Origin of the sequence: Streptomyces sp. NPDC050485 (assembly GCF_044458185.1) — a bacterium.
Taxonomy (GTDB): domain Bacteria; phylum Actinomycetota; class Actinomycetes; order Streptomycetales; family Streptomycetaceae; genus Streptomyces.
In genome coordinates, this window is record NZ_JBITHR010000013.1 from 80,919 (window position 1) to 196,261 (window position 115,343).

94 protein-coding genes, 5 pseudogenes and 1 riboswitch (1 of these 100 only partly in view) are annotated in these 115,343 nt (G+C 71.0%); of the genes and pseudogenes, 54 read left to right on the forward strand and 45 right to left on the reverse strand.

The window, feature by feature from the left end; translation table 11 throughout:
• Positions 1-108: 108 nt before the first annotated feature.
• The 4 genes from ACIBK6_RS25325 to pta all read right to left on the reverse strand — a co-directional run bounded on the left by ACIBK6_RS25325 (position 109) and on the right by pta (position 6,474).
• Positions 109-1,353, reverse strand: coding sequence for a D-alanyl-D-alanine carboxypeptidase family protein (locus ACIBK6_RS25325; RefSeq protein ID WP_399053627.1), 1,245 nt, complete (start codon positions 1,351-1,353; stop codon positions 109-111).
• 265 nt (positions 1,354-1,618) lie between these two features.
• Positions 1,619-3,049, reverse strand: coding sequence for a pyruvate kinase (pyk, locus tag ACIBK6_RS25330; RefSeq protein WP_399053628.1), 1,431 nt, complete (start codon positions 3,047-3,049; stop codon positions 1,619-1,621).
• Positions 3,050-3,172: 123 nt separating this feature from the next.
• The gene (locus ACIBK6_RS25335) at positions 3,173-4,390 is read right to left on the reverse strand and encodes an acetate kinase (RefSeq protein ID WP_399053629.1); all 1,218 of its coding nucleotides are present in this window, start codon (positions 4,388-4,390) and stop codon (positions 3,173-3,175) included.
• Positions 4,387-6,474, reverse strand: a complete 2,088-nt coding sequence (gene pta, locus ACIBK6_RS25340) for a phosphate acetyltransferase (protein ID WP_399053630.1) — start codon at positions 6,472-6,474, stop codon at positions 4,387-4,389. The genes ACIBK6_RS25335 and pta overlap by 4 nt, the downstream gene beginning before the upstream one ends.
• Before the next feature lie 256 nt (positions 6,475-6,730).
• Here pta and ACIBK6_RS25345 point away from each other — a divergent pair, with 256 nt between their 5' ends.
• A complete protein-coding gene (locus ACIBK6_RS25345; RefSeq protein WP_399053631.1) occupies positions 6,731-7,756 on the forward strand; it encodes an ATP-dependent 6-phosphofructokinase in 1,026 nt (341 codons plus the stop codon).
• A gap of 56 nt (positions 7,757-7,812) precedes the next feature.
• Here the strand turns inward: ACIBK6_RS25345 and ACIBK6_RS25350 are convergent, their stop codons facing one another.
• The 6 genes from ACIBK6_RS25350 to ACIBK6_RS25375 all read right to left on the reverse strand — a co-directional run bounded on the left by ACIBK6_RS25350 (position 7,813) and on the right by ACIBK6_RS25375 (position 14,210).
• Positions 7,813-8,487, reverse strand: a complete 675-nt coding sequence (locus tag ACIBK6_RS25350) for a helix-turn-helix domain-containing protein (protein WP_399053751.1) — start codon at positions 8,485-8,487, stop codon at positions 7,813-7,815.
• A 124-nt stretch (positions 8,488-8,611) separates the two neighbouring features.
• Positions 8,612-9,457 carry a carbohydrate ABC transporter permease gene (locus ACIBK6_RS25355; protein WP_399053632.1) on the reverse strand — a complete coding sequence of 282 codons (846 nt, stop codon included), beginning with the start codon at positions 9,455-9,457 and terminating at the stop codon, positions 8,612-8,614.
• The gene (locus tag ACIBK6_RS25360; protein WP_399053633.1) at positions 9,457-10,353 is read right to left on the reverse strand and encodes a carbohydrate ABC transporter permease; all 897 of its coding nucleotides are present in this window, start codon (positions 10,351-10,353) and stop codon (positions 9,457-9,459) included. Before ACIBK6_RS25360 ends, ACIBK6_RS25355 begins: the two co-directional genes overlap by 1 nt.
• Positions 10,350-11,696, reverse strand: a complete 1,347-nt coding sequence (locus ACIBK6_RS25365) for an extracellular solute-binding protein (RefSeq protein WP_399053752.1) — start codon at positions 11,694-11,696, stop codon at positions 10,350-10,352. The genes ACIBK6_RS25360 and ACIBK6_RS25365 overlap by 4 nt, the downstream gene beginning before the upstream one ends.
• A gap of 232 nt (positions 11,697-11,928) precedes the next feature.
• Positions 11,929-12,615 (reverse strand): response regulator, encoded by a 687-nt coding sequence (locus tag ACIBK6_RS25370; RefSeq protein ID WP_399053634.1) that lies wholly within the window; start codon positions 12,613-12,615, stop codon positions 11,929-11,931.
• A complete protein-coding gene (locus ACIBK6_RS25375; protein WP_399053635.1) occupies positions 12,612-14,210 on the reverse strand; it encodes an ATP-binding protein in 1,599 nt (532 codons plus the stop codon). The genes ACIBK6_RS25370 and ACIBK6_RS25375 overlap by 4 nt, the downstream gene beginning before the upstream one ends.
• Positions 14,211-14,316: 106 nt before the next feature.
• Between ACIBK6_RS25375 and ACIBK6_RS25380 the strand changes: the two genes are divergently transcribed.
• Positions 14,317-15,735 carry a cation:dicarboxylate symporter family transporter gene (locus ACIBK6_RS25380; protein WP_399053636.1) on the forward strand — a complete coding sequence of 473 codons (1,419 nt, stop codon included), beginning with the start codon at positions 14,317-14,319 and terminating at the stop codon, positions 15,733-15,735.
• On the opposite strand, the gene ACIBK6_RS25385 is transcribed toward ACIBK6_RS25380, so the two are convergent.
• The 5 genes and pseudogenes from ACIBK6_RS25385 to ACIBK6_RS25405 form a co-directional block, all read right to left on the reverse strand.
• Entirely contained in the window at positions 15,728-16,423 is a 696-nt protein-coding gene (locus tag ACIBK6_RS25385) for a hypothetical protein (RefSeq protein WP_399053637.1), read from the reverse strand. The genes ACIBK6_RS25380 and ACIBK6_RS25385 overlap by 8 nt on opposite strands.
• A 43-nt stretch (positions 16,424-16,466) precedes the next feature.
• Positions 16,467-16,934: pseudogene (locus ACIBK6_RS25390) on the reverse strand (GntR family transcriptional regulator); the annotation flags it as partial.
• 217 nt (positions 16,935-17,151) lie between these two features.
• Positions 17,152-17,577 carry a DUF4267 domain-containing protein gene (locus tag ACIBK6_RS25395; RefSeq protein ID WP_399053638.1) on the reverse strand — a complete coding sequence of 142 codons (426 nt, stop codon included), beginning with the start codon at positions 17,575-17,577 and terminating at the stop codon, positions 17,152-17,154.
• A 491-nt stretch (positions 17,578-18,068) separates the two neighbouring features.
• Positions 18,069-18,419 carry an antibiotic biosynthesis monooxygenase family protein gene (locus tag ACIBK6_RS25400; RefSeq protein WP_399053639.1) on the reverse strand — a complete coding sequence of 117 codons (351 nt, stop codon included), beginning with the start codon at positions 18,417-18,419 and terminating at the stop codon, positions 18,069-18,071.
• A gap of 28 nt (positions 18,420-18,447) precedes the next feature.
• Positions 18,448-18,537: pseudogene (locus tag ACIBK6_RS25405) on the reverse strand (epimerase); the annotation flags it as partial.
• Positions 18,538-18,642: 105 nt separating this feature from the next.
• Here ACIBK6_RS25405 and ACIBK6_RS25410 point away from each other — a divergent pair.
• Positions 18,643-19,068 (forward strand): annotated as a pseudogene (locus tag ACIBK6_RS25410) (helix-turn-helix domain-containing protein).
• Positions 19,069-19,130: 62 nt separating this feature from the next.
• Here ACIBK6_RS25410 and ACIBK6_RS25415 read toward each other — a convergent pair.
• A pseudogene (locus ACIBK6_RS25415) lies at positions 19,131-19,370 on the reverse strand (phospholipase A2); the annotation flags it as partial.
• The gene (locus ACIBK6_RS25420; RefSeq protein ID WP_399053753.1) at positions 19,370-19,933 is read right to left on the reverse strand and encodes a TetR/AcrR family transcriptional regulator; all 564 of its coding nucleotides are present in this window, start codon (positions 19,931-19,933) and stop codon (positions 19,370-19,372) included. The gene ACIBK6_RS25420 and the pseudogene ACIBK6_RS25415, both read right to left, overlap by 1 nt.
• 164 nt (positions 19,934-20,097) lie before the next feature.
• On the opposite strand from ACIBK6_RS25420, the gene ACIBK6_RS25425 reads away from it, so the two are divergent.
• A complete protein-coding gene (locus ACIBK6_RS25425) occupies positions 20,098-21,771 on the forward strand; it encodes an MFS transporter (RefSeq protein ID WP_399053640.1) in 1,674 nt (557 codons plus the stop codon).
• 61 nt (positions 21,772-21,832) lie between these two features.
• Here the strand turns inward: ACIBK6_RS25425 and ACIBK6_RS25430 are convergent, their stop codons facing one another.
• Complete coding sequence (locus ACIBK6_RS25430; RefSeq protein WP_399053641.1) at positions 21,833-22,699, reverse strand: aldo/keto reductase; 867 nt, start codon at positions 22,697-22,699, stop codon at positions 21,833-21,835.
• Position 22,700: 1 nt separating this feature from the next.
• Positions 22,701-23,606 (reverse strand): NAD-dependent epimerase/dehydratase family protein, encoded by a 906-nt coding sequence (locus tag ACIBK6_RS25435; protein ID WP_399053642.1) that lies wholly within the window; start codon positions 23,604-23,606, stop codon positions 22,701-22,703.
• Between the two features lie 78 nt (positions 23,607-23,684).
• Between ACIBK6_RS25435 and ACIBK6_RS25440 the strand changes: the two genes are divergently transcribed.
• Positions 23,685-24,215 carry an Lrp/AsnC family transcriptional regulator gene (locus ACIBK6_RS25440; protein ID WP_399053643.1) on the forward strand — a complete coding sequence of 177 codons (531 nt, stop codon included), beginning with the start codon at positions 23,685-23,687 and terminating at the stop codon, positions 24,213-24,215.
• Positions 24,216-24,379: 164 nt separating this feature from the next.
• A complete protein-coding gene (locus ACIBK6_RS25445) occupies positions 24,380-26,614 on the forward strand; it encodes a HelD family protein (protein ID WP_399053644.1) in 2,235 nt (744 codons plus the stop codon).
• 3 nt (positions 26,615-26,617) lie between these two features.
• Here the strand turns inward: ACIBK6_RS25445 and ACIBK6_RS25450 are convergent, their stop codons facing one another.
• Positions 26,618-27,607, reverse strand: a complete 990-nt coding sequence (locus ACIBK6_RS25450; RefSeq protein WP_399053645.1) for a zinc-binding alcohol dehydrogenase family protein — start codon at positions 27,605-27,607, stop codon at positions 26,618-26,620.
• Between the two features lie 89 nt (positions 27,608-27,696).
• On the opposite strand from ACIBK6_RS25450, the gene ACIBK6_RS25455 reads away from it, so the two are divergent.
• Positions 27,697-28,287 (forward strand): CGNR zinc finger domain-containing protein, encoded by a 591-nt coding sequence (locus tag ACIBK6_RS25455; protein WP_399053646.1) that lies wholly within the window; start codon positions 27,697-27,699, stop codon positions 28,285-28,287.
• A gap of 8 nt (positions 28,288-28,295) precedes the next feature.
• Here the strand turns inward: ACIBK6_RS25455 and ACIBK6_RS25460 are convergent, their stop codons facing one another.
• Positions 28,296-29,375, reverse strand: a complete 1,080-nt coding sequence (locus tag ACIBK6_RS25460; RefSeq protein WP_399053647.1) for a LacI family DNA-binding transcriptional regulator — start codon at positions 29,373-29,375, stop codon at positions 28,296-28,298.
• Positions 29,376-29,576: 201 nt separating this feature from the next.
• On the opposite strand from ACIBK6_RS25460, the gene ACIBK6_RS25465 reads away from it, so the two are divergent.
• Genes ACIBK6_RS25465 through ACIBK6_RS25490 form a run of 6 tightly spaced genes read left to right on the forward strand, consistent with a single transcriptional unit; the run spans position 29,577 to position 39,100 of the window.
• The gene (locus ACIBK6_RS25465; RefSeq protein WP_399053648.1) at positions 29,577-30,872 is read left to right on the forward strand and encodes an ABC transporter substrate-binding protein; all 1,296 of its coding nucleotides are present in this window, start codon (positions 29,577-29,579) and stop codon (positions 30,870-30,872) included.
• Between the two features lie 16 nt (positions 30,873-30,888).
• The gene (locus ACIBK6_RS25470; RefSeq protein WP_399053649.1) at positions 30,889-31,848 is read left to right on the forward strand and encodes a carbohydrate ABC transporter permease; all 960 of its coding nucleotides are present in this window, start codon (positions 30,889-30,891) and stop codon (positions 31,846-31,848) included.
• Positions 31,848-32,714: a carbohydrate ABC transporter permease gene (locus ACIBK6_RS25475; protein ID WP_399053650.1), complete on the forward strand. Its 867-nt coding sequence runs from the start codon at positions 31,848-31,850 to the stop codon at positions 32,712-32,714. The genes ACIBK6_RS25470 and ACIBK6_RS25475 overlap by 1 nt, the downstream gene beginning before the upstream one ends.
• 46 nt (positions 32,715-32,760) lie before the next feature.
• On the forward strand, positions 32,761-34,002 hold the full coding sequence (locus ACIBK6_RS25480) for a glycosyl hydrolase (RefSeq protein ID WP_399053651.1): 1,242 nt from the start codon (positions 32,761-32,763) through the stop codon (positions 34,000-34,002).
• A 22-nt stretch (positions 34,003-34,024) separates the two neighbouring features.
• Positions 34,025-36,058, forward strand: a complete 2,034-nt coding sequence (locus ACIBK6_RS25485) for an endo-beta-N-acetylglucosaminidase (protein WP_399053652.1) — start codon at positions 34,025-34,027, stop codon at positions 36,056-36,058.
• Positions 36,059-36,091: 33 nt separating this feature from the next.
• Positions 36,092-39,100, forward strand: a complete 3,009-nt coding sequence (locus ACIBK6_RS25490) for an alpha-mannosidase (protein ID WP_399053653.1) — start codon at positions 36,092-36,094, stop codon at positions 39,098-39,100.
• A 71-nt stretch (positions 39,101-39,171) separates the two neighbouring features.
• On the opposite strand, the gene ACIBK6_RS25495 is transcribed toward ACIBK6_RS25490, so the two are convergent.
• On the reverse strand, positions 39,172-39,993 hold the full coding sequence (locus ACIBK6_RS25495) for a MerR family transcriptional regulator (RefSeq protein ID WP_399053654.1): 822 nt from the start codon (positions 39,991-39,993) through the stop codon (positions 39,172-39,174).
• 68 nt (positions 39,994-40,061) lie between these two features.
• On the opposite strand from ACIBK6_RS25495, the gene ACIBK6_RS25500 reads away from it, so the two are divergent.
• From ACIBK6_RS25500 to ACIBK6_RS25510, 3 genes are all read left to right on the forward strand, one after another.
• Positions 40,062-41,279, forward strand: a complete 1,218-nt coding sequence (locus ACIBK6_RS25500) for an erythromycin esterase family protein (protein WP_399053655.1) — start codon at positions 40,062-40,064, stop codon at positions 41,277-41,279.
• A gap of 65 nt (positions 41,280-41,344) precedes the next feature.
• The gene (locus tag ACIBK6_RS25505) at positions 41,345-42,013 is read left to right on the forward strand and encodes a HEAT repeat domain-containing protein (RefSeq protein ID WP_399053656.1); all 669 of its coding nucleotides are present in this window, start codon (positions 41,345-41,347) and stop codon (positions 42,011-42,013) included.
• A 6-nt stretch (positions 42,014-42,019) separates the two neighbouring features.
• Complete coding sequence (locus ACIBK6_RS25510; protein ID WP_399053657.1) at positions 42,020-43,024, forward strand: HEAT repeat domain-containing protein; 1,005 nt, start codon at positions 42,020-42,022, stop codon at positions 43,022-43,024.
• A 36-nt stretch (positions 43,025-43,060) separates the two neighbouring features.
• Here the strand turns inward: ACIBK6_RS25510 and glgB are convergent, their stop codons facing one another.
• The 4 genes from glgB to ACIBK6_RS25530 all read right to left on the reverse strand — a co-directional run bounded on the left by glgB (position 43,061) and on the right by ACIBK6_RS25530 (position 50,730).
• Positions 43,061-45,376 (reverse strand): 1,4-alpha-glucan branching enzyme, encoded by a 2,316-nt coding sequence (gene glgB / locus ACIBK6_RS25515; RefSeq protein ID WP_399053658.1) that lies wholly within the window; start codon positions 45,374-45,376, stop codon positions 43,061-43,063.
• A gap of 39 nt (positions 45,377-45,415) precedes the next feature.
• Positions 45,416-46,786, reverse strand: a complete 1,371-nt coding sequence (locus tag ACIBK6_RS25520) for a phosphotransferase (RefSeq protein WP_399053659.1) — start codon at positions 46,784-46,786, stop codon at positions 45,416-45,418.
• A 144-nt stretch (positions 46,787-46,930) separates the two neighbouring features.
• Positions 46,931-48,637 carry a maltose alpha-D-glucosyltransferase gene (gene treS / locus ACIBK6_RS25525; RefSeq protein WP_399053660.1) on the reverse strand — a complete coding sequence of 569 codons (1,707 nt, stop codon included), beginning with the start codon at positions 48,635-48,637 and terminating at the stop codon, positions 46,931-46,933.
• Complete coding sequence (locus tag ACIBK6_RS25530) at positions 48,634-50,730, reverse strand: maltotransferase domain-containing protein (RefSeq protein ID WP_399053661.1); 2,097 nt, start codon at positions 50,728-50,730, stop codon at positions 48,634-48,636. Before ACIBK6_RS25530 ends, treS begins: the two co-directional genes overlap by 4 nt.
• Before the next feature lie 362 nt (positions 50,731-51,092).
• Here ACIBK6_RS25530 and glgP point away from each other — a divergent pair, with 362 nt between their 5' ends.
• Positions 51,093-53,726, forward strand: a complete 2,634-nt coding sequence (gene glgP / locus ACIBK6_RS25535) for an alpha-glucan family phosphorylase (protein WP_399053662.1) — start codon at positions 51,093-51,095, stop codon at positions 53,724-53,726.
• Between the two features lie 114 nt (positions 53,727-53,840).
• Here glgP and ACIBK6_RS25540 read toward each other — a convergent pair whose 3' ends face one another.
• From ACIBK6_RS25540 to ACIBK6_RS25555, 4 genes are all read right to left on the reverse strand, one after another.
• Positions 53,841-55,880, reverse strand: coding sequence for a M4 family metallopeptidase (locus tag ACIBK6_RS25540; protein WP_399053663.1), 2,040 nt, complete (start codon positions 55,878-55,880; stop codon positions 53,841-53,843).
• 187 nt (positions 55,881-56,067) lie between these two features.
• The gene (locus tag ACIBK6_RS25545; RefSeq protein ID WP_399053754.1) at positions 56,068-56,523 is read right to left on the reverse strand and encodes a TetR/AcrR family transcriptional regulator C-terminal domain-containing protein; all 456 of its coding nucleotides are present in this window, start codon (positions 56,521-56,523) and stop codon (positions 56,068-56,070) included.
• Positions 56,524-56,652, reverse strand: coding sequence for a hypothetical protein (locus ACIBK6_RS25550; protein WP_399053664.1), 129 nt, complete (start codon positions 56,650-56,652; stop codon positions 56,524-56,526).
• An 84-nt stretch (positions 56,653-56,736) separates the two neighbouring features.
• Complete coding sequence (locus ACIBK6_RS25555; RefSeq protein ID WP_399053665.1) at positions 56,737-57,453, reverse strand: hotdog fold domain-containing protein; 717 nt, start codon at positions 57,451-57,453, stop codon at positions 56,737-56,739.
• Between the two features lie 122 nt (positions 57,454-57,575).
• Between ACIBK6_RS25555 and ACIBK6_RS25560 the strand changes: the two genes are divergently transcribed.
• Complete coding sequence (locus tag ACIBK6_RS25560; RefSeq protein WP_399053666.1) at positions 57,576-58,085, forward strand: DinB family protein; 510 nt, start codon at positions 57,576-57,578, stop codon at positions 58,083-58,085.
• A 19-nt stretch (positions 58,086-58,104) separates the two neighbouring features.
• On the opposite strand, the pseudogene ACIBK6_RS25565 reads toward ACIBK6_RS25560, so the two are convergent.
• A pseudogene (locus ACIBK6_RS25565) lies at positions 58,105-59,261 on the reverse strand (DUF1266 domain-containing protein).
• Positions 59,262-59,473: 212 nt separating this feature from the next.
• On the opposite strand from ACIBK6_RS25565, the gene ACIBK6_RS25570 reads away from it, so the two are divergent.
• Positions 59,474-61,024: a carboxylesterase/lipase family protein gene (locus ACIBK6_RS25570; RefSeq protein ID WP_399053667.1), complete on the forward strand. Its 1,551-nt coding sequence runs from the start codon at positions 59,474-59,476 to the stop codon at positions 61,022-61,024.
• Positions 61,025-61,230: 206 nt separating this feature from the next.
• Here ACIBK6_RS25570 and ACIBK6_RS25575 read toward each other — a convergent pair whose 3' ends face one another.
• Together ACIBK6_RS25575 and ACIBK6_RS25580 are read right to left on the reverse strand one after the other, a co-directional pair.
• A complete protein-coding gene (locus tag ACIBK6_RS25575) occupies positions 61,231-63,126 on the reverse strand; it encodes an ABC transporter ATP-binding protein (protein WP_399053668.1) in 1,896 nt (631 codons plus the stop codon).
• Positions 63,123-65,057 (reverse strand): ABC transporter ATP-binding protein, encoded by a 1,935-nt coding sequence (locus tag ACIBK6_RS25580; protein WP_399053669.1) that lies wholly within the window; start codon positions 65,055-65,057, stop codon positions 63,123-63,125. Before ACIBK6_RS25580 ends, ACIBK6_RS25575 begins: the two co-directional genes overlap by 4 nt.
• A 194-nt stretch (positions 65,058-65,251) precedes the next feature.
• Here ACIBK6_RS25580 and ACIBK6_RS25585 point away from each other — a divergent pair, with 194 nt between their 5' ends.
• The 4 genes from ACIBK6_RS25585 to ACIBK6_RS25600 are packed head-to-tail and all read left to right on the forward strand — an operon-like array spanning position 65,252 to position 68,904.
• The gene (locus ACIBK6_RS25585) at positions 65,252-66,154 is read left to right on the forward strand and encodes an ABC transporter ATP-binding protein (RefSeq protein ID WP_399053670.1); all 903 of its coding nucleotides are present in this window, start codon (positions 65,252-65,254) and stop codon (positions 66,152-66,154) included.
• A complete protein-coding gene (locus tag ACIBK6_RS25590; protein ID WP_399053671.1) occupies positions 66,151-66,942 on the forward strand; it encodes an ABC transporter permease in 792 nt (263 codons plus the stop codon). Before ACIBK6_RS25585 ends, ACIBK6_RS25590 begins: the two co-directional genes overlap by 4 nt.
• A gap of 59 nt (positions 66,943-67,001) precedes the next feature.
• Complete coding sequence (locus ACIBK6_RS25595; protein ID WP_399053755.1) at positions 67,002-68,270, forward strand: sensor histidine kinase; 1,269 nt, start codon at positions 67,002-67,004, stop codon at positions 68,268-68,270.
• Positions 68,260-68,904 carry a response regulator gene (locus tag ACIBK6_RS25600; RefSeq protein ID WP_399053672.1) on the forward strand — a complete coding sequence of 215 codons (645 nt, stop codon included), beginning with the start codon at positions 68,260-68,262 and terminating at the stop codon, positions 68,902-68,904. The genes ACIBK6_RS25595 and ACIBK6_RS25600 overlap by 11 nt, the downstream gene beginning before the upstream one ends.
• Positions 68,905-68,925: 21 nt before the next feature.
• Here the strand turns inward: ACIBK6_RS25600 and ACIBK6_RS25605 are convergent, their stop codons facing one another.
• Positions 68,926-69,504 carry a methyltransferase family protein gene (locus tag ACIBK6_RS25605; protein WP_399053673.1) on the reverse strand — a complete coding sequence of 193 codons (579 nt, stop codon included), beginning with the start codon at positions 69,502-69,504 and terminating at the stop codon, positions 68,926-68,928.
• A gap of 167 nt (positions 69,505-69,671) precedes the next feature.
• On the reverse strand, positions 69,672-71,915 hold the full coding sequence (gene glgX, locus ACIBK6_RS25610) for a glycogen debranching protein GlgX (protein ID WP_399053674.1): 2,244 nt from the start codon (positions 71,913-71,915) through the stop codon (positions 69,672-69,674).
• A 144-nt stretch (positions 71,916-72,059) separates the two neighbouring features.
• Here glgX and ACIBK6_RS25615 point away from each other — a divergent pair, with 144 nt between their 5' ends.
• The 6 genes from ACIBK6_RS25615 to ACIBK6_RS25640 all read left to right on the forward strand — a co-directional run bounded on the left by ACIBK6_RS25615 (position 72,060) and on the right by ACIBK6_RS25640 (position 78,840).
• A complete protein-coding gene (locus ACIBK6_RS25615) occupies positions 72,060-73,289 on the forward strand; it encodes an Ig-like domain-containing protein (protein ID WP_399053675.1) in 1,230 nt (409 codons plus the stop codon).
• A 246-nt stretch (positions 73,290-73,535) separates the two neighbouring features.
• Positions 73,536-74,777: an Ig-like domain-containing protein gene (locus ACIBK6_RS25620; protein ID WP_399053676.1), complete on the forward strand. Its 1,242-nt coding sequence runs from the start codon at positions 73,536-73,538 to the stop codon at positions 74,775-74,777.
• 119 nt (positions 74,778-74,896) lie between these two features.
• Positions 74,897-75,664, forward strand: coding sequence for an enoyl-CoA hydratase/isomerase family protein (locus ACIBK6_RS25625; protein ID WP_399053677.1), 768 nt, complete (start codon positions 74,897-74,899; stop codon positions 75,662-75,664).
• Positions 75,665-75,951: 287 nt separating this feature from the next.
• Positions 75,952-76,455, forward strand: a complete 504-nt coding sequence (locus tag ACIBK6_RS25630) for an ATP-binding protein (protein WP_399053678.1) — start codon at positions 75,952-75,954, stop codon at positions 76,453-76,455.
• 400 nt (positions 76,456-76,855) lie between these two features.
• Positions 76,856-77,659 carry a polysaccharide deacetylase family protein gene (locus ACIBK6_RS25635; RefSeq protein ID WP_399053679.1) on the forward strand — a complete coding sequence of 268 codons (804 nt, stop codon included), beginning with the start codon at positions 76,856-76,858 and terminating at the stop codon, positions 77,657-77,659.
• A complete protein-coding gene (locus tag ACIBK6_RS25640) occupies positions 77,659-78,840 on the forward strand; it encodes a YncE family protein (protein ID WP_399053680.1) in 1,182 nt (393 codons plus the stop codon). The genes ACIBK6_RS25635 and ACIBK6_RS25640 overlap by 1 nt, the downstream gene beginning before the upstream one ends.
• Before the next feature lie 71 nt (positions 78,841-78,911).
• Here ACIBK6_RS25640 and ACIBK6_RS25645 read toward each other — a convergent pair whose 3' ends face one another.
• Positions 78,912-80,102, reverse strand: a complete 1,191-nt coding sequence (locus tag ACIBK6_RS25645; protein ID WP_399053681.1) for a cytochrome P450 — start codon at positions 80,100-80,102, stop codon at positions 78,912-78,914.
• Complete coding sequence (locus tag ACIBK6_RS25650; protein ID WP_399053682.1) at positions 80,099-80,791, reverse strand: tRNA-dependent cyclodipeptide synthase; 693 nt, start codon at positions 80,789-80,791, stop codon at positions 80,099-80,101. The genes ACIBK6_RS25645 and ACIBK6_RS25650 overlap by 4 nt, the downstream gene beginning before the upstream one ends.
• A 387-nt stretch (positions 80,792-81,178) precedes the next feature.
• Here ACIBK6_RS25650 and ACIBK6_RS25655 point away from each other — a divergent pair, with 387 nt between their 5' ends.
• From ACIBK6_RS25655 to ACIBK6_RS25665, 3 genes are all read left to right on the forward strand, one after another.
• Positions 81,179-82,102, forward strand: a complete 924-nt coding sequence (locus ACIBK6_RS25655; protein ID WP_399053683.1) for a MerR family transcriptional regulator — start codon at positions 81,179-81,181, stop codon at positions 82,100-82,102.
• A 55-nt stretch (positions 82,103-82,157) separates the two neighbouring features.
• Positions 82,158-82,370, forward strand: coding sequence for an EF-hand domain-containing protein (locus ACIBK6_RS25660; protein ID WP_399053684.1), 213 nt, complete (start codon positions 82,158-82,160; stop codon positions 82,368-82,370).
• A gap of 92 nt (positions 82,371-82,462) precedes the next feature.
• Positions 82,463-83,155, forward strand: coding sequence for an NADPH-dependent F420 reductase (locus ACIBK6_RS25665; RefSeq protein WP_399053685.1), 693 nt, complete (start codon positions 82,463-82,465; stop codon positions 83,153-83,155).
• A gap of 118 nt (positions 83,156-83,273) precedes the next feature.
• Here the strand turns inward: ACIBK6_RS25665 and ACIBK6_RS25670 are convergent, their stop codons facing one another.
• From ACIBK6_RS25670 to gcvT, 4 genes are all read right to left on the reverse strand, one after another.
• Positions 83,274-84,644 (reverse strand): L-serine ammonia-lyase, encoded by a 1,371-nt coding sequence (locus ACIBK6_RS25670; RefSeq protein WP_399053686.1) that lies wholly within the window; start codon positions 84,642-84,644, stop codon positions 83,274-83,276.
• Between the two features lie 156 nt (positions 84,645-84,800).
• Complete coding sequence (glyA, locus tag ACIBK6_RS25675; RefSeq protein WP_399053687.1) at positions 84,801-86,060, reverse strand: serine hydroxymethyltransferase; 1,260 nt, start codon at positions 86,058-86,060, stop codon at positions 84,801-84,803.
• A 38-nt stretch (positions 86,061-86,098) separates the two neighbouring features.
• Complete coding sequence (gcvH, locus tag ACIBK6_RS25680; protein ID WP_399053688.1) at positions 86,099-86,473, reverse strand: glycine cleavage system protein GcvH; 375 nt, start codon at positions 86,471-86,473, stop codon at positions 86,099-86,101.
• A 100-nt stretch (positions 86,474-86,573) separates the two neighbouring features.
• Positions 86,574-87,689 (reverse strand): glycine cleavage system aminomethyltransferase GcvT, encoded by a 1,116-nt coding sequence (gene gcvT, locus ACIBK6_RS25685; RefSeq protein WP_399053689.1) that lies wholly within the window; start codon positions 87,687-87,689, stop codon positions 86,574-86,576.
• A gap of 153 nt (positions 87,690-87,842) precedes the next feature.
• Positions 87,843-87,940, reverse strand: a riboswitch (glycine riboswitch).
• A gap of 129 nt (positions 87,941-88,069) precedes the next feature.
• Here gcvT and ACIBK6_RS25690 point away from each other — a divergent pair.
• The 12 genes from ACIBK6_RS25690 (at position 88,070) to ACIBK6_RS25745 (ending at position 101,787) form a co-directional block, all read left to right on the forward strand.
• Positions 88,070-88,744: an AAA family ATPase gene (locus ACIBK6_RS25690; protein ID WP_399053690.1), complete on the forward strand. Its 675-nt coding sequence runs from the start codon at positions 88,070-88,072 to the stop codon at positions 88,742-88,744.
• An 85-nt stretch (positions 88,745-88,829) separates the two neighbouring features.
• Complete coding sequence (locus tag ACIBK6_RS25695) at positions 88,830-89,603, forward strand: enhanced serine sensitivity protein SseB (protein WP_399053691.1); 774 nt, start codon at positions 88,830-88,832, stop codon at positions 89,601-89,603.
• Between the two features lie 330 nt (positions 89,604-89,933).
• Positions 89,934-90,725 (forward strand): enhanced serine sensitivity protein SseB C-terminal domain-containing protein, encoded by a 792-nt coding sequence (locus ACIBK6_RS25700; protein WP_399053692.1) that lies wholly within the window; start codon positions 89,934-89,936, stop codon positions 90,723-90,725.
• Between the two features lie 433 nt (positions 90,726-91,158).
• Positions 91,159-92,157, forward strand: coding sequence for an ABC transporter permease (locus ACIBK6_RS25705; RefSeq protein ID WP_399053693.1), 999 nt, complete (start codon positions 91,159-91,161; stop codon positions 92,155-92,157).
• 62 nt (positions 92,158-92,219) lie between these two features.
• Positions 92,220-93,965, forward strand: coding sequence for an ABC transporter substrate-binding protein (locus tag ACIBK6_RS25710; RefSeq protein WP_399053694.1), 1,746 nt, complete (start codon positions 92,220-92,222; stop codon positions 93,963-93,965).
• Between the two features lie 103 nt (positions 93,966-94,068).
• Entirely contained in the window at positions 94,069-95,079 is a 1,011-nt protein-coding gene (locus ACIBK6_RS25715) for an ABC transporter permease (RefSeq protein ID WP_399053695.1), read from the forward strand.
• Between the two features lie 35 nt (positions 95,080-95,114).
• On the forward strand, positions 95,115-96,197 hold the full coding sequence (locus ACIBK6_RS25720) for an ABC transporter ATP-binding protein (protein ID WP_399053756.1): 1,083 nt from the start codon (positions 95,115-95,117) through the stop codon (positions 96,195-96,197).
• Positions 96,194-97,510 (forward strand): ABC transporter ATP-binding protein, encoded by a 1,317-nt coding sequence (locus ACIBK6_RS25725; RefSeq protein ID WP_399053696.1) that lies wholly within the window; start codon positions 96,194-96,196, stop codon positions 97,508-97,510. Before ACIBK6_RS25720 ends, ACIBK6_RS25725 begins: the two co-directional genes overlap by 4 nt.
• 94 nt (positions 97,511-97,604) lie before the next feature.
• On the forward strand, positions 97,605-99,008 hold the full coding sequence (locus ACIBK6_RS25730; RefSeq protein WP_399053697.1) for a M1 family metallopeptidase: 1,404 nt from the start codon (positions 97,605-97,607) through the stop codon (positions 99,006-99,008).
• A gap of 46 nt (positions 99,009-99,054) precedes the next feature.
• Positions 99,055-99,714: a trimeric intracellular cation channel family protein gene (locus ACIBK6_RS25735; protein ID WP_399053698.1), complete on the forward strand. Its 660-nt coding sequence runs from the start codon at positions 99,055-99,057 to the stop codon at positions 99,712-99,714.
• A 78-nt stretch (positions 99,715-99,792) separates the two neighbouring features.
• Positions 99,793-100,662 carry a thioesterase family protein gene (locus tag ACIBK6_RS25740; RefSeq protein WP_399053699.1) on the forward strand — a complete coding sequence of 290 codons (870 nt, stop codon included), beginning with the start codon at positions 99,793-99,795 and terminating at the stop codon, positions 100,660-100,662.
• A 141-nt stretch (positions 100,663-100,803) separates the two neighbouring features.
• Positions 100,804-101,787 carry a helix-turn-helix transcriptional regulator gene (locus tag ACIBK6_RS25745; RefSeq protein WP_399053700.1) on the forward strand — a complete coding sequence of 328 codons (984 nt, stop codon included), beginning with the start codon at positions 100,804-100,806 and terminating at the stop codon, positions 101,785-101,787.
• 98 nt (positions 101,788-101,885) lie between these two features.
• Here the strand turns inward: ACIBK6_RS25745 and ACIBK6_RS25750 are convergent, their stop codons facing one another.
• Positions 101,886-102,494, reverse strand: a complete 609-nt coding sequence (locus ACIBK6_RS25750) for a TetR family transcriptional regulator (RefSeq protein ID WP_399053701.1) — start codon at positions 102,492-102,494, stop codon at positions 101,886-101,888.
• Between the two features lie 117 nt (positions 102,495-102,611).
• Here ACIBK6_RS25750 and ACIBK6_RS25755 point away from each other — a divergent pair, with 117 nt between their 5' ends.
• From ACIBK6_RS25755 to ACIBK6_RS25765, 3 genes are all read left to right on the forward strand, one after another.
• Positions 102,612-102,767: a hypothetical protein gene (locus ACIBK6_RS25755; RefSeq protein WP_399053702.1), complete on the forward strand. Its 156-nt coding sequence runs from the start codon at positions 102,612-102,614 to the stop codon at positions 102,765-102,767.
• Between the two features lie 2 nt (positions 102,768-102,769).
• Positions 102,770-103,039 (forward strand): DUF4190 domain-containing protein, encoded by a 270-nt coding sequence (locus ACIBK6_RS25760; protein ID WP_399053703.1) that lies wholly within the window; start codon positions 102,770-102,772, stop codon positions 103,037-103,039.
• Positions 103,040-103,125: 86 nt separating this feature from the next.
• Positions 103,126-104,295 carry a cysteine desulfurase family protein gene (locus tag ACIBK6_RS25765; RefSeq protein WP_399053704.1) on the forward strand — a complete coding sequence of 390 codons (1,170 nt, stop codon included), beginning with the start codon at positions 103,126-103,128 and terminating at the stop codon, positions 104,293-104,295.
• A 29-nt stretch (positions 104,296-104,324) separates the two neighbouring features.
• Here the strand turns inward: ACIBK6_RS25765 and ACIBK6_RS25770 are convergent, their stop codons facing one another.
• The gene (locus ACIBK6_RS25770; RefSeq protein WP_399053757.1) at positions 104,325-104,930 is read right to left on the reverse strand and encodes an N-acetylmuramoyl-L-alanine amidase; all 606 of its coding nucleotides are present in this window, start codon (positions 104,928-104,930) and stop codon (positions 104,325-104,327) included.
• Between the two features lie 152 nt (positions 104,931-105,082).
• On the opposite strand from ACIBK6_RS25770, the gene mnmA reads away from it, so the two are divergent.
• Positions 105,083-106,210 (forward strand): tRNA 2-thiouridine(34) synthase MnmA, encoded by a 1,128-nt coding sequence (gene mnmA, locus ACIBK6_RS25775; protein WP_399053705.1) that lies wholly within the window; start codon positions 105,083-105,085, stop codon positions 106,208-106,210.
• On the opposite strand, the gene ACIBK6_RS25780 is transcribed toward mnmA, so the two are convergent.
• Positions 106,207-107,178 carry an NADP-dependent oxidoreductase gene (locus ACIBK6_RS25780; protein WP_399053706.1) on the reverse strand — a complete coding sequence of 324 codons (972 nt, stop codon included), beginning with the start codon at positions 107,176-107,178 and terminating at the stop codon, positions 106,207-106,209. The genes mnmA and ACIBK6_RS25780 overlap by 4 nt on opposite strands.
• Positions 107,179-107,282: 104 nt before the next feature.
• On the opposite strand from ACIBK6_RS25780, the gene ACIBK6_RS25785 reads away from it, so the two are divergent.
• On the forward strand, positions 107,283-108,269 hold the full coding sequence (locus ACIBK6_RS25785; protein WP_399053707.1) for a GlxA family transcriptional regulator: 987 nt from the start codon (positions 107,283-107,285) through the stop codon (positions 108,267-108,269).
• A 1-nt stretch (position 108,270) separates the two neighbouring features.
• Here the strand turns inward: ACIBK6_RS25785 and ACIBK6_RS25790 are convergent, their stop codons facing one another.
• Positions 108,271-108,600 carry a DUF427 domain-containing protein gene (locus ACIBK6_RS25790; protein WP_399053708.1) on the reverse strand — a complete coding sequence of 110 codons (330 nt, stop codon included), beginning with the start codon at positions 108,598-108,600 and terminating at the stop codon, positions 108,271-108,273.
• 52 nt (positions 108,601-108,652) lie between these two features.
• On the opposite strand from ACIBK6_RS25790, the gene ACIBK6_RS25795 reads away from it, so the two are divergent.
• From ACIBK6_RS25795 to ACIBK6_RS25815, 5 genes are all read left to right on the forward strand, one after another.
• Positions 108,653-109,192 carry a TIGR00730 family Rossman fold protein gene (locus tag ACIBK6_RS25795; protein WP_399053709.1) on the forward strand — a complete coding sequence of 180 codons (540 nt, stop codon included), beginning with the start codon at positions 108,653-108,655 and terminating at the stop codon, positions 109,190-109,192.
• 11 nt (positions 109,193-109,203) lie between these two features.
• On the forward strand, positions 109,204-109,902 hold the full coding sequence (locus ACIBK6_RS25800; RefSeq protein WP_399053710.1) for an SDR family oxidoreductase: 699 nt from the start codon (positions 109,204-109,206) through the stop codon (positions 109,900-109,902).
• A gap of 40 nt (positions 109,903-109,942) precedes the next feature.
• Positions 109,943-110,968, forward strand: coding sequence for a methionine synthase (locus ACIBK6_RS25805; RefSeq protein WP_399053711.1), 1,026 nt, complete (start codon positions 109,943-109,945; stop codon positions 110,966-110,968).
• 25 nt (positions 110,969-110,993) lie between these two features.
• Positions 110,994-113,195 (forward strand): NAD-dependent DNA ligase LigA, encoded by a 2,202-nt coding sequence (gene ligA / locus ACIBK6_RS25810; RefSeq protein ID WP_399053712.1) that lies wholly within the window; start codon positions 110,994-110,996, stop codon positions 113,193-113,195.
• A gap of 275 nt (positions 113,196-113,470) precedes the next feature.
• On the forward strand, positions 113,471-115,343 hold the 5' portion of the coding sequence (locus tag ACIBK6_RS25815; RefSeq protein ID WP_399053713.1) for a putative bifunctional diguanylate cyclase/phosphodiesterase. The gene runs 254 nt beyond the window's last position; only the first 1,873 of its 2,127 coding nucleotides appear in the window; its start codon is at positions 113,471-113,473; its stop codon lies off the right edge, out of view.

Here is a 115,343-nt window from a genome sequence, read left to right on the forward strand (position 1 = left end):
CCCACCCCCCCCCGGGGGGGGGGCGGGCGCCGCCGGCCCCCCCCCCCCGCGGGGGGCCCCCCCCCCACGACTCGTCATCGACTGGATGCCGGGGGAGCGGGCGGCGCCTCAGACCACCACGTCGGTCCGAGACTTCGCCTTCTTGCGGCGGCTCACCACGAGCGCGCCCGCGCCGCCCGCCACCACCACGGCCGCACCGATGCCCGTCCAGCCGAGCGCGCCGATGCCCGAGTCCGACGAACCGGCCGCGGCGCCCGTCGCGGAGCCACCGCTCCCGCCGTCGCCGGAGGCGCTCGACGCGGCCTGGTTCAGGGTGCCGACCGGCGTGGCCTTGCCGACCGCCGAGAAGCCCCAGTCCAGGAGCTGGCGCATCTCGGTGTACACCTTGTCGTGCTTGTTCTCCTGGGGGTTCATCACCGTCACCAGGACGGTGTGGCCGTCGCGCTGGGCGGCCTCGGCCAGGGTGTTCCCGGCGTTGCTGGTGTAGCCGTTCTTGCCGCCTATCAGGCCCGGGTACTTGGCCACCCCTTCGATGCCCGACAGCATGCGGTTGGTGTTGGAGATGCCGAACGCCTTGCCCTTGGTGTTGGGGCCGCCGGGGAAGTCGGCGAAGGCCGTCGAGCAGTACTCCTTGAAGTCCTTGTTCTTCAGGCCCTGGCGCAGGAACAGCGTCAGGTCGTACGCCGAGGACACCTGGCCGGGTGCGTCGTAGCCGTCCGGGCTCAGTACGTGCGTGTCGCCGGCGCCCAGGTCCTTGGCCCGCTTCTGCATGTCGGCGACGGTCTTGTCGATGCCGCCGTTCATCGCCGCGAGGACGTGCACCGCGTCGTTGCCCGAGCGCAGGAACACCCCGCGCCACAGATCGGGCGCCTGGTAGGTCTGGCCGGGCACGACACCGACCGCGCTGCTGCCGTCGCCCATGCCCTTGAGGTCCTCGTCGCTCACCTTGCGGCTCGCGTCGTGCGGCACCGCGGGCAGCACGGTGTCCGCGAAGAGCATCTTCAGGGTGCTGGCCGGGGGGAGCGGCCAGTGCGCGTTCTTCGCCGCGAGGACCTGGCCGGTGTCGGCGTCCGCCACGACCCAGGACAGTGCGGAGAGGCCGGGGGGCAGCGCCGGTGCGCCCGCGCCGAGTTGGTCCCCGGGCTTGCCCAACTGGGCGCCGCCCGCCTCCGACATGCTCGCCGGCGGCTCCTTCCTGGCCTCGCCACCGCGCGCCCCGGGCGTCGCCGACTTCGGCGGTTTCGCGGGTTGGCCGCTCGCCACGGCCGGACCGACGGCGGTTCCCGCGGTGACCGCGGTGGCGGTGAGAGCCACGAGTGCGCGCCGGACCTGCGGCGATATGGGAAGACGCATGACCGTGAACGTACCCCAGGAGTTGTCACGGAATTGACCCGTCCGCCCGTGGAATTTGCCACGCCCGATTCATGGAACGGACAAGGGCGTCAACCCGTCCGGTCTCGGACCGGGAAGCCCCAAGGGCACCACGATCTTTTCACCTGGCCCCTACAACTGGACGTCCCAGTTTGGGGGTTGGCCAGGAGCATGCCGGGCAAAGCATGCGAAAGGGCGGCGTCCCGTACGCAACGGGATGCCGCCCTCCACGGCGTACGGCCGACGGCTACTCCTGTGCGCCGCCGCCGAGGTGGTGCACTCGGACCATGTTGGTGGTGCCGGGGATGCCGGGGGGCGAACCCGCGGTGATGATCATGGTGTCGCCCTCGTTGTAGCGCTTGAGCTTGAGCAGCTCGGCGTCCACCAGGTCGACCATCGCGTCGGTGGAGTCCACGTGCGGCACGACGTGGGTCTCGACGCCCCAGCTCAGCGCGAGTTGGTTGCGGGTGCTCGGGTCCGTCGTGAAGGCGAGAATCGGCTGGCAGGTGCGGTAGCGGGACAGGCGGCGGGCCGTGTCGCCGGACTTGGTGAAGGCGACCAGCGCCTTGCCGTCCAGGAAGTCCGCGATCTCGCAGGCGGCGCGGGCGACCGAACCGCCCTGCGTGCGCGGCTTCTTGCCCGGGACCAGCGGCTGGAGGCCCTTGGACAGGAGCTCCTCCTCGGCCGCCTCGACGATCTTCGACATCGTCTTGACCGTCTCGATCGGGTACGCGCCCACCGAGGACTCGGCGGACAGCATGACCGCGTCCGCGCCGTCCAGGATCGCGTTGGCGACGTCGGACGCCTCGGCGCGCGTCGGCCGCGAGTTGGTGATCATCGACTCCATCATCTGGGTCGCGACGATCACCGGCTTGGCGTTGCGGCGGCACATCTCCACCAGGCGCTTCTGCACCATCGGGACCTTCTCCAGCGGGTACTCCACCGCGAGGTCGCCACGGGCCACCATCACACCGTCGAAGGCGGCGACGACGCCCTCCATGTTGGCGACGGCCTGCGGCTTCTCGACCTTGGCGATGACCGGCACGCGGCGGCCGACCTCGTCCATGACCTTGTGGACGTCCTTGACGTCGTCGGCGTCGCGCACGAAGGAGAGGGCGACCAGGTCGCAGCCCATCCTCAGGGCGAACCGCAGGTCCTCGATGTCCTTCTCGGACAGCGCCGGGACGTTGACCGCCGCACCGGGCAGGTTGATGCCCTTGTGGTCGGAGATGACACCGCCCTCGATGACGATGGTCCGCACCCGGGGACCCTCGACCGAGATGACCTTGAGCTCGACGTTTCCGTCGTTGATCAGAATCGGATCGCCCTTGACGACATCGCCCGGCAGGCCCTTGTAGGTGGTGCCGCAGATCGACTTGTCGCCCGGAACGTCCTCCGCGGTGATGGTGAACTCGTCACCGCGGACCAATTCGACCGGCCCCTCCGCGAATTTCGCCAGCCGGATCTTCGGCCCCTGGAGGTCGGCGAGCACGCCCACCGCGCGGCCCGTCTCCTCGGCGGCCTTGCGGACCCGGTCGTAGCGGGCCTGGTGCTCGGCCTGGGAGCCGTGGCTGAAGTTGAAGCGGGCCACGCTCATGCCGGCCTCGATCAGAGCGACGAGCTGCTCATGAGAGTCGACGGCGGGGCCCAGTGTGCAGACGATTTTGGAACGGCGCATAAGGCGGATCCTATCGGTTTGTTTCGCTGCGGAATATTCCGTCTGGTGGAATGTACAAATGGGCGGGATGACGCTCAGGTGTCGGCCGGGCAAACCGGAAATCCGGTCAGACCGGTCAGGAATTCAAAGCCGCACCAGGGCATACGTCTGCTGGGCGATTTCCAGCTCCTCGTCCGTCGGCACCACGGCCACCGCGACCCTGGCGTACTCCGGGGAGATCAGCCGGGGGCTGTCGGACCGTACGGCATTGAGCTCGCCGTCCACCGCGAGGCCGAGCTCCTCCAGACCGGCGACCGCCGCCTCGCGGACCGGCGCGGCGTTCTCGCCGACCCCGGCCGTGAACGCGATCGCGTCGACCTTGCCGAGCACGGCGTAATAGGCGCCTATGTACTTCTTCAGCCGGTGGATGTAGATGTCGAAGGCGAGCTGCGCCTGTGCGTCGCCCTCGTCGCAGCGGCGGCGGATCTCCCGCATGTCGTTGTCGCCGCACAGCCCCACCAGGCCGCTCTTCTTGTTGAGCAGCACGTCGATCTCGTCCACCGACATCCCCGCGTTGCGCACCAGGTGGAAGGTGACCGCCGGGTCGATGTCACCGGATCGGGTGCCCATGACCAGGCCTTCGAGGGGGGTGAGCCCCATCGAGGTGTCGACGCACCGGCCGCCTTGGACCGCGGACGCGGAGGCGCCGTTGCCCAGGTGCAGCACGATCACGTTGACGTCCTCGGGCGCCTTGCCGAGCAGCTTCGCGGTCTCCCGCGAGACGTAGGCGTGCGAGGTGCCGTGGAAGCCGTAGCGGCGGATGCGGTGCGCGTCGGCCGTCGCCACGTCGATCGCGTAGCGGGCCGCGGACTCCGGCATCGTCGTGTGGAACGCGGTGTCGAAGACCGCGACCTGCGGCAGGTCGGGGCGCAGCGCCTGGGCGGTGCGGATGCCGGTGATGTTCGCCGGGTTGTGCAGCGGGGCGACCGGGACCAGCCGCTCGATCTCCGCCAGGACCTCGTCGGTGATCACGGTCGGCGCGCTGAACTTCAGGCCGCCGTGCACCACCCGGTGCCCGATGGCCGCCAACTCCGGGGAATCCAGGCCGAGTCCGTCGGCCGCCAGCTCCTCGGCGACCGCCTTCAGCGCCGCGGCGTGGTCGGCGATCGGGCCGTTCTGTTCGCGGGCGGTTCCGCCGGTCGCCAGCGGGGTGTGCTTGAGCCGCGAGGTCGCCTCGCCGATCCGCTCGACCAGGCCGACCGCGAGCCGTGCGGAATCGCGCATGTCGAGCAGCTGGTACTTCACCGACGAGGACCCGGAGTTGAGGACGAGGACGCGGGTGCCCTGGTTGGCGGTGGTCATGCGGAGGCCTCCTGCCCCTGCGCCTGGGCCTGGATGGCCGTGATGGCGACGGTGTTGACGATGTCCTGGACGAGGGCGCCGCGCGACAGGTCGTTGACCGGCTTGCGCAGACCCTGGAGCACCGGGCCCACGGCCACGGCGCCGGCCGAACGCTGCACGGCCTTGTAGGTGTTGTTGCCGGTGTTGAGGTCCGGGAAGATCAGCACGGTCGCCTGCCCGGCCACCTCCGACCCCGGCAGCTTGGTCGCGGCGACGGACGGCTCCACGGCCGCGTCGTACTGGATCGGGCCCTCGACCCCGAGGTCCGGGCGCGCGTCGCGGACCAGCTTGGTCGCCTCGCGCACCTTGTCGACGTCGGCGCCCGAGCCCGAGGTGCCCGTCGAGTACGACAGCATCGCGATCCGCGGGTCCACGCCGAACTGCTGGGCGGTGGCGGCCGCCTGGACCGCGATGTCTGCGAGCTGCTCGGCGTTCGGGTCCGGGTTGACCGCGCAGTCGCCGTACACCAGCACCTTGTCGGCGAGGCACATGAAGAAGACGGACGAGACGATCGAGGCGTCCGGCTTCGTCTTGATGATCTCGAAGGCGGGCCGGATGGTCGCGGCGGTGGAGTGCACCGAACCCGACACCATGCCGTCGGCCAGGCCCTCCTGGACCATCAGCGTGCCGAAGTAGTTCACGTCCGCGACCACGTCGTACGCCAGCTCCACGGTGACGCCCTTGTGGGCGCGCAACTGGGCGTAGCGCTCGGCGAAGCGCTGGCGCAGCTCCGAGGTCTGCGGGTCGATGATCTGGCACTTGACGACGTCGATGCCGAGGTCGGCGGCCTTCTTGCGGATCGCCTCGACATCGCCGAGCAGGGTCAGCTCGCACACGTCGCGGCGCAGCAGCACGTCCGCGGCGCGCAGCACCCGGTCCTCGGTGCCCTCGGGCAGCACGACCCGGCGGCGGTTGGAGCGCGCCTGCTCCAGGAGGTCGTGCTCGAACATCATCGGGGTGACCCGGCCGCTGCGGGCCACCGAGACCCGCCGCAGCAGGTCGGCGGTGTCGACGTGCCGCTCGAAGAGGCCGAGCGCGGTCTCCGCCTTGCGGGGGGTGGCCGCGTTCAACTTCCCTTCCAGCGAGAAGAGTTCGGCCGCCGTCGGGAAGGAGCGGCCGGCCACCGCGACCACCGGGGTGCCGGGCGCGAGCCGGTCGGCGAGGGTGAGGATCTCCGGACCGGGCCGCTCGTCCAGGGTGAGCAGCACGCCCGCGATGGGCGGTGTGCCCGCGCTGTGCGCGGCGAGCGAGCCGACGACCAGATCGGCGCGGTCGCCGGGGGTCACCACCAGGCAGCCCGGGGTCAGCGCGTTCAGGAAGTTCGGCAGCATCGCGCCGCCGAAGACGAAGTCGAGGGCGTCGCGCGCGAGACCGGCGTCGTCGCCGAGCAGCACCGTGCCGTCGAGGGCCGCGGTGATCTGGGCGACGGTGGGCGCGGACAGCGCCGGCTCGTCCGGCAGTACGTAGCAGGGCACCGGAAGCCGGGCCGCGAGCCGCTCCTCGATCTCGTGGCGGTCGGCCTTGGCGACCCGGTTCACCACCATCGCGAGCACATCGCAGCCGAGCCCGTCGTAGGCCCGGTGCGCGTTGCGCGCCTCGGCCCGTACGGACTCGGAGGTCTGGCCCTTGCCGCCGACCACCGGTATCACCGAGGCGCCGAACTCGTTGGCGAGCCGGGCGTTGAGCGCCAGCTCGTCGGGGAGCTGGGTGTCGGCGAAGTCGGTGCCGAGGACCAGGACGACCTCGTAGTCGCGGGCCACCTTGTGGAAGCGGTCGACGAGCCGCGAGACGAGTTCGTCGGTACCCTGCTCCGCCTGGAGCGCGGACGCCTCCTGGTAGTCCATCCCGTACACCGTCGCCGGGTCCTGGGCCAGCCGGTAGCGGGCGCGGAGCAGGTCGAACAGGCGGTCCGGTCCGTCGTGCACCAAGGGGCGGAAGACGCCCACCCGGTCCACCTGACGGGTCAGGAGCTCCATGACTCCCAGCTCGATGACCTGGCGGCCGTCTCCCCGGTCGATCCCGGTCACGTACACGCTGCGCGTCACGCGTGCTCTCCTGTTCTGCGTTGCAGGAAATTGTCCAGATAGGGCGGTGTTGCCCCCTTGACAATACCTCTGCGGCTGGATAGGGCGCCCGCCGGACAAAAGGCCCGCCGGGCGGGTCCGAAGACCCCCCGTCCATGATGGTCGGAGTAGCCGGATGGGCGGGTCCCCCGTGGTGCGTGGGACAATTCGAATTGCTCACGTTACGGGGGATTCGGGCGTGACGTCCCAGGACCAGCGAAGCAGGAGATTGAGCACGATGCGCATCGGAGTTCTCACCGCAGGCGGCGACTGCCCCGGCCTGAACGCAGTGATCCGGTCGGTCGTGCACCGAGCCGTGGTCGGCCACGGCGACGAAGTCATCGGCTTCGAGGACGGGTTCAAGGGCCTGCTCGACGGCCACTTCCGCCCGCTCGACCTGAACGCGGTCAGCGGCATCCTGGCGCGCGGCGGCACGATCCTCGGCTCCGCCCGCCTGGAGCGCGCCCGGCTGCGCGAAGCGTCCGAGAACTGCGCCGAGTTGGCGAAGCGCTACGGCATCGACGCGCTCATCCCGATCGGCGGCGAGGGCACGCTCACCGCGGCCCGCATGCTCTCCGACGCCGGGATGGCGGTCGTCGGCGTGCCGAAGACCATCGACAACGACATCTCCGCCACCGACCGCACCTTCGGCTTCGACACCGCCGTGGGCGTGGCGACCGAGGCGATCGACCGCCTGAAGACCACCGCCGAATCGCACCAGCGCGTGATGGTCGTCGAGGTGATGGGCCGGCACGCGGGCTGGATCGCGCTGGAGTCCGGCATGGCCGGCGGCGCCCACGGCATCTGCCTGCCCGAGCGGCCCTTCGAGGTCGCCGACCTGGTGAAGATGGTCGAGGAGCGCTTCGCGCGCGGCAAGAAGTTCGCGGTCGTCTGCGTCGCCGAGGGCGCGCACCCCGCCGAGGGCTCGATGCCGTACGAGAAGGGCGCGATCGACCAGTACGGACACGAGCGCTTCGCCGGCATCGGCAACCGCCTCGCTGTCGAACTGGAGCGGCGCCTGGGCAAGGAGGCCCGCCCGGTCATCCTCGGCCACGTCCAGCGCGGCGGTGTGCCGACCGCGTACGACCGGGTGCTCGCGACCCGCTTCGGCTGGCACGCCGTCGAGGCCGTGCACCGCGGGGACTTCGGCAACATGACCGCGCTGCGCGGCACCGACATCGTGATGGCGCCGCTGGCCCACGCCGTCGCCACCCTGAAGACGGTCCCCGAGGGCCGGATGTACGAGGCCGAGTCGGTCTTCTGATCCGCGGCGCCGGGACTTCCGGCCCCCACGCGCGGGGGCCGGAAGTCCGTCCGTCGTCAGCCGTGGGCCAGTTCCCAGAACCGGTCCACGATGTGCTCCAGGAACGCGCGGCCGGTGTCGCTGGTGTCGGTGCTCGCGTTCCAGTTGAGCGTGGTGACCATCTGCGACTGGTACTCGGTGTGCAGCTGGTCGAGCACCCCCTCCAGATGCTGCTTCGACAGCGGGAGCAGCTTCGCCGCCGGCTTCACATACGCCTGCCAGCGGGTGGTCACCGCGCTGCGCAGCAACTCTCCGAGGTCCTCGTTGAGGCCGGTGGCCGTGACGTAGTCGCGCAGCGACAGCTGGAGCAGATCGGCGAGCGCCGCCGACTGGCGCTCGTTGCCGCGCCAGCGGCCCGTGTCCTCCATGCGCCGGTAGGCCCCGGCGTCCAGGCCGACCCGGCGGGCCATGTCCTCGATGGTGAGGCCGCGCGACATCCGGTGCTCGCGCAGGGTCGAGGCGGTCGCCATGAGATCGCCCGGGGAGCACCACAGGACTCCGGCGAGCGCGGTCAGCTCGCGTGTCCCGGGCGCCGCGAGCCCCCGCTCCCAGGCCAGCACGGTGTCCGGCGTCACGGGGAGGCCGTATTGGGCGCGCATGCCGTAGGCGACATGGCCGGGGGCCATGCCCAGGGCCTCCCGCAGACGGCGCGCTGCGAGGGCGTTGAAGGGCGGGGAGGGGTGCACGCGCACACCGTAGGACGGGGAGTGACGTTTGACTACGGTGTGTTCCACCAAAGAAGGCGATTTGTAGGAAAGTACGGTTTTGGTGGTGTCCGGGTTACCTAAGGGTTCGGTAAGCGTGTGCTCGCCAACGCTATCCTTTTACCGCGCCGCCCAGCGCGAAACCTCCGCCGAGCCGTCGCGCGATGAGGATGTACAGCACGAGCACCGGCGCCGAGTACAGGATCGAGAAGGCGGCGAGCTGGCCGTAGACCACCGAGCCGTGGTTCCCGAAGAACGTGAAGATCGAGACGGAGGCTGGGAGCTGGTCGGGGGAGAGCAGCAGCATGAAGGGGACGAAGAAGTTCCCCCACAGCATGATGAAGGTGTAGATCGTCACGACGGCCACGCCGGGACCCATCAGCGGCAGCACCACCCGCACCAGCGTCTGCGGCATCGAGGCCCCGTCCGTCCAGGCGGCCTCCTCCAGGGCGAGCGGCACCCCGTCCATGAAGTTCTTCATCAGCCAGATGGCGAACGGGAGTTGGGCGGTGGCCAGGAAGAGCGCGGTGCCGTACATCGTGTCGATGAGGTTGACCCGCACGAAGAGCCCGTACACCGGGACCATGATCGCCGTGATGGGCAGGCACGTCGTGAACAGGACCGTCAGCAGGTACGGGCGGGCCAGGCGCGAGCGGTAGCGGGAGAGCGGGTACGCCGCGAGCACCGCGCACACCACCGTGAGCAGGGTCGAACTCCCGCACAGCAGCAGGCTGTTGAGCATCGGAGTGAAGGTGATGTCATCGGTGAGGACGGCGGAGAAGTTGTCCAGGGTCGCCGAGCCCGGGACCCGTACGCGCAGATCGGCCTGGGCGTCGACGGAGGCGAGCAGCAGCCACAGGAGCGGCACGCCGAAGGCGGCGGCCACCGCGAGCAGGGCCGCGTCGGCGGCCAGCCGCCGGCGGGTGCGGCGCCGCAGGCGGCCACCGGGCGCGGGCATCAGACCTCCACCTTCATCAGCCGCAGATAGACGACGGAGAACAGCGAGCCGACGAGGAGGAGCAGCAGCGCCACCGCCGTGCCGTAGCCGATCAGGCTCTTCAGGAACGCCTGGTCGTACATGAACACCGGCAGCGTCTGGCTGCGGTCGCCCGGACCGCCCCGGGTTATCGCCCAGATCAGACCGAAGACGGACAGCGTCTGGAGGGTGTTGAGCATGAGGTTGGTGCCGATGGAGCGGCGGATCATCGGCAGCGTGATGTGCCAGAAGCGGCGCGCCCCGCTCGCCCCGTCGACCTCGGCCGCCTCCTCGATGTCCTTGGGGATCTCGGCGAGCGCGGCCGAGTAGATGAGCATCGAGAACGCGGTGCCGCGCCACACGTTGGCGAACGACACCGCGAGGATCGGCAGCGTGAACAGCCAGTTCTGGGTGGGGAGATGGAGCCAGCCGAGGATCGCGTTCAGGGTGCCCTCGCGCCGGAAGAAGGCGTACAGCAGGAAGGCCGCCACGATCTCCGGCAGCACCCAGGCCGTGATCACCAGCGCCCCGGTGAACGTCCGCACCGGGCGTGAGGCCCGCCGCATCAGTGCGGCGAGCGCCAGGCCAAGCGTGTTCTGGCCGACCAGCGAGGACAGGACGGTGAAGACGAGCGTCAGCCAGACCGCGTTGCGGAACGCCGGGTCGGCGAACGCCCGGCGGAAGTTGGCGAAGCCGACGAAGCTGACGGACGAGGAGCCGGTCAGCTGCATGTCGGTGAAGGCGATGTAGACGCAGTAGCCGATGGGCCCGGCCAGGAACAGCAGCAGGAGCAGGGTGGCGGGCGCGATCGGCAGCCAGCGCACCGCCCGCACCCCGCGCCGCTTGCGGGCCGCGGCCGCCGCGGGCACGGCGGTCACCTGGCGATCGACTTCAGCCGGCCGTCGTACGCCTTGGCGGCCGAGGCCGCCGAGCCGCCGGTGGTCACCGACTCCATCGCCTCGCCGATCGCCGTCGACACCTGCGGATAGACCGGCAGCGCGGGCCGGTAGTGGGTGTACTGGACCAGGCCGGTGAAGAAGGTGATGCCGGGCATCGAGTGCAGATACGTCGGGTCGGCCGCCACGTCCCTGCGGACCGCGATCTGGGCGTCCGCCACGTCCCACTTCACCGCGTTCTCCTTCGTCTGCATCGTCTTGACGAAGTCGAAGGCGAGATCGGGGTTGCCCGCCTTCGCCGGGATCGCCCACGTCCAGCCGCCCGACATGGAGACCTTGCCCGGAGCCTGGCCGTCCTTGGTCGGCATCGGCGCCTGGCCGAGCACGGTCGACCAGGCGGGCCACTCCTTGGGGCCCTTGTTGATCCAGTTCTGGCCCAGCCAGGAGCCGTCGAGCGCGATCGCCAGCTTGCCGTTCGGCATCCAGTCCGTCGCCACGTGCGTGCCCACGTTGGGGTCGAGGGCGTCCGAGGGGTCCGGGCCGAGCTTGTCCGCGTACACCGTCCGTACGAAGTCGAGGGCGTCCCTGAAGCCCTGCGAACCCGACACCCACATCTTCGTGCCCGGGTCGTACAACGGGCTCTCGCCGGTCCCGTAGAGCAGCATCTCGAAGCCCTGCATGGCGGCGGCCTCACCGGCCGCCTTGCCCGTGTAGACGTTGAGCGGGATGACGCCGGGGACCTTCTGCTTGACGGCGCGGGCCGCGTCGAGGACCTCCGCCCAGGTCTTCGGCTGCCAGTCGGCGGGCAGGCCAGCCTTCGCGAAGATCTGCTTGTTGAACCAGAGCCCCCGGGTGTCCGTGCCGTCCGGCACCCCGTACGTCTTGCCGTCCTCGGCCCTGGCCGCCGCCTTCGCCCTGTCGACGAACTGGCCCCAGGCGTCCCACTTCGCCACGTAGTCGTCCAGCGGGCGCAGATAGCCCGCGCCGATGTCGGCGTTGATGCGGAACGTGTCCTCGTACACCAGGTCCGGGGCCGTCTTCGGCGAACGCATCATCTGCTGGACCTTGGCCGCGTAGTCGTCGTCCGCGGCCTGGATCGGCACCAGCTCGGCCTTCTTGCCGGGGTGCTCCCGCTCGAACTGCTTCTTCACCGCGTCCAGGTACGCGTCCTTGAAGCGAATCTTGTTGTCGGTGGAGCGGTTGTACGCGATCCGCACGGTGTCGGCGTCGCTGCCGGATCCGCTGCCACAGCCGGCGAGCGCCGCGGCGGCGAGGACGGCGGCGAGGGCCGGCGGGAGCCTGTGTGCACGTCCCGTGCGTGCCAGGCGTCGCGGACCCGGGCGGGATTCGGACACAGGCTCTGAGAGCCGCACCGGGCGGCGCCGGGCTCGGCGGGGTCGGGAGACGGACTCTGAGGCGGGGGCGGTGGGGCGCACGGGCACGACCTCCTCTGGCCATGGCTGCGGCCCTGGACCCGGCCGCACGTGGCTGCCCGGTGAACGTAAGGGCGCCCCGTGGCAAGGTCAACCCCGCGTCCGCCCTCGCCCGACAACCTTGTCAACCACCAGGCCCGCGCGCCGAGTTGAGCCAGCGGTACTGCAACTCCGGGCGGCCGATCTGACCGTACTGCGGGGTGCGCTCGGCGCGTCCCGTGGTGACCAGGTGTTCCAGGTAGCGGCGGGCGGTGATCCGCGAGATGCCCACCGCGAGGCCGGTCTCGGCGGCCGTCACCCCGTCGGGCGCCTCGCGCAGTGTCCGCGTGACCGCCTGGAGCGTGGGCGCGCTCAGCCCCTTGGGGAGCGCGGAGGGCTGCGGGGCGCGCAGCGCGGCGAGCGCCCGGTCGACCTCCTCCTGCCCGCTCGCCTCCCCGGCCGTCGCCCGGAACTCGGCGTACCGCACCAGCCGGTCGCGCAGCGTCGGGAACGTGAACGGCTTCAGCACGTACTGCACGACCCCGAGCGAGACGCCCTCGCGCACCATCGTCAGATCACGGGCCGAGGTCACCGCGATGACATCGGCGCTGTGCCCGGCCGCCCGCAGCGACCGGACGAGCTGGAGGCCGTGCCCGTCGGGGAGGTACAGGTCGAGCAGCAAAAGGTCGACCTCGGTCCGCTCAAGGGCGCGCAGCGCTTCCGCCCGCGAGTGCGCGACCCCCACGGCGGTGAAGCCGGGCACCCGGCCGACATAGTGCCGGTGCGCCTCGGCGGCGACGGGATCGTCCTCGACCACCAGCACTCTGATCATGCGTGCACTCCCTGCTCTATGGGCAGCCGCACGGTGAACTCGGCGCCTCCGTAAGGACTTCGGGCCAGTGCGATGGTGCCGCCGTGCCGGGCCGCGGTCAGCCGCACCAGCGCGAGGCCCAGGCCGCGCCCCGGGCTCTTGGTCGACCAGCCCCGCTCGAACACGGCCTCGGCGGCGGCTGGATCGACGCCGGGCCCGCTGTCCGCGACCCGCACCAGGAGCTGGCCGCCGTCGGTGGTGAGGGTGACGGCGACCTTCGCGGCCGCGCTGCCCTGCGCCGCGTCCACCGCGTTGTCGACCAGATTGCCGAGCACGGTGACGAGGTCGCGGGCGGGCAGGGTGGCCGGCAGCAGGCCGTCCCCGATCGCGCTGCCCTCGGTGAGGACCAGCTCCACGCCGTGCTCGTTGGCCTGCGCCGCCTTGCCGAGCAGCAGCGCGGCGAGGACCGGCTCGCCGACCGCCGTGACCACCTGGTCGGTCAGCGCCTGGGCCAGCTCCAGCTCGGCGGTCGCGAACTCGACGGCCTCCTCGACCCGGCCCAGCTCGATGAGGGAGACCACCGTGTGCAGCCGGTTGGCGGCCTCGTGCGCCTGCGCCCGCAGCGCCTGGGTGAATCCGCGCTCGGAGTCCAACTCGCCCGACAGTGCCTGGAGTTCGGTGTGGTCGCGCAGGGTCACGACGGTGCCGCGCTGCTCCCCGGACGAGACCGGCTGAGTGTTCAGGACCACGATCCCCTCGGCCGTCATGTGCACCTCGTCGACCCGCGGCTCGGAGGCCAGCAGCGCCCCGGCGAGCGGGGCGGGCAGGCCGAGCCCGGCCACCGAGCGGCCCACCGCGTCCTCGCCGAGCCCGAGCAGCTCGCGCCCGCCGTCGTTGATGAGAGCGATCCGCCGCTGCCCGTCGAGCATCAAGAGCCCCTCGCGCACGGCGTGCAGGGTGGCCTGGTGGTAGTCGTGCATGCGGCTCAGCTCGGCGGCGTTCATTCCGTGCGTGTGGCGGCGCAGCCGGGCGTTGATCACGTAGGTGCCGAGTCCGCCGAGCACGAGCGCGCCGCCTGCCATGCCCGCCAGCGCCACCAGCTGCTTGCGTACCTGCTTGCTGATGTTGTCGATGGTGATGCCCGCGCTGACGAGCGCAGTGATCCGGCCATGATCATTTGGATCGCGGACCGGCGCCACGACCCGTACGGAAGGCCCGAGCACCCCCATGTGGGTCTCGGCGAACGTCTTCCCGCGCAGCGCCGGGGCGATGTCCCCGAGGTACGTCTTGCCGATCTCGCCCGGCACCGGATGCGTCCAGCGGGTGCCGTCCGGGGCCATGACCACCACGAAGTCGACGCCGGTCGTGGCGCGCAGGGTCTCCGCGTACGGCTGGAGCGCGGCCGTGGGGTCCTTGGTGCGGGCCGCCGCCGCGACGGCGGGCGAGGCGGCCACGGAGGTCGCGGTCGCGATGGCCTGGCGGCGCGCGGTCTCCTCGGCCTGGGCCCGGTCGGTGACGTACGAGAAGAGCGCGCACCCCGCGACGATCGCCGCGACCAGCACCACCTGCATGGCGAAGAGCTGGCCGGCGAGACTTCGGGGTCCGGGGAGACGCATGCCGTAAGTGTGCTGGCTGGTTCTGTATGAACGAAATGCACGTAAGGGTGACCGGCGTCACAGCGTGCTGGATAGTCGCGGGGATCGTTACCTCGGCCATCGGGACATGGCCGCAGCCGCAATCGAGGAGGAAACCCCCGTGGCAGACGCAGCCGCACGGGCGGACCGCCCCCAGGGCCCCAAGGCCCGGGGTGGTGCCCGCACGCACCATCTCTACCTGGCCGTGATCGGCGCGGTGCTGATCGGCATCGCCGTGGGCTTCGCGGCGCCGGGGGTCGCCGTCGAGCTGAAGCCGATCGGCACCGGGTTCGTGAACCTGATCAAGATGCTGATCTCGCCGATCATCTTCTGCACCATTGTGCTCGGCGTCGGCTCGGTACGGAAGGCCGCCAAGGTCGGCGCCGTCGGCGGTCTGGCGCTCGGCTACTTCCTGGTCATGTCGACGGTGGCGCTCGCCATCGGCCTCCTGGTCGGCAACATCCTGGAGCCCGGCTCCGGTCTGCACCTGACGGAGGCGGTGCGGCACGCGGGGGCCAAGCAGGCCGCGGGCGCCAGCGAGTCGACGGCCGACTTCCTGCTCGGGATCATCCCGAAGACGCTGGTGTCGGCGTTCACCGAGGGCCAGGTCCTGCAGACCCTCCTGGTCGCCCTGCTCGCGGGCTTCGCGCTCCAGGCGCTCGGCTCGGCGGGACAGCCGGTGCTGCACGGCGTCGAGCACATCCAGAAGCTGGTCTTCCGCATCCTGGCGATGGTGATGTGGGTGGCGCCGATCGGAGCGTTCGGCGCGATCGCGGCGGTGGTCGGCGAGACCGGCGTGGACGCCCTGAAGTCCCTCGCGGTCATCATGATTGGCTTCTACATCACCTGCGCGCTGTTCGTCTTCGTCGTCCTCGGTACGATCCTGAAGCTGCTGACCGGCGTGAACATCTTCCGCCTCCTGAAGTACCTGGGCCGGGAGTTCCTGCTGATCCTCGCCACGTCGTCGTCGGAGTCGGCGCTGCCGCGGCTGATCGCGAAGATGGAGCACCTGGGGGTGAGCCGGTCGGTGGCCGGCATCACGGTGCCGACGGGCTACTCGTTCAACCTGGACGGCACCGCGATCTACCTGACGATGTCCTCGCTGTTCATCGCGAACGCGATGGGCAAGCCGCTGGGCGCGGGCGAGCAGATCTCGCTCCTCGTCTTCATGATCATCGCCTCGAAGGGCGCGGCGGGCGTGACGGGCGCTGGACTCGCCACCCTGGCGGGCGGACTCCAGTCGCACCGCCCCGAGCTGGTGGACGGCGTGGGTCTGATCGTCGGCATCGACCGCTTCATGAGCGAGGCGCGGGCGCTGACCAACTTCGCGGGCAACGCGGTGGCGACGGTGCTGGTGGGCACCTGGACGAAGGAGATCGACAAGGCCCGCGTCGAGGAGGTCCTGGCGGGCCGCCTCCCCTTCGACGAGCAGATGCTCGCGCAGGACGACCCGGAGGTGCCGGAGCAGCGCGAGGCCGCCAAGTCACCGTCCCCAGTGGCTACTTGAGGATATTGACGGCCCGCGCGACAACCAGCACAACAGTCAGCAGCGAAATCGCCGACTGAAGCATCATCAGCATCTTCGCCCACCGGTTCAGCGGCATCACATCGGTCGGACTGAACGCGGTGGCGTTGGTGAAGGACAGGTACAGATAGTCCGGGAACGCCGGTTCCCAGTGGGGCGGGGCGAGTTCGGGGCTCTGCATCTGCGGGAAGAGGAAGTCGGGGTAGGCGCGGGTGGCCTGCATCCGGGCGATCGGCCCGCCCCGGTCCCACTCCCAGTACCAGAGCGCGAAGGCGATCACATTGGTGAGCCAGATGCCGCCGCCCGTCACGAGCAGGGCCGCGGCATCGGCGCCCTCCGCACCGCGTACGAGCCCGACCACGAGCCGCACCGCCGACCAGCCGTTGGCGGCGCTGATACAGGCGATGAGCACGAGCCCGGCCAGCCGGTAGAGCCGCGAGGCACGCTCGATGCGTACGGGGTTGCCCGCGATCAGCGCGACCACGAGCGCGAGCTCAAGCGCGGGCAGCAGCCACACCGGATGGATCGACAGCCGCTCGGGCAGCGTCCACTGCAATGCGACGGCGGTCAGCACCGCCAGCGTGGATGACCAGCGCATCTCCCCCTGGGTCACCCGCAGCCAGGCAGGCGGCGGCCGGTGCTCGGACTCTTCATGCGGTACGTGTGTCACGCCGCCCATGCTGCCGGGCGGTCGACCGGTGGTCCAACCGGGGTCAGCCGCTTGCCTCGGGCGAGTACTCGTACTGCACCTCATAAAGATGGCCCGCCTTGACCAGGACGCTGACCTCGATGGGGTGCTGATGGTCGCTGTACACGACGCGCAGGGTGCGGAGCACGGGGAGATTGCCGGGGAGCCGGAGCGCCCGGCACTGTTCCTGAGTGGGCGTCCGGGCCGAGACGCGGTCCACGCTGAGACGGGGCGGATGGCCGAGCTCGGTGAGCAGGGTCGGGGTTCCGCCGGTGATGCGGCGCCGCTCCGCCATCGCGGTGCCCGCCGCGATCTCCAACGGGTAGTACGAGGCGACCAGTTCGGCGGGCTCGTCGTCGATCGTGAGCAACTGGCGGCGGAGCAGTGCCCTGCCGCCGTCGGGGAGACCCAGGGCGGCGCGCACATCCGCGGGCGGCACGGCCTCCGCGACCTCCAGCAACTGGGAGGCGGCCCGAGTGCCGTGCTTGGCGGCGGTGCAGCTCGGAATGGCGGCCGAAGTGGCCGAGTGTGCCCGCCCGTTGATCGCGGCTCCGTCCGCGGCCGCCGCCGAGCTCCGGTTCGCCGCCGTCCGGCTGTCGGAGTGCTTTGTTGGCGCGCTGCGCATCGCGGAGAGCCGCGGCGGTCGCGTGGAAGCGCAGTCCCGGCGTTAGGGGCTCGTCCGGGGGCCGGGCCACCTTGGATCGATGGCGTCAGGCGGGCTGCGGGGCGGGCGTTGCCGGAGCGGCCGCGACCCTGCGGGTCTCGCGCATCATCAGCAGGCCGTTGACCACCATCAGCGTCGCGGTCAGGCCGTGGACGCCGAGCGCGGTGGCCACGGAGCCGTGGTGGGCCAGCACGGTGGTCATGTCGCCGTACGCGGCGAGGGCCTCCACCAGCAGCACCCAGCCCAGCGCCCGGCGGTGGCCCGTTACCAGCAGGATGCCCAGGACCAGGGCCAAGACGACGTCGCGGATTCCCTTGATGATCAGGAAACCGTCGCCGTCGTCGGACGGCCAGCTCGGCAGGCCGAAGCCCGGCGCCGTCGTCTCCGGGCTCAGGATGAACTCCGTCCCGAACCAGAGGATGAAGAGGATGAAGGCGGCGGCCAGGACGGTGTTGATCTTCTTCAGCGACATTGCTCTTCTCCTTGCGAGTCTTCGTGAGCTTGGTGGAGCTTGGTGAGTCGTGTGGGGCCTGATCAGGCCGCGCGGACGCGGCTGATGTGGCGGGCGTAGCGGGGCGGCCGATGATGTGCCAGATGCCGCTACCGGAGCGGGAAGGGCGGACGGGAGCGTGGCGCGCTCGGCCGGGACGACTTCCACATCGACTTCGCCCGGCAGGAGGTCACCTGCCTCCGGGGCCAGGTCAGCCGCGCATGGCACGGCCCCTACCCGACCTCCTCGCCCACCGCGGCACCCCTGATCGTGGCCCGGTTCACCAAGGGCCAGTGCCGGCCCTGCCCGGACCGCCCCCAGTTCCACGGCCATCGGGGCTCCTTTTCAGGGACGGGGCTACGCGTGGTGGGGTGTTCGGTGGCCTTGGCGAGCCGGCATGGTGCATGGATGCGTGACTGCCCGGGGGAGGGCGGGGCGTCTCCGGCAGCCCTCCCCCGGCTACGGCTGCCGTGTCATACGTCGATCTGCTCGAAGATGTGCGGGTACGACACGATGTCGTCGGGGAACTCGGCCGCCATGCGCTGGAAATCCGGGCTGCCGAACGCCGTGGCGAGCGCCTCGGTCGACTCCCAGACCGCGACGTTCATCAGAAGCCGGCTGTCCGCCGTTCCCTTGTGCATCTGCAGGGAGACGAATCCCGGCTGAGCCTTCATGAACTCGGCCTGCCTCTGAAAGAGGGTCAGGAACGCTTCAGTCCTCTCCTTCGGGACGACGAAGGTGTTGGCCAGGACGATGGGCCCGGTCTCCTCCTTGAACTGCGCGAACATCGGCGTGTGCGGATCGAGACTCTGCAGCTTGGCCATCTTCGGTACTTCCTCTCGCCATCAGTCACACGGTGGTGACGACCTGGAGTGCCGCGAGGGCCTGCTTGACGATCTCCTGCCCGATGCCGCCCGTCGCACCGAAATCCGTGAGCTTCATGGCACGCCCTCCAGGTGTTCCCTCGGTGGGTGAGTGTTCACTCACCTCTGTCGCCCTTAGGGTGAGTGAACACTCACCCTCGCGTCAAGGGTGATGGGAGCCCGCATGGAATCGCGTACGGAACAGAAGCCGGCTCGCGTCCGCATCGTCGACGCGGCTCATGACCTCATGCTGGACATCGGGCTCGCCGTACGACCACCAAGCAGATTGCGAAGGCGGCGGGCGGGCTGCTCCGAAGCAGCGCTCTGCGCGTACTTCACCGACGAGGAAGAGCTCTTCGTGACGGTGCTCAACGAGCGCCTCCCGAAGCCGGGTTCGCTTCTGGGCCGCCCACTGGAGGGGCGCGTGGGGAACGCCGATCGTACGGTCGAGGAGAACCTCACGGACATCGCTCACGAAGCGGCGCTGTACACCGAGGTGTTCTGGGCGGCCCTGCGCGGGCTGGCGACCCCGCCCCCGGCGGGACGGCTGCCGCCGGAGGACACCGAGCCGAGGTCGGAGCTGCTGCTGGACCGGCTCGCCATGGTCTGACACACCAGCCCGGCGGACACGCAGCCGGAGCCCCAGGCCCGCCGCTGCCTGTCTGCGGCATAGGTCTTCTTCGCGCCGCTGTCCGCGGTGCGGACGCGCCTGAGGTCCTCGTACAGGGCGCTGTCCAGCCGGGGCTTGTTGGCGGGGAACCGGCCTGCCGCCTTGTAGTTGCGGTGGCCGAAGTCGTGGCAGGCGCAGGACGGTTTGAAGGGGAAGTCGAACGGGTTGTCGGGGGACTTGGGGCAGTAGTCCGTCGACCAGTCGAAGCCGTACGACGACCACGCGGACTGCGCGTTGCGGGCTACCCGCGCAGCGCCGCCGCCACTACCTCCGCCGTGCGGTCCGCCGGGACTCCCGCCGAGAGCAGGAGGGTCGTCGCCGCCGCGCGGCCCGCCTCCGGTGCGGGCAGGGCGCCCTCGTTCACCGCTTCCATCAGGCCGAACAGGGCCTGCTCGTGGACGTAGGCGAGGGCGGCCGGGGGGAGCGGGGAGGTGAACACGCCCTTCCGTGCGCCCAGTTGGAGCAGGTCCACGCACTCCTTGCGGACCGGGGCCAGGCGCTGCTTGATGCCCGCCATGGTGACGCTGCGCTGGGCCAGGGCGACCAGGAGCCGGTAGCGGTCGGCGATCGCCCAGACCGCGAGGGTGGCCCGGGCCAGCGCCTCGGCCGGGTCGGTGACGCCCTCGCGCCCCTCGCGGTGCGCGTCGGCGACGGTCTCCGCCGCCTCGTCCACCAGCGCCGCTATCAGCGCGTCCCGGCTCGGGAAGTGGCCGTACACCGTGCGCCGTACGACACCCGCCGCCCGGGCGATCTGGTCCATCGACGCGTCCGGGTCGCGCAGCAGCTCCGCGAAGGCGACCTCCATGATGCGGCGGCGGTTCGCGTCGGCGCGGCCCCCGGAAGGGGCGGCAGGGGTAGCAGTCACAGGGCCATTTTGCACAGCGGCGTGCAGGGGCGTAAATTGCACAGCAGTGTGTAATTGCACAGTGATGTGCAAGTTGATCTCCTGTTGAGGAAGGGTGAGACGCCGTGGGTCTCGTCATCAACCAGCCCGTCGAGAAGATGGGGCAGCCCTACCGGCGGCGCTGGTGGGCGCTGCTCGTGCTCTGCCTCAGCCTGCTGATCATCGTGATGGCGAACACCGCCCTCACCGTCGCCGCGCCCGACATGACCAAGGACCTCGGGCTCAGCAGCTCCGACCTCCAGTGGGTCATCGACGGTTACACCGTCCCCTACGCGGCGCTGATGCTGCTGCTCGGCGCGATAGGCGACAAGTACAGCCGGCGCGGCGCGCTCGTGCTCGGTCTGCTCGTCTTCGCGGGCGCCTCGGTGGCCGGCTCGCTCGTCGACAGCTCGACGGGCGTCATCGCCTCCCGCGCGGTCATGGGCGTCGGCGCTGCGCTGATCATGCCCGCCACCCTGTCGCTGCTCGCCTCGACGTTCCCGCGCGCGGAACGCGCCAAGGCGATCCTGCTGTGGACCGCCACCGCCGGCATCGCCATCGCCGCCGGACCCCTGGTCGCCGGGGCGCTCCTGGAGAACCACGGCTGGGCCTCGACGTTCCTCATCAACGTGCCGATCGCGCTCCTCGCGGTCCTGGGCGCCTTCGTCCTCGTACCGCCGTCCAAGGCCGCCCACCACGACCGGATCGACTACGTCGGCGGACTGCTCTCGGTCGTCTCCGTCGGCGCGCTCGTCTACATGATCATCCAGGGTCCGCACTTCGGCTGGGACGCCAAGGCGATCGGCGCCGCCGTCGTAGCGGGACTCGGCCTGGTCGTCTTCGTGCTGTGGGAGCTGCGCCACCCGCGGCCGGTCCTCGACGTGCGGCGCTTCGCGCACCGCATGTTCTCCGGCTCGCTGCTCGCCGTCGCCCTCTTCTTCCTCGCGGTCTTCGGCGCCTTCTACTTCCTCACCCAGCACCTCCAGTTCGTGCTCGGCTACACCCCGCTGGAGACCGGCGTCCGCATGCTGCCGCTGGCCGGCGCGGTCTTCGTGGGCTCCGCGCTCACCGGGCTCCTCACGCCCCGGCTCGGTATGAAGGTCACCGTCACGGCCGGCATGGTCGCCGGAACGGTCGCGCTCGCCCTGCTCACCCGGGTCGACGCCGGTTCCGGGTACGGGGACTTCCTCGCCCCGCTGGTCATCCTCGGCGTGGCCATCGGGCTCGCCCTCTCGCCCTGCACCGACGCGATCATGGGCGCCTTCCCGGAGGCCGAGCTCGGCGTCGGCGGCGCCGTCAACGACACCTCGCTCGAACTCGGCGGCTCGCTGGGCATCGCCATCCTCGGCTCGGTGCTCGCCAAGTCGTACTCCTCGCACCTCGCGGACGCGACCGCCGGTACGAAGCTGCCCGCATCCGCGCTGGCCACCGCCCAGGACTCGGTCGGCGCCGGATACGCCGTCGCCCAGGGCATCGGCGAACAGGCCAAGCAGCTCGGCGCCCAGGCCCTGCACGCGGCCTCCCCCCAGCAGGCCGCCCAGCTCAAGGCCCAGGCCGAGCAACTCACCACGGGCGCCCAGCAGATGAGCCACGCGGTGGGCTCCGCCTTCTCCGACGCGGTCGCCCACACCAGCCTCATCGGCGCGGTGATCCTGGGTGTCGGGACCGTCCTGGTGGCCGTACTCCTGCCGCGTCGGGACAAGGCCGCCGCGCAGGAGGACGCGGCCGTGCAGGAGGAGCGGGAGCCCGTCGAGGTCTGAGAACCTGACGGCCGGTCAGGGCGACAGGGCCGTGCAAAGCCGCTCAGGGCGGCACGGCCGCTCAGGGCAGCAGGGCCAGCTCCTCCTCGCTCAGTACGAGGTCGGCCGCGCCCGCCGAGTCCCGTACGGACTCGGGGCGGCTCGCCCCGGGGATCGGAATCAGCGTCGGCGACAGCGTCAACAGCCAGGCCAGGGCGACCTGTTGGGGGCTGATGCCCCGGTCCCTTGCCACTGTGTGGAACGCGGTCTCCGGCGCGGGGCCGCCCGGTCCGTCAAGCGCGCTGCGCGAGATCCCGCCCAGCGGGCTCCATGGCAGGAAGGCGAGCCCGAGCTCGGCGCAGAGCCGCAGCTCGGGCTCGCTGTCGCGTACCGCGGGGGAGTAGCGGTTCTGTACGGAGACGAGCAGGCCGCCCAGGACCGACCTCGCCTCGTGGATCTGGGCGACGGACGCGTTGGAGACGCCGACCGTACGGATCTTGCCTTCGTCAGCCAACTCCCGTAGTGCGCCCAGGGATTCGGCGAACGGGACGCCGGGGTCCGGCTTGTGCAGCTGGTAGAGGCCGATCGCCTCGACGCCGAGCCGCTTCAGGGAGGCCTCGGCGGCCCGCCGCAGATGGCGCGGGTCGCCGTTCACCGTCCAGCCGCCGTCGTCGGTGCGTCCCCGGCCGCCCTTGGTCGCTACCAGGACGTGGTCGGTGGCGCCGCCGTACGAGGCGAGGGCGCGGGCCACGAGGAGCTCGTTGTGGCCCGGTTCGCCACCGGGCGCGTAGTAGGAGTCGGCGGTGTCGATGAGCGTGATGCCCGCGTCGAGCGCGGCGTGCACGGTGGCGCGGGCGCGTGCCTCGTCGGGGCGGCCCTCGATGGACAGCGGCATCGCGCCGTAGCCGATCGCGCCGACCTCGTACGTCCCCAGTGTGCGGTACCGCATGTCAGTTGACCCCTGTCGTTTCGGCGACGGCGCGCGTCAGCCAGTCGTCGGTGTGCGAGAAGGTGAAGCCGAGCGATGCCGCCCGGGAGGTGTCCATGCCGTACGAGCGGGCGAAGGAGAACGGCGAGGCCTCGCCGACCTCCACCGGCTGATACCGCACGGGGTGGTGGTCGCCGCCCAGTGCGGGCGTGATCGCGGCCACGATGTCCTCGGTGGTGAGCGGCCCGTGCGAGGCGGCGTTCACCGGCCCGGTGAACTCCTGCCAGGTCACCCAGCACAGGAACGCGGCGATCTCATCGACGTGGATGTACGTCGCCGGGCGGTTCGGCACCGCCACCGCGACCGGTGTGCCCGTGCGGATCCGGTCCGCGTAGTGGGCAAGGCGTCCGGTGAAGTCGTCGGCCCCGCCCAGGACATGGGCCACCCGCACCGACACGTACGGGAACGCGGGGCCCGCCGCGAACACCGCCTCGGCCTGGCGCTTGCCCTCGCCGTAGTGCCGCTCGCGGAACTCCGGGTCCTGCCAGGGGAGATCGGGCGTGACGACGACCGTACGCGGATCGAGGCGCGCCTCGCCGACCGGCTCGGCCGAGTCCTCGTACTCGTACACCTCGACCGTCGACGTCATGACGTAGCGCGCGGTGCGGCCGGTGAAGACGCGGCGGGCGACGGCCGCCTGGCGCGGGGTGTAGCAGACCTGGTCGACCACCACGTCGAAGGAGCGCTCGCCGAGCGCGGCCACCAGGGACGCCTCGTCGTCGCGGTCGGCGATCAGCTGGACCACGCCGGGCGGGGGTGGCGACGAGCCCCGGTTGAGGACCGTCACCCGGTCACCGGCCGCGCGCAGCCGCGCGATCAGCCGCTTGCCGAAGTAGCGGTTTCCTCCGATGACCAGCACCTCACGCATGTCTCCAAACCCCTTCCCACCTGCGATTTCTCCGGGTACCAGTGTTACGTTGGCGGGCCGCGTACTGAAGGGGGAAACATGGGAGATCTCGCCGCCGTACCGAAAGAACCACGGCATTCGCGCAGCGCCGCCCACGATTCGTCGGCGGGCTTCGATCAGGTCGACCGACAACTCCTCGACGTCGTCCAGCGGGAGGGCCGGATCAAGCTCAGCGAGCTGGGCCGGCGGGTGCGGCTGAGCCCGGCCGCGGTCGCCGAGCGGCTGCGGCGCCTGGAGGGCAGCGGGGCGATCACCGGGTACGGGGCGCGGGTCGACCCGGCCCGGCTCGGCTACGGCATCCAGGCCTTCATCCGGGTCAGCCCGCACGGCGGCTACAACCTCAAGCACCCCAGGACCCTGGAGCTGATGGAGCGGCCGGAGATCACCGAGGTGCACCACGTGGTGGGCGAGGACTGCTGGATCATCAAGGTGGCCGTCGCCGACACGATCCACCTGGAGGAGATCCTGGAGCAGATCTCGGCGCTGGGCCGCACCACCACGTCGGTCGTGCTGTCGTCGCCGGTGGGCGGCCGCGAGGGAAAGCCGCTGCTGCCGCCCGCGCGCGGCTGACCGGCCGCGGCGAAGTCCCACGGAAAGCCCGATGCAAAAAAGAATGCCCCGGATGAATTGACATCCGGGGCATTCTCTTCGGTATATTGGGTGTTTCGTGTCTTCGGGCATTCGGAAGTCACGAAGAAACCTTATGGGGACACTGTAACGCGTCAGGAGTGGAATTGTCAACCGAGGAATTTCGGAAGGAACAGCAATTCATCACCGGCCTCTACGCCCGCCTCGATGAACTGCGGGACCTGGCGGAGGCCGCGACGCGGTCGGCGTTGTCGCAGGCCGGGGCCGGTCTTCAGGCGCGGCTTGAGCGGGATGTGCTGGTCGCCGAGCAGTCCGGGCTGCTCAGCTCCCTCAATGCGGGCGAGAACGGACTGTGCTTCGGGCGGCTCGATTTCCGGGACGGTGTGACGCGCCATATCGGGCGCATCGGAATCCGCCGGGACGACCGGGAACGTACTCCCGTCGTGATCGACTGGCGGGCCGAAGTGGCCCGGCCCTTCTATCTCGCCACCGGGCATTCGCCGATGGGGTTGCGGCGCAGGCGGCACATCACCACCCAGGGCCGCACCGTCACCGCCCTGCACGACGAGCTCCTGGACCTGACGGACTCGGAGCGCACCGGGTACGAGGGCGCCAACGCCGACGAGGTGCTGCTCGCCGCGCTCGACGCCGCCCGCACCGGCCGGATGCACGACATCGTGCAGACCATCCAGGCCGAGCAGGACCGCATCATCCGGGCCCCGCACCGGGGCGTGCTCGTGGTCGAGGGCGGGCCGGGCACCGGCAAGACCGTCGTCGCGCTGCACCGGGCCGCGTACCTGCTGTACGAATACCGCGAGCTGCTCGCCCGGCGGGCGGTGCTCGTCGTCGGGCCCAACCCGGCGTTCCTCGGCTACATCGGCGACGTGCTGCCCTCGCTCGGCGAGACCGGGGTGCTCCTGTCCACCCTGTCCGAGTTGTTCCCCGGCGTGCACGCGACCGGCACCGACAGCCCGGCGGCGGCCGAGGTCAAGGGCCGCGCCGCCATGGCCGAGGTGCTCGCCCAGGTGGTGCGCGACCGGCAGACCGCGCCCGAGTGGGCCATCGAGATCGAGCACGAGGGGTACGGCACGATCCAGCTCGACCGGGCGATGGCGGAGGACGCCCGGTGGCGGGCGCGCGAGAGCGGACTGCCGCACAACCTGGCCCGGCCGCACTTCGCCTTCCACATCATCGACGCGCTCACCGCCCAGCTCGTGGAGCGCATCGGCGCCGACCCGTTCGGCGGGCCGAACCTGCTCGGCCCCGACGACGCCGCCCAGATGGGCAAGGAGATCGCGACCAGCCGCGAGGTGCACGCCGCGATCGAGGAGCTGTGGCCGATGCTGACCCCGCAGCGGCTCGTCGCGGACTTCCTCGCCGATCCGGCCCATCTCCCGGACGGCGACGCCAAGTTGATCCAGCGCGAGGGCGGCGACTGGACGCCGGGCGACGTGCCGCTCCTGGACGAGGCGGCCGAGCTGCTCGGCGACGACGACAGCGCGGCGCGGGCCGCCGCCGAGGCCGAACGCCAGGAGCGGATCGCCTACGCGCAGGGCGTGCTGGACCTCTCGGCGGGCTCGGAGACGTTCGAGTTCGAGGACGAGGAGTCCGAGGTGCTCGCCGCGCACAACATCATCGACGCCGAGCGGATGGCCGAGCGGCACGAGGAGGCCGACCACCGCAGTGCGGCCGAGCGGGCGGCGGCGGACCGGACCTGGGCGTTCGGCCACATCATCGTGGACGAGGCGCAGGAGCTGTCCGCCATGGCCTGGCGGCTGCTGATGCGGCGCTGCCCGACCCGCTCCATGACGCTCGTCGGCGACCCCGCGCAGACGGCGGACGCGGCCGGTGTCGGGTCCTGGGAGCGGATCCTGTCGCCGTACGTCGCCGACGGGAACTGGGAGCACGTGCGGCTCGGCGTCAACTACCGGACTCCCGCCGAGATCATGGACGTTGCCGCCGAGGTGCTGCGGGACGCCGATCCGTCCTTCGTGCCGCCGCGCTCCGTGCGCTCGACGGGGGTGCGGCCCTGGGCGCGCCGCGTCGCGCCCGCCGCGCTCGCCTCCGCGGTGGCGGAGTCGGTCGCGGCCGCGCGGGGTTCGGGGCGGCTCGCGGTGATCGCGCCGGGGGCGCTGCACGGGGCGCTGCTCGCGGCGCTGCCCGACGCGGAGTGCGGGGCGGCGCCGGATCTCACGCGCGAGGTCGTACTGCTCGATCCGCGCCAGGCGAAGGGGCTGGAGTTCGACACGGTGCTGGTGGTCGAGCCGGGGGAGTACGGGGTGAGCGACCTGTACGTCGCCCTGACCCGGGCCACTCAGCGGGTGGGGGTGCTGCATACGGGGAGCCTGCCGGGGGCGCTGCGGGGGCTGACCGAGGGCTGAGCCTCAGCTCGTCGTGAGGATCAGCTTGCCCCTGGTCGTGCGCCGCTCCAGGCGTTCGTGCGCCTGACTCGCCCGCTCCAACGGGTACGTCGCCTCCACCGGGACGTGGAACTCGCCCGCCGCCACCCGGGTCGCGATCTCGTGCAGGTCGGGGCGGGGGTCGTAGCCGTGGTCCGTGAGGTTCGTGAGCTGGAAGCCGTGGATCGCGATGTTCTTCGGGTAGAAGTCGCGGGTGTCCACCGTGCTCGGTTCCAGGGCCACGTTGGCCAGCGCGACGACCCGGCCCGCCCGGGCCGTCTCGCGCAGGCTGTGTGCGAAGACCCGGCCGCCCACCGCGTCCAGGACGACCTCCGCGCCCCGGCCGCCGGTCAGCCGGAGGACCTCGGCCACGGCCGCCTCCTCGGGGTGCGCGGAGGTGTCCACCGTGTCGTGGGCCCCGAGCTCCCGGGTCCACGCGGTCTTCGCCGCCGAGCCCGCCACCGCGACGACCCGCGCCCCGGCGGCCGCGGCGATCTGCACGGCCGCGCTGCCGACCCCGCTCGCCGCCGCCTGGATCACCACCGTCTCGCCCCGCGCGACCCGGGCCAGCCGGTGCAGGCAGTACCAGGCGGTGAGCCACGCGGTGGGCAGCGCGGCGGCCGCGACCAGGTCGATGCCGTCGGGCAGCGGGGCCACCCGGCCCGCCGGTACCGCCGCCAACTCCGCGTAGAACCCGGGGTTCGCGGCCCCCAGCGCCATCACCCGCTGCCCGACCGCGAGGCCGGTGACGCCCTCGCCCAGCGCGGCCACGGTGCCGGCCCCCTCCCCGCCGGGCACCAGCGGCGGGCGCCCGGCGCGATGGTAGGCCCCGGACCTGAGCAGCACGTCGGCGCGGTTCACCCCGGCCGCCCCGACCCGCACCAGCACCTCGCCGGGACCGGCGACCGGCTCCGGCACCTCCACCGGCACCAGGACCTCCGGTCCGCCGAACTCCTCGATCCGTACCGCACGCATGATCCGCTCCCGCCCGTTGGTGACACTGGTTCAAGCGGTGTCAGAGTGCGACACCTGATGAAACGGTGTCAAGGGGGTAGGGTGCGGGCATGAGTTCCGCGTCCGGCGCCGAGGCCGCCGATCCGCTCATGGCGTTCCCGTTCATCGGGGGACGCCCCTGCCTCGATTTCGCCGCCACGCTCGGCAAGCGGCACACCGTCCGCCTGGAACGGCTGCCCGGCGCCGGGGACTTGGCCCGCTGGATCGGCGAGGCCGGGCTCGCGGCGGGGGAGCCGGTGCGGGTCACCGGGCGCGATCTCGCCGCCGCCCTGGTGCTGCGCGAGGCGGTGTACCGGCTGCTCATGGCCGCGATGGCGGGGCGGCGGCCGGATCCGGACGATGTCGTACGGGTCAACGAGGCGGCCGCCAGGACCGATCTGGCCCCGCAGCTGACCCCGGACGGGCTCGGCTGGCAGGCCGCGCACCCCGGCCCCGCCGCGCTCGCGACGGTGGCCCGGGACGCGGTGCTGCTGATCGGCGGCCCGCTCATCGCCCGGGTCAAGGAGTGCGAGAGCCCGGAGTGCTCGCTGCTCTTCCTCGACGACTCCCAGGCGCGCAGGCGGCGTTGGTGCTCCATGGAACGCTGCGGCAACCTCGCGAAGATCGCCGGGTACCGATCCCGTACGCGCGTGAAGAGCTGAGAGCCCGACTACGCCGGTGGTGGCGCCGTGCTCTCGCGGGGCTGGAGGCGCGGCAGCGGGTCCTGGACCTGGCGGGGTTCGCCGCCGTCCAGGAGGTCGAGCAGCTGCTGTGCGGCGCGGTGGCCGAACTCGTCTGCCTTCCGCACCAGCGCGGTGAGTTGGGGGTGCAGGGTGTGGCAGATCACCGAGTCCTCCCAGGACACCACCGAGACGTCCCGGGGGATCAGCAGTCCACGCTCGGCGGCCACGCTCACCGCCGCCACCGCCATCACCTCGTTGTCGCAGATGAGAGCCGTGGGTGGAGTCGCCCCCGAGAACAGTCTCCGTGCCGCCTTGGCGCCCTGACGGTCCGTGAAGTCCGTTGTCACGGACACCGCGTGCTCCAGGCCAAGTCTGCGGGCCGCCGATCGCAGTGAGGCGATCCGGCGGGCCGTGTGGGCGAAGCCCGGCGTGCCCGCGATGTGGGCGATGCGGCGGTGGCCGAGCGCGTACAGATGACGGACGATCAGATCCATCGCGCCGGAGTCGTCGGCCCAGATGTTGGACAGCCGTGCCTGGCGCGGGAGTTGGGGCGCGTCCGGGTTTCCCGGCGCCTCCATGCCGCCGATGATCACGGCGGGCAGGCCGAGTACCGCGAGGGTCTCGGGGCGGGGGTCGCTGACCCTCGGGTCGACCACGATCACCCCGTCGACCCGGCCCTCCGCCCACCAGCGCCGGTACAGCTCGCACTCCGCCTCGACGTCCTCGACCATCTGGAAGACCAGCGCGTGGTCGCGCGGCGCGAGGCTCGCCTGGATGCCGGAGACGAGCTGGAGGAAGAACGACTCCACCCCCAGGCTGTCCGCCGGGCGGGCGAGCACCATGCCGACCGCGCCCGCGTTCTCGCCGGAGAGCGCACGGGCGGCGGAGCTGGGCCGCCAGCCGAGCCGGTCGGCGACCCGTATCACCCGGCGGCGGGTCGAATCGGAGACTCCGGGCCGGTTGTTGAGGGCGAAGGAGACGGCGCTCGTGGAGACGCCGGCCTCTCTGGCCACGTCCTTCATGGTCGGGCGGCGGGGCGGCGACGCATCGTTTTCGATCTCGCTCATGCGGCGATGGTAACGCGGTTTAGCTGATCGGAACTAAAGCGCCTTAGTTGTCCGCTATTTTTCAGGACTTTAGTCCTATTTAGCTGCGCTGGCCTGGGAGTTTAGTCAAAGGGCTCACTTATTCGCTATTGACGGCCAATTAATTCGCGCTGCATGGTGTGCGGCAACGTCATCGGGACGAGGCGAAGGAGTCAGCCACTCATGTCCATTCATCGCAGTGTCGCGATCCGGACGGCCGTCGGTCTCGGCGCGGCCCTCTCGCTCACCGTGCTCACCGCCTGCGGTGGCGGCGGCAGCGGCGCGGGTTCCGCCACCGACGGGAAGGTGACGGGCGAGATCAAGTTCCAGACCTGGAACCTCCGCGCCAACTTCAAGGACTACTTCGACGGCGTCATCAAGGACTTCGAGCAGGCGAATCCCGGCACCAAGGTGAAGTGGGTGGACCAGCCCGCCGACAACTACGCCGACAAGCTGAGCGCCGACGCCTCCGCCGGCACCCTCCCCGATGTCGTGAACCTCTCCCCGGACCTCGCCTATCCGCTCGCCAAGGCGGGCACCCTGCTCAACCTGGACAAGGACAAGGTCGCCGCCACGTTCAAGCCCGAGTACCTGGACGGCGCCTGGCACGGCTTCGACATGCCGGGCCTGGACGGCTCGTACGCCCTGCCCTGGTACCTCAACACCGGACCGCTCTTCTACAACAAGGCCATGTTCAAGGATGCGGGCCTCGATCCGGAGAAGGCGCCCAAGACGTTCGACGAACTCTTCGCGGACGCCGCCCAGTTGGCGAAGAAGGGCAAGGCGACCCTCGCGCAGCCGCCGACCGTCGAGGACTTCGGGCGGTACGGCGTCGACATCATGAGCAAGGACGGAAGGAAGTTCACGTTCAACGACGCCAAGGGCGTCGAGTTTCTGACGAAGTATCAGGAGATGTTCAAGGAAGGCGGCCTGCACAAGCAGGCGCTGACGCTGACCGCCGAGACGGCCGGGCAGAAGTTCCTCCAGCAGGAGGTCGCCATGAACCCGGGCAGCGCCCACGACCTGGACACCTTCAAGAAGAACGCCCCCACGCTCTACAGCAGCCTCGGCATCACCGACGTACCGACCAACACCGGCAAGCAGAACATGTACTTGCAGGGGCTCTCGGTCAACTCGCAGAGCAAGAACGCCGCGACCGCGCTCGCCTTCGCGCACTTCGTCACCGACCAGAAGAACCAGGAGGACTTCGGCCACAAGGTCACCGTCTTCCCCAGCACCAAGGGCTCGCTCGACAAGGAGTACTGGACCAGGGCCGACGGTAGCGAGGACGGCAGGATCCGGGTCGCCTCGGCCAAGATGCTGCCGACCGCCGTCAACTACACGCCGGTCCTGTTCAGCGACGAGATGAAGACGATCCTGCGCAACGAGATCGCCAAGTGCCTCCAGGGCAAGGAGTCCCCGAAGGAAGCCCTGGACAGCGCGGCGGGCCAGCTGACCAAGCTGCTTGAGCAGAAGTGACCCGGCGGGCCCCTCGATGAGCACATCGACCCGGCACGTCACCGTCCAGCGAGCCACGGGCCGCCCGCGCGCCGCCGCCACCGGCGGGCGCGCGGGCCGCGCCGCCGCCCGCATCCACCAGCCGTTCAGCCCCTGGCTGTTCCTGGCACCCGCCCTCCTGGTCACCCTGGCGTTCAACCTCTACCCGTTCTTCGCCACGGTGTGGAAGTCGTTCACCGACGCCCGTACCCTCACCACCGGCAACTTCGTCGGCTTCGACAACTTCACCGCGCTCCTGGACGACGAGCAGTTCTGGGTGGCGCTGCGCAACAGCGCGCTGTACGTGGTCCTGGTCGTGCCCTGCCTGGTCTTCCTGCCGCTGCTGCTCGCGCTCCTGGTGCAGCGGCACATCCCCGGCATCGCCTTCTTCCGGTCCGCGTACTACACACCGGTCGTGGCGTCCGTGGTGGTCGTCGCCCTGATGTGGGTGTGGATGCTGGACGACCGGGGCTTCGTCAACGGCGTCCTGCACCTGGTCGGCGTCGACCCGGTGCCGTTCCTGTCCGACCAGTGGCTGCTGCTGCTCAGTTCGATGGCGCTGACCGTGTGGAAGGGCCTCGGCTACTACATGATCATTTACTTGGCGGCGCTCGCGAACGTACCCCGGGAGCTGCACGAGGCCGCCGAGGTCGACGGTGCGGGCCCCGTCCGCCGCTTCGTCTCCATCACCATGCCGTCCGTGCGCTCCACCATGGTCCTGGTCGCCGCCCTCTCCTCGGTCTCCGCCTTCAAGGTCTTCACCGAGGTCTTCATGATCGCCGGGCAGACCGGCGGACCCGGCGGCGCCGACACCACCCTCGTCATGCTCATCCAGCGGGTCGGCACCGGACTCCAGGGCCGCACCGGCTACGCCTCGGCCATGTCGATCGTGCTGTTCCTGCTGACCCTGGTCCTGATGCTGCTCGTGCTGCGGGCCGACCGGAAGGAGAGGGACTGATGGCCGCCGTCGCCCATACCCCCGCCCGGCCGCGCCGGGGACGCGTGCCCCGCTGGCGCAAGGCGCTGCGGTACGCGGCCCTCATGATCGTGCTGCTGATCATGATCGGGCCGTTCCTGTGGCAGCTGTCCACCTCGCTCAAGGGCACCACCGAGGACATCTACACCTCGCCGCCCAGACTGCTGCCCGAGCATCCGACCTTCGCCAACTACCAGGGCGTCGCGGACATCATCCCGGTCTGGGACTTCGTCCTGAACTCCCTGAAGGTCGCCGTCAGCAACGTCCTGACCAACGTGGCCGGCGCCGCGATGGCCGGATACGCGCTCTCCCGGCTCCGGTTCAAGGGCCGGGGCGCCGCCGGAATCGTCTTCGTGCTGGCCCTCCTGGTGCCGATGGAAGCGACCATGCTGGCCCAGTTCGCGACCATGCGCACCCTCGAACTCAACAACACCCTGGTCGCCGTCGTGCTGCCCGGCTGCATCGGCGCGATGAACGTGCTGCTGATGCGGAACGCCTTCGACAACCTTCCCTACGAGATCGAAGAGGCGGCCATCGTGGACGGCGCCAACGTCTGGCAGCGGTTCACCCGCATCGCGCTGCCCGCCGTCAAGGGCACCCTCGCGGTCGTCGCGATCTTCGCCTTCATGGGCGCCTGGGACGACTTCCTGTGGCCCCTGATCGTGCTGTCCGACTCCGACCACTTCACGCTCACCGTCGGCCTGAACTTCCTGCACGGCACGTTCTCCAACAACCAGCGGATCGTCGCGGCGGGCACCGTCATCGCCGTCGCACCGCTGATCGTGATGTTCGCCTGCCTGCAGCGGTTCTTCTTCAAGGGCGTCGGCGAGGGCGCCGTCAAGGGCTGACCCGCGCCTCCGCTCCCCGTACCACACCTCTGGAGTCACTACCCTCATGGCGGCCCCCCGCTTCGGCGTCAACTACACGCCCAGCCAAGGCTGGTTCCACCACTGGCTCGACTACGATCCGGACGCGGTGCGGGCCGACCTCGACTCGATCGCGGCCCTCGGCCTCGACCACGTACGCGTCTTCCCGCTCTGGCCCTACTTCCAGCCCAACCGCACCCTGATCCGGCCCCACGCGGTCGAGCACCTCGTGGACCTCGCGGACGCCGCCGCCGAACGCGGCCTGGACGTCAGTGTCGACGGTCTCCAGGGCCATCTGTCCAGCTTCGACTTCCTGCCCGCCTGGACCCGGACCTGGCACCGCCGCAACCTCTTCACCGACCCCGAGATCGCCGACGGGCAGGCCGCCTATCTGCGCACCCTGGCCGCCGCCCTCGCCGACCGGCCCAACTTCATCGGCATGACCCTGGGCAACGAGGTCAACCAGTTCTCGGCCGGGCCGCACCCCGACCCCGACCGGGCCACCCCGGCCGAGATCGACGCCTGGCTGGAGCGGATGCTGGCGGCCTGCGAGGAGGGGGCGCCCGGAAAGCTGCACCTGCACGCCGAGTACGACGCGTGCTGGTACCAGGACGACATGCCGTTCACCCCGGCCCAGGCCGCCCGGCGCGGTGCGCTGACCGCCGTCCACTCCTGGGTGTTCAACGGCACCGCGCAACTCCACGGGCGCCTCTCCGTCGCGACCGAGCACCACGCGGCCTATCTGATCGAGCTGTCCAAGGCCTGGGCCGATGATCCGCACCGCCCGGTCTGGCTCCAGGAGGTCGGCGCGCCCGCCCCGCTGGTGCCGCCCGTGCACGCCGCCCACTTCACCGAGGCGACCGTCGAGAACGCCCTGGACTGCCCGGACCTGTGGGGCATCACCTGGTGGTGCTCCCACGACGTCTCGCGCGAACTCGCCGACTTCCCCGAACTCGAATACGGGCTCGGCCTGTTGACCAACGACCGCCGCCCGAAGGACACGGCTCAGGTGCTCGCGCGGGCCGCCGCCGCGTTCCGTGACGGCGTACGCAGCTACGCCCCCGCACCCCGCACCACGGCGCTCGCCGTGCCCGAGGAGCCGTCGAACCGCTCCGAGTGCGCCCCCGGCGGCCCCGTCTACGAGGCGTTCTTCCGGCTCACCGCCGACGGCGCCCGCCCCACCACCGTCCTCGACTCGCGCGCACAGGACCACGACCACCTCACCGCACGCGGCATCACCGAAGTCGTCACCCCCGATCAGGTCCGGTAACGCTCCCGCCAGGAGGCACCCCGTGAACCCCACCAGACGCACCGTCCTGCTCGCCGCCGGAGCCGGCGCCGCGGCCGCCGTGCTGCCATCAACTCCCGCTCTGGCAAAGGGGGATGGCGCCGACCCCGCCACAGCCGAGGGGGGTGCCGCCGCCCTCCAGCCGTACGCCTCCTACTGGTATCCGGACTCGCTGCCCCCGGGCAGCCCGGGGGCCGGTATCACCTGGCGCAGCCTCAAGTCCTGGCGCGCGGCGGGCGACGCCGATCTGGCGTTCAACGCGGCGTCCGTGCCGCTCGCCGCTCGCTTCACGCCCACCCCGGCGAACCCGAACGCCCGGAGTGGCCAGGCCCGCATCCAGTCCCTCGTCTCCTTCGGCCCCACCGCCGCCAACCCCGCGCAGGGCGCGCCCACCGCCGACTACTACGCCCTCACGCACTGGGCGTACCTCGACGAACTGGTCTTCTGGGGCGGCTCCTCGGGCGAGGGCCTGATCCTCGCGCCCAACGCGCCCGTCGTGGACGCCGCCCACCGCCACGGCGTGCCCGTGCTCGGCAACGTCTTCCTGCCGCCCGCCGCGTACGGCGGACAGCTCCAGTGGACCCGCGACCTCGTCCAGAAGGACGCCTCGGGGCACTACCCGCTGGCCGCCCAGCTCGTCGCGGTCGCCGCCGCGTACGGCTTCGACGGATGGTTCATCAACGCCGAGACCGACGGCGGGAACACCGCGCTCGCCACGGACATGCTCGGCTTCCTGAAGGAGTTGAAGTCGCTCGGGGCGGCCAGGGGGCAGCGCGTCACCTGGTACGACTCGATGACCGCGAACGGCTCGGTGAGCTGGCAGGGCGCGCTGAACAGCCAGAACCAGACCTTCTTCCAGGCCGCCGACGACATGTTCCTCGACTTCCGCTGGACGGCGAACACGCTGGCCTCCTCCGGGCAGAGGGCCGGGCAACTGGGCCGCAGCAGCTATGAGTTGCGGGCGGGCGTGGACGTGGAGTCCAACGGCTGGGACACATCCGTGGACTGGGACGCCATCGCCCCGAGCGGCCGGCCGCACATCGTCTCGTACGGCTTCTACCGGCCCGAGTGGACCCTGGGCCACCTCCCCGCGAACCGCACCCCCGGCGACTTCCACGCGGCCGACGACCGCTTCTGGACCGGCCCCTCCCTCGACCCTTCGCGGCCCGACACCGGCGCCTCGTGGCGTGCCCCGGCCGTCGCCGTCGCCGACCGCTCGACGGTGAGCGCGCTGCCCTTCGCGACGACGTTCAACACCGGGCACGGACCGCGCTGGTACGACGGCGGCAAGGTGACCTCCACTACCGCCTGGAACCACCTCGGCCTCCAGGACCGGCTCCCCTCCCGCCGCTGGGTCACCCGCACGACCGGCCGGCACCCCGCCGTCACCTTCGACTTCGCGGACGCCTGGCGCGGCGGCAGCAGCATCCTGGTCGACGGAACGCCGGGCGCGCCCGTCACCCTCGACCTCTACGCGACGCGCCTTGCGCTCACCGGCCGTACGACGGTCGAGCTCACCCACCGCGCAGAGGCGGACGTCACCGTCGAACTGGCCGTGGCGACGGGCGAGCCCGCGAAGGCGGGTGACCCGTACCCGTACACCCACCTCCCTGCCGGGACCCTGCGCGCGGGCGCCGGCTGGGCGACGACGACCCTGAGCCTCAAGGGCCTGACCGGGACGGCGAAGGCGTTGGGCGTACGCCTCACCGCGAGCGGCCCACTGAAGTACCGGCTGGGCGCGCTCGCCGTGCGGGACGACCGTCAAGTCCCGGCAGCACCAGCCGAGTTGAAGGTCGTCGCGGGCGCGGACGGCCTGCGCTTCGGCTGGCGGGGCGCCCCCGGTCCCGTACGCCACTACGAGCTGCACCGGATTCTGCCCGACGGCACCCGGCGCTTCCTCGGCGGCACCTGCCAGAAGGCGTACTTCGTGCCCGGCCTGGTACCCGAACAGGGCGAGAAGCGAGCACACTTCGAGGTACGCGCCATAGGCGAGCTGTACACCGCGTCCGGCGCGGCCCCGGCCGTCCACCCCTGGTAAGCCTCCTCATCGAGACCGAAAAGGACACCCCTCATGCATGACGACCGCGGCCTGGTCGAGGCCCGCCTCAAGCGCGTTCTGGACGAGCGCGTCCGCCCCGCCGTCTACCCCGAGTCGGTGCCGCTGGAGGTCGCCGTCTGGGACGCGCCGGGAGAGCCGGTACCGGTGGAGGAGGGACTCGCCGCCGAGCCGCACCCGATCGCGGTCGGCGACCTGTGGGGCGCGCCCTGGGGCACCAGCTGGTTCCGGGTGACCGGGCGGGTGCCCGAGGAGTGGGCGGGCCGGTCCGTCGAGGCGATCCTCGACCTCGGCTTTGATGAGAACATGCCGGGCTTCCAGTGCGAGGGCCTGGTGTACCGGCCCGACGGCACCCCGGTGAAGGGCCTCAACCCGCGCAACCAGTGGGTACGCATCGGAGCCCCGGTCGACGGCGGCGAAGAGGTGCGGCTGCACATCGAGGCCGCCTCCAACCCGGTGATCCTGGACTACCACCCCTTCCTGCCCACCCAGCTGGGCGACCGGGAGACCGCCGGGAGTGACCCGCAGTACAAGCTGACCCGGATGGACCTCGCCGTCTTTGACGAGACGGTGTGGCGGCTGGTCATCGACCTGGAGGTGCTCGGCGAGCTGATGCTGGAGCTGCCCGTCGAATCGGGCCGGCGCTGGGACATCCTGCGCGCCGTGGACCGGGCGCTGGACGCACTCGACCTCCAGGACATCAACGGCACGGCGGCCGACGCCCGTTCACTCCTCGCCGACGTCCTGGCCTCGCCCGCCGAACCGTCCGCCCACCGCATCAGCGCGGTCGGCCACGCCCACATCGACTCGGCCTGGCTGTGGCCGCTGCGCGAGACGGTGCGCAAGGTGGCACGCACCACCTCCAACATGACGGCGCTCCTGGACGACGAGCCCGAGTTCGTCTTCTCCATGTCGCAGGCCCAGCAGTGGGCGTGGATCAAGGAGCACCGGCCGGAGGTGTGGGCGAAGGTCGTCAAGGCGGTCGCCGCCGGCCGCTTCGTACCGGCCGGCGGCATGTGGGTCGAGGCGGACACCAACATGCCGGGCTCGGAGGCGATGGCCCGCCAGTTCGTACATGGAAAGCGCTTTTTCCTCGACAATTTCGGCGTCGAGAACGACGAGGCGTGGCTGCCCGACACCTTCGGGTTCGCCGCCGGACTGCCGCAGATCATCAAAGCGGCGGGCTCCAAGTGGCTCCTGACCCAGAAGATCTCGTGGTCCCAGACCAACAAGTTCCCGCACCACACCTTCCAGTGGGAGGGCATCGACGGCACCCGGATCTTCACCCACTTCCCGCCCGTCGACACGTACAACTGCGCCATGAAGGGCAGCGAGATCGCCCACGCGGCCAGGAACTTCAAGGACAAGGGCGTCGCCCGGCACTCGCTCGCGCCGACCGGCTGGGGCGACGGGGGCGGCGGCACCACCCGCGAGATGATCGCCAAGGCGGCCCGGCTGCGGAACCTGGAGGGCAGCGCGCGGGTCGTCTGGGAGACACCCGCGGAGTTCTTCGAGAAGGCGCAGGCGGAGTACCCGAACCCGCCGGTGTGGGTCGGCGAGCTCTACCTGGAACTGCACCGGGCCACGCTCACCAGCCAGGCCAAGACGAAGCAGGGCAACCGCCGCAGCGAACACCTGCTGCGGGAGGCGGAACTGTGGTCGGCGACGGCGGCGGTACGGGACGCCCAATTCGCCTATCCCTACGCCGAGTTGGACCGGATCTGGAAGACGGTCCTCCTCCACCAGTTCCACGACATCCTGCCGGGGTCGTCCATCGCCTGGGTGCACCGCGAGGCCGAGCAGACGTACGCGGCCGTCGCCGCCGAGCTGACTAGCCTCATCGAATCCGCCCAGCGCGCGCTGGCGGGCGAAGGCGGCGAGAACCTGGTCTTCAACTCGGCACCGCACGCGCGGCACGGAGTGGCGGCGGGAGCGGCCGCGGTTCCGGCGGCGGCGGCGCCCGCCGAGCGGTCCGCCGCCCCGGACGGGGGCTTCGTCCTCGACAACGGACGGCTGCGGGTGGTGATCGATGAACGGGGCCTTGTCGTCTCGGCGTACGACATCGAGGCGGACCGGGAGGCGATCGCGCCGGACCGCCCCGCGAACCTGCTCCAGATCCACCCCGACTTCCCGAACATGTGGGACGCGTGGGACGTGGACGCGTTCTACCGCAACACGGTGACGGACCTGGTGGCGGCGGACGAGGTGGCGGCGGGGGAGGGCGCGTCGGTGCGGATCGTCCGGTCCTTCGGGGCATCGAGGGTCACCCAGCTCCTTTCTCTGGCCCCCGGCTCCGCCCGACTGGACATCGACACCGAGGTCGACTGGCACGAGACGGAGAAGTTCCTGAAGCTGGCCTTCCCGCTGGATGTGCATGCCGAGCGGTACGCCTCCGAGACCCAGTTCGGGCACTTCCACCGGGCCACGCACACCAACACGAGCTGGGAGGCGGCCAAGTTCGAGGCGTGCAACCACCGGTTCGTGCACCTGGGGGAGCCGGGCTGGGGGGTGGCGCTGGTCACCGACTCGACGTACGGGCACGACGTCACACGCACGGTACGTCCCTCCGACTCGGGTACGACGACGACCCTGCGGGTCTCCCTCCTGCGCGCCCCGCGCTTCCCCGACCCCGAGACCGACCAGGGCCTGCACCGCTTCCGCCACGCACTGGTGCCGGGCGCGACGATCGGCGACGCGGTGCGGGAGGGGTACCGGGTGAACCTGCCCGAGCGGACGGTGCCCGGCTCCGGGCCGGTCGCCCCCTTGGTCGCGGTCGACAACGACGCGGTCGTCGTCACGGCGGTGAAGCTGGCGGACGACGGGAGCGGGGATGTGGTGGTCCGCTTCCACGAGGCGAGGGGCGGGCGGGCCCGGGCAACCGTGACACCGGGCTTCGCCGCGCGGGGCGTCACCGTGACCGACCTGCTGGAACGCCCGCTCGGGGAAGGGGAGTTGGTGCAGGGCGGTGTGCCGGTGGCACTGCGCCCCTTCGAACTCCGAACCCTCCGCTTCACGAGGCGGTAGCCGGCCCCCTGGGGATTTCGCCGAGGTTCGGCCCGCGAGCCGCGCGTTCTCCTCGGCTGGCAACCAAATCCTCAGCCGCGCTCGCGGAGGTACGCCTCCAACTCGGCGGCCCCGGTCAGCATCGCCCGCCCGCGGGCGGACAGCCGGGCGTGCCAGTCGGACAGTGCGGCCTCCAGCGGCTCAAGACCGCCGGCCGCCCGCACCTGGGCGATCAGCGGGGCGATCTGCTCCAGCAGGTAGCCGCCCCGCCTGAGTTGGTGGGCCAGCCGGGCGTCGCGTACGTCGGCCTCGTCGTAGACGCGGTACCCGGTCCGCGGGTCACGGCGCGGGCGCACCAGCCCGGCGCGCTCCCATGTGCGCAGCGTCGCGGGCCGGATTCCGAGCTTGTCCGCCAGCGGCCCGATGAACGTGCCGCCGGCCCCGGACACCGCGGCCGGACGGGATCCCACACTGGGCTCCGGCGCAGGGGTGGGCTCGGATCCCGCACCGGGCTCCGACACGGCGGCCGGATCGGATCCCGCACCGCGCTCGGCCGCCGTGGTGGGCTCCAGGTCGCGGAGGGCGGTCTCCACGGCGTGGAGGGTCCGGCGGTCGTCCAGGAGTTGGGCGTGGCTCCCGTCGATGAGGCGGAACGCCTCCTCGGCCGCGTCCTCGTTCACCGCCCGCATGATCGACGTCGCCGTCCGGTGGCCGTGGCCGGGCACCAGGGCGAGAAACGCGCGCAGGGCCCCCGCGTGCAGCGAGGTATAGGTGCGGTAGCCGTGAGGTGTGCGACCGGCGGCCGGAAGGATTCCGGCCTCCTCGTAGTTCCTGATCGCCTGCGTGGACAGACCGTGCCCACGCGCCAGATCAACCGGCCTGAGCCGCTCCCTGGTTTGAAGCTTTCGTCCCATGGGGCTGACGATATCGCGGGGAATCGCGGGCAAGTTTCAACCGAATGTTCAACGATACCGTTGAAGGCATGGCTACCGACATCAAGGACACCGCCCATGCCGTCGAGGCCGCCGCCCTCATGGGGCTGCTCCCGGCCCGGCCCCGGCTGCTCGCCCTGGGCGAGCCCACCCACGGCGAGGACGCCCTGCTCGACCTGCGCAACGAGATCTTCCGGCAGCTCGTGGAGGAGGAGGGCTACCGGACGATCGCGATCGAGAGCGACTGCATGATGGGCCTGGCCGTGGATGACTACGTCACCTCCGGCACCGGCACCCTCGACGAGGTCATGGAGCGTGGAATCAGCCACGGTTGGGGCGCCTTCGCGGCCAACCGCGAACTCGTGCGCTGGATGCGTGCCTACAACGTCCGCGCCGACAACGACGGCCGGCCCGCGTCCGAGCGGCTCCAATTCGCCGGTTTCGACGGCCCGCTGGAGATCACCCACGCCGCGAGCCCCCGGCAGTCGCTCACCGCACTCCACGGCTACCTCGCGGCCCGGGTGGACGCGGATCTGCTCCCCTGCACCGCGGAAACGCTCGACCGGCTGCTCGGCACCGACGACCGGTGGACCGATCCCGCCGCGATGACGGACCCGGCCCAGTCCGTGGGGCAGTCGGCCGAGGCCGGCCAACTTCGGCTGCTCGCCGACGATTTGGTGGCGCTGCTCGACGCGCAGACGCCGCACCTGCTCGCCGCGACCTCGCGGGACGACTGGGACCGGGCGCGCCTGTACGGGCGCACCGCGACCGGCCTGCTGCGCTACCACCACTGGATGGCCGACACCTCACCGGCCCGCATGACCCGGCTGTGCGCGCTGCGGGATCTGATGATGGCCCACAACCTCCTCGCCGTCGCCGCGCGGGGCCCGGCACTCGTCCACGCCCACAACTCCCATCTCCAGCGGGAGAAGAGCACGATGCAGATGTGGCAGGGGCCGGTGGAGTGGTGGAGCGCCGGTGCGCTGGTGAGCGCCCAGCTTGGCAAGGAGTACGCCTTCGTGGCCACGGCCCTCGGCACGATCCGGCACCGGGGAGTGGACACGCCGCCGCCGGACACCCTCGAAGGGCTCCTGTACGCGCTCCCCGAGGACCGCTGCGTCATCGACGCCCGCCGGCTGGACACCGCCCTCGGCGACACACGGCCCGCACCCCGCGTATCCCCCTGGTTCGGCTACGCCCCGCTCGACCCGGCCCACCTGGCGGACAGCGACGGGATCGTCTTCGTCAAGGACGTCCCGCAGAGCTAATGCCGCGGCCCCGCTTGACCTTGACACAGTGACAAGGTCTTCGCTGTGCCGAGGAGGTGGTCCCGATGACCCTGACGAAACAGGACACGGATGCGGTTCGAGCTATCCAGGGGCTGGAGGACGGCCGCTCGTCGGTGCGGCTGCGGGCTGCGATGGCGGTCGGCACGAGCCCTGACCCGCGGTTCATCGACAAGCTCATCGAACGATGCGCGATCGAACCCGATTTCCAGGTACGCGAAATGCTGACGTGGGCCCTCACCCGCCACCCAGCATCCATCACGCTCCCGGAGCTTCTCCATGAAGTCCGTTCGGAGCGTGCGCAGGCACGAAGCCAGGCGTTGCACACGCTGTCCAAGATCGGGGATCGGCAGGCGTGGCCGGCGATCACACGGGCGCTGCTGTCCGACGCCGACGACGAGGTGGCGCGGAGCGCGTGGCGGGCCGCGGTCGTGCTCGTACCCGAAGGTGAACAGGCCGAGCTGGCCGGGGTGTTGTCGACGCAGCTCGGGCGCGGCGAACGGGAGACGCAGCTGAGCCTCAGCCGGTCGCTGATCGCGCTCGGTAAGGTGATCACGCCGACCCTGCGCGCCGCGATGACCGATCCCGACCCCCGCGTGCGGGCGCACGCGATCGCCACGGAACGGCTGTCGCGCGACCCGGATGCCGGATTCGAGTTCGCGATCGAGGAGGCGAAGCGCGTCGTGGCCCTCGGCGGGGCCGGTCAGGAGGAGTGATGGGCCGTGTTGATCGGTGATGTGGCACGACGGTCCGGAGTCAGCGCCCGCATGCTCAGGCACTACGACTCGCTCGGCCTTGTGCAGCCAACGGGCCGTACCGGCGCCGGCTATCGGGAGTACTCCAGCGAGGACATGCGGCGGATCTTCCACATCGAGAGCCTGCGGTCCTTGGGGCTGTCGCTGAGTGACGTCGGGCGCGCGCTCGATGATCAGGGCTTCGCGCCCGCAGAACTCGTGGCCGACCTCATCCGCCAGACGCGGGAACGCATCGCGAGTGAGACGGAGCTGCTCACCCGACTCCGCCGGATCGGTGCCGCGGAACCCGCCGACTGGGAGGACATCCTCCAGACCGTCGCACTCCTCCAGGCTTTGAAGTCACAGAGCGCCGGGAAGCGCCAGCGCGCGGCGCTGTCCTCGGTCGGAGAGGTTCCGGTGCCGGTGGAAGCACTGGCCGAGGCCGCGCTGAGCGAGACGGACCCCAACGTGGCCGGAGCCCTTCGATGGGCCCTGGCGCAATCGGGCGAGGGCGGACTGGCGCTGCTGGCGGCGGGCCTCGGCTCGCCGGCGGCCGAGGTGCGCAAACGTGCCGTCCAGTCCATCGCCGAATTTCCGGACGGTGCGGCCACCCCACTGCTGCGGGACGCCCTCGCCAACCCCGACATCGTGGTCCGCAGGTATGCGGCTCTGGCGCTCGGGGCACGCGGCGGAGCCGACGCGGTCCCGACGCTCATCGACATGGTCGTGGCGGAGGCGAACGACGTCGACGCAGCCGATGCGCTGAGCGCCCTGGCGAGTGATCCCGCGTCGGCGGACCAGATCGCTGCCCGGCTCGTCGACCGCCTCGCCCACGGAACCGTCGAATCGTCCGCGCGCCGACGGCTGACCCAGGCGCTCGCGGACATCCCGGGAAGCACGGCGTCACGCGCCCTCGCGGCGCTGTCCCATGACGAAGACCGTGCCGTCGCGTATACCGCGGCATACATTCTCGGGATACGCGACGCACGATGAAGGATCCTTCCCGGGCGGGTCAGGGTCGGACAATCCCTACGCCGGGCGCAGCCACACCGTTGCCAGCGGCGGCAGCGTCAGGCGGATGGAGACCGGGCGGCCGTGGGACGGGGCGGGGTCCGGCTTCAGGGGGGAGGGGTTGCCCACGTCGCCGCCGCCGTACCGCGCCGCGTCCGTGTTGAGCAGTTCCTGCCAGGCGGGCACCTCCTCCGGCACGCCGAGGCGGTACTCCGCCCGGACCACCGGCGAGAAGTTGGACACCGACAGGAGCGGCGAGCCCGCCGCGTCGTGGCGCAGGAACGCGAACACGTTGTCCTCGGCCGCGTCGCCGTCCACCCAGGCGAAGCCCGAGGGGTCGGTGTCGCGCTCCCAGAGGGCGGGCTGGGCCGCGTAGACGCGGTTCAGGTCGCGCACCAGATCGCGTACGCCCCGGTGGTCCGGCTCGGCGCCGTACGACGGGTCGAGCAGCCACCAGTCCGGCCCGTGCCCCTCCGACCACTCCGCGCCCTGCGCGAACTCCTGCCCCATGAACAGGAGTTGCTTGCCGGGATGGGCCCACATGAAGCCCAGATAGGCGCGGTGGGTGGCGCGCTGCTGCCACCAGTCGCCGGGCATCTTCGACACCAGTGCCCGCTTGCCGTGGACGACCTCGTCGTGGGAGATCGGCAGCACGTAGTTCTCGCTGTAGGCGTACACCATCGAGAACGTCATCTCGCTGTGGTGGTACTTGCGGTGCACCGGCTCGTGCTGGACGTAGCCGAGGGAGTCGTGCATCCAGCCCATGTTCCACTTCAGGCCGAAGCCGAGACCGCCGAAGCCGCCCGCCCCCACATGGTGGGTGGCCCGGGTCACGCCGTCCCAGGCGGTGGACTCCTCCGCGATGGTCACGACCCCGGGGCAGCGGCGGTACACCGTCGCGTTCATCTCCTGGAGGAAGGCGACGGCGTCCAGGTTCTCCCGGCCGCCGTGCTCGTTCGGGCTCCACTCGCCGTCCTCGCGCGAGTAGTCCAGGTACAGCATGGAGGCCACCGCGTCGACCCGGAGCCCGTCGACGTGGAACTCCTCGCACCAGTAAGCGGCGTTCGCCACCAGGAAGTTGCGGACCTCCTTGCGGCCGTAGTCGAATTCGAGGGTGCCCCAGTCCGGGTGCTCGGCCCGGGCGGGATCCTCGTGCTCGTAGAGCTTGCGCCCGTCGAACTCCGCGAGCGCCCAGTCGTCCTTCGGGAAGTGCGCCGGCACCCAGTCCACGATCACGCCGATCCCCGCCCGGTGCAGCGCGTCGATCAGGAAGCGGAAGTCGTCGGGCGTGCCCATCCGGGACGTCGGGGCGTAGAAGCCGGTGACCTGGTAGCCCCAGGAGCCGCCGAAGGGATGCTCGGCGACCGGCAGGAACTCGACATGGGTGAAGCCCAAGTCCCTTACGTACGCGGGGAGTTGATCGGCCAGCTGGCGGTACGTCAGACGGGGGCGCCAGGATGCCAGGTGCACCTCGTACACCGAGAACGGCGACTCGTGCACCGGGCGGGCGCCCCGCCGCGCCATCCACTCCTCGTCGTGCCACACGTGGTGCGACTCGGTGACGACCGAGGCGTTCGCGGGCGGCACCTCGGCGTGCCGCGCCATCGGGTCGGACCGCAGGGTGTGGCTGCCGTCGGGGCGCGTGATGTCGAACTTGTACAGCGCGCCGTCGCCGACCCCGGGCAGGAACAGCTCCCACACCCCCGTGGAGCCGAGCGAGCGCATGGGGTACGCCGCGCCGTCCCAGTAGCTGAAGTCGCCCGTCACCCGCACCCCTTGGGCGTTGGGCGCCCACACCGTGAAGCGGGTTCCGGTGACGTCCTGGTGGACCATCGGGCGGGCGCCGAGCGCCGTCCACAGCTCCTCGTGCCGGCCCTCGCCGATCAGATGCAGATCGAGATCGCCGAGCGAGGGCAGGAAGCGGTACGGGTCCTGCACCTCGATCTCGCTGTCCTCGTAGCTGACGAGCAGCGTGTAATCGGGGATCGCGCGCAGCGGGAGCAGTCCGGAGAACAGCCCGTCGCCGTCGTCGTGCAGCTCCGCCCGCAGCCCCTTGGCGAGCACGGTCACGGCCTGCGCGTACGGCCTCAGCGCCCGGAACGCCACCCCGCCCCGCGCCGGGTGCGCGCCGAGCAGGGCGTGCGGATCGTGGTGCCCGCCCGCGAGCAGGCGGCCCCGGTCGGTGTCCGAGAGGGCGGGGGCGGGCCGTACGCCGCGGCTCGCGGACCGGCGCGGCGCGGGCGGGGCCGCGGCGGACTTCTTCGCCGCGGGCGCCGGCCGCACGGCGCGGGGGACGGTTGGTTCGGACGGGTTGCGGGCGGGGCGGGGGGTCACGGGGTCGGCCTCCTCAAGTGGCTCATCGGGCAAGGGCGTTCATGACCCGGCCAGACGGCGGATCGCCGCCATCGGCACGGGCAGCCAGTCGGGGCGGTGCCGGGCCTCGTAGAGCACCTCGTACACCGCCTTGTCGGTCTCGTACGCGCGCAGCAGCTCGGGCGACTCGCGCGGGTCCGAGCCCGAGCGCGCCGCGTAGCCCGCGCAGTACGCGGCCCGGCACTCCTCGGCCCACCGCGGGTCGGCCGGGCCCGCCGAGCGGGACGCGTAGTCGAAGGAGCGCAGCATGCCCGCCACATCGCGGACCGGGGGCTGCGGCCGGCGGCGTTCGGCGAGCGGGCGGGCCGGCTCGCCCTCGAAGTCGATCACCGACCAGGGCCCCTCGGCGGGCCGCAGGGCCTGGCCCAGATGCAGATCGCCGTGGACGCGCTGGGCGGCGCCCGCCGAGTCAAGGGTGGCGACCGCCTCGTACGCGGCCCGCAGCCCCGGCACGTACGGCGTGAGCGCCGGCACCGCGCGGGCGGTGGCGGCCAGCCGCTCGGTCATCGCGGTGGCGAGCAGCGCGGTCTGCGGCCGGCCGAGGGTGACCCGGGAGAACGCCTCGGCGAGGGACAGGTGCACTTCGGCGGTGGCCCGCCCGAGGTCGTACGCCTCTCGCGTGAACGCGCGCCCCCCGGCGAGCGAGGCCAGCGCCAGCGTCCAGCCGTCGTCGGCGCCGCGCAGGAACGGCTGGAGCACCCCGAGCGTCGCCTCCTGGGGCTCCGAGGTGCGGAACCAGGCGGCCGGGGCGGGCACTCGGGGGCAGCCCTGGCGGGACAGCGCCCACGGCAGTTCCAGGTCCGGATTGACGCCCGGCTGCACCCGGCGGAACACCTTCAGGATGAACGTATCTCCGTACACCAGGGAGGAGTTGGACTGCTCCACCCCCAGCAGGCGCGGTGCGAGCCCCGGCGGAACGTCGACGTCCGGGTCGCGCTCGAAGCGAAGCGGGCCCACCGCGCCGGGGGAGCGCAGCCGTTCCAGGAGCAGGCCCGCGGACTGGGGGTCCTGGAGGGCGTCGTACACCGTGCGCCCGGCCAGCGGGCCTGAGGTCGCCCGGCCGATCAGCGCGGGGGCGAGGCGGGGCGGGAGCTGGTCGCGCACCCCGATCAGGAGCTGGTAGCAGTCGGCGGACGGCGGTCCGGCGGCTTCGCCGGGCGAGGGGAGGGCGGACTGCTCGGTGCGTACGAGCAGATGCAGGACGCCGGGCAGCAGTTCGGTCGCGGTGAGCACGGCGAAGCCGGTGACGGGCCGGCCCTTGCCCGCGAACCAGCGCTGCCGGGGCAGCCATTCGTGCAGCAGCGGGGCGAGCGAGGTCAGCAGCCGGGCAGGTTCGAGGCGGGTGGTACGGGGCGGTGCGGCCTTCGGCATGGCGGCGCATCCTTTCCCCGGGCACACAATCGAGTTGCGCAGAGTGTCCCGGATTGCAACAGAAGCTGTCCGGCGGCGCGCGGGGTACGGGGTGGAGAGTGCCCCGGGCGGAGCGGTGGAAACCGCCCCGCCCGGGACCCGGGGTCAGACGACGGCGGGGTCCTTCCGCAGCCGGAACCAGTAGAAGCCGTGCCCGGCCAGGGTCAGCAGATACGGCCATTCGCCGATCGCCGGGAAGCGCACCCCGCCGATCAGCTCGACCGGGTGGCGGCCGTTGAACGCCTGGAGGTCCAGCTCGGTGGGCTGGGGGAAGCGCGAGAAGTTGTGCACGCACAGCACCAGGTCGTCGCCCGCCTCGCGCAGGAACGCGAGGACGGCCGGGTTCGAGGAGGTCAGCTCGGTGTAGGAGCCGAGTCCGAAGGCGGGGTTCTGCTTGCGGATCTCGATCATCCGGCGGGTCCAGTGCAGCAGCGAGGAGGGCGAGGCCATGGCCGCCTCGACGTTCGTCACCTGGTAGCCGTAGACCGGGTCCATGATCGTGGGGAGGTAGAGCCGCCCCGGGTCGCAGGAGGAGAAGCCCGCGTTGCGGTCGGGGGTCCACTGCATCGGGGTGCGCACCGCGTCGCGATCGCCGAGCCAGATGTTGTCGCCCATCCCGATCTCGTCGCCGTAGTACAGGATCGGCGAACCGGGCAGCGAGAGCAGCAGCGCGGTGAACAGCTCGATCTGGTTGCGGTCGTTGTCGAGCAGCGTGGCGAGCCGCCGCCGGATGCCGATGTTGGCCCGCATCCGGGGATCCTTGGCGTACTCGGCGTACATGTAGTCGCGCTCTTCGTCCGTGACCATTTCGAGGGTGAGCTCGTCGTGGTTGCGCAGGAAGATGCCCCACTGGGCGTTCTTCGGGATCGCCGGGGTCTTGGCGAGGATTTCCGAGACCGGGTAGCGCGATTCGCGCCGTACGGCCATGAAGATGCGCGGCATCACCGGGAAGTGGAAGGCCATGTGGCACTCGTCGCCGCCCCGGGCGAAGTCGCCGAAGTAGTCCACGACGTCCTCGGGCCACTGGTTGGCCTCGGCCAGCAGCACCGTGTCCGGGTAGCTCGCGTCGATCTCGGCCCGCACCCGCTTGAGGAACTCGTGCGTGGCCGGAAGGTTCTCGCAGTTGGTCCCCTCCTCCTGGTACAGGTACGGCACGGCGTCCAGGCGGAAGCCGTCGATGCCGAGGTCGAGCCAGAAGCGCAGCGCGGAGACGATCTCCTCCTGCACGGCGGGGTTGTGGTAGTTGAGGTCGGGCTGGTGCGAGAAGAAGCGGTGCCAGTAGTACTGCTTGCGGACCGGGTCGAAGGTCCAGTTGGACGTCTCGGTGTCCACGAAGATGATCCGGGCGTCCTGGAACTGCTTGTCGTCGTCGGCCCAGACGTAGTAGTCGCCGTACGGGCCCTCGGGGTCCTTGCGTGACTCCTGGAACCACGGGTGCTGGTCGCTGGTGTGGTTCATCACGAAGTCGATGATCACGCGCATGCCGCGCTGGTGGGCGGCGTCCACGAACTCCACGAAGTCGGCGAGGTCGCCGAACTCCGGCAGCACGGCGGTGTAGTCCGAGACGTCGTAACCGCCGTCCCGCAGAGGCGACTTGAAGAACGGCGGCAGCCAGAGGCAGTCGACGCCCAGCCACTGGAGGTAGTCCAGCTTGGCGGTGATGCCCTTGAGATCCCCTACGCCGTCGCCGTTGCTGTCCTGGAAGGACCGCACGAGCACTTCGTAGAACACGGCTCGCTTGAACCACTCGGGATCGCGGTCCTTGGCGGGGGTGTCCTCGAAGGTGTCGTGGACGGGCTCGTTGACGATCATGGTGTGGGTGACCCTCCGATCGGCGGGGACGGTCGCAGGACCAGGATGTGCGCGGGCGCTCGGCCCGGCTCCAGACGCACGTAGTTGGCCCTGCCCCAGTGGTAGGTCTCGCCGGTGAGCTCGTCGCGCACCGGGACGGACTCGTGCCAGGCGAGGCCGAGTGCCGGCATGTCCAACGAGACCATGGCCTCCTGGGTGTGGTGGGGGTCGAGGTTGGCGACCACCACGACGGTGTTCGGTCCGGCGCGTTTGCTGTACGCGATCACGGCGTCGTTGCCGGTGTCGTGGAAGTGGACCGAACGCAGCTGCCGCAGCGCCGGGTGGCGCCGCCTGATCCGGTTGAGCGTGGTGATCAGCGGGGCGATGGAGCGGCCCGCCCGCTCGGCCGACTCCCAGTCGCGGGGCCGCAGCTGGTACTTCTCGGAGTTCAGGTACTCCTCGCTGCCCTCCCGGACCGGGGTGTTCTCGCACAGCTCGTAGCCGGCGTAGACGCCCCAGGAGGGCGAGAGGGTGGCGGCGAGCACGGCCCGCACCTCGAAGGCGGGACGGCCGCCCTGCTGGAGGTAGCCGGACAGGATGTCCGGGGTGTTCACGAAGAAGTTGGGCCGCATGTAGGAGGCGGGCTCGCCCGCCAGCTCGGTGACGTACTCGGTGAGCTCCTGGCGGGTGTTGCGCCAGGTGAAGTAGGTGTACGACTGCTGGAAGCCGATCTTGCCGAGGGTGTGCATCATCGCGGGCCGGGTGAACGCCTCGGCCAGGAAGATCACGTCCGGGTCGGTGCCGTTGATCTGCGCGATGACCTTCTCCCAGAAGACCACCGGCTTGGTGTGCGGGTTGTCGACGCGGAAGATCCGTACGCCGTGCGCCATCCAGAACCGCAGGATCCGCACCGTCTCCGCGATGAGACCGGGCATGTCCTGGTCGAAGGCGACCGGGTAGATGTCCTGGTACTTCTTGGGCGGGTTCTCGGCGTACGCGATCGTCCCGTCGGCCCGGTGGTGGAACCACTCGGGGTGCTTGTCGACCCAGGGGTGGTCGGGGGAGCACTGCAGGGCGAAGTCGAGCGCGACCTCCAGGCGCAGGTCGCGGGCGGCCGCCACGAACGCGTCGAAGTCGTCGAGGGTGCCGAGGTCGGGGTGGACCGCGTCGTGGCCGCCGGCCGGGGAGCCGATCGCCCACGGGACGCCGACGTCCCAACTCCCGGCGGACAGACTGTTGTTGGCGCCCTTGCGGTGGGTCGTGCCGATGGGGTGGACGGGGGGCAGATAGACCACGTCGAAGCCCATCGCGGCGACCGCGGGCAGCCGCTCGGCGGCGGTGCGGAAGGTGCCGGAGACCGGCGGCCCCCCGCCGGAGACGACGGCGCCCTCCGAGCGCGGGAACAGCTCGTACCAGGACCCGAACAGCGCGCGTTCTCGCTCGACCAGCAGGGGCAGCGGGGGCGAGGACGTGACGAGCTCGCGCAGCGGGTGTGCCGCCAGGGCCGCGTCGGCCGCCGGGGCGAGGGCGGCGGCGAGCCGGGCGGCCGGGGTGCGGGTCTCGTCGCGCAGCGCGTCCACCGCGGTCAGGACGGCCTCGCGCCCCTTGGCCTTGGGGACCCCGGCCGCGGCCCGTTCGTACAGCGCGGCGCCCTCGGCGAGGACGAGCTCGGTGTCCTGGCCGGCCGGGATCTTGATGGCGGCGCTGCGGCGCCAGGTCGCGACCGGATCGCTCCAGGCCTCGACGGTGTACGTCCAGGGCCCCTCGGTGTCGGCGGTGACCTGGGCGCCCCAGCGGTCGGTGCCGGGGGCGAGTTCACGCATGGGGGTCCAGGGGCCGCTGCGGCCACGGGGGTCGCGGAGCACGACATTGGCGGCCACGGCGTCGTGGCCCTCGCGGAAGACGGTGGCGGTGACCTGGAAGCTCTCCCCGGTCACCGCCTTCGCGGGCCTTTTGCCGCACTCGACGGCGGGGCGTACGTCCAGAACGGGGATACGGCCGATTGACGGGTTCGGGTTCACGGGCTCACCTGTAGGCGATAGGTATGGTTTGCCGCGTTTGCGGGAATCTGTCCTTTTTAGCTGCTCCATTGACGGCTGACCGGCTGCGGGCATGGCCGCTCCTGTCCGCGTTCACTCGAATGGGGTGCGGGGGCGAGTGCGGGAATGCGTTACCGGAGGAGCCTTCCACGGTGTACGGGTGGGCATTCCGGCAGTTTGTTAACTACCTGCGCGTAACGGTTCAGACAAGGAAGTGGCCCCGGATTTCGGTGGGAGCGGGGTGAATTTTGCCTACCCGTAAGTCATGTGACGCCGCATCAGCCGAGTGGCGACCGTGGGGGCACAGAACCGGAGCTGTCGGATCCGCGGGGCGCTGTGGTTGGCGGGGGCGCACCGGCACTACCTTCGGGTGTGAAGGAGGGGCGCACATCGCGATGCGTCACCCCGATACGTACATCCCCTGCAAAGGTGGAAACGTGAAGGCAATCCGTCGATTCACCGTGCGTCCCGTCCTGCCCGACGCCCTCCGGCCGCTCAGCGACCTCGCGCGCAACCTGCGCTGGTCCTGGCACACCGAGACCAGAGAACTCTTCCAGTCCGTCGATCCCGAGGGCTGGCGGGCGGCGGGTGAGGACCCCGTGCGGCTGCTGGGGACCGTCTCCGCCGCCCGGCTCGACTCACTCGCCCAGGACCGCCGCTTCCTGCGCAGACTCACCGCTGCCGCCGCCGACCTCGACGACTACCTGCGCGGCCGCCGCTGGTACCAGGAACAACCCGGCGAACTCCCGTCCGCCGTCGGCTACTTCTCACCCGAGTTCGGCATCACCGCCGCCCTGCCGCAGTACTCCGGCGGCCTCGGCATCCTCGCCGGCGACCACCTGAAATCCGCCAGCGACCTCGGCGTACCGCTCATCGGGGTCGGCCTGCTCTACCGGCACGGCTACTTCCGCCAGTCGCTCTCGCGCGACGGCTGGCAGCAGGAGCGCTACCCCGTGCTCGACCCCAACGAGCTGCCCCTCTCCCTGCTCAGGGAGCAGAACGGCACCCCGGCCAGGGTCTGCCTCGCGCTGCCCGGCGGCCGCTGTCTGCACGCCACCATCTGGCAGGCCCGGGTCGGCCGGGTGCCGCTGCTGCTGCTCGACTCGGACGTCGAGGAGAACGGGCCGGGCGAACGCGACGTCACCGACCGGCTGTACGGCGGCGGCAGCGAACACCGGCTGCTCCAGGAGATGCTGCTCGGCATCGGCGGAGTGCGCGCGCTGCGGACGTACAGCCGCCTCACCGGCCACCCGGCGCCCGAGGTGTTCCACACCAACGAGGGGCACGCCGGGTTCCTCGGCCTGGAGCGCATCCGCGAACTGGCCGGTGAGGGGCTGGAGTTCGACGCCGCGCTGGAAGCGGTGCGGGCCGGGACGGTGTTCACCACCCACACCCCCGTGCCGGCCGGCATCGACCGCTTCGACCGCGAGCTCATCGCCCGCCACCTCGGCGACGACGGCGAGCTGCCCGGAGTGGACGTCGGGAAGATCCTCCAGCTCGGCATGGAGACCTACCCCGGCGGCGAGCCGAACCTCTTCAACATGGCCGTGATGGGGCTGCGCCTCGCCCAGCGCGCCAACGGGGTCTCCACCCTGCACGGCGCGGTCAGCCGGGAGATGTTCGCGGGCCTGTGGCCCGGCTTCGACGCGGCGGAGGTGCCGATCACCTCCGTCACCAACGGCGTGCACGCCCCGACCTGGGTGGCTCCCGAGGTCTTTAGGCTCGGCGCCCGGCGGATCGGCGCGGGCCGCACCGAGGACGCGCTCACCGTGGGCGGATCCGAACGCTGGGACGCGGCCGCCGAGATCCCGGCCGCCGAGATCTGGGAGCTGCGCAGGGAACTGCGCGAACAGCTCGTGACCGAGGTACGGGAGCGGCTGCGGGTCTCGTGGCGCCAGCGCGGCGCGGGCACGGCCGAACTGGGCTGGATCGACGGGGTGTTGAACCCGGACGTCCTCACCATCGGCTTCGCCCGCCGGGTGCCCTCGTACAAGCGGCTCACGCTGATGCTGCGCGACCGGGACCGGCTGATGGAGCTGCTGCTGCATCCGACCAGGCCGGTGCAGATCGTCGTCGCGGGCAAGGCGCACCCCGCCGACGACGGCGGGAAGCGGCTGGTCCAGGAGCTGGTGAAGTTCGCCGACGACCCGAGGGTCCGGCACCGGATCGTGTTCCTGCCCGACTACGGCATGGCGATGGCGAAGAAGCTGTACCCGGGCTGCGACGTGTGGCTCAACAACCCGCTGCGCCCGCTGGAGGCCTGCGGGACCAGCGGCATGAAGGCGGCCCTGAACGGCTGCCTCAACCTGTCCGTCCTGGACGGCTGGTGGGACGAGTGGTTCGAGCCGGACTTCGGCTGGGCCATCCCGACCGCGGACGGCGCGGCCACCGACGAGGACCGGCGCGACGAGCTGGAGGCGAACGCGCTGTACGACCTCATCGAGGACCGGGTCGCCCCGCGCTTCTACGACCGGGGCCCCGGCGCTCTGCCCGACCGCTGGATCGAAATGGTCCGCCGGACGCTGACGACACTGGGGCCGAAGGTACTCGCGGGGCGCATGGTGCGGGAGTACGTGACCCGCCTTTACGCACCCGCCGCCGCGGCACACCGTGCCCTCGACCCGTCCACCGCACGGGAGTTGGCGCAGTGGAAGGCGCGGGTGCGGGCCGCCTGGCCGCGGGTCGCGGTCGACCACGTCGAGGCGCTCGCCCCGGACGCCGCGGCCCCCAACGGCACCGCGGAGCTCGGCTCCACGCTGACGCTGCGGGTACGGGTCGGGCTCGGTGACCTCCAGCCCGACGATGTGGAGGTGCAGGCGGTGGCGGGCCGGGTGGACGCGGCCGACGCCATCGCGGACGCGGCCGCCTTCCCGCTGAAACCGGCGGCCGGCCCCGGCCTGGAGGGCCGCTGGACCTACGAGGGCCCCCTCGCTCTGGACCGCACGGGCCCGTTCGGCTACACGGTCCGGATCCTGCCGGCCCACCCCCACCTGGCCACGCACGCGGAGCTGGGCCTGGTGGCAGGACCGACGGAGGCCACGGGGGAGGGCGCGGGCGTACTGCTGCGCTGAGCAACCCCGGACATGGGCGGTGCCCGGAGCCTGGTGGGCTCCGGGCACCTTCACTTTCCGGCCAGCCGCCTGGTCAGAAGGTGAGCCTTCAGGGGCGAGCTGTCACAGCTGAGTTCAGAAGCTGAGCTTGAAGTCGGTGATCGTGCCGACGTCCTGCGGGGCCATGTCCTGGACCTTCAGCTTCCACGTGCCGTTGGCGGCGGCGGTGGAGGCGTTGACGGTGAACGTCTTGTCCAGGTTCGCCGTCGAGTCCGAGGAGGAGTTCTGCAGGCGGAACGACTTGCCGTTCGGGGCCACCAGGTCGATCTGGAGGTCACCGATGTAGGTGTGGGTGATCTTCACACCGACCTTGAGGGCGCTCGGTGCGTTGCCGGTGATCCCGGTGACGTTGACCGACGAGGTGACCGCGGGCCCGGGAGAGTCCGGGATGGCCACGCTGGCCGTGTTCTCGAAGACCGTGCCGCCCGGGGTGCCGCCGCCCGCGCGGGCGCCGACGTTGATGGCCGCCCAGGCGTTGGTGACGTTGGTGACCTCGGCGCTGTTCGCTCCGTACAGCTCGGTCGCGGCGGCGATGGTGCCCGCGCGGGCCCCCGCGTAGTCCGTGCTGGAGTTGAACTTGGTGGTGAGAGCCTTGTACCAGATCAGCTGGGCCTTGTCGCGGCCGATGCCGGTGACGGGCTGGCCGTCGGAGGTCGGCGAGTCGTAGTTGAACCCGTTGATGGTCTTGGCGCCGCTGCCCTCGGAGGCCAGGTAGAACCAGTGGTTCGCGGGTCCCGAGGAGTAGTGGACGTCGAGGTTGCCGACACCGGCGTACCAGCTGTCCGCGGACGAGCCGTCCTTGCTCGGCTTGTCCATGTAGCGCAGCGGGGTGCCGTTACCGTTGATGTTGATCTGCTCACCGATGAGGTAGTTGCCCGGAGCCGCCGGGTTGTTGGCGTAGAACTCCACCGACGTGCCCATGATGTCGGAGGTCGCCTCGTTCAGACCGCCGGACTCGTCCGCATAGTTGAGGCCCGCGGTGGCCGCGGTGACGCCGTGCGTCATCTCGTGGCCGGCCACGTCGAGCGAGGTCAGCGGGTCGTTGTCGCCCGTGCCGTCGCCGTACGTCATGCAGAAGCAGCTGTCGTCCCAGAACGCGTTGACGTACGCGTTGCCGTAGTGGACGCGGGAGTAGGCGGCGACGCCGTCGCCCCGGATGCCGCTGCGGCCGAAGACGTTCTTGTAGAAGTCCCAGGTGACCCCGGCGCCGTAGGCGGCGTCCGCGCCCGCGGTCGCGGCGTTGGAGGTCGTGCCGTCGCCCCAGGTGTCGTTGTTCTGGGTGAACAGCGAACCCGTGCCGGACGAACCGTGGTTGAGGTCGTACGTCTTGTGGCCGCCGCGGCCGCTGTCGTTCAGCGTGTAGCTCGACCCGGACTGCGAGGTGCCGAGGGTGACCTGGCCGCTGTAGTGGGTGTTGCCGATACCGGTCTCGATGCCCTGCCACTGGTGCAGCTTGGCGCCCGTCTTGGCGTCCGTGATGACGTGCAGCTGGTTCGGGGTGCCGTCGTCCTGCACTCCGCCGACGACCGTCTCGTACGCGAGGGTCGGCGCGCCCTGCACCATCCAGATGACCTTGCGCGGCGCGCTGTCGGCCTTGTCGGCCTTGGAGCCGGCGGCCTTGGCGGCCTTGAGGGCCTGGCTGGTGGCGGTGGCCGGGGCGTTGGAGGGGGCGGAGGTGGCGACGCCCTTCAGCTCGGCGCGGTTCGCCTTGATGACGTTCTGGGTCTGCCCGGCCGACGAGTGGTCGACTATCAGGTCGCCGCCGAGGACGGGCAGGCCGTCGTAGGTGCGCTCGTACCGGGTGTGCGTGGTGCCGTTCTGGTCCTTGGCCACATCGCGGACGACCAGCTTCTCCTGCGGGGAGAGGCCGAGGCTCTTGGCGGTGGCCGCCGTGGTGGAGTTGGCCTTGCGTATGAGCTCGGCGCGCTGGGACGGGCTGAGGCTCGCGGGCAGGGCGCCCGGGTTGCGTACCGCCTGGGCCTTGAGGGCCGTGGTGGCCGCGGAGTCCTCGGGGCTTGCGCTGGCGTTGCCTGCCTGGACGCCGACACTGATCAGGGCGGCCGCGGCGAACAGGGCGCCGGTGGCGGTGACACGACGACGGTGCGTGGATCTCACGCGAACTCCTTCTGCGAGGGGGGTACCGGTCGACTGGGTGGGGCCGGCCGGACAGAGCAAAGGGGAGCGGGTGCGGCAAAAAAGTGCAGGGTGGATCGGGGGAAGAGTGCCAGTAGTTGAGAACTTGTGTCAGGAGCGCGTCAACAAGTTGGCCGAAAAACGTCCGTTGTCCGAAGGTCGCCGTTCGTTAACCGGACGTTTCGGCAATGATGACGGCGATGCCGTCCAGGAGTCGCTCCAGCCCGAAGCCGAAGAGCGAGTCCAAGTCGAGCTCGAACGGCTCATGTTGGAAGATGGTGGCCAGTACGGGGTAGCCGCCGCTCGACACGATGGCCGCAAACCGACCCCCGTTGCGATCCATCCATTCGTCGTTGGAGACCCCGGTGTCCTGGAGGGCGTGGCCCTCCAACTCCATGGACATGCCCAGGCCTTGGACGTAAGCGATCAGCATCAGGTGCGCGTGCATGACCTGATGCACCCTCAGGTCAGTGCCGCGCAGCGCCCGCAGCACCCACTCGGTGTACTTCATCGCCTCCGGCATGGGCTCCGGCCGGATGAACGAGGCCATCGCCCGCGCCATCCACGGATGCCTGCGACAGGCGGCCCACAACTTCCGGGCCGCATGCGTTAGTTGGGCCGCCAGTCACCCGAAGGACGGCCCGGAGGCCGCGTCGGCCACCACCGTGCCGACCCCCGGCACCGCCCGCACCAGCCCCTCCCGCGCGAGCGCGGCGAGCGCCTTGGTCGCCATCGCCGCCCCCGACTCGCGCACGATGGCCCGCGTCGGGCACCCGCTCGCCGGCCCGGGCCTGAGTGCCGGAATCCGTGGGGCCGCGCGGGGTCCGGACGCCGGGTGTCAGCGTGGGTCGACCCACAAGGACGAGGCGACGGCGCGGAGTTCGCCCGAAGCTGAGGCGAGCGCCACCCCCATCCGGTGCTTGCGGCCCTCCTCGCCGAGCATCCAGGCGTACGTGACGAGCTCCTCGCCCACCCGCACCGGCCGCAGCAGGGACGCGGTGAGCGAGGCCGTCACGGCGCCGGGCCGCTGGCCGCCGAGCAGTCGGCCCGCGGCGAACCCGGGGCAGTCGAGCGCACCCCACACCAGCTCGGGCGGCAATAGCCCGTCCGCGTCGGCCAGTTGGGGCCCGACGATCCAGGCGGTCGCCACCAGGTCGCGCCCCCGGACGCGGCCGCAGTGCTGGCGCAGCCCGGTGTCGGGGGTGCGGTCGAGCCCGCAGCCGAAGCAGTCGACCACCCCGTCCGGAGGGGCCGCCCGGTACGCCGTCGCCGCCGCCGACGCCTCTTCCCAGGAAGGGGCATCCGGCACCTCGGTACTCTGCTCGGCGGGGACGCCGACGGCCAGGAGCGTGTCGCCGTCGGTCAGTTCGCTGCCGCCGTCCGCGGTCGGGGCGAGCCGTACCGGCGCCCCGGTCGGCACCGGCCGCCGGAAGTCCACCCGTACCGTATTCGCAACCGCCCGCCCGGCGAGCACCCCCGCCACATAGCCGCCGAAGGCCACCCCCGGGTACCCCTGGAGACGGGCCGGAACCGTGATCGTCTGTACGTCGGTCATGCGGCCACCCCATCACACCGGGCCCCCGAGCGGGCACTCCGAGGCTCGGTCCTCGCCCGAGGACGATCGCCGGAGGTATGTTCGGGCCCGCCCGATCAGAACACCACGAGGGAGCGCCACCCATGACCGACGACCACCGCATAGGCCCGCCCCACTTCGGCGACGAGCGCGAGACGCTGCGCGCCTTCCTCGACTACCACCGGGCGACGCTGGCCATGAAGTGCGAGGGGCTCGGCGACGAGGAGCTGCGCCGGCAGTCGATGCCCCCGTCGACGCTCTCACTGCTCGGCCTGGTGCGGCACATGGCAGAGGTCGAACGGACCTGGTTCCGCAGGGTGTTCGAGGACCACGGCATCCCGATGGTGTGGTCGGACAAGATCGACTTCCAGGCGGCGTACGACACGAGCGAGTCGATCCCGTCCGAGGCGTTCGCGGCCTGGGAGGCCGAGGTCGAGCACTCCCGGCGGATCGAGCGCGCGGCCGAATCCCTCGACCTCGCCGGTCACCAGCCGCGCTGGGGCGAGGACGTGTCGCTGCGCACGGTGATGCTGCACATGATCCTGGAGTACGGCCGCCACAACGGCCACGCGGACCTGCTGCGCGAGGGCATCGACGGAACGGTGGGCGCCTGACCGCCACGCCCGGCCCGGCTCAGCGCCAGGGGATGTTCCGCCACGGGCTGGCCTCGTTCCCGGTCAGGATCCGGTGCGCGACGACGTTCTGCTGGTAGTAGCGGCCGTACGACTCCTCGTCGAAACGCAGCACCCGGCCCAGCGCGTACGCGGCGGAGAAGTCCTCCCACGAGCGGTAGGCCGACTTGCTCAGGGCTCCCGCGTACACGATCGCCTGCTCGGCCTCGTGCGGTGTGCAGAACCTGGCCCCAGGCCCCAGCGGGCCAGGTTCACCGCACGCCCGTAGTCGTAGGCGACGGTGGTGGTGACCCGGCCGTCCGGCGGCAGCAGCCCGTCGGCGCGGAACCGGGCCTCGTACCGCAGGATGCGCCGGACCAGCTCCTCGATGTCCTTGACGGTGCCGTGGCCGGCCCCGATGTCCTGGGCGTGCCCGGCGGCCGTCTCGCGCCACAGCTCGGCCTGCGGCGGCTCGCCGAGCCCCGACCGCAGCTCCTCGCGCACCCGGAGTACGAAGTCGGGCTCCGGCGGGCTGTTGCGCGCGTCGAGCAGGAAGTCCAACTGCCGCTTCCAGCCCGTGCGTTCGGTGATGTCCCAGGAGTCGCGGAGCGACCGGAGCTGGCGGGCGTACCCGTGGTAGACGGTGCCGACCTCGTTCCACGGCACGTCGTTCACGACCGCCAGATGCGCGCCGCAGGCCAGACCGTAGGCGAGCGGCCCGTGCAGCGCGCCGTGCCGCAGCGCGGTCAGCCGGTCGCCGTTGGGGCGCTCGGTCTCCTCGTGGATGCGGCGCCACACCGCGCGGTGCTCGGGGGTGGTGGGCAGGAAGAGCTGGGCGGGGGTACCGGCGTTGACCGCGAGCAGACGCGGCGGATCCGGCCAGGAGGCGTCGGCGATCCACTTCAGGGACACGTCGTGGAACACCCAGTCGGGGTGCCACGGCGGGAGCATGCCGCGGGTCAGCAGCGGCTTGCACAGCCACCCCGACGCGTCCCGGTAGGAGCGCCAGGTGACCAGGTCGGGCCGCGCGTCGACCTCCGCCTTCGGCGCGCCGATGTACAGCTCCTCGCGGGCCAGCACCCGCAACTGCGCCTCCACGTCGCCGCGCAGCCCCGCCGTGTGCAGCAGCCACTCCGTCTCCGTCGGCGCCGCCCAGTTGGTACCCGTCCCCGTTGCCACCCCCCGATCCTACGAAACCGGCCCCCGGCGCCCGCGCGGCAGGTACCGGGAACCCGCAGGCCCAGGCGGTGCGCGGCGGCCGGGGCGCGCACCCCAGGCGCGGGCCCGGACGTAATTGGCTGGCGCTCAGAGCGACGCGGCGGGACGATCCTGAGTGTCCGGACCCACGCGCCCCGCATGGGACCGAGCTCCGCACGCCCCAGGGAGTGGTGATGAGCGCTGTCGGATCCGGGCCGTCCGGGTCGCGGCCCGAGGTTCGTACGGCGGCCGGGGTGCTGCGCGGCAGCCGGGAGGCGGGTGTGGCGGTCTTCCGCGGCATCCCGTTCGCCGAGCCGCCGGTCGGCCCGCTGCGGCTCGCCGCGCCGCGGCCGGCAGGTGGCTGGGACGGGGTGCGCCCGGCGGTGTCGTACGGACCGCCGCCCCCGCAGGGCGGCCACTTCGGCATGGACGCGCTGGCGCGGGACGCGGCGGGCGACGACTGGCTGACGGTCAACGTCTGGTCGCCCGACCCGGTCCCGGGTGCGGGGCTGCCGGTGATGGTGTGGATCCAGGGCGGTGCCTACACGATCGGCATGTCCGGTCTCCCCGAGTACGACGGCGGCACCCTCGCGCGGGAGGGCGGCGGCGTCGTAGTGGTGACGTTCAACTACCGGGTGGGGCTTGATGGTTTCGGGCAGATCGAGGGAGCGCCCGCCAACCGGGGACTGCTCGACCAGATCGCCGCTCTGGAGTGGGTGCGCGACAACATCCGGGCCTTCGGCGGCGATCCGGACCGCGTCACCGTCTTCGGCCAGTCGGCGGGCGCCGGATCGGTCGCCGCACTCCTCGCGATGCCCCGCGCGGCCGGGCTCTTTTGCCGGGCCGTCGCGCAGAGCGTGCAGGGCACCTTCTTCTCGCCGGAGCTCGCCGCCCACATCGCCACCGCCTGCGCCGCCGAGCTGGGGCTGCGGCCCACGGTGGCCGACCTGGCCGCGGTGGACCCGGCCCGGCTGTCCGCCGCCGGGGACGCGGTCGGCGCCAAGTCGGTTCAGTGGGCGCAGCGTTGGGGTCGGCCCGCGCACCGGTCGATCCCGTTCTCGCCGGTCGTCGACGGTGACGCTCTGCCGGTCACACCATGGCAGGCGCTCGCCGACGGCGCCCGCCGGGACGTCGAACTCCTCGTCGGCCACACCCGCGACGAACAGCGGCTGCTCACCGCGCTCGACGGGCTGCTCGGCCAGGTGACGGCGGAGCAGGCGGCAGCCGCCCTGGACGTCTTCGCCCCCGGCCCGGACGGCGCACGCCGCTACCGCGACGGCTTCCCGGCCGTGGGCCCCGACGAGCTGTACGAACTGGTCCACTCCGACTGGCTGTTCCGCATGCCGTCCCTCCACCTCGCCGAGGCCCAGACCGCGGGCGGTGGCCGCACCCACGTCTACGAGCTGACCTGGCCCGCCCCGGGCATGGGCGGCGCCCTCGGTGCCTGCCACGGCCTCGACGTGCCGCTCGTCTTCGGCAACCTGGACCGCGGCCGGACCGCTCTGCTGATCGGCGACGGCCCGTCCCCGGAGGCGGAGGCGCTGTCCACCCGCATGCGCGCAGCGTGGACCGCGTTCGCCGCCGACGGCGACCCCGGCTGGCCCGCCTACGACACCGAGCGACGCCTCGTGCGGCTCTTCGGCACCCGGTCCGCCGTCACCGCCTACCCGGAGCACACCTCCCGCCTCATCTGGCGGGACCACACTTTCCCCGCACTGCCGCTGCTCGTCACCCAGCGCACGTGAACGCCCTGGATGCCACCGAGAGCCGGAGCGGGAGGTCAGGGTTCACGAAGTCTCCCGCTCCGTTGTTGTACTGCACAACTCGTGGAAGGTCTGGCCCGCCTGCGACCCGTACATGCGGGACCGCAGCCGGCACCGTGCTGATGCTGTTCCGGCTGGGCCCAGCGGTGGCCGGACTGGCGGAGCTAACGCCTCTGATGTGGTGCCGCTCACGCCAGGCTGTCCCGCCAGGCGCGGTGCAGGTCGGCGAAGCGGCCCGTGCCCGCGATCAGGTCGGCGGGGGAGCCGTCCTCGACGATGCGGCCCCGCTCCATCACCAGGACCCGGTCCGCGACCTCCACCGTGGACAGCCGGTGCGCGATCACCACCGCGGTACGGCCGTTGAGGACCGTGCGCATGGCGCGCTGCACCGCCCGCTCGCCCGGGATGTCGAGCGAGCTGGTCGCCTCGTCGAGGATCAGCACGGCGGGGTCGGCCAGCAACGCCCGGGCGAAGGCGACCAGTTGACGCTGGCCCGCCGAGATGCGGCCGCCCCGCTTGCGTACGTCCGTGTCGTAGCCGTCCGGCAGGCCCGCGATGAAGTCGTGCGCGCCGATCGCCTTCGCGGCCCGCTCGATGTCCTCCCGGGTGGCGTCGGGGCGGCCGATTGCGATGTTCTCGGCGACCGTGCCGGAGAACAGGAACGCCTCCTGGGTGACCATGACGACCCCGCGCCGCAGATCCCGTATGGACAGCTCGCGCAGATCCGTACCGTCGAGGAGCACGCGGCCCACTGGGGGCCTCCCCTGCTCGGAGCTTGTCGGAGAGCTGGGGGAAGGGTCGTAGAAGCGGGCCAGGAGCTTGGCGAGGGTGGACTTGCCGGCGCCCGTCGCGCCGACCACGGCGACGGTCTGGCCGGCCTCGATGGTCAGGTCGAAGCGGGGGAGCACCTCGCCGCCGGTCCGGTAGCGGAAGCTGACCTGCTCGAAGTCGACGCGGCGGCCCGGCAGTTCACGGACCGTCTCCGGCAGCGGGACGGGCTGTGCCGCTTCGGGTACGGAAGGGACCTGGGCGAGCAGCCCGGCGACCTTTCCCAGGGAGGCGGCCGCCGACTGGTAGGAGTTGAGGAACATGCCGAGCCGGTCGATCGGGTCGTACAGGCGGCGCAGATACAGCACCGCCGCGGCCAGCACACCCAGTGCCAGGCCGCCGTCGGCGACCCGCGTCGCACCCCACAGCACCATCGCGGCGACCGCGGTGTTGGCGACGAACCGGGAGCCGGTCACATAGCGCGCCATCTCCAGGAGAGCGTCGCCGTTGTGCCGCTCGTGCCGCCGGTTCAGTTCCATGAACTCGGCGTCATTGGCGCGCTCGCGCCGGAACGCCTGCACAGGCCGGATCCCGTTCAGGGTCTCCGCGAACTTGACGATCACCGCGGCGATGGCGGTGGAGCGGGCGCCGTACACGGCCCCGGCCCGGCGCTGGTAGAGCCGGATCAGGAAGTGCAGCGGAAGGTAGGAGGCGATCGCGAGCGCGCCGATGCCCCAGTCCAGCCAGAGCAGCATCGCGCAGATGTAGACCGAGGAGAGCACCACCCCGATGAGCTCCTGGAGCCCCTCGCTGAGCAGCTCCCGCAGCGACTCGACGTCCGTGGTGGAGCGCGAGATCAGCCGGCCCGAGGTGTACCGCTCGTGGAAGTCCACGCTCAGCGCCTGCGCGTGCCGGAAGATCCGCCCGCGCAGATCGAGCAGCACGTCCTGGTTGACCCGCGCCGAGGTCTGGACGAACGCGTACTGGAAGAACCCGGAGCCCAGCGCGCACACCAGATACCCGGCCCCGACGGCCACCAGCGGCCCGTAGTCGTGCGCCCGGAACGCGGGCACCCCCCGGTCGATGGCGTACGCGACGAGCAGCGGGCCCGCCTGCACCGCGGCCTGCTGCACCACGAGCAGCAGCGCGGTCACCACCACCCGCCGGCGCAGCGGACGCAGCAGCGACCGCAGCAGCGCCCCGGTCGCCCCGGCGGGCGCGGGCAGCTCGTCCCGGTCGAACGCGTCGACGTGACCGGCGGGCTCCGTCGGCTCCTCGTCCCCAGCGGCGGTTTCCTGCCCGACCGTCGCGGTCATCGCCCCTCCCCTTCCTCGTCGCCGAGTTCATCGGCGCCCGACATCAGCCAGGCGTATTCGGCATTGCCGCGCAGCAGTTCCTGATGCGTGCCGACCGCCGCGATCCGCCCGCCGGACAGCAGCGCCACCCGGTCGGCGAGCATCACCGTCGACGGGCGGTGCGCGACGACCAGCGCGGTGGTGTCCTGAAGAACCCGCCGCAGCGCCGCCTCGACCAGCGCCTCCGTGTGGACGTCCAGTGCCGACAGGGGGTCGTCGAGGATCAGGAACCTCGGCCGCCCCACCACCGCCCGGGCCAGCGCGAGCCGCTGCCGCTGCCCACCCGACAGGCTCAGCCCCTGCTCACCGACCTGGGTGTCCACCCCCTGCGGAAGCCGGTGCACGAACCCGGCCTGCGCGATGTCGAGGGCCCGCTCCAGATCGGCCGAACTCCCGCCGCCCATCAGGACGTTCTCCCCGACGGAGGTCGAGAACAGCGTGGGATCCTCGAACGCCACGGCCACCAGTCCGCGCAGCCGCTCCCGGGACATCTGGGCGATGTCCTCCCCGTCGAGCGTGATCCGCCCCGCACTGGCCTCGTACAACCGCGGCACGAGCGCGGTGAGCGTGGTCTTCCCCGACCCGGTCCCCCCGACCAACGCCATGGTCTCGCCGGCCCGTATGTGCAGATCGATCCGGGCGAGTACGGGGGAGGACGCGGGTTCCGCGTCGGGGTACCGGAACAACACCCCTTCGAACCGAATCCCGGTGGACGATCCATTTTCTTCCGAACCGGCGCCGGTCAGCGAAGAGTCGGCCCCTGGGGGTCCCCCCTGGACGAAGTCCTTGGGGGAGTTCGAGGAGCGGGGGTTTGGGGGCGGAGCCCCCGGCGCACGGTCCGCGGACGAGAACGGTGGCACACCCCCCAGGGGGTGGCTCGCGGAGGCACCCGGCGCCTCCTCCTCTGCCGCATCCATCGCCTCGAAGAACCGCGCCGTCGCCGTGGCGGACTCCTGGCAGATCGCCAGCAGGAACCCGATCGACTCCACCGGCCACCGCAGCGCCAGCGCCGTCGACAGGAACGCCACCAGCGTCCCGGCCGACAGCTCCCCGTCGGCCACCTGCACCGTGCCGAGCACCAGCGCCGCGCCGATGGCGAGTTCGGGGAACGTGGTGATCAGGCCCCACAGCCCGGCGAGCAGCCGCGCCTTGGCGAGCTCGGTGCCGCGCAGCCGCCGGGCGAGTTCGCGGAAGGCGAGTGCCTGGCTGCGGTGCTGCCCGAACCCCTTGATGATCCGGATGCCGAGCACGCTCTCCTCGACCACCGTCGTCAGATCGCCCACCTGATCCTGCGCGCGCCGGGCGACCAGTGAGTACCGGGTCTCGAAGACGGAGCAGAGGACCACCAGCGGGATCACCGGGACGAGCAGCATGAGCCCGAGGCTCCACTGCTGCGAAAGCAGGATCGCGAACCCGGCGAGGATCGTGACCCCGTTGACGAGGAGGAAGGTCAGCGGGAACGACAGGAACATCCGCAGCAGCATCAGATCCGTGGTGCCGCGCGACAGCAGCTGGCCCGAGGCCCAGCGGTCGTGGAAGGCGACGGGCAGCCGCTGCACATGCCGGTACAGGTCGGCCCGCATGGCCGCCTCGACCGCCGCGAGCGGCCGCGCCACCAACCAGCGCCGGAACCCGAAGAGCACCGCCTCCGCCACCCCGAGCAGCAGCAGGTAGAGCGCGCCGAGCCACACCCCGCCGGGGTCGTGCTGCGCCACCGGACCGTCGACGATCCACTTCAGTACGAGTGGGATCACCAGGCCCAGGCACGATGCGACGATTGCCACAAATGCCGCGCTGAACAGGCGAGTTCGCACCGGGCGTACATACGGCCAGAGTCTCAGGAGCGAGCGTGTGGCCGACTGGTCTTGGGTAGCTGCACATGTCTCGGACATCGGAGTCGAGCCTACGGACGGCCACTGACAGTGCCCACCGAGTTTAGGCCGGGCCCCGCTGGTCCGCTGGTCCTAGGACCGGGCGAGCGGCCCGGGAACCAGCAGGTCGTACCGCCGCGTCAACCGATCGGTTGATCCGGGGTCGAGCGCGATGGGCGATGTGGCGGACCCCCGCCGGGCGGGATTCTCATGGCATGGCAATCATCGAAGTCAACGGAGTGCGCAAGGCATACGGCCGCAGGCCCGCTGTCGACGGCGTGAGCTTTTCCGTCGAGGAGGGGGAGATCTTCGGGATCCTCGGGCCCAACGGCGCCGGCAAGACCACCACCGTCGAGTGCATCGAAGGGCTGCGCATCCCGGACGCGGGCACGATCAAGGTCGCCGGGTACGACCCGGTCGCCGACCACGACAAGGTGACCCGCATCCTGGGCGCCCAGCTCCAGGAGAGCGAGCTCCAGGCCAAACTCACCGTGCGCGAGGCGCTGGAACTGTACGCCGCCTGCTACCCGGACCCCGCCGACTGGCGGCCGCTCGCCGAGCGCCTCGGACTCGGCGAGAAACTGACCACGCGCTTCGCCAGACTGTCCGGCGGACAGAAGCAGCGCCTGTTCATCGCGCTCGCCCTCATCGGCAACCCCCGCGTCGTGGTCCTTGACGAACTCACCACCGGACTCGACCCGCGGGCCCGCCGCGACACCTGGGAACTGATCGAGGACGTACGCCGGAGCGGGGTCACCGTCCTGCTCGTCACCCACTTCATGGAGGAGGCGCAGCGCCTCTGCGACCGGATCGCCGTCATAGACAAGGGCCGTATCGCGGCCCTGGACACCCCCTCCGGGCTGATCCGCCGCGCGGCCGGCTCCACCGTGATCTCCTTCACCCCCTCCGGTCCGCTGGACGAGCGGACCCTTGCCGCGCTGCCGCAGGCCGCCGAGATCCAGGAGAAGAGCGGCCGGCTGACCATCCATGGCACCGACGAAACCGTCAACGCCGTGATCACCCTGCTCGCCCGCCACCACATCACCGCCCACCAACTCCGCGTCTCCGAGGCTACCTTGGACGATGCGTTCCTGGACCTGACGGAGGCCTCGGCATGACCACCACCCTCACCCCGCCGCGCCCGAACCGCGCCGGCCGCACCGCGCGCCCGGCCGCGGTCGCCGTACTGAAGACCGAGACCCGGCTCTTCCGCCGCGAGCCCGCCGGACTCTTCTGGATCATGGTGTTCCCGACGGTCCTGCTCGTCGTGCTCGGCTCGATCCCCGGCTTCCGTGACCCCGACAAGGGCCTCGGCGGCATCCGCTTCGTGGACGCGTACGTCCCCGTCGCCGTACTCCTCTCCATGATCATGGCGGGGCTGCAGGCCATGCCGCCCGTCATCACCGGATACCGCGAGCGCGGCATCCTGCGCCGGATGTCGGTCACCCCCGTACGCCCCTCCGCCCTGCTCGGCGCCCAGATGGGACTGCACGGCGCGGCCGCGGTGCTCTCCTCGGTCCTCTCGATCACGGTGGGCCGGCTCGCCTTCGACGTGGCGCTGCCGCACCAGCTGTCCGGGTACGCCGTCGCCCTGCTGCTCGCCGTGCTGAGCGCGCTCGCCCTGGGCGCCCTGATCTCGGCCCTCTCACCCACCTCGAAGGTCGCCAACGCGATCGGCTCCGCGGTGTTCTTCCCGATGATGTTCAGTGCGGGTGTCTGGCTGCCCGTCCAGGCCATGCCCGACACACTCGGCCGCATCGTGGAACTCGCCCCCTTCGGCGCCGCCGCCCAGGCCCTCAACGAGGCCGCGGCCGGCAGCTGGCCCGGCTGGGGGCACCTCGGCATCCTCGTCCTGTGGACCGTGCTCCTCTCGGCGGCGGCCACGCGCTGGTTCCGGTGGGAATGAGCGCGGTGTCTTCCTGGGGCGGCTCCACGGACGGCCTGTGCGCGGACGAGACTGGGGCCATGAGCAACGGGGCGGGCACGGCGAAGCGGGACATGGTGGAGGAGCGCTGGGAGACCTTCCAGCGCTGGGGACCCTACGGACTCCTCTTCGTCGGCTGCCTCGCCGCGACGGCCACCGCCGACCTGATGATGAGCACCGCCGACCGCTGGGCCTGCGCCGCCCTGGTCGGCGGTGCCCTGCTGCTCCAGCTCTGCTGGGGCCGGGCGCGGCGCACCCGTCGCGGACCGGGCGCCGCCGGTGCCGTCTACTACTTCCTGCGCTGGGGCATCTCCTTCGCGCTGAGCTGGCTCAACCCGTTCTTCGCCTTCTTCGCCGTCTGCGGCTACTTCGGCGCCCAGGCGCTGCTGCCCCGACGCTGGCTGAAGATCGGCCTGTTCGCCACCGCCGTCACGATGTCCGGCTCCCAGTCCGGCGGGCTGCCGCCCAAGGGCTCCACCGGGTGGGTGGTGTTCGGCGCGGTGCTCGCCATCAATGCCGTTCTCCTCACGGCGTTCGGCCACCTCGCCGCCAAGGAGGACGAACGCCTCCGCGTGCAGATCGCGACCATCGCCGAGCTGGAGACCACCAACGCCCGCCTCCAGCAGGCCCTCGACGAGAACGCCGCGCTCCATGCCCAACTGCTGCTGCAGGCGCGGGAGGCGGGCGTCGCCGACGAGCGCCGCCGGCTCGCCGCCGAGATCCACGACACCATCGCCCAGGGCCTGGCCGGCATCATCGCGCAGCTCCAAGTGGTCACCAGCAGCACGGACCCCGGCCTGGTACGCGAACACCTCGCCAGCGCCCAGTCGTTGGCCCGCCACAGCCTCGGCGAGGCCCGCCGCTCCGTCCAGAACCTCAGCCCCCTCGATCTCGAACACGACATCCTGCACGAGGCGTTGAAGAAGACCGTCGCCGAATGGGGCGCCCGGCATGCCGTACGCGCCGACTTCACCGTCACCGGCACCGCCGTGCAGCTCCACGAGGAGATCGAGGCCACCCTGCTCCGCATCGCCCAGGAGGCCCTCGCCAACGCGGGCCGCCATGCCCGGGCCTCCCGCGTCGGCGTCACCCTCTCCTTCATGGGCGACGAGGTATCCCTCGACGTCCGCGACGACGGCCGGGGCTTCGATCTCGGGTGCCTGCCGGCCCGCTCCGGCACCGGCGGCTTCGGCCTCGACGGCATGCGCGCCCGCGCCGAACGCATCGCCGGCAGCGTCACTGTGGAATCCGAGCCCGGCCATGGCACCGCCGTCTCCGCCCGCGTACCGTTGGTCCGCCATGACCACTGATGCCACCATCACCCTTCTGATCTGCGACGACCACCCCGTTGTCCGGGACGGCCTGCGCGGCATGTTCGCCTCGGCCGACGGCTTCGAGGTCCTCGGCGAGGCCGCCGACGGCATCGAGGGCGTCGAGCTCGCCCAGCGCCTCGACCCGGACGTCGTCCTGATGGACCTGCGGATGCCGGGCGGCGGGGGAGTGGCCGCGATCGCCGAGCTCACCCGGCGCGGACTGCGCTCCAAGGTCCTCGTCCTCACCACGTACGACACGGACTCGGACACGCTCCCCGCGATCGAGGCCGGCGCCACCGGCTACCTCCTCAAGGACGCCCCGCGCGAGGAGTTGTTCACCGCGGTCCGGGCCGCCGCCGCGGGCCGCACGGTGCTCTCCCCGGCGGTCGCCTCCCGCCTGGTCACGGCGGTCCGCACCCCCGCGGCCCCGGTCGGCGAACCGCTCTCGGCCCGCGAGCGCGAGGTCCTCGAACTGGTCTCCAAGGGCACCCCCAACCGGGAGATCGCACGCGCCCTGTTCATCAGCGAGGCGACGGTGAAGACCCATCTGACGCACATCTACGGCAAGTTGGGCGTCAAGGACCGTGCCGCGGCGGTGGCGGTGGCCTACGACCGGAAGATCCTCGGCTAGCCGCCGCCCGCGGCCCCGCCCTCACCAGACCCCGGGTATCAGCCTGCGGGTGACGGCCGTGTACTGGGTGTACGTGGCGCCGAGCGCCTGGGAGAGGAGCTTCTCCTCCACATGGATGCGGTAGCCGAGGGCCAGCGCGCCGCCCGCCAGGAGGACCAGGAGCGCCGCCGTGTTGTCGAGGGTCACCCCGAGCGCGAGTCCCGCCAGCAGGATGCCGCTGTAGGCGGGATGGCGCACCCAGCGGTAGGGCCCCGACCGTACGACCTGGTGGTCCCGCTGGACATGGACCGTGCCGCGGAAGAAGCGGCCCAGGGTGACGATGGCCCACAGCCGCAGGCCTATCCCGGCCCAGGCGAAGAGCAGCACCGCCAGCTGGGCGGCGGCCGAGGACGTCGAGTAGTCGAGCCCGGGCGTCGCGCGGGCGACCGGGTGGACCGCCCAGGAGACCGCGCCCGCCATCGCCATGAAGAGCAGCAGGCTGCGCCACTCGGTGCGCTCGGTGGGCGCGCTGCTCAGCAACTGCCGTGCCTGTAGGGCCAGTTCGCAGGCCAGCCAGGTGTACAGGGTGATCTGGATCGCCAGACCGATGTCGCCGTGCATGCCGCACCACTCCCTCGTCGTACGCAGATGACCCCGGCACGATCGACGATCCCAGGCAGGCCGGGTGGAGCGGATCGGCCCGTGGGTGGAGCGCCGGGTGGAGATTTCCGCACCCCTGCCTCCACCCTGCCTCCACCCACCCACCCCGCCCGAGCGGAGCCCCCGCCCTACCCGGCCACCTTCAGCACCAGCACCGCCCGGGCCGGCAGTGTCACCGTCTCGCCGCCCCGGTGGACCCGGCCCGGCGGGGCGCCCTGCTCCTCCTCCGAGGTGTCCACGACCACCTCGTACGACTCGGCCCACGGCGGCCCCGGCAGCACACAGCTCGCCGGGCGGTCCGCCGAGTGCAGCAGGATCAGGAAGCTGTCGTCGGTCACCGGGGCACCCCGCGCGTCGCGCCCCGGAATGTCGCGGCCGGACAGGTACAGACCCAGCGTCGAGGCGGGCGCGTACCAGTCCCGCTCGGTCATCTCCTTGCCCCGCGCGGTGAACCAGGCCAGGTCCCGCAGCCCGTCCGCGGCCTGCGGGCGCCCGGAGAAGAAGGCCCGGCGGCGCAGCACCGGGTGGCGGTGCCGCAACTCGACGAGCCGGGTGGCCAGTTCGAGCAGCCCGCGCGGCCCCGGCTTCTCCAGGAGCGACCAGTCGACCCAGCTCACCTCCCCGTCCTGGCAGTACGCGTTGTTGTTGCCGCCCTGCGTGCGGCCCATCTCGTCGCCCGCGACCAGCATCGGCACGCCCGTCGACACCAGCAGGGTGGTGAGCAGGTTCCGCAGCTGCCTGCGCCGCAGCGCGTTGACCCGGGGGTCGTCGGTCTCGCCCTCCACCCCGCAGTTCCACGACCGGTTGTCGTGGGTGCCGTCCCGGTTGCCCTCCCCGTTCGCCTCGTTGTGCTTGTGCTCGTACGACACCAGGTCCCGCAGCGTGTAACCGTCGTGCGCGGTGATGAAGTTGATGGACGCGTACGGCCGCCGGCCGCCCCAGGCGTACAGGTCGCTCGACCCGGAGAGCCGGTAGCCGAGGTCGCGCACGTCCGGCAGCGCGCCCCGCCAGAAGTCCCGCACGGCGTCCCGGTAGCGGTCGTTCCACTCGGTCCACAGCGGTGGGAAGGAGCCCACCTGGTAGCCGCCGTTGCCCACGTCCCACGGCTCGGCGATCAGTTTCACCCGCCGCAGCACCGGGTCCTGGGCGATCACAGCGAGGAACGGCGACAGCATGTCGACGTCGTGCATGGAGCGGGCGAGCGCCGCCGCCAGGTCGAAGCGGAAGCCGTCCACACCCATCTCGGTCACCCAGTAGCGCAGCGAATCCGTGATGAGCCGCAGCACCTGTGGCTGGACCACATGGAGGGTGTTGCCGCAGCCCGTGTAGTCGGCGTACCGGCGTGCGTCGGAGGGCAGCCGGTAGTAGCCGCGGTTGTCGATCCCGCGCAGGGACAGCGTCGGCCCCAACTCGCCGGCCTCCGCCGTGTGGTTGTAGACCACGTCGAGGATGACCTCGATACCGGCCCCGTGCAGGGCCCGCACCATCCGCTTGAACTCGCCGACCTGCTGCCCGGAGGTCCCGGACGCCGAGTAGGCGGCGTGCGGCGCGAAGTACCCGATCGAGTTGTAGCCCCAGTAGTTTCGGAGCCCGCGGCGCAGCAGATGGTCCTCGTGCGCGAACTGGTGCACCGGGAGCAGCTCGACCGCCGTCACTCCCAGACGCACCAGGTGCTCCAGCGCCGCCGGATGCGCGAGGCCCGCGTAGGTGCCGCGCAGCCGCTCGGGGATCTCGGGGTGGAGCCGGGTGAAGCCGCGTACGTGCAGCTCGTAGATGACCGAGTCGGACCAGGGAGTCTTGGGGCGGTGGTCGTCCGCCCAGTCGTCGTCGTCCTGCACGACGACGCCCTTGGGGACGTGCGGCGCCGAGTCGCGGTCGTCGCGGACGGTGTCGGCGACCTGCTGCTGCGGCCAGTCGCGGACGTGCCCGTACACCTCGGGCGGTAGCGCGAAGTCGCCGTCCACGGCCCGCGCGTACGGGTCGAGGAGGAGCTTCGCCGGGTTCCAGCGGGCCCCGGTCCACGGGTCCCAGCGCCCGTGCACCCTGAATCCGTACCGCTGACCCGGGTGTACGCCGGGGACGAAGCCGTGCCAGATCTCATGGGTCAGTTCGGTGAGGGCGAGCCGGGTTTCGCCGCCCGACGCGTCGAAGAGGCAGAGCTCGACCGCCTCGGCGCCGCCCGCCCACAGCGCGAAGTTGGTGCCCGCGACGCCGTCCGGGCCGACCCGGAAGCGCGCCCCCAACGGGGTCGGCGCGCCCGGCCAGACAGGGGGGCGCAGGGCCCCCGGTTCACCCCGGTGGCCGCGCCCTTCCGAGGCGGGCGCGCCCCTCGCGGCACCCCGCACTGCCTCCTGCTCGGCTGCGCTCGACACCTGACGGCCTCCCGCGGCTCGGCGCCCTACGGGAGCGCGCGGCGTCCCGGCCGCTGCTCCCCAGGCGTGTCCCTGCACCTGTTCTGCCCGCAACAGCCCTCGTACTCACGTTTCCCCCGGCGGGGGGCGGTCGTTGGGTCGGTCGTGAGAGACGTACTGAAGCGGGCAGGGGCGGGCGCGGCCGCCGCCCTGGCATGGGCAGGACTGACGGCGGTCCTGGTGACCGGCCTTACCGGGTGCTCGGGCAGCACCCTCGACCTCGGTGACCTCGGGGGAAAGCCCCTGACGCCGCAGGAGGCGATCCTGGTGACCCCGGACGACGGGGCCAAGGGAGTCAAGGCGGACGGGAAGGTGGAGGTGCGGGTGCCCAGCGGGCGCCTGGAGCGGGTCAAGGTGATGAAGACGGAGGACGCGCAGCCCGAGGAGGTGCGGGGGAAGATCTCCGCGGACGGGCTGACCTGGGCGCCGAGCGGCGGTGCGCTCCAACTGGCCGCGGCGTACACGGTGGACGCGGTGGCGCTGGACGGCCACGGCCGCCGTCAGGCGCGCCACACCGGCTTCACCACCTATGTGCCCGAACACCGTTTCATCGGCTACTTCAAGCCGGAGAACCGCTCCACGGTGGGCGTCGGCATGATCGTCTCCTTCAGCTTCAACCAGGCGATCAAGGACCGGGCGGCCGTCGAGCGCGCCATCAGGATCACCGCCCAGCCTCCGGTGGAGGTGAAGGGGCACTGGTTCGGCCAGGACCGGATCGACTTCCGGCCGCGCGAGTACTGGAAGCCCGGCACCCGGGTCACCGTCGACATGCACCTGCGCGACGTGGTGGCCGCGCCCGGGGTGTACGGCATCCAGGACAAGACGATCGGCTTCACCATCGGGCGCGCGCAGGAGTCCCTGGTGGACGCCGAGGCGCACACCATGGAGGTGCGGCGCGGCGGCGAGCTGGTGTCCACGCTGCCGATCTCGGCGGGGTCGCCGAAGAACATGACGTACAACGGGAAGATGGTCGTCACCGACATGTACGACGTGACCCGGATGAACAGCCGGACCGTCGGCTTCGGCGGCGAGTACGACATTCCGGATGTTCCGCACGCGATCCGGCTGACCGGCTCCGGCACCTTCCTGCACGGCAACTACTGGGCCCCTTCGAACACGTTCGGGAACACCAACACCAGTCACGGGTGCGTCGGTCTGCGCGATGTGAAGGGCGGCAGCCCGGACACCCCGGCGGGCTGGTTCTTCGACCGCACCCTCGTGGGCGACGTGGTGCAGGTGGTCAACTCCCATGAGCGCGAGGTCTCTCCCGACAACGGCCTCGGTGGCTGGAACCTCGGCTGGGACAAGTGGAAGGCCGGTTCCGCGATCTCCTGAACGCTCCCCATTCCTCGTCATCCCTCGAACGCACGGCCCATGACCGTTCCCGGTTAACCAACCGGGAACGGTTCCTGTGTTTCACCTGAGAGTTCCAGGACAAGTTGGGACTGAACGGTGACATTGGAGGGGCGGCCGGATCCTTTCCGGTGTGATTATCTAGCGCCGTGCGTGCGCGAGGACGTGCGCGGGGGTGAGTGAGTACGGGCGGTGGCGGGGCCACGCCGTGCGAGGGGAGAAACAGTCTTGAACGGGCAGCCAATTTCGGGGGCTTCGGCGGGGGCCGGACGGCGCGGACGTCAGGGCACCGCGCTGCTGGCCCTGGTATTCGGGGCGTTGCTGTTGCTGGTGACGGCGTGCGGCGGGGGTGACGGCAGCGGCAAGGCCAAGGCCGGGACCGGCAGTGCCGCCGAGGACACCAAGGCCTCCGAGGCCGTGGTCACCATCGCGCCCGCGGACCACGCCAAGGACGTGGCGACCAGCGGCGCGCTGAAGATATCCGCCGAGAAGGGCAAGCTGTCCGCCGTCGCGGTCGCCGACAGCAAGGGCAACGCGGTCGCCGGGAAGATATCCGCGGACGGCCTCGGCTGGGTCCCGGACCAGCACCTCGCCTCCGCGACGCAGTACAAGGTGCACGCCGTCGCCAAGGACGCCAAGGGCCGCGATTCCGCGAAGGACACCACGTTCACCACACTGGTGCCGACGAACACCTTCATCGGCCAGTACGTGCCCGAGGACGGCGACACCGTCGGCGTCGGCATGCCGGTCTCCATCAACTTCAGCCGGGGCATCACCAACCCGGACGCGGTGAAGAAGGCGATCACCGTGACGGCCGAGCCGTCCGTCCCGGTCGAGGGCCACTGGTTCGGCAACGACCGCCTCGACTTCCGCCCCGAGAACTACTGGGCCCCCGGCACCAAGGTCACCGTCAAGTTCAACCTCGACGGCGTCGAGGGCCGCCCCGGCGTCTACGGCAAGCAGACCCGCACGGTCCGCTTCACCATCGGCCGCTCCCAGGTCAGCACGGTCGACGCGAGCGCCCACACCATGAGGGTGGAGCGCGACGGCAAGCTCCTGAAGACCATCCCGATCAGCGCGGGCTCCCCGGCGAACACCACGTACAACGGGCAGATGGTCATCAGTGAGAAGTACGAGGTGACCCGGATGAACGGCGCCACCGTCGGCTTCGGCGGCGAGTACGACATCAAGGACGTGCCGCACGCGATGCGCCTGTCCAGCTCGGGCACCTTCATCCACGGCAACTACTGGGGCGACTCCTCGGTGTTCGGCTCGGCCAACACCAGCCACGGCTGCGTCGGTCTGGAGGACGCGCGCGGTGCGGGCGACCCGTCCACCCCGGCGGCCTGGTTCTACAACAGCTCGCTGATCGGCGACGTGGTCGTCGTGAAGAACTCCAAGGACAAGGTCATCCAGCCGGACAACGGCCTCAACGGCTGGAACCTGTCCTGGTCGGAGTGGACGAAGTAGACCCGCTGGAAGCTCCTGACGGACCCGGTGCTGCTGTGAGGCTGTGAATTTGGGGGGCGAGCCCCCAAAGCCCCCACGCACCGGGTCCGTTGTCGTTAGTGGCCGTTAACCTGCCTCCTATGACTGTGAACCTCGAAGTTTCCGAAGGCGTCGGCACCATTCGACTGGACCGGCCCCCGATGAACGCCCTCGACATCGCGAGCCAGGACCGGCTTCGCGAGCTGGCCGAGGAGGCGGCCCGGCGCGACGACGTGCGGGCCGTGGTCCTGTACGGCGGCGAGAAGCTGTTCGCGGCGGGCGCGGACATCAAGGAGATGCAGGCCATGGACCACGCGGCGATGGTCGTGCGCGGCCGGGCGCTGCAGGACAGCTTCAGCGCCGTCGCCAAGATCCCCAAGCCCGTCGTGGCCGCCGTCACCGGCTACGCACTGGGCGGCGGCTGCGAGTTGGCGCTCTGCGCCGACTTCCGCATCGCGGGCGACAACGCCAAGCTGGGCCAGCCCGAGATCCTGCTCGGCCTCATCCCGGGCGCGGGCGGCACCCAGCGCCTCGCCCGCCTGGTGGGCCCGTCCAAGGCCAAGGACCTCATCTTCACCGGCCGCCAGGTGAAGGCCGACGAGGCGCTCGCCATCGGCCTGGTCGACCAGGTGGTGCCGGCCGCCGAGGTGTACGAGCGGGCCGTCGCCTGGGCCGCACGGCTCGCGCAGGGCCCGGCCATCGCGCTGCGCGCCGCCAAGGAGTCGATCGACGCCGGTCTGGAGACGGACCTCGACACCGGGCTCGCCATCGAACGCAACTGGTTCGCGGGCCTGTTCGCGACCGAGGACCGCGAACGCGGCATGCGCAGCTTCGTCGAGGAGGGTCCTGGCAAGGCCAAGTTCCTCTGAGCGAGCCGGAGTTGGCCCGGCGGGGGTCAACGGGCGGTGTACATGTGGGGGCGGCGTGTACACCCTGTGGGGGGATTAGCACAGCCTTAAGGACACCTTAAGGAAAACGCCTTCGGAACGCTTGGTGATCAAGCGAACGCATCACGTCATCGCAGGTCAGAGTGGGTGCCCGGGGGCTCCCGCTGCCCCCGTCATATGCCAGACGGAGCCTCCGGAACGTCGGGTTCCGGAGGCTCGATTCCTTCGGAACGGCCCCGGCGGCCGCCCCGGGCCGCCATGATGGTGGCATGGCGGGGCTGGAGGGTGTGGAACAACCGGCGCGGCGCGGCACGGCGGCCGCCGCCCGGTGGATGCCGTCCGCCGACGACGAACTGGCGCTGAAAGCACTGGAGTTGTTCGGCAACCCGACGGACGAAGAGGTACGGCTGCCGTCCCGTCCGGAGTCCGCGGCGACCGCCCGCCGGCTCACCCAGTCCGTCGTCCTGCGCCAGTGGGCGCTCTCGCCGACGCTCGCCGAGCATGCGGTGCTGCTCGTCTCCGAACTGGTCGGCAACGCGGTGCGGCACACCGGGGCCCGCGTCTTCGGTCTGCGCATGCTGCGCCGCCGGGGCTGGATCCGGATCGAGGTCCGCGACCCGTCGCGCGGACTGCCCTGTCTGATGCCGGTGCACGAGCTGGACATCAGCGGTCGCGGCCTGTTCCTGGTCGACAAGCTCTCCGACCGCTGGGGCGTGGATCTGCTGCCGCGCGGCAAGACCACCTGGTTCGAGATGCGGGTCGCCGACCGCTGAGAGCCGGGCCGCGGATACCGGACATCACAGAAGCCCCCTGGCTGCCGGATGCGGCGCCGCGGGGGCTTCTGTGGAGCGCCATGGATCTGGGGGGGTGTGATCCACGGCGACTGAAGACGACCTGGCCCGGGTCAATGGGGGTCGTGGCTCCGACTATGACAGATGGGCGGCCCATCACCAAAAGTCCTCAATGGGACATACAGCACCAAACCATCACAGTTTAGCTGTGAATCGTTGGTGAGCTAGGCCACGCACCTTCTAAACTGTGAATAACTATGGGGGATGCTGAGTGAATCAGTGAGCCGGCTGTGTGTGGACCGGCTCGGCGTGTCGCGACCCGCAAAGGTCCCGAACCGGGTCAATCATTATCTTCCGCCCTCTGGCGCACTTAAATGTCCATGTGACGAATCCACCACCCCGTGCGGTCGACCGCCGCAGCGCGCTGCGGGCCGGGGCCGGCGCGGCCGTCGTAGGGGCGTTCGCGGCAGGCTGTTCGGGCGACAAGGCCGGCACCCAGCCGTCCGGACCCCCTGAGCCGACCTCGTCCGCTTCCGCCCGACCCGGAACCCACCGACCGGCACCGGCCCCCCGCTCCTTCCCCGGGCAGCCGGTCCAGATCAGCAGCGGACCCCGGGACCGCCCGCAGGTCGCGCTCACCTTCCACGGCCAGGGCGATCCCAAGATCGCCACGGCCCTGCTCACCGAGGCCGAGAAGGCCGGTGCCCGCGTCACCGTCCTCGCCGTCGGCAGCTGGCTCGACGAGCAGCCCTCGATGGCCCGCCGGATCCTCGACGGCGGCCACGAACTGGGCAACCACACCCAGCGCCACATCGACATCTCCGCCCTGGACGAGGCGGAGGCGTATGCCGAGATCACCGGCTGCGCGGACCGGCTGCGCCGGCTCACCGGCTCCATCGGGACCTGGTTCAGACCGTCCCGCGCCCAGGACGCGACGCCGCTCGTGCAGACACTGGCCCGCCGGGCGGGGTACCCGCACGTCCTGTCGTACGACGTCGACTCCCTCGACTTCACCTCGCCCGGTGCCTCGGCCGTGACCCGCAACGTCACCGGGCAGATCCGCAACGGATCGGTGGTGAGCCTGCACTTCGGCTATGCGGACACGGTCGCCGCGCTGCCCGCCCTACTCGCCGAACTTGACCGCCGCCGGCTGCGCGCGGTCACGACCACGGAGCTGCTGATCTGATGCCGACCGTAACGAAGAGGACCACCGCGCTGCTCTCGGCAGCCCTGCTCGCGGCGCTCGCCGGCTGCAGCTCGGGTGCCGACAAGAACGACGAGGCACTCGGCACCAAGGCCGCGGTTCCGCCCGCCGTCGCCAAGAAGACCGTGCCGCAGGGCCTGCCCGGGATGCCGCCGGTCCTCGACCCCAAGGACGCCTACGCCGCAGACCGCCCGAACGCGCTCCAGCCCGCGGTCAAGAACTTCCTGCCGCGCGTCTACGTGCCCAACACCAACTCCAACACGGTGTCGGTCATCGACCCGGCCTCGTACAAGGTCATCGAGACCATCCGGGTCGGCCGCCAGCCCCAGCACGTCGTGCCCTCCTGGGACATGAAGACCCTCTGGGTCAACAACGACCTGGGCGACTCGCTCACCGCCATCGACCCGGCGACGGGCAAGACCGGACGCACCGTCCAGGTCTCGGACCCGTACAACCTCTACTTCACGCCGAACGGCAAGTACGCCGTCGTGATGGCCTCCATGGACCGCGAGCTGGTCTTCCGCGACCCGGTGACGATGAACCGGGTCAAGACCGTCCCGGTGACCTGCGCGGGCGTCAACCACGCCGACTTCTCCATGGACGGCCGGTACTTCATCGTCTCCTGCGAGTTCTCCGGCGAGCTCCTCAAGGTCGACACGGAGAAGATGGAGGTCGTCGGCCAGCAGAAGATCCCGTTCGACGGGGCGATGCCGCAGGACGTGAAGATGTCCCCGGACGGCAAGACCTTCTACGTCGCCGACATGATGGCGCACGGCGTGTGGACCCTGGACGGCGACAAGTTCAACACGCCCACCCTGCTGCCCACCGGCAAGGGCTGCCACGGCCTGTACGTCAGCCGCGACTCCAAGGAGATGTACATCTCCAACCGGGGCGAGGGCACCATCTCCATCTTCGACTTCACCAAGAACAAGCTCACGAAGAAGTGGGAGCTGCCGGACGGCGGCAGCCCCGACATGGGCGGCGTCTCCGCCGACGGCAAGGTGCTGTGGCTGTCCGGCCGCTACAACTCCGAGGTGTACGCCATCGACACCACCACCGGCAAGCAGCTGGCCCGCATCCCCGTCGGCTCGGGCCCGCACGGGCTCGCCGTCTACCCGCAGCCGGGCCGGTACTCGCTCGGCCACACCGGCGTCTTCCGCTGAGAGACCGTCCGAACCGGCGCCGCGCGCCCGGGACCCAGGGGGTGTCCGGTCCCGGGCACGGCCGGGTCAGCTCACCACAGCACAGGCAGCCGTTCCGGCAGGCGCTTGATGAAGCCCGTGCGCCACACCAGCTGTTCGGCCGGGACCGCGAGGCGAAGCCCCGGCAGCCGGTCCACCAGGACCGCGAGCGCCGTCTCGGCGTGCAGCCGGCCCAGGCCCGTGGCCGGGCAGAAGTGCTGCCCGGCGCCGAACGACAGGTGCGGGTTGTACTCCCGGTCGAGATCGAGCCGCTCGGGATCGGTGAAGACCTCCGGGTCGAAGTTGGCGCCCTCCACCAGGACGAGCACCAACTCGCCCTCTCTGACCAGCACTTGACCCAGCGGTACGTCCTCCAGGGCGATCCGGGGCAGCCCGTCGCCGATGGAGAGGTTCCAGCGCAGCAGCTCCTCGACGGCCCGGCCCATGCGCTCCGGATGCTCGCGCAGGTAGCCGATCAGCTCCGGGTGCTGGAGCAGGGCGAGGACCGCGAGGACCAGGAACGCGGAGGTCGAGACCGCCCCCGCACCGAACATCGAGACCGCGACAGTGGCGAGCATCTCGTCGGTGAGGTGGGCGGACTCCTGGTCCTCGCGCAGCGCCGCGAGCCGGCCGAGCAGGCTGTCGGGAGCGAGCCCGGGCGAGTTGAGCCGGTCCACCATGTACCCGAGGTCCTTGTACCAGTTGAGCCCGGCCCCCTCGAAGGTGTGCGCGCTGGTCATGAAGGCCACGTCCAGGCCCGACATGAGTCTGCGCCAGTCCTCGAACGGCGCCCCGACGACCTTGCAGTGCAGCGCCGCCGAGAAGGGGTCGGCGAACCCCGCCCGAAGGTCTGCGGGCGGGCCCTCGGCCTGCAGCGCGTCGATGAACTCACCGGCCCGGGCACGCAGCCAGTCGGCGAGGCCGTCCGCGCGCGGGTTGAGGGACTTCATCACGGCGGAACGCAGCCCCGCGCTGTTGATGTTGCCCATATTGTTGACGACCTCGGGCGGGATCGTCAGCGCGTACTGCCGCGGCACCCCCTCGGCCGCGGTGTCCTTGAGGCTGAACCGCCCGTCCTCCAGGACCTGTTGGGCCAGCGCGTGGCTGCTCACCAGCCAGGCCTCGGCACCGGTGAGCGTACGCACCCGGGCCACCGGAGCCTTCTCGCGCAGCCAGGCGCACTCCGCGGGCGGCACGTCACCGCGCCGCGACAGCGGGAAGTCGAGTACGGGCTCGGCGCTCATGCGGCGATTCCTTCCGGACGCACGACGGCGTGGGCCTGATTGCGGGAGGCGCGCAGTCCGCCGCCCTTCGCGTAGAGCAGCTCGGTCAGCGGGATCGGCGCGTGGTAGCACGACACCGACGAGGGGACGCCGAGGATGCCGGGGGTGTCGAGGAAGAAGGGGAGTTCGGCGGCGATGTAGTCGAGGCAGGCGGCGAGCTGTTCGGCGCTCGCGGCCGGTTCGCCGACCTTGCTGGAGAGGAAGTGCCCGGCCATCCGTTCGCAGCCCGCCCGGAAGGCCGGGTCGGTCGCCAGGAAGTGCCGGACCCGGCGGTGCAGCAGCTCGTACACCGGGTTCGCGGCGAACTCCGAGAGCCCGTGCACCCCGACCGGCGCCGGCGGTCCCGCCTCCTCGACGCCGCGCAGCATCCTGCGGCGTACCGCCTTCAGTTCCTTGGACGCGCGTCGTGCCGCATGGTCCTGGTCATAGCCGAGCGCGCCGAACAGCTCGGCGACATGGAGGTCGGCGTACACGATGTCGATGCGGGTGAACCGTGCCGAAGCCCAGCGGACGAGGTCGGTGATGCGGCCGGCGCTGAAATAGCTGTTCCCCGGACTCACACCTATGAGGACGTGATCGCCCTCATCCCATATGTGATGGCAACTTCGCGTGAAGGGCTGCACGGTGAAAGCTTCAGTTGTGATGGTCACAGCTGCAAACGCCCCAGCGCCGCTAGTCCCTGGGTGCCCTGTGCTCCCGGTGTGGCGGCGACAGCATGAAGTTATCCGTCCGTGGCTGAGCGTGAGGAAGTGGCGACGTCGATTTGGCGCGAACTCCTCTTTGTGGGGCGCAAAACGCTCCTTCGCGTACTTCGAACAGTCAGGCCCGCTCGGGCCGTCCGCTCAGTGCGCGAGGACCAGCGCCGCCGAGCCGATCGGCCCGAATCCCGCGGCCTGGAAGGTCCGTACGCTGCGTGCGTTGCCGGGTGATGTGAATGTCCCTGAGCGTGCCATCCATGCGATTCCCCGTTCTCCGCGCCAAGAGGCCTGCCGAGAGGCCTTGAGTCTCCACCCACTGGAAACCGGACACTCAACAACATGATCGACGACGGCCCGGAAACCTTCACCATCGGGCAGCTCGCCCGCCGTACCGGACTGCCCGTGCGCACCATTCGCTACTGGTCCGACATCGGCGCTCTGCCGCCCGTCGGCCGCACCCATGGCGGCTACCGGCTGTACGACGCCGAGTCGGTGGCCCGCCTTGAGCTGGTGCGCACCCTGCGTGAGCTGGGGCTCTCCCTGGACGACGTACGCCGGGTGCTGGCCCGGGAGATCACGGTCGCCGAGGTAGCCGCGGCCCATGTCGCGGCCCTCGACGCCCAGATCCGGGCGCTCAGGCTGAGCCGGGCCGTCCTGTCGACCATCGCGGAACGGCAGTCCGACACCGAGGAGATGACGCTCATGAACAAGCTGGCACGGCTCTCCGCGCGCGAGCGCAGGCAGATCGTCGAGGACTTCACCGACGAGATCTTCGCGGGCCTCGACGACGCCAACCCGCACTTCCAGGCCCGGGTGCGGGGCGTGGCCGCCGAACTGCCCGACGACCCCACCCCGCGGCAGGTCGACGCCTGGATCGAACTGGCGGAGCTGGTCGAGGACGAGGGCTTCCGGGCGCAGCTGCGGCGGATCGCCGAGACCGACTCCGAGAGCTTCCGGGACCGGGCGCGCGAGCCCCAGGCCTACCTCCGGTTCGCCAGGAAGGCGGCCCTGCTGGTGGGCGAGGCCCAGGAGCAGGGGGTCGTGCCGGAGAGCCCGGAGGCGGATGCGTTCCTTGAGCGGCTGTTCGGGCCGCACGCCGACCGGGCGGCGGTCCTCGAACAGCTCGGCGTGGGCGGCCCGGACCTGCGTACCGAGCGCTACTTCCGGCTGCTCGCGGTCGTGAACGGATACGAACCGCAGCCCAGTTCGGCCGCTGCCTTCCAATGGCTGGCCGCCGCACTGCGCGCGCACGTCGGCAGCTAATCTGACCCGCGTCAGAAAAGCACCAAGCAGTAGCACCAACAAAGGGGTGGACCCAGTGGCGGACATCGAAGAGGCGCGCAAGGCGTTCGCGAAGCTCGACATCGACGGTGACGGACGCGTCACGGCGAGCGAGTACAAGACGGTCATGGCGCAGCTGGGCGACTTCAACGTCACCGAGACGGTGGCCCAGGCCATCATCAAGGCCAAGGACGCCAACGGCGACGGCAAGCTCTCCTTCGAGGAGTTCTGGGCGTCGCTGAACAAGTGACCCCGATCGGTACCGGTGGCGTATTCCCGCTCCTGCGTGACGCCACCGGTGCCGGACCGGAATAGGTTGGTGGCCCCGCCGGTTGCTGGAACTTGCCAACGCACCATCTCCGGAAGGCCAGTTTCATGAAGATCGGCATCATCGGCGCGGGCAACATCGGCGGCAACCTCACCCGCCGCCTCACCGCGCTCGGCCACGAAGTGTCCGTCGCCAACTCCCGTGGCCCGCACACCCTGACCGCCCTGGCCGAGGAGACCGGCGCCACCCCGGTCACCGTCGCCGAGGCGGCCGACGGCGCCCGCGTGGTCGTCGTCACCATCCCGCTGAAGAGGGTCCCCGACCTGCCCAAGGGATTCCTCGACGGCGCGGCCGACGGCTTCGTCGTCATCGACACCGGGAACTACTACCCGAAGGAGCGCGACGGCAGGATCGTCGCGATCGAGGAGGGGCTCACCGAGAGCCGCTGGACCGAGCAGCACATCGGCCACCCGGTGATCAAGGCCTTCAACGGCACGTACGCGCAGGACCTCGTCGAGCGGCCGCGCCCGCAGGGCGACCCCGAGCGGATCGCGCTGCCGGTGGCCGGCGACGACGAGGCCGCCAAGCGGCTGGTCCGCGAGCTCATCGACGAGCTGGGCTTCGACACCGTCGACGCCGGCGGCATCGACGACTCCTGGCGCCAGCAGCCCGCCACCCCCGTCTACGGGCTGCGCGCCGGCGTCGCCGAGGTCACCGAGGCGCTGGCGGCGGCCCCCAAGGAGCGCCCCGCCGCGCACAGCTTCTGAGCGGTCTAAGCGGTCTTGAGGGATTTGGGCGCGGTACGGCGCCCTGAAGGGGCGCGGGGAACTGCGCGACCCGCCACGGACGGTCCGCAGCCGACGAACACCATTTCCCGCGGAGCGTTCAGCACTCGATGATGTTGACGGCGAGGCCGCCGCGGGCCGTCTCCTTGTACTTGACGCTCATGTCGGCCCCCGTCTCCTTCATCGTCTTGATCACCTTGTCCAGGGACACCTTGTGGCTGCCGTCGCCGCGCATCGCCATCTTGGCGGCGGTGACGGCCTTCACGGCGGCCATGCCGTTGCGCTCGATGCAGGGGATCTGGACCAGACCGCCGACCGGGTCGCAGGTCAGACCCAGGTTGTGCTCCATGCCGATCTCGGCGGCGTTCTCGACCTGCTCGGGGGTGCCGCCGAGCACCTCGGCGAGCGCGCCCGCCGCCATCGAGCAGGCGGAGCCGACCTCGCCCTGGCAGCCGACCTCGGCGCCGGAGATCGAGGCGTTCTCCTTGAACAGCATGCCGATCGCACCGGCCGCGAGCAGGAAGCGGACGATGCCCTCCTCATCGGCGCCGGGCACGAAGTTCATGTAGTAGTGCAGCACGGCCGGGATGATGCCCGCGGCGCCGTTGGTGGGGGCGGTCACGACCCGCCCGCCCGCCGCGTTCTCCTCGTTGACGGCCATCGCGTACAGCGTCGCCCACTCCATGGCGTGCGCCTCGGGGTTGCCCTCGGCGCGCAGCTGGCGGGCGGTGGTCGCGGCGCGGCGGCGGACCTTGAGGCCGCCGGGCAGGATGCCCTCGCGCGACATGCCGCGCGACACGCACGCCTGCATGACCCGCCAGATGTCGAGCAGCCCGGAGCGGATCTCGTCCTCGGTGCGCCAGGCCTTCTCGTTCTCCAGCATCAGCGCGGAGATCGAGAGCCCGGTGTCCGAGGCGAGCCGCAGCAGCTCGTCGCCGGTGCGGAAGGGGTACTTGAGGACGGTGTCGTCCGGCACGATCGGATCCGCGCCCGCCACGGCGTCCTCGTCGACGACGAAGCCGCCGCCCACCGAGTAGTACGTCTTCTCCAGGACCAGCGCCCCGTCGACGTCGTACGCGAAGACCGTCATGCCGTTGGCGTGGTACGGCAGCGCCTTGCGGCGGTGCAGGACCAGGTCCTGGTCGTAGTCGAAGGCGATCTCGTGCATGCCGAGCACGGTGAGCCGCCCGGAGTCCTTGATCCGCTCCACCTGCTCGTCGGCGGTCTCGACGTCGACGGTGCGCGGCGAGTTGCCCTCCAGGCCGAGCAGTACCGCCTTCGGCGTGCCGTGGCCGTGCCCGGTCGCGCCGAGCGAGCCGTACAGCTCGGCCCGTATCCGGGTGGTGTGGGCGATGAGGCCCTCGTTCTTCAGGCGCGCGGCGAACATCCGGGCCGCGCGCATCGGACCGACGGTGTGGGAGCTGGACGGGCCGATGCCGATCGAGAACAGGTCGAAGACCGAGATGGCCACGGGGGACTCCTTGTGGGGGTTGGTAGACGCCGTTGTCTGCCGAGGTGGTGCAGAGCAAAGCTGGCACAGCATGGGATGGGGCACCGCGCTCACTTCCAGTGTGCGCGGTGCCCCGGGGCTCCGTACGGAATGAACCGAGAACGAAAGCGTACGAAATTACTTCAGGCCGGGGTACAGCGGGTGCTTGTCGGCCAGAGCGGACACCCGGGCCGACAGCGCGGCCTTGTCGAACTCCGGCTTCAGGGCCTCGGCGATGATGTCGGCGACCTCGCGGAAGTCGTCGGCGCCGAAGCCGCGGGTGGCCAGTGCCGGGGTGCCGATCCGCAGACCCGAGGTGACCATCGGCGGCCGCGGGTCGTTCGGGATGGCGTTCCGGTTGACCGTGATGCCGACCTCGTGGAGGCGGTCCTCGGCCTGCTGGCCGTCCAGCTCCGAGTTGCGCAGGTCCACCAGGACCAGGTGCACATCGGTGCCGCCGGTCAGCACGTCCACGCCCACGGCCTTGACGTCGTCCTGGACCAGGCGCTCGGCCAGGATCCGGGCGCCGTCCAGGGTGCGCTGCTGGCGCTCCTTGAACTCCTCGGACGCGGCGACCTTGAAGGACACCGCCTTGGCCGCGATCACGTGCTCAAGGGGACCGCCCTGCTGGCCCGGGAAGACCGCGGAGTTGATCTTCTTGGCGAGCTCCTGCGTCGACAGGATGACACCGCCGCGCGGACCGCCGAGGGTCTTGTGCGTGGTGGTGGTCACGACGTGGGCGTGCGGCACCGGGTTGGGGTGCAGACCCGCGGCGACCAGGCCCGCGAAGTGGGCCATGTCGACCATCAGGTACGCGCCGACCTCGTCCGCGATCCGGCGGAAGGCGGCGAAGTCCAGCTGGCGCGGGTAGGCGGACCAGCCCGCCACGATCAGCTGCGGCTTGGACTCCTTGGCGAGGCGCTCGACCTCGGCCATGTCGACCTCGCCGGTCTCGTCCACGTGGTACGGGACCACGTTGTAGAGCTTGCCGGAGAAGTTGATCTTCATGCCGTGGGTCAGGTGGCCGCCGTGGGCCAGGTTCAGACCCATGATCGTGTCGCCCGGCTTGAGCAGCGCGAACATCGCGGCGGCGTTGGCCTGCGCGCCCGAGTGCGGCTGGACGTTGGCGGCCTCGGCGCCGAAGAGCGCCTTGACGCGGTCGATGGCGATCTGCTCGACCACGTCGACGTGCTCGCAGCCGCCGTAGTAGCGGCGGCCCGGGTAGCCCTCGGCGTACTTGTTGGTGAGGACCGAGCCCTGGGCCTCCATGACCGCGACCGGAGCGAAGTTCTCCGAGGCGATCATTTCGAGGGTGGACTGCTGGCGGTGGAGCTCGGCGTCGACGGCGGCGGCGACGTCCGGGTCCAGCTCGTGGAGGGGCTGGTTCAGAAGCGACATCAGACGATCCCTTGAATCCCTTGTCCCGGTGGTCGGGGTCAGCTGGCGAAGTCGGTGTACTCGTCGGCGGAGAGCAGGTCGCCCGGCTCCTCGGCGACGCGCACCTTGAACAGCCAACCGCCCTCGAACGGGGCGGAGTTGACCAGGGCCGGGTCGTCCACGACGTCCTGGTTGGCGGCGACGACCTCGCCGGTGACCGGGGAGTACAGATCGCTGACGGACTTGGTGGACTCCAGCTCGCCGCAGGTCTCGCCCGCGGTCACCGTCTCACCGACCTCCGGAAGCTGTACGTACACGACGTCACCGAGCGCGTTGGCCGCGTGCTCCGTGATGCCGACCGTCGACACGCCGTCCTCGGCGGCCGACAGCCACTCGTGCTCCTTGCTGTAGCGCAGCTGCTTCGGGTTGCTCATGAGCTGAATTCTCCTGTACGCGGGGGAGTGCTGATGACGGGGGAGGGGGGAGCGTCCCGGATGCCGGGACAACAAGGGTGGCGCCGGTGGGACCGGAGGGTCATTTCTGGCGCTTGTAGAAGGGGAGCGCGACGACCTCGTACGGCTCGTGCGTGCCCCGGATGTCCACGCCGACGCCGGCGGTGCCGGGCGTGGCGTGCGCGGCGTCCACGTACGCGATGGCGATCGGCTTGCCAAGGGTCGGCGACGGGGCGCCGGAGGTGACCTCGCCGATGACCTGGCCGTCGGCAACGACCGGGAACCCGGCGCGCGGCACCCGGCGGCCCTCGGCGATCAGCCCGACCAGCTTGCGCGGCGGGTTCGCGGCGGCCTTCTCGGCGGCGGCCTCCAGCGCCGCGCGGCCCACGAAGTCGCCCTCCTTCTCGAACTTCACGACCCGGCCGAGACCGGCGTCGAAGGGGGTGAGCGCGGTGGTCAGCTCATGCCCGTACAGCGGCATGCCCGCCTCAAGGCGCAGCGTGTCGCGGCAGGACAGGCCGCACGGCACCAGGCCCGCGTCCCGGCCCGCCTCGGTCAGCGCCCGCCACAGCTGCTCGGCGTGGACCGGCGCGACGAACAGCTCGAAGCCGTCCTCGCCGGTGTAGCCGGTGCGGGCGATCAGCGCGGGGACGCCTGCGACGGTGCCGGGCAGACCGGCGTAGTACTTCAGCCCGTCGAGGTCGGCGTCGGTGACGGACTTCAGGATGCCGGGGGACTCGGGGCCCTGCACGGCGATCAGCGCGTACGCGTCGCGGTCGTCGCGGACCTCGGCGTCGAAACCGGCGCCGCGCTCGGTGATCGCGTCGAGCACGATCTGCGCGTTGCCCGCGTTGGCGACCACCATGTACTCGGTCTCGCCCAGGCGGTAGACGATCAGGTCGTCCACGATCCCGCCGTCCTCCTGGCAGATCATCGTGTATCGGGCGCGGCCGAGGCCGACCGTGCCGATGTTGCCGACCAGGGCGTGGTCGAGCAGCGCGCACGCCTGCGGACCGGTGACCGTGATCTCGCCCATGTGGGACAGGTCGAAGAGGCCGGCGCGGGTGCGTACGGCGTTGTGCTCGTCGCGCTCGCTCCCGTACCGCAGCGGCATGTCCCAGCCCGCGAAGTCGGTCATGGTGGCGCCCAGCGATCGATGCAGAGCATCGAGGGCAGTGAGGCGGGGGGCGTTGCTCATGGATGTTGCTCCAAGGTCCCGGGGCATGACGGTCGAGGACATCCTCCCCATCTGTCATCGGAACCTGAGAGGTTCACCGGCGCGCTGGGCGCGGCACGGCTTGCACCTTGGGTGGGACCGCCCGCAAGGAGACGGCCCGCTTTTCAGATCTGCCTCGTCCGCGCGGTACGGGGCCTGAGAGATTCAAGGGAGGAACTTGCTCCTTCGGCGCCCCAGCTCACAGCTGCTGGGAACTCTCCCGCGCGGATTCGAACGGCCGGTATGCAGTTGGCGCGCACATCATTGCACGCATCCCGGAAGCGGCAAATCGCTTGAGCCCTATTACCGTCTCTTTACACTTCGTGGGGAGGGGTCGCGAGACTCGAACAGGGGGGAGTGCCATGACGGTTGGACGGGACACGGTTGTTGGACGGGACACGGTTCAGCTGCGGGAGGCGTACGCACCGGACGGGGCGGCGGCGCGGGGGGCCCGGCCGGTGGTGGGCGAGCGGGTGCGGGATCTGCGCGGCAGGCCCGGGCGCACCCCGCCGGAACTGCTCTTCGCCGCGGGCGACGTGGTCGTCGTGTCCGGGCTGCCCGGCAGCGGCAAGACGACGCTGATGCGCAGGACCGTCAGGGACCGCCGCATCGACTCGCAGGACACCCGGCTCGCCTGGCAGCGCCGGCTGCCGGGGATCCCGTACCCCCTCTACCGTCCGCTGACCAGGACCGCGCACTTCGCCAGGACCTGGTGGGCGCTGCGCTCCGGCGAGAGCATCGTCGTGCACGACTGCGGAACGCAGGCCTGGGTGCGGCACTGGCTGGGCCGCGGGGCGCGGCGCAGGGGACGCGCGCTGCGGCTGATCGTGCTCGACGTACCGCCCGGCACGGCCCTGGAGGGCCAGGCCAGCCGGGGCCGCTGGGTCTCGCGGTACGCCTTCGCCCGGCATCGCGGGGCGGCCCGCCGGCTGATCTCCCAAGTGGAGTCCGGGCGGCTGCCGACCGGGTGCGCGACGGCGGTCGTGCTCGACCGGGAGTCGGCCTCGGTGCTGCGGCGGATCGGCTTCGCCGAGTAGCGACGCGGGCCCGGCCGTCGCGGCGCTAGGGTTTTGGGGCACGGCCGCGGAGGGCCGGCAGGCAGTCGGGGGAGAAGGACGGCACATGAACTTTCCGGAGCAGGCGTTCGCGCATCCGCACGGCGGCGGGGGCTGGCCGGGCAACGAACTCGAAGAGGCCCTGGCCGCGGCGCTCGGCATGCCCAACGCGGGCCCCCGGCTCATCGAGGTGCTCGGGCGCAGCGCGGTGTGGGTGCCGCTGCCCAACGGCGGCGGCCAGGACAGCGCCGACCTCGACCTGCCCACCATGGAGCTCGGCGGCGCCCCCTACGTCCCCGTCTACAGCTCCGAGCAGCAGTTCCTCCAGTGCGTCGGCGCCCATATGCCGTTCGCGGTGGCGCCCGCCGTCGAGTTCGCCCGGGGGCTTCCGCCGCAGCTCGGCATCGCGGTCAACCCCGAGGGCGCCGTCGGGATGCCGCTGCCGCCGCCCGCCGTGGCCGAGCTGTGCCGTACCGGGCGTACCGCGCTCGACGGACCCGCGTCCGGAGCCCGGGTACGCCTCTTCGAGCCCGACTGGCAGGAGGACCCGGTGGACTTCCTGGCCGCCGCGGCCGACGAGTTCGAGGCGACCGGGGTGGTGCGCACCGCCCGCCGCGCACTCGCCTCCATCGAGGGCGAGGCGCCGACGCTGTTCATCGGCGTGGAGTGCGTCACCTGGGACGGGGCCGGCGGCGACGCCCCCATGGAGGCGCTCGGCCGGGCGCTCGGCCGGGTCCCGGTCGGCTGGCCGGTCAACCTGGTCCTGCTCGACGTGACGCGCGATCCGGTCGCCGAATGGATGCGCGAGCGGGTGCGCCCCTTCTACGCACGGGCCCAGTAGCCCGCGGCTCCGCCACGGCAGGTCTTCGCCGGGCCATGGCGGTGTCAGTAGGGCGGCTTAGGGGGTGTCCGGTGGGTCAGGGTCGGACAGGGCGCGGGGGCTGGTGCGGTGCATCGCAAGGCGCCAGAGCGCGTCGATAGCGGAGCTATCGGGGCGGTTCGGCAACGTGGCGAGGTGCCGTGCCAGACGTCGCGACCCCGGCCCTGATCCGCCGGACACCCCCTAACCTGGTTTCATGACCCTTGCAACCCCGTGGCCGCACGCGTGTGCCCGGGGTGGCGGGGCGGCGCAGGCGTCGGCACGGTGGATCGAAGAGGGGCGGGACCCAGGGTGAGCGCGTCAGGCACCGCGGCGGCCGGGCAGGTCGAGCACATGCTGCGCCAGGTGACGCCCGGGCGCTACGACGCGTACGAGGGGCTGCTGCACGCCCTCGCGGACTCCGGCCGGGTCTGGATGCTGCTCTGGCACGGCCGGCCGGGCTCGCCGGACGCCCAGTACGGAAACATGGCGGTCGACGGCGTCGCGTACGCGCCCTGTGTGACCTCCGCCCAGGAGCTCGCCGCCAGCGGCTGGAACCGGGCCCACGACGTGGTCGGCGCGCTCGACGTCGCCCGCTCCCTCTATCCCGACCACTACGGGATCTGGCTCAATCCGCACGCCCCCGGCGGCGGGGTCGGCATCCCCTGGACGGATCTGCGGCGGATCGCCACCGGCCTGGACCGGATGCCCGCAGGACCGCTGCGGCTCTCCGAACCGGCCGTCGAGATCCCGCAGTTCTACGCACTGCTCACGCAGCACGCGCAGCGCACCCCGGCGGTGCGTTCGCTGCGCCGCGCCTGGGTGCAGCCCGCGCTCGGCAGCCCCTATCTCGCCATCGGCCTCGACCTCTACGACACGGGCCCGCAGTCGGTCGAGGCGGTGCGGGCGATGATGCAGCAGTCCGTCGCCGCGGTGCCCGAGGGGCTCGCGGTCTCCACGGTCGCGATGTCCGACGAGTACGACCCGGTCGGTATGTGGCTGAAAGCCGCCGCCCGCCCCTTCTACGACCGCGAGGCGCACGCCGCCCAGGCCGCCCCGGCACCCGGCTACGGCTACCCGCCGGCCGCGCCGCGTCCGTACTGAAGCCACCCGGACCGGTTGCCGAACCAGTACAGACTCCACCTGGACCGGTCGCCGAACCGGTACAGAACCCGTCAACTTCCCCTTCACGCAAGGGGAATGTCCGTTCTGGTAGGGCGACGGCCGCAATAGTCCCGGGCGTCGCATGCGCCCCAACTTCCTCGTGTCCGCCCCTGGTTCACCTGCGTCCGGATAACGGAACTCCCTTTACTGCATCACGTTTGCGCATACATTCGCCGTCAGGTCTGGCGGCTGATCGCGACGCCGATGAAGACTCCCGGCAATAAGGCTGGTCGGCCCCGGGCCACCGGTCTCCCGCGCTGAGCGAACAGGGCTTTTCGCCCTGCGCAGATTTCACCGCACCACTGATGAAACAAGCCGCCACCAGCGGCTGGTACGGGCCGGCCACCGCCGGCCGGGAGGGGTCAGAGGCACTGTGACCGCACCGATCGAGACCACCGGTTCGGCTGCCGAAGCGCAGCCGGAGGCAGTACTCACGGGGGCCAAGCAGAGCCAGATCGAGGGCCGTTCACTCGGACAGATCGCCTGGGCACGCTTCAAGCGCGACAAGCTGGCCGTCGCGGGCGGAGTCGTCGTGATCCTGCTGATCCTCCTCGCAGTTCTGGCCAAGCCCATCCAATCGGTGTTCGGGCTGGACCCGAACGCCTTCCACCAGGATCTGATCGATCCCGCGCTGCTCGCGCCCAAGGGCGGCTGGGGCGGCATGAGTTGGGCCCATCCGCTGGGTGTCGACCCGCAGTACGGGCGCGACATCATGACCCGGATCATCGAGGGCTCCTGGGTCTCGCTCCTGGTGGCCGGCGGCGCGACGCTGCTCTCCGTCGTCATCGGCGTGGTCATGGGCGTCACGGCCGGCTTCTACGGGGGCTGGGCCGATTCCCTCATCAGCCGCACGATGGACGTCTTCCTGGCGTTCCCGCTGCTGCTCTTCGCCATCTCCATCTCGGCGTCCCTGCAGGACGGCGCGTTCGGCCTCTCCGGACTGCCGCTGCGCATCAGCGTGTTGATCTTCGTGATCGGCTTCTTCGGCTGGCCGTACATGGGCCGGATCGTCCGTGCGCAGACCCTGAGCCTGCGCGAGCGCGAGTTCGTGGAGGCGTCCCGGAGCCTGGGTGCGCGCGGCTGGTTCATCCTCTTCCGGGAGCTGCTGCCGAACCTGCTCGCGCCGATCCTGGTCTACTCGACCCTGCTGATCCCCACGAACATCCTCTTCGAGGCCGCGCTCAGCTTCCTCGGCGTCGGTATCGCCCCGCCGCAGGCCTCCTGGGGCGGAATGCTCTCCAGCGCGACGGATCTCTACCAGGCCGACCCCCAGTTCATGATCGTGCCGGGTCTCGCCATCTTCATCACGGTCCTGGCGTTCAACCTGCTCGGCGACGGGCTGCGTGATGCCTTCGACCCGCGCACCAAGTAAGCACGCGGCGCTCGCCACATCACCACCACCCGCCGCACCATCCACAGAGGGGCATTCTTCAGGTGAAGACAAGAAAAGCGACCCTAGTGATCGGGGCCACCGTTGCGCTGGCGCTCGGCGCGTCCGCTTGCGGTGGGGGCAAGAGCGACAGTGGCGGAAAGAGCAGCGCGGACGCCGCGCTCACCTCCGTCGTGAACACGTCGACCAAGAAGGGCGGCACGCTCTCGCTGTCCCTGTCGGACGCTCCTGACTCCCTGGACCCCGGCAACACGTACTACGGCTGGGTGCAGAACTTCTCGCGTCTGTACGCCCGTTCACTGACCACCTTCAAGCCGGCCGCCGGCAAGGCGGGCCTGGAGGTCGTCCCGGACCTCGCCGAGTCCCTGGGCACGCCCAGCGACGGTGCGAAGACCTGGACGTACCACCTGAAGAAGGGCCTCAAGTACGAGGACGGCACGCCGATCACCTCGAAGGACGTCAAGTACGCCGTCGAGCGCTCGAACTTCGCGCCGGAGGCCCTGTCCAACGGACCGACGTACTTCAAGGCCCACCTGATCGGCGGCGACAAGTACCAGGGCCCGTACAAGGACAAGAACCCGGACGGGATCTCCTCCATCGAGACCCCGGACGACACCACCATCATCTTCAAGCTGAAGGACGCCTTCGCGGACTTCGACTACCTGGCGCAGTTCACCCAGACCGCGCCGGTGCCGCAGTCGAAGGACAAGGGCGCGACGTACGTCCAGCACATCCTCTCGACCGGTCCGTACAAGTTCCAGTCGTACGAGGAGGGCAAGGGCGCGACCCTGGTCCGCAACGACCAGTGGGACCCGAAGACCGACGCGGTCCGCCCGGCCCTGCCGGACAAGGTCACCATCAAGTTCGGCGTCAACCAGGTCTCGGTCGACAACGACCTGCTCGGCGACAACCTGACGACCGATGCCGCGGGCACCGGTGTCGCCCCGCAGACCCAGCCGAAGGTCCTCACCGACTCCAAGCTGAAGAAGCAGACGGACGACTCCTACGCGGGCGCCACCTCGTACATCGGCCTCAACCTGAACGTGAAGCCGTTCGACAACATCCACTGCCGCAAGGCCGTTCAGTGGGGCATCGACAAGGCGTCCGTGCAGGCCGCCCAGGGTGGTTCGCCCAAGGGTGACGTCGCGACGACGCTGCTGCCGCCGACCGTCAACGGGTACAGCAAGTTCAATCTGTACGAGACCCCCGGTGACAAGGGCGACGAGGCCAAGGCCAAGGACGAGCTCAAGCAGTGCGGTCAGCCGAACGGCTTCTCGACCAACCTGACGGCCCGTTCGGACCGTCCGGCCGAGATGGCCATGGCCACCGCGGTGCAGGCCTCGCTGAAGAAGATCAATGTCAACGCCGACATCAAGAGCTTCCCGACCGGCAAGTACTTCCAGAACTTCGCGGGCAACCCGAGCTACGTGCACGAGCACAACCTCGGCATGATCATGACCGCGTGGGGCGCCGACTGGCCGACCGGCTTCGGCTTCCTGGACCAGATCGTCAACGGCTCGGCCATCAAGCCGTCCGGCGGCAACAACGTCCAGGAGCTGAACGACCCGGCGATCAACAACGCGCTGAACACGGCCATCGGCAACACGGACAAGAACGCCCGTGAGAAGGCCTGGGGCGACATCGACAAGATGGTCGCCGAGAACGCCTCGGCCGTGCCGCTGATCTACCGCAAGAACCTGCTGTTCCGTCCGGCCTCGGCGACGAACGTCACGGTCACGCAGGCCTACCTCGGCATGTACGACTACCTGCTGATGGGCTCCAACAAGTAGACGCGGACCCCGTCCACCAGAAACACGAAAGGCAGGTGAAGGCGCTGGTGCCCGCCGGGTCACGGGAGACCCCCGGCCGGGCGGGCACCGGCGCCGGACAGCTGTGGCTGCGTACCTCATTCGACGCGTTTTCGGCGCGGTGCTACTGCTGCTGATCGTCAGCGCAGTCACCTTCGCAATCTTCTTCCTGGTCCCCCGGCTCGCCGGCCAGACCATGGACTCGCTGGCCGCCCAGTACGTGGGCAAGGATGCCAACCCCTCGTCGATCGCCGCGGTCAAGCAGAACCTCGGCTTCAACGAGCCCCTGTACATGCAGTACTGGCACTTCATCAAGGCGATCGTCGTCGGTGCCGACTACAAGTTCGGCCCGGACGCCGCCCACTGCGGCGCTCCGTGCTTCGGCTACTCCTTCAAGAGCCACGTCGAGGTCTGGCCGCAGCTCACCTCGCGCATCCCGATCAGCTTCTCGCTGGCCATCGGTGCCGCCGTGATCTGGCTGATCACCGGCGTCACCACGGGCGTGATCTCGGCCCTCAAGCGCGGCTCGGTCCTGGACCGGCTGTCCATGACCATCGCGCTGGCCGGTGTCTCCCTCCCGATCTTCTTCACGGGCATGCTCGCCCAGGGCATCTTCACCGTGGACTGGCCCATCTGGGAGACCATCGACTACGTGCCGTTCACGGACAATCCGGCCCAGTGGGCATGGAACCTGCTGATCCCCTGGTGCACCCTGGCCTTCCTGTACTCCGCGCTCTACGCCCGGCTGACCCGGGCCGGAATGCTGGAGACGATGAGCGAGGACTACATCCGGACGGCCCGTGCCAAGGGCCTGAAGGAGAACAAGGTCATCGTCAGACACGGTCTGCGGGCCGCGCTCACCCCGATCGTCACCATCTTCGGCATGGACTTCGGTCTGCTAGTCGGCAGCGCGGTCATCACCGAGACGGTCTTCAACCTCCAGGGCATCGGGCGGTACGCGGTCCAGGGCATCAAGGACAACGACCTGCCGATCGTCATGGGCGTGACGCTGGTCGCCGCCTTCTTCATCGTTGTCTGCAATCTTCTGGTGGACCTCGTGTACGCCGTGATCGACCCCCGGGTGAGGCTCTCGTGAGCGAGGTATCCAAAGACGAGCTGGACGAGCAGACCGTGGGCTCGGCGGCCGTGAACGAGCCGGTGGCCCAGCCCCCGGCCGCACCCGAGGGCACCTTCCTGTCCGTACGGGACCTGCGCATCCACTTCGACACGATCGACGGGACGGTCAAGTCCGTCGACGGCGTCAGCTTCGACGTCAAGCCCGGTGAGACGCTCGGCATCGTGGGCGAGTCCGGCTCCGGCAAGTCCGTGACCTCGCTCGGGATCATGGGTCTGCACCGGACCGCCTCCAACGTCAAGATCTCCGGCGAGGTCTGGCTGGACGGCGAGGAGCTGATCGGCGCCGAGGACGACCACGTCCGCCGGCTGCGCGGCCGCAAGATGGCGATGATCTTCCAGGACCCGCTCTCCGCGATGCACCCGTACTACACGGTCGGCAAGCAGATCGTGGAGGCCCACCGGGTCCACAACGACGTCACCAAGAAGGCCGCCCGCACCCGGGCCATCGAGATGCTCGACCGGGTCGGCATCCCGGAGCCCGGCAAGCGGGTCGACGCCTACCCGCACGAGTTCTCCGGCGGTATGCGCCAGCGCGCGATGATCGCGATGGCCCTGGTCAACAACCCCGAGCTGCTCATCGCGGACGAGCCGACCACCGCCCTGGACGTCACCGTGCAGGCGCAGATCCTCGACCTGATCCGGGATCTGCAGAAGGAGTTCGGCTCTGCCGTCATCATGATCACCCACGACCTGGGCGTGGTGGCCGAGATGGCCGACAAGCTCCTGGTGATGTACGGCGGGCGCTGCATCGAGCGGGGCCCGGCGGACGAGGTCTTCTCCACTCCCCAACACCCCTACACCTGGGGCCTGTTGGGCTCGATGCCGCGCATCGACCGGGAGGAGACGGAGCGCCTGATCCCGGTCAAGGGTTCGCCGCCGTCCCTCATCAACATCCCGTCCGGCTGCGCCTTCAACCCGCGCTGCCCGTACGCGGACATCCCGAAGGACAACCTCACCCGCACCGTGCGCCCCGAACTCGCGGAGTGGGAGGGCGACGCCGGTCACTTCTCGGCCTGTCACATGTCGCAGGACGAGCGGACCCGTATCTGGACCGAAGAGATTGCGCCGAAGCTGTGAGCGAGAAGAAGACCACCGCTGAGAAAGCGATCCCGAAGCAGCCGGCGGCCTCGCCCGAGCCGCTCCTCAAGGTCGACGGCCTGGTCAAGCACTTCCCGATCAGGAAGGGGCTGTTCGGCCGGCAGACCAGCGCGGTCAAGGCGGTCGACGGCATCAGCTTCGACGTGCTCCCGGGCGAGACCCTCGGTGTCGTGGGCGAGTCGGGCTGTGGCAAGTCGACCATGGGCCGGCTGATCACGCGGCTGCTCGAACCGACCGGCGGCAAGGTCGAGTTCGAGGGGAACGACATCACGCACATGTCGGCCGGGCAGATGCGCCCGCTGCGCCGCGACGTGCAGATGATCTTCCAGGACCCGTACGGCTCGCTGAACCCGCGCCACACCATCGGCGGGATCGTCTCCACCCCCTTCCGGCTCCAGGGCGTCACGCCCGAGGGCGGGGTGAAGAAGGAGGTCCAGCGGCTGATGGAGCTGGTGGGCCTCAACCCCGAGCACTACAACCGCTATCCGCACGAGTTCTCCGGCGGCCAGCGCCAGCGCATCGGCATCGCCCGCGCGCTCGCGCTCAACCCGAAGCTGGTCGTCGCGGACGAGCCGGTCTCGGCGCTCGACGTGTCGATCCAGGCGCAGGTGGTCAACCTTCTGGACGACCTCCAGCAGGAGCTCGGCCTGACGTACGTGATCATCGCGCACGACCTGTCGGTCATCCGGCACGTCTCGGACCGGATCGCGGTGATGTACCTCGGCAAGATCGTGGAGCTGGCCGACCGCAAGTCGCTGTACGCGGCGCCGATGCACCCGTACACCAAGGCGCTGATGTCCGCGGTGCCGGTGCCGGACCCCAAGCGGCGCGGCATGAAGAGCGACCGCATCCTGCTCAAGGGCGATGTCCCCTCGCCGATCTCGCCGCCGAGCGGCTGCCGGTTCCACACCCGGTGCTGGAAGGCGACGGAGATCTGCAAGACGCAGGAGCCGCTGCTCGTGGAGCTGAAGCCCGGCCAGAAGGTGGCCTGCCACCACCCGGAGAACGCTGCGGACCAGGCACCGGGCGAGGAGGTCCTGCCGGAGGCCAGGGAGTCGATCGAGATCGTGACGGTCGGCGAGCCGGAGCCCGCGGAGGAGACGGATGCGGCGGAGGCCGCAGAGGTCACGGAGGCCGGAGAAGCCGAGGCGGCGACGGACGCGACGGATGTGGCAGAGGCCGATGGGGCCGCCGAGCCCGAGCCGTCTGAGTCCTCCGAGCCGTCCGAGGCTGCCGGAGACGGCGGGGACACCGGGCAGGGCGGCACCGCTCAGGAGTCAACCGGCAAGTAAGGCATGACAGTTCGGCAAAGTCATGTCCATGTCGAAACGGGGGAGTGCAGAGTCTGCGTGTCCGTACAACGGCACACGTTCGAAGGGCAGACTCATGGCACTCTCCCGTTCGGCACGTCGTAGCTCCCGGCTGCTCGCCCTCGCCACCGCGGTGGCCGCCGGGTTCACCATCGCCGCCGCGCCCGCCGCCACGCCGGGCGCCCCCGGCATCGGCGACCCGTACTTCCCCGATCTGGGCAACGGCGGCTTCCACGCCCTCCATTACGACCTCGGGGTCAGCTACCACCCCGATTCCGGGCGCCTGGACGGGCGCACCACCCTCACCGCCCGCGCCACCCAGAACCTCTCCAGCTTCGACCTCGACCTCCAGAAGCTCACCGTCGACTCGATCCGGGTGAACGACCGCCCCGCCGACTTCACCAGAACCGGCGACGAGATCGTCATCACCCCGCGCCACTGGCTGCGCAAGGGCGAGCGGTTCGAGGTCACCGTCGTCTACGGCGGAGTGCCCAAGCCGCTGAACGGCCCCATCGTCTTCGGTTCCGACTACGGCTGGATGAAGACCAAGGACGGCGTCTTCGTGGCCTGCGAGCCCAATGCCGCCTCCACCTGGTTCCCGTCCAGCGACCACCCCTCCGACAAGGCGACGTACGACATCCGCATCGACGCGCCCAAGGGCCTGACCGGCGTCTCCAACGGCCTCCTCGTGAACTCCTATGACAGCGGCGGCCGTTCGTACTTCCACTGGCGCGAGACCAAGCCGATGGCGACCTATCTGGCGACCGCGACCATAGGCAAGTTCGATGTGAAGACGGGCCGGACGCCCGGGGGCACCCCGATCTACGTCGCCATCGACCCGGTCCTCGCCCACCAGAACACGGTCGACGTGTACGCGGTGACCGCCGAGGCCACCGACTACTGGTCCAAGCTCTTCGGCCCGTACCCCTTCGAGGAGACCGGCGCGGTCGTCGACGACATGCCGGAGGCCGGATTCTCCCTGGAGACCCAGACCAAGCCGAGCTATTCGGCGGTGCGGTCCGAGTCGACCATCGTCCACGAGCTCGCCCACCAGTGGTTCGGCGACTCCGTCTCGGTCCGCCAGTGGAAGGACATCTGGCTCAACGAGGGCTTCGCCACCTACGCCCAGTGGCTGTGGGCGGAGCACCGCGGAACCGAGACGGCCCACGACTCCTTCCGCGCCGCCTACAACGCGCGCCCGGCCGCCTCCGACTTCTGGAAGATCGAGGTGGCCGACCCGCAGCGCGACACCATGTTCTCCTCCGCGGTCTACCAGCGCGGCGCGATGATGCTCCAGGCGCTCCGCGAACGCATCGGCGACCAGGCCTTCTTCAAGCTGCTCCCGGCCTGGACGAAGCTGCACCGGTACGGCAACGCCGACACCGCGGACTTCGTCAAGCTGGCCGAGCACGTCTCGGGCCGGCCGCTCGGCGATCTGTTCCAGAAGTGGATCTACAACACGGGCAAGCCCGCGCTGTAAGCGAGGCCTGTGCGTGCTGGGGCCCTGGCATGCGTAAAAATGGCGGGTGCTCCACGAACTGTTCAGTCCCTCCGTCCAGCATTCGCTCGACCTCGTCGGAATCTTCGTCTTCGCCATTTCGGGCGCCCTGCTCGCCGTGCGCAAGAACTTCGACGTGTTCGGCATCGCGGTGCTCGCCGAAGTCACCGCGCTGGGCGGAGGGCTGTTCCGCGACCTCATCATCGGAGCGGTCCCGCCGGCCGCCTTCTCCGACCTCGGGTACTTCGTCTGCCCGCTGCTCGCCACCGTGCTCGTCTTCTTCCTGCACCCGGAGGTCGAACGCACCCAGACCGCGGTCAACGTCTTCGACGCGGCGGGCCTCGGCCTGTTCTGCGTGACGGGCACGACCAAGGCGTACGACTACGGCCTCGGGCTGACCTCCTCGGCGGTCCTGGGTCTGGCGACGGCGGTGGGCGGCGGCGTGCTGCGCGACGTGCTCGCCAACGAGGTGCCCTCGCTGCTGCGCTGGGACCGCGACCTGTACGCGGTGCCCGCGATCGTCGGCGCCACGATGGTGGTCCTCTTCATCCGCTTCGACGTGCTGAACGCCGGGACCAGCGGGCTGGCGGTGGTCACGGCGTTCCTGCTGCGCATCGCCGCGCTCAAGTACCACTGGCGGGCGCCGCGGGCCTGGCACCGGCGGAGCTCGACACTGGAGGAGGCGTAGCGGCCCGGGATCAGAGGGCTCTTGGCGGTGGACAGAAAAAGCTACCGCTCAGTAATTTATCGGTGTACGGTGCTGCGCATGGCACAGGCATCGTCACCAGTACTCCCCGCCGCGATCGGGGACAGCGAGTTCGACCGCGACACCGCCGTCACCCTGCGCGAAGCGGGGGTCTATGACGCGGAACTCTCGGCGGGCTGGACCATCATCCACGCCGTCAACGGCGGCTATCTGCTCGCCCTGCTCGGCCGCGCCCTCGGCGACGCCCTGCCGCACCCGGACCCGTTCACGGTCTCCGCGCACTACCTCACGCCGTCCGTGCCGGGCCCCGCCGTCATCCGCACTCAGGTGGTGCGCACCGGCCGCACTCTCTCCACCGGCCAGGCCTCGCTCTTCCAGTACGGCGAGGACGGCACAGAGGTCGAACGCATCCGGGTGCTCGCCTCGTACGGCGACCTGGACGCACTCTCCGACGACGTGCGCACCACGGCCAAGCCGCCCGCGATGCCGCCGCTCTCGCACTGCATCGGCGCGACGGACGCCCCCGACGGCAGTCGGCCGCCGATCCCCGGCAGTTCGGCGATCACCGACCGCCTGATGCTCAAGCTCGACCCGACGACGCTCGGCTGGGCGGTGGGCGCGCCGTCCGGGAAGGGCGAGATGCGGGGGTGGTTCGGGCTCGCGGACGGGCGTGACGCCGACCCGCTCTCGCTGCTGCTCACCGTCGACGCCCTGCCGCCGACCTCCTTCGAGCTGGGCCTGCAGGGCTGGACCCCCACGGTCGAACTGACCACCCACATCCGCTGCCGCCCGGCGCCGGGTCCGCTGCGGGTGTCCATCACGACCCGCAACCTGGCGGGCGGCTTCCTGGAGGAGGACGCGGAAGTCTGGGACGCGGCAGACCGCCTGGTAGCCCAGTCCCGCCAACTGGCCCGCGCGCCTCGGGGTTGAGCCGGAGGCTTCGCCCCTCGACCCTGGGCGAGGCAGACTCCAGCCCCTCATGGGGGTCCCCCTGGCCCTTTGGGCCTCGGGGGAGATTGAGGGGCGGGGTCCGGGGCGGGGCCCCAGGGGTTGGCCAGGCATCCTGGGCCCGTGAAATCCGACCGGCTGCTCTCGATCCTCCTCCTGCTCCAGACCCGCGGCCGCGCAACCGCCACCGAACTCGCCGACCGCCTGGAAGTCTCCGTACGGACCGTCTACCGCGACGTCGAGGCGCTCTCGGCGTCCGGCGTCCCGGTGTACACCGAGCGCGGCCGGCACGGCGGTATCGCGCTGCTCCCCGGATACCGCACCGACGTCACCGGGCTCACCGCCGACGAGTCCCGCGCCCTGTTCGTCCTCGCCGCGCAGGGCGCGCACACCGCCCTCGGGCTCGACGCGGCGCTCGGCTCGGCCCTGCGCAAGGTCATGGCGGCGCTGCCCGAACCGCACCGCCCCGCCGCCGAGTTGACCAGCCGGCGCATCCTGGTCGACCCGGAGCGGTGGATGCGTACCGCCGCCCCCGCCGTCGACCTCGACGTACTCAACACCGCCGTCTTTGCCGACCGCCGCCTGCGGCTGCGCTACCGGCACAGCGGGGCCGACGCGCCGAGCACGTACACCGTCGACCCGTACGGGCTCGTCGTGAAGGCCGGTGTCTGGTACCTCGTCGCCGACCACCGCGGCGCGCCCCGGCTGTACCGCGCCGAGCGGGTCAGGTCCGCCACCGTGACCGACGAGCCGGTGCGGCGCAGGCGCGGCGTCGAACTCGCCGAGGTCTGGGAGCAGTTGCGCCGCCAGGTCGAGCGGCGCCCCGCGGAGGTCCTGGTGCGGGCCCGGGTGCGGGCCGGCCGGCTCGACCAGTTCGTACGCCTCCACGGTGCGCAGCTGACCGCCGCACCCGAGCCGGACCCGGCGGGGGAGTGGGCCACCGTGGAGCTCGCGGTGAGTGAACTGCGCGCGGTCCGCCAGCTGTTGAGCTTCGGCGCCGGTGTGGAGGTCCTCGAACCCCCGGCCGCCCGGGAAGTCCTCGCCGAGGCGGCCGCCGAGCTGCTCCGGCTGTACGCCGGGAAGCCGGGGTCGCCCGGCGCCCTTTAGCCCCAATACCAGTGACCCTGCGGCTGCCAAGCCCGCCGGAGCGCAAAGTCTCCGCAGGTCAGACGGCTGAACTTGCCCCTATGGCGCTGGTATTGCCTTTAGTCCAGCCAGTGGCGGCGGCCCAGGGCCACCAGGCGGAGCTGGGCGCGGGCGGTGGTCAGGACGGCCTCCTCGCCGCCCTCCAGCAGGGCCGACGCCGTCATCACCATGTGGTCGACGTAGACCCCGGCCAGCATGCGCAGGTCCGCCCGCGTCCAGCCCGCCGACTCCGGGTCGGCGCCGAGCGCCTCGGCCACCTCGTCGGCGAAGCGCCGCAGCTGTACGCCGATGGCCTCGCGGACCGGGGCCACCCCGCCGTGCCGTTCGCGGGCGATGAAGCGGACGTGCGCCGGGTGCGTGCGGACATGGGCGGCGATCAACTCGACCGCCCGGTCGATGCGTTCCTCGCCCGAACCGGTCGTGACGATCACCGCGCGGATCGTGTCGTGCAGACTGCCGAGCGCCTGCTCGACCAGCGCGACCCCGAGGTCGGCGGTGTCCTTGAAATGCCGGTAGAACGCGGCCGGCGCCACCCCCACGGCCCGGGTGACCTCGCGCAGCCCGAGGCTGCTCAGGCTCTGGTGCTCCAGGAGCTGGAGCGCCGAGTCCATGAGGGCCTGCCGGGTCTTCTGCTTCTGGGCCTGCCGGATTCCGAGAGTGTGGCTCATGCCACTCAGTAAACATCTGTTCGCTGAAGTTGGGAAGACTAGACTACGTAGTCAGTGAACAGTCGTACTCCGAAAGCCGGTTGACCCCGGCGATCGGTCCGCCCGGAAAGGAACGTCATGCTTTTCATCGTCGCAGCCCTCCTCCTGCTGGGGGTCGTGCTGGGCTCAGCGGCGCACCTCCCGCTCCCGGTCACCCTGGCCGCAGGCGGCGCCATCGCCCTCTGGCTCCTGATCTTCGTCGCCCGCGAACGCCTCTCGAACCGGAAGGCCTGACCATGGCACTCGCAGCGATCCGCCGCCGCAAGCGGGACCGTGACGCCGACGGGATGGCCGTCGCGGCCTTCGTCCTCGGCCTGCTCGGGCTGCTCGTGATGAACGTCGTCCTCGGCCCCGTCGCCATCGTCCTCTCCTCCCTCTCCCTCCTGTACGGGACCAAGCGCCGCGGGCGCGCCCTGCTCGGGCTCGCGCTCGGCGTGGCCGATCTCGCGCTGCTCGCCGGGCTGGTCATGGCCGACCACACCGTCTCCTGGGGCATCGGCGGCTGAACGGCCCGCAGGCCGCCCGGCTCACCGGCCGCTGGCCGGAACCGCCGCACGGCCCGACCGCCGCGGCTCGTAGAATCGGGCCCACCATGGCTTACCTCGACCACGCCGCGACCACCCCGATGCTCCCGGAGGCGGTCCAGGCGATGACCGCCCAGCTGACCGTCACCGGCAACGCGTCCTCGCTGCACGCCGCCGGACGGCGAGCCCGCCGCACCACCGAAGAGGCCCGCGAGGAACTCGCCGAGTCGCTCGGCGCCCGCCCCAGCGAGGTCGTCTTCACGGCCGGCGGCACCGAGGCCGACAACCTCGCCGTCAAGGGCCTTTTCTGGGCCCGCCGCGACGCCGACCCGCGCCGGGTCCGCGTCCTCGCCAGCCCCGTCGAGCACCACGCCGTGCTTGACGCGGTGCACTGGCTCGGCGAACACGAGGGCGCGACCGTCGAGTACCTGCCCGTCGACCCGCAGGGCAGGGTGCACCCCGAGGCCCTGCGCGAAGCCATCGAGCGGGACCCCGATGATGTCGCGCTTGCCACCGTCATGTGGGCCAACAACGAGATCGGCACCATCATGCCGATCGCCGAACTGGCCGCGGTGGCGCGGGAGTTCGACGTCCCGCTGCACGCCGACGCCGTGCAGGCCTTCGGTCAGCTCGACGTGAACTTCGCCGCGTCGGGCCTCGCCGCGATGACCGTCTCCGGCCACAAGATCGGCGGCCCGTACGGGATCGGCGCGCTGCTCCTGGGCCGTGAGTACACCCCGGTGCCCGTGCTGCACGGCGGTGGTCAGGAGCGGCACGTGCGCTCCGGCACCCTCGACGTGCCCGCCATCGCCGCGTTCGCGGTCGCCGGCCGGCTCGCCGCCGAACGGCGCGGCACGTTCGCCCGGGACATCGGCGCGCTGCGCGACCGGCTGGTGACGGCCGTGCACAAAGCCGTGCCCGACGCGATCCTCGGCGGCGACCCGGACCCGGCGGGGCGGCTCCCCGCCAATGCCCACTTCACCTTCCCCGGCTGCGAAGGCGACTCCCTCCTCCTGCTGCTCGACGCGCAGGGCATCGAATGCTCCACCGGCTCCGCCTGCACTGCGGGCGTCGCCCAGCCCAGCCACGTCCTGCTCGCCACCGGCACCGACCCCGACCTGGCCCGCGGCACCCTGCGCTTCTCGCTGGGCCACACCTCCACCGAGGCCGACATCGAAGCGGTCGCCGCCGCCATCGGCCCCGCGGTCGAACGGGCCCGCACGGCAGGACTGGTCTGAGCCGTCCGTAGTCGGCCCCCGTCGGCGGGTCAGGCCGGGCGGGCCGACGCGACCAGCCGGAGGTAGCGCTCCCAGTCCCAGTGCGGACCCGGGTCGGTGTGATCGGTGCCGGGCACCTCGGCGTGCCCGATGACGTGGGTCCGGTCCACGGCCATGCGGTAGCGGGCGCATATCGCGGCCGTGAGCCGCGCCGAGGACGCGTACATGGCGTCGGTGAAGGACGAGGCCTCGTCCACGAACCCCTCGTGCTCTATGCCGACACTGCGCTCGTTGTACTTCCGGTTGCCCGCGTGGAAGGCCACGTCCAGCTCGCGGACGGTCTGGGCCATCCGCCCGTCCTTGCGCACCACGTAGTGCGCGGCCGCGCCGTGGCCCGGGTCCTGGAAGGCCTCCAGGGCGGTCGCGTAGCTGCCCTGCACGACGTGGATCACCACCCGGTCGACGGCGAAGTCCTCCGGGCGGTCGGCCCGGCGCCAGTTCGCCGACGAGGCCGGCACCCACTCGGCGCCCGCATAGTCCACTTCCCCGGCCTTTCGGGGCTTGTGCGGGCGCGCCTGTGGCGCGTTCAGGTATCCGATCGTCCCGAGCGCCACCACCCCGCCCCCGATCAGCAGCCCTCTGCGGCTCACCGCCATGCGCCCCGCCCCCGCCCGTCCCGTACCGCTCCCCTTGAACCCCTTGAGGTCCACAACGGAACCCCTTGAGATCTACAACGGATACGCGCGCGCCAGTGGTTCCCGATCCCACGTACCCTGGTGAGGCTATGACTGAGACCTCGCCTTCCCCGATGACGCAGCCGACGACCCCGCCGCGCCCGCTCAAGGTGCTCGCCGCCATGTCCGGCGGTGTGGACTCCGCCGTCGCCGCCGCCCGGGCCGCCGAAGCGGGGCACGACGTCACCGGTGTGCACCTCGCGCTCTCCGCGAACCCGCAGTCCTTCCGCACCGGGGCCCGCGGCTGCTGCACCATCGAGGACTCCCGTGACGCCCGCCGCGCCGCGGACGTCATCGGCATCCCCTTCTACGTCTGGGACCTGGCGGAACGCTTCCGCGAGGACGTCGTGGAGGACTTCATCGCCGAGTACGAGGCCGGCCGCACGCCGAACCCGTGCCTGCGCTGCAACGAGAAGATCAAGTTCGCGGCGCTGCTCGACAAGGCCCTCGCGCTCGGCTTCGACGCCGTGTGCACCGGCCACTACGCCACCGTCGTCCGGAACGAGGACGGCAGCCGCGAGCTGCACCGCGCCTCCGACATGGCCAAGGACCAGTCGTACGTACTCGGCGTGCTCGACGAGCGCCAGCTCGCCCACGCGATGTTCCCGCTCGGTGACACCCTCACCACCAAGGACGAGATCCGCGCCGAGGCCGAGCGCCGGGGCCTGGCCGTCGCCAAGAAGCCCGACAGCCACGACATCTGCTTCATCGCCGACGGCGACACCCAGGGCTTCCTCGCCGACCGCCTGGGCAGGGCGGAGGGCGACATCGTCGACGAGTCCGGTGCGAGGATCGGCAGCCACGAGGGCGCCTTCGGCTTCACCATCGGTCAGCGCAAGGGCCTGCGCATCGGCCACCCGGCGCCCGACGGCAAGCCCCGCTACGTCCTCGACATCTCGCCCGTGAACAACACGGTGACGGTCGGCCCCGTCGAGGCCCTGGACGTCACCGCGCTGAGCGCGATCAAGCCCCGCTGGTGCGGGAACGCCCCGGCCGGACCGGGCACGTACACCGCGCAGCTGCGCGCCCACGGCGGCGAGACCGAGGTGTCGGCCGAGCTGATCGACGACGAGCTCCAGGTGCGCTTCACCGAGCCGGTCCGCGGCGTCGCCCCCGGCCAGGCGATCGTGCTGTACGACGGCACGCGCGTGGTGGGCTCCGCGACGATCGCGACGACGCGGCGGGCCGCCGCGACCGTCTAGAGCCGCCCGGCGGGCGGCTCCTGGGCGACCCTCAGGACGATCTTGCCCTGGGTGTGGCCCCGCTCGCCGTACTCGTGCGCCTTTGCCGCGTCCACGAGTTCAAACACCGTGTCGATCTCGGCGCGCAGCCTGCCCTCCTCGACCAGTGCGGCGATCGCCTTCAGGCCCGCGTAGTCCGGTTCAACGAGAGTGAAGCCCGCCGTGATGCCGAGGGCGGCCGCCTCCGCGAGCAGCGTGGGCTCGTCCGGGGAGGCCAGCGAGACCAGGGTGCCGCCGTGGCGCAGCACCTTCAGGGAACGCGCGCTGTAGTCGCCGCCGACGGCGTCCAGGACGACGTCCACGTCCCGCACCGCCTCGGTGAAGTCGACGGCGGTGTAGTCGATCACCTCGTCGGCGCCGAGCCCGCGCACGAAGTCGTGCTTGGCGGCGCGGGCCGTCCCGATCACGTACGCGCCCCGCGCCTTGGCGATCTGCACGGCGAGGTGGCCGACGCCGCCCGCCGCCGCATGGATCAACACCCTTTGTCCCGCGGCCAGTCGGGCCGTGTCGACGAGCGACTGCCAGGCGGTCAGGGAGGCCAGCGGCAGCGCCGCCCCCTGGACGTGGTCGATCCCGGCGGGCTTGCGCACGAAGTGCCGGGCGGGCGCCGTGACGTACTCGGCGTACGCACCCGCCTGGTGCGGGAAGCGCGGCATGCCGAAGACCTCGTCCCCGGGCCGGTACAGGGTGACGCCGCGCCCGACCGCCTCGACCGTGCCGGACACGTCGAAGCCGAGGATCGGCGGCGTGCCCATCGGCCCGAACGCGCCGTTCGTGCGGATCTTCCAGTCGGCCGGGTTGACCCCGGCCGCGTGCACCCGGACCAGGATCTCGGTGGGGCCGGGCTCCGGGCGCTCGGTCTCGATCTCGGCGAGCACCTCGGGGCCGCCCCACTCAAGGGGGCTGATGGCGCGCATGGTCTGGGGCATGTCTGGTCCTTTTCCGGGAGTTTCCGCTGGTCGGAGTACCAGCCTGAGCCCCGGGAGCCGCTTGTGGTGCTGGCCGTTTGGCCATGATGTGACAGGATCTGGCCATGAGCGAACGACGGACAGCGCATCGCGTGGCGGTGCTCGCCCTCCACGGAGTGGTCTCCTTCGAGCTCGGCATCCCCTCCCGGATCTTCGACATCGCCCGGGGGCCGGACGGCGAGCGCCTCTACGAGGTGGCCGTCTGCACCGTCGACGGCCGGCCGGTGCGGACCGAGGCCGGGTTCTCGGTCGCCGTCGAGCACGGCCCCGAGGCGCTCGCGGCGGCCGACACCGTGGTGATCCCGCCCACCCACGAACTGGGGCCGCTCGCCGACGGCGGCCCGCTGCCCGCGCCGCTGGCCCGCGCCTTCGACCGGATCCGGCCCGGCACCCGGATGGTCTCCATCTGCACCGCGTCCTACGTCCTGGCCGCGGCCGGGCTGCTCGACGGGCGGCCCGCCACCACGCACTGGCACGACGCCGCCGCCTTCCAGCGCACCTTCCCGCACGTCAAGGTCGACCCGGGCGTCCTCTTCGTCGACGACGGCGACGTGCTGACCTCGGCGGGCGCCGCCGCCGGCATCGACCTGTGCCTGCACCTGGTACGCCGCGACCACGGCAGCGAGGTCGCCAACCGGGTCGCCCGCTACTGCGTCGTCCCGCCGTGGCGCGACGGTGGCCAGGCCCAGTACATCGAACGCCCGGTCCCCGAGCCGACGGTGGCCGGCACCGCCGCCACCCGGGCATGGGCCCTGGAGCGCCTCCAGGAGCCGCTCTCGCTGGGCGAGATGGCCGCCCACGCTCAGATGAGCCTGCGCACTTTCACGCGCCGCTTCCGGGAGGAGGCGGGCATGACGCCCGGAACCTGGCTCACCGCCCAGCGCCTGGAACTGGCCCGCCAGCTCCTGGAGTCCAGCGATCTGCCGGTGGACCTGGTCGCCCACCGGGCGGGCTTCGGCACGGCCAACTCGCTGCGCCAGCACATGCGTTCCGTCCTGGGCGTCTCGCCGGTGGCGTACCGGCGCACCTTCCAGGTCGGCGCGCGGGTCTGAACTAGTCAGCGACGGTTTCTACTTCGTAGAAACAGAGGTGGTCCTTGATCTCGGCCACGTCGGGCTTCGGGTCGGGGTAGTACCAGACGAGGTCGGGCGCGTCCGGCAGCGACCAATAGGAGGCCGTGCCCTTGAACGGGCAGTACGTGTGGGTGTCCGACGGGGTCAGCAGGTCGGTGCGTACGTCCTCGGGCGGAAGGTAGTAGCGGACCGGGAGGCCGGTCTCGCGCAGCAGCAGCGGACGCCGGCTCTCGGCGAGCACCTGCCCGTCGCGTACGACCCGCACATGATCGGTGCCCTGCTCCACGGTGATGCGATGTCCTGTCGTCATAAGAGGTGCAGCGTCCGCCGGGCCGTGCTTCTTCCCTCGTTACTGTTGACGCATGAACATTTGCGTCTTCCTGTCCGCGGCCGATCTGGACGAGCGCTACACCCGCCCCGCCCGCGAGTTCGCCGAACTCCTCGGCAAGGGCCAGCACACCCTGGTGTGGGGCGGCTCCGAGAGCGGCCTCATGAAGGTCGTCGCCGACGGGGTGCAGCAGGCGGGCGGCCGCCTCGTCGGCGTCTCCGTCGACTTCCTCGCGGCCAAGGCCCGCAAGAACGCCGACGAGATGGTCATCGCCACCGACCTGGCCGAGCGCAAAGCGCTCCTGCTCGCCAAGTCGGACGCCGTCGTGATCATGGTGGGCGGGACCGGCACCCTCGACGAGGCCACCGAGATCCTGGAACTGAAGAAGCACGGCCAGACCACCAAGCCGGTCGTCCTGCTGAACACCGCGGGCTTCTACGACGGCCTCAAGCAGCAGTTCCGTCGCATGGAGGACGAGGGCTTCCTCCCCGTCCCCCTCGCCGACCTGGTGTTCTTCGCCGAGGACGGCGTAGCGGCGCTGGCCTACCTCGAAGAGTCCATCGGTATCCAGTAGTGCGTGCGAGCATGGCGGGCATGGCAACTCATCTGATCACCGGAGCCGGTTCCGGCATCGGCGCGGCCGTCGCGCGCCGGCTGCACGAGCGCGGCGACGAGCTCATCCTGCTCGCCCGCGACGCCGGCCGCGCCAAGGAGCTCGCCGCCCGCCACCCGGGCGCCCGCACCCTCGTCGGCGACCTCGCCGACCCCGACCGGCTCTCCTGGGCCTTCGACAAGCAGCCGATGCCGGGCCACCTTGACTCGCTGCTGCACATCGCTGGCATCGTCGATCTCGGCCCCATCGGCGAGCTGCGCCCCAAGACCTGGCACCAGCAGCTCAACGTCAACCTGATCGCGCCCGCCGAGATCACCCGCCATCTGCTGCCCCAACTGCGGGCCTCGCGCGGCCACGTGGTCTTCGTGAACTCCGGTGCCGGTCTCAACGCCCACGCCGAATGGGGCGCGTACGCCGCCTCCAAGCACGGCCTCAAGGCGCTCGCCGACTCCCTGCGGCACGAGGAGCACGCGGGCGGCGTCCGCGTGACCTCGGTCTACCCGGGCCGCACCGCGACCCCGATGCAGGCCAAGGTGCACTCGCAGGAGGGCAAGGAGTACGACCCGGCGAAGTTCATCGACCCCGAGTCGGTGGCCACGACCATCGTCATGGCGATCGACCTGCCGGCCGACGCCGAGGTCAACGACCTCACCGTGCGCCCGGGCAAGTAGCCCCGGCCGGGCACCGTGCCCGGTTGCGTACGCTTCCGGGGTGAGCGAACAGAGTAATTTCCCCTGGGGGCCCGCCACCGGGGTCGGTTCCATGCCGGGCGGCGACGCGCGGGAGACCGCCAAGACCGTCACCGGCTCGCTGATCGGGGCCGACGGGGCGGCCGGCGACTTTCCCCATCTCGCCGAGCTGCCCGCGCGCGGGCCGGGCGCCGACATGATCGGCCGCACCATCGGCCTCCTGGTCGAGATGTACGGGCATGTGGAGCCCAGCGGCTGGCGGATCAGCGACCGGCCGGGCCGCGACACCCGCCGGGCCCGGTCCTGGCTCGGCGAGGACCTCGACGCCCTGGAGGAGTTCACCCAGGGCTACACCGGGCCGCTGAAGGTGCAGGCCGTCGGGCCGTGGACGCTGGCCGCCGCCCTGGAACTCAGGACCGGCGAGCTCTCGCTCGGCGACCCCGGAGCCCGCCGCGACCTCGCCGGATCGCTCGCCGAGGGCCTGCGCGAGCACCTCGCCGACGTGCGCCGCCGGGTGCCCGGAGCCCGCATCGTGCTCCAGCTGGACGAGCCCTCGCTCACCTCGGTGCTGCGCGGGCAGATCCGTACCGCCAGCGGGTACCGCACGCACCGGGCCGTCGACCGGCAGGTCGTGGAGGCCGCCCTGCGGGACGTCGTCGCCGTGCACGACGGGCCGGTCGTCGTCCACTCCTGCGCGCCCGACGTCCCGTTCGCGCTGCTGCGGAGGGCCGGGGCAGCCGGGGTGTCGTTCGATTTCTCACTGCTCACCGAGCGTGATGACGAGCAGATCGGCGAGGCCGCCGAGAGCGGCATCAAGCTCTTCGCCGGAGTGGTGCCCACCGCCGACGGCCCATTGTCAGACCCTGCCGGTAGCGTCATGGGAGTCAGGACGCTGTGGCGCAGGCTGGGGCTGAATCCGGGGACTCTGGGCGAGTCCGTGGTGATCACCCCGTCCTGCGGTCTCGCGGGTGCTTCACCGGCCTATGCCCGGGCGGCGCTCGCCCACTGCGTCCGGGCGGCGAGATCGCTCGCGGACAACCCTGAGTGACGGGGAAGACGGGAAACGGGAGGACATGACGGTGGCTGCCGAACAGAACGCAGCGGTGCCCACGGAGGCACGGGAGAAGCACGCGCTCCTCGCCGAACAGGTCGAGGAGCACCGCTTCCGGTACTACGTGAAGGACCAACCGGTCATCAGTGACGGCGACTTCGACAAGCTGCTCCGCTCGCTGGAGGCCCTGGAGGACGAGCACCCCGAGCTGCGCACGCCCGACTCGCCGACCCAGAAGGTCGCCGGCGCCTACGAGACCGACTTCGCCTCGGTTCAGCACCGCGAGCGGATGCTGTCCCTGGACAACGCCTTCGACGACGAGGAACTGGCGGCCTGGGCCGAGCGCATCGCCAAGGACGTCGGCACCGCCGACTACCACTACCTCTGCGAGCTGAAGGTCGACGGCCTCGCCGTGAACCTGACGTACGAGCATGGCAGGCTGACCCGCGCCGCCACCCGCGGCGACGGTCGCACCGGCGAGGACATCACGCCCAACGTGCGCACCATCGCCGACATCCCGCCCCGCCTCAAGGGCGACCGCATCCCCGCCCTCGTGGAGATCCGCGGCGAGGTCTACTTCCCGATGGAGGCCTTCGAGGGCCTCAACGCGCGGCTGGTCGAAGCGGGCGACAAGCCGTTCGCCAACCCGCGCAACGCGGCGGCCGGTTCACTGCGCCAGAAGGACCCCAAGGTCACCGCCACCCGCCCGCTGCACATGGTGGTGCACGGCATCGGCGCTCGCGAGGGGTTCGACATCGACCGCCTCTCGCAGGCGTACGGGCTGCTGCGCGAATGGGGCCTGCCGACCGCCGAGCGCAACAAGGTGGTCAACTCCCTCGAAGAGGTACGGGAGTTCATCAGGTACATGGGCGAGAACCGGCACTCCGTGGTGGAGCACGAGATCGACGGCGTCGTCGTCAAGCTGGACGAGATCCCCCTCCAGGGCCGCCTCGGCTCCACCGCGCGCGCCCCGCGCTGGGCGATCGCCTGGAAGTACGCGCCCGAAGAGGTCAACACCAAACTCGTCAACATCCGCGTGGGCGTGGGCCGCACGGGCCGCGTCACCCCCTACGCACAGGTCGAGCCGGTCACCGTGGCCGGCTCCGAGGTCGAGTTCGCCACCCTCCACAACCAGGACGTCGTCAAGGCCAAGGGCGTCCTCATCGGCGACACCGTGGTGCTGAGGAAGGCCGGGGACGTCATCCCGGAGATCCTCGGCCCCGTCGCCGACCTGCGCGACGGCAGCGAGTACCCCTTCGAGATGCCCTCCGAGTGCCCGGAGTGCGGGACCGCGCTGCGCCCGATGAAGGAGGGCGACATCGACCTCCGCTGCCCCAACGCCCAGTCCTGCCCCGCCCAGTTGCGGGAGCGGCTGTTCTACCTGGCGGGACGCAAGAGCCTCGACATCGAGAACTTCGGATACGTCGCTGCGGCCGCGCTCACCAAGCCGCTGGAGCCCGCCGCCCCGCCACTGCGCGACGAGGGCGACCTCTTCGACCTCACCATGGAGCAGCTCCTGCCCATCCGGGCGTACGTGCTCGATCAGGACAGCGGGCTGCCCAAACGCGACCCCAAGACCGGCGAGGAGAAGACCGCCCTGGTCTTCGCCAACATGAACGGGGAGCCGCGCAAGAACGCCGTCTCCATGCTGGAGAACATCGCGGCGGCCAAGGAGCGCCCGCTCGCGCGCATCCTCACCGGGCTCTCCATCCGCCATGTCGGCCCGGTCGCTGCCGAGGCGCTGGCCCGCGAATTCCGCTCCATCGACCGCATCGAGCAGGCCAGCGAGGACGAACTCGCCGCGGTGGAAGGCGTCGGCGGGATCATCGCGGCCTCCCTCAAGCAGTGGTTCGCCGAGGAGTGGCACCAGGAGATCCTGCGCAAGTGGAAGGCCGCCGGAGTCCGCATGGAGGACGAGAGCACCGGCGAGGACGAGGGGCCGCGCCCGCTGGAGGGCCTCACCGTCGTCGTGACCGGAACTCTTGAGCGGCACACCAGAGATGGCGCGAAAGAGGCCCTGCAGAGCCGCGGAGCCAAGGTCACCGGTTCCGTTTCCAAGAAGACGTCATTCGTTGTCGTCGGCGACAGCCCAGGTTCGAAATACGACAAGGCGATGCAGCTGAAGGTTCCGGTTCTGGACGAGGACGGCTTCGCCGTGCTGCTGGCACAAGGGCCGGAAGCGGCGCGGGAAGCCGCGATGCCGACCGCCCAAGAGGGGGAATGAGACAGAAACAAGGGTAGTAACAGGGGGCCTGGAGGCTGCACGGAGTCACCCGTTCGGCGCATAGCAGACCGATGCGGGTGGCTGGGTCGCATTCGGGCAAGAGCTGTAGACCGCTGCCCGGCAGAGCCTTCTGCGGCCTACTGTTGGGATGTGCGCCTGTCGTGCACGGCTGACGACCCCTGCTCGTGGAGGACTTGGGGAAGGCATGCAGCCGTGGTGGCATGACATCGGGGCCATCGCGTGCACGGGCACTGCCGGCTGTGAGAGGGACGGGAATGAAACCGACCGAGAGCACCGCCCCGGCCGTGAGGCTGCGCGGGTTCACGGGCTTTTCGTCCAGGCTGACGGCCGTCGTCACAGGCCTCGCGGGCGTGGTCCTCGCCACCGGCTGCTACTGGGCCGTTCAGGAGGGCGACGCCCTGTTCCCGGGCGGGACCACGGGCTGGTCGCTGGCCGTCCTCACCGGCATCATCGTGGGCCATCTGGTGGCGCTCGGCCGTGAGCGCTGGTGGGGCGGCACCGGCTCCGGAGCCGCCCTCACCATCGCCGTGCTGCTGCTGTACGGCTGGCTGCCGGCCGCGCTGGTCAGCCTGGCGGTGGTGGTCCTCGTCGGCGCCGCGCGCCGCAACCGCTGGCGCCAGGGCGTGCTGCACGGCGCCGTGGACATCCTCGGCATAGGGGCGGCGGGCCTGGTGCTTGCCGCGTTCGGCGTCGTGCCGTCGGTCGCGCACCCCTGGTGGCCCACCCAATGGAGCATCACCACCGTCCCCGAAGTCGTACTTGCGGCCGGCACCTATCTGCTGCTCACCAGGATGATGCTCTGGTTCGCGCTCGCCCCCCGCGGCGGCGGGCTGCCCACGGTCGCCCGTACCGCCCTGCTCAGGCAGGGTCTTGTGGCCGTCGCGCTGCTCGGGATCGCCCCGCTGATCTGCGTCGTCGCCATGTCGGGGCCGGTCCTGCTGCCGCTGTTCGCGGTGCCTCTCGTCGCCCTCGACTCGACGCTCTGGATCGCCCGGGCCCGCGCCGAGGAGCAGCTGCGCGACCCGCTCACCGGGCTCCCCAACCGCCAGTGGCTCCTGGAACGCACCTGGTCGGCCCTGGAGGAGGCCGAGAGCGCCGGCACCCGCTCCGCGCTCGTCCTCATAGACCTGGACCGCTTCCGGTCGGTGAACGACACCCTCGGGCACCTCGCCGGCGACCGCCTGCTCCTCCAGATAGCCGAACGGCTCAAGACAGCGCTGCCGCGCGGCGCCGAGGCGGCCCGGCTCGGCGGCGACGAGTTCGCGGTGCTGCTGCCCGTCTGCGACTCCGCGACCAGCGCCATGCGGACAGCCCGCGGCCTGGTCGCCGAGCTGTCCTCACCGCTCGACCTGGACGGTCTGACGCTCGTCCTGGAGGCCAGCGCGGGCGTCGCCCTCTTCCCCGACCACGCGCTGGACGCCGAAGGGCTGCTGCGCCGGGCCGACGTGGCGATGTACCAGGCCAAGCGGGACCGCACGGGCGTGGAGGTGTACGAGTCCAAGCGGGACTCCAACACCCCTGACCGGCTTGGCCTGTTGGGCGATCTGCGGCGAGCCCTTGACGCCGGGGACGTGGAGCTGCACTACCAGCCGAAGGTCCAGTTCGACGGCCAGGTGGCGGGGCTCGAAGCGCTGGTGCGCTGGGTGCACCCGGAGCGCGGGCGGGTCCCTCCGGACGAGTTCATCGCCATCGCCGAGTCCAGCGGGCTGATGCCGCACCTCACCGAGTACGTCCTGGACACCGCGCTCGCCCAGGTGGCGCGGTGGCGCGCCCAGGGCCTCAATGTGCCGGTCGCCGTCAACGTCTCCCCGCGCGATGTCCACACGCCCGGCTTCGCGGGATCCGTCGCCGCCAGGCTGGCCCGGCACGGCGTCCCGGCGGGCGCGCTCCAGCTGGAGATAACGGAGCACGTCCTCCTGGAGGACCCGCAGCGGGCCGCGGACACGCTGGCCGGGCTCACCGGCCACGGCGTGAAGATGTCCCTGGACGACTTCGGTACGGGGTACTCGTCGCTGGTGCACCTGCGGCGGCTGCCGGTCAGCGAGCTGAAGATCGACCGCTCGTTCGTCGCCCGCCTCGCCGTCGACAACGAGGACGCGGAAATCGTCCGCTGCACCGTCGATCTCG

Excerpts from the sequence above, each read along its gene's own strand:
- ACIBK6_RS25325 (WP_399053627.1), bottom strand. The coding sequence starts at position 1,353 with ATGCGTCTTCCCATATCGCCGCAGGTCCGGCGCGCACTCGTGGCTCTC.
- pyk (WP_399053628.1), bottom strand. The coding sequence starts at position 3,049 with ATGCGCCGTTCCAAAATCGTCTGCACACTGGGCCCCGCCGTCGACTCT.
- ACIBK6_RS25335 (WP_399053629.1), bottom strand. The coding sequence starts at position 4,390 with ATGACCACCGCCAACCAGGGCACCCGCGTCCTCGTCCTCAACTCCGGG.
- ACIBK6_RS25345 (WP_399053631.1), top strand. The coding sequence starts at position 6,731 with ATGCGCATCGGAGTTCTCACCGCAGGCGGCGACTGCCCCGGCCTGAAC.
- ACIBK6_RS25355 (WP_399053632.1), bottom strand. The coding sequence starts at position 9,457 with ATGCCCGCGCCCGGTGGCCGCCTGCGGCGCCGCACCCGCCGGCGGCTG.
- ACIBK6_RS25370 (WP_399053634.1), bottom strand. The coding sequence starts at position 12,615 with ATGATCAGAGTGCTGGTGGTCGAGGACGATCCCGTCGCCGCCGAGGCG.
- ACIBK6_RS25375 (WP_399053635.1), bottom strand. The coding sequence starts at position 14,210 with ATGCGTCTCCCCGGACCCCGAAGTCTCGCCGGCCAGCTCTTCGCCATG.
- ACIBK6_RS25380 (WP_399053636.1), top strand. The coding sequence starts at position 14,317 with ATGGCCGCAGCCGCAATCGAGGAGGAAACCCCCGTGGCAGACGCAGCC.
- ACIBK6_RS25395 (WP_399053638.1), bottom strand. The coding sequence starts at position 17,577 with ATGTCGCTGAAGAAGATCAACACCGTCCTGGCCGCCGCCTTCATCCTC.
- ACIBK6_RS25400 (WP_399053639.1), bottom strand. The coding sequence starts at position 18,419 with ATGGCCAAGCTGCAGAGTCTCGATCCGCACACGCCGATGTTCGCGCAG.
- ACIBK6_RS25420 (WP_399053753.1), bottom strand. The coding sequence starts at position 19,933 with ATGGAGGTCGCCTTCGCGGAGCTGCTGCGCGACCCGGACGCGTCGATG.
- ACIBK6_RS25430 (WP_399053641.1), bottom strand. The coding sequence starts at position 22,699 with ATGCGGTACCGCACACTGGGGACGTACGAGGTCGGCGCGATCGGCTAC.
- ACIBK6_RS25435 (WP_399053642.1), bottom strand. The coding sequence starts at position 23,606 with ATGCGTGAGGTGCTGGTCATCGGAGGAAACCGCTACTTCGGCAAGCGG.
- ACIBK6_RS25440 (WP_399053643.1), top strand. The coding sequence starts at position 23,685 with ATGGGAGATCTCGCCGCCGTACCGAAAGAACCACGGCATTCGCGCAGC.
- ACIBK6_RS25450 (WP_399053645.1), bottom strand. The coding sequence starts at position 27,607 with ATGCGTGCGGTACGGATCGAGGAGTTCGGCGGACCGGAGGTCCTGGTG.
- ACIBK6_RS25455 (WP_399053646.1), top strand. The coding sequence starts at position 27,697 with ATGAGTTCCGCGTCCGGCGCCGAGGCCGCCGATCCGCTCATGGCGTTC.
- ACIBK6_RS25460 (WP_399053647.1), bottom strand. The coding sequence starts at position 29,375 with ATGAGCGAGATCGAAAACGATGCGTCGCCGCCCCGCCGCCCGACCATG.
- ACIBK6_RS25465 (WP_399053648.1), top strand. The coding sequence starts at position 29,577 with ATGTCCATTCATCGCAGTGTCGCGATCCGGACGGCCGTCGGTCTCGGC.
- ACIBK6_RS25470 (WP_399053649.1), top strand. The coding sequence starts at position 30,889 with ATGAGCACATCGACCCGGCACGTCACCGTCCAGCGAGCCACGGGCCGC.
- ACIBK6_RS25475 (WP_399053650.1), top strand. The coding sequence starts at position 31,848 with ATGGCCGCCGTCGCCCATACCCCCGCCCGGCCGCGCCGGGGACGCGTG.
- ACIBK6_RS25480 (WP_399053651.1), top strand. The coding sequence starts at position 32,761 with ATGGCGGCCCCCCGCTTCGGCGTCAACTACACGCCCAGCCAAGGCTGG.
- ACIBK6_RS25490 (WP_399053653.1), top strand. The coding sequence starts at position 36,092 with ATGCATGACGACCGCGGCCTGGTCGAGGCCCGCCTCAAGCGCGTTCTG.
- ACIBK6_RS25495 (WP_399053654.1), bottom strand. The coding sequence starts at position 39,993 with ATGGGACGAAAGCTTCAAACCAGGGAGCGGCTCAGGCCGGTTGATCTG.
- ACIBK6_RS25500 (WP_399053655.1), top strand. The coding sequence starts at position 40,062 with ATGGCTACCGACATCAAGGACACCGCCCATGCCGTCGAGGCCGCCGCC.
- ACIBK6_RS25505 (WP_399053656.1), top strand. The coding sequence starts at position 41,345 with ATGACCCTGACGAAACAGGACACGGATGCGGTTCGAGCTATCCAGGGG.
- ACIBK6_RS25520 (WP_399053659.1), bottom strand. The coding sequence starts at position 46,786 with ATGCCGAAGGCCGCACCGCCCCGTACCACCCGCCTCGAACCTGCCCGG.
- treS (WP_399053660.1), bottom strand. The coding sequence starts at position 48,637 with ATGATCGTCAACGAGCCCGTCCACGACACCTTCGAGGACACCCCCGCC.
- ACIBK6_RS25530 (WP_399053661.1), bottom strand. The coding sequence starts at position 50,730 with ATGCCCGCAGCCGGTCAGCCGTCAATGGAGCAGCTAAAAAGGACAGAT.
- ACIBK6_RS25555 (WP_399053665.1), bottom strand. The coding sequence starts at position 57,453 with ATGACCGACGTACAGACGATCACGGTTCCGGCCCGTCTCCAGGGGTAC.
- ACIBK6_RS25560 (WP_399053666.1), top strand. The coding sequence starts at position 57,576 with ATGACCGACGACCACCGCATAGGCCCGCCCCACTTCGGCGACGAGCGC.
- ACIBK6_RS25570 (WP_399053667.1), top strand. The coding sequence starts at position 59,474 with ATGAGCGCTGTCGGATCCGGGCCGTCCGGGTCGCGGCCCGAGGTTCGT.
- ACIBK6_RS25575 (WP_399053668.1), bottom strand. The coding sequence starts at position 63,126 with ATGACCGCGACGGTCGGGCAGGAAACCGCCGCTGGGGACGAGGAGCCG.
- ACIBK6_RS25580 (WP_399053669.1), bottom strand. The coding sequence starts at position 65,057 with ATGTCCGAGACATGTGCAGCTACCCAAGACCAGTCGGCCACACGCTCG.
- ACIBK6_RS25585 (WP_399053670.1), top strand. The coding sequence starts at position 65,252 with ATGGCAATCATCGAAGTCAACGGAGTGCGCAAGGCATACGGCCGCAGG.
- ACIBK6_RS25590 (WP_399053671.1), top strand. The coding sequence starts at position 66,151 with ATGACCACCACCCTCACCCCGCCGCGCCCGAACCGCGCCGGCCGCACC.
- ACIBK6_RS25595 (WP_399053755.1), top strand. The coding sequence starts at position 67,002 with ATGAGCAACGGGGCGGGCACGGCGAAGCGGGACATGGTGGAGGAGCGC.
- ACIBK6_RS25600 (WP_399053672.1), top strand. The coding sequence starts at position 68,260 with ATGACCACTGATGCCACCATCACCCTTCTGATCTGCGACGACCACCCC.
- ACIBK6_RS25605 (WP_399053673.1), bottom strand. The coding sequence starts at position 69,504 with ATGCACGGCGACATCGGTCTGGCGATCCAGATCACCCTGTACACCTGG.
- ACIBK6_RS25625 (WP_399053677.1), top strand. The coding sequence starts at position 74,897 with ATGACTGTGAACCTCGAAGTTTCCGAAGGCGTCGGCACCATTCGACTG.
- ACIBK6_RS25630 (WP_399053678.1), top strand. The coding sequence starts at position 75,952 with ATGGCGGGGCTGGAGGGTGTGGAACAACCGGCGCGGCGCGGCACGGCG.
- ACIBK6_RS25640 (WP_399053680.1), top strand. The coding sequence starts at position 77,659 with ATGCCGACCGTAACGAAGAGGACCACCGCGCTGCTCTCGGCAGCCCTG.
- ACIBK6_RS25645 (WP_399053681.1), bottom strand. The coding sequence starts at position 80,102 with ATGAGCGCCGAGCCCGTACTCGACTTCCCGCTGTCGCGGCGCGGTGAC.
- ACIBK6_RS25655 (WP_399053683.1), top strand. The coding sequence starts at position 81,179 with ATGATCGACGACGGCCCGGAAACCTTCACCATCGGGCAGCTCGCCCGC.
- glyA (WP_399053687.1), bottom strand. The coding sequence starts at position 86,060 with ATGTCGCTTCTGAACCAGCCCCTCCACGAGCTGGACCCGGACGTCGCC.
- gcvH (WP_399053688.1), bottom strand. The coding sequence starts at position 86,473 with ATGAGCAACCCGAAGCAGCTGCGCTACAGCAAGGAGCACGAGTGGCTG.
- gcvT (WP_399053689.1), bottom strand. The coding sequence starts at position 87,689 with ATGAGCAACGCCCCCCGCCTCACTGCCCTCGATGCTCTGCATCGATCG.
- ACIBK6_RS25690 (WP_399053690.1), top strand. The coding sequence starts at position 88,070 with ATGACGGTTGGACGGGACACGGTTGTTGGACGGGACACGGTTCAGCTG.
- ACIBK6_RS25695 (WP_399053691.1), top strand. The coding sequence starts at position 88,830 with ATGAACTTTCCGGAGCAGGCGTTCGCGCATCCGCACGGCGGCGGGGGC.
- ACIBK6_RS25730 (WP_399053697.1), top strand. The coding sequence starts at position 97,605 with ATGGCACTCTCCCGTTCGGCACGTCGTAGCTCCCGGCTGCTCGCCCTC.
- ACIBK6_RS25740 (WP_399053699.1), top strand. The coding sequence starts at position 99,793 with ATGGCACAGGCATCGTCACCAGTACTCCCCGCCGCGATCGGGGACAGC.
- ACIBK6_RS25750 (WP_399053701.1), bottom strand. The coding sequence starts at position 102,494 with ATGAGCCACACTCTCGGAATCCGGCAGGCCCAGAAGCAGAAGACCCGG.
- ACIBK6_RS25755 (WP_399053702.1), top strand. The coding sequence starts at position 102,612 with ATGCTTTTCATCGTCGCAGCCCTCCTCCTGCTGGGGGTCGTGCTGGGC.
- ACIBK6_RS25760 (WP_399053703.1), top strand. The coding sequence starts at position 102,770 with ATGGCACTCGCAGCGATCCGCCGCCGCAAGCGGGACCGTGACGCCGAC.
- ACIBK6_RS25765 (WP_399053704.1), top strand. The coding sequence starts at position 103,126 with ATGGCTTACCTCGACCACGCCGCGACCACCCCGATGCTCCCGGAGGCG.
- ACIBK6_RS25770 (WP_399053757.1), bottom strand. The coding sequence starts at position 104,930 with ATGGCGGTGAGCCGCAGAGGGCTGCTGATCGGGGGCGGGGTGGTGGCG.
- mnmA (WP_399053705.1), top strand. The coding sequence starts at position 105,083 with ATGACGCAGCCGACGACCCCGCCGCGCCCGCTCAAGGTGCTCGCCGCC.
- ACIBK6_RS25780 (WP_399053706.1), bottom strand. The coding sequence starts at position 107,178 with ATGCCCCAGACCATGCGCGCCATCAGCCCCCTTGAGTGGGGCGGCCCC.
- ACIBK6_RS25785 (WP_399053707.1), top strand. The coding sequence starts at position 107,283 with ATGAGCGAACGACGGACAGCGCATCGCGTGGCGGTGCTCGCCCTCCAC.
- ACIBK6_RS25790 (WP_399053708.1), bottom strand. The coding sequence starts at position 108,600 with ATGACGACAGGACATCGCATCACCGTGGAGCAGGGCACCGATCATGTG.
- ACIBK6_RS25795 (WP_399053709.1), top strand. The coding sequence starts at position 108,653 with ATGAACATTTGCGTCTTCCTGTCCGCGGCCGATCTGGACGAGCGCTAC.
- ACIBK6_RS25800 (WP_399053710.1), top strand. The coding sequence starts at position 109,204 with ATGGCGGGCATGGCAACTCATCTGATCACCGGAGCCGGTTCCGGCATC.
- ligA (WP_399053712.1), top strand. The coding sequence starts at position 110,994 with ATGACGGTGGCTGCCGAACAGAACGCAGCGGTGCCCACGGAGGCACGG.